We start from the raw sequence: 115,343 nt of genomic DNA, 5'->3' as shown, positions 1-115,343 counted from the left end.
AGCAGCAGTAGGAGCTGACTTTTCCATGCGCCTCAACCGGATCCTGCTCTCCAGCGCACTGGTCGTCGTCGCCCTGGTGATCCAGGTGAGCGTCCTCGCCCGCCTGCATCTGCCGGGCGCCGTCCCCGACCTGCTGCTGCTCACCGTCCTCGGCCTCGCCATGGTGTACGGCCATGTCGGCGGCGCCCTCGTCGGTTTCGGCGCCGGACTGCTCGCCGACCTCGCGCCACCCGCCGACCACGCCGCCGGCCGCTACGCCCTCGTGCTGTGCGTCACCGGCTACTTCGCCGGGCTCATCAAGCCGGAGAACGGCCGCCTGAAGTCGGCGACCGGCCCGATGGCCGTCGTGGTCGCCGCCGCGATCGGCTCCACGCTGCTGTACGCGGGCGTCGGCGCGCTGGTCGGAGACACCGCCGCCCGCCATGTCGGTCTGCCCGGGCTGCTGTTCTCGGCGGCCCTGTACGACCTGCTGCTCGCCCCGTTCGTGGTCCCCGGGATCATGTGGCTGGCCCGCCGCGCGGACAACGACCCGCTGACCGAGACCGGGCCCGCCGCCAAGGCCGGTGACATCTCCACCGGCTGGCTCTCCTCCGGCACCGGCCTGCGCATCGGCAGCCAACGCGGCGGCTTCGGCGTGCTGAAGGCCAAGGCCCGCACCCGCTCCGCGCGCGTCGGCCGCATCAAGGGGGTCAAGCGGCTGTGAACCACGGTCAAGCAGTCCCCCCCTCCGAAGGGTTCACCCGAACGGGTCGGCCCTCCCGGAACACGGGTTCACAGGCTGGTCGTTCATCATGCGTACGCGCACACGCCCGTCGCACACCGGCGCCGCACGCGCACACGCTCACGCACTGAGAGGGGGAGACACCGCAGTGACCAACATCCCCGAGACCGGCCGGACCCCACGGGTCCAGATCCGGCTCGTCGTGATCCAGATCCTCGTCCTCTCCCTCCTCGGCACGCTCGGCGGCCGACTCTGGTACCTGCAGATCCGCGAGGGCGCCCAGTACCAGAAGGAGGCGTCCGGCAACCACGTCCAGCAGGTCGTCGACCCCGCCGTGCGCGGAGACATCCTCGACGCCCGCGGCGTCCCCCTCGCGGACAACGAGACCCGCCTGGTCGTCTCCGCCTCCCGCACCGACCTGCTCAAGCAGAGGGACGACGGCAAGGCGGTCCTCACCAAGCTGGCCGGCGTCCTCGGCATGAAGCCCGAGGAGGTCATCCAGAAGGTCCGGCTGTGCGACGCCAAGACCCCCAAGCCGTGCTGGAACGGCTCGCCGTACCAGCCGATCCCGATCACCGACAAGGCCACGCCCAAGCAGGCCCTGCAGATCCGTGAGCGCGCCGAGGACTTCCCCGGCATCACCGCCGAGCCCGAGGCCGTGCGCCGCTACCCCGGCCCCGGCGGCTCCAACACCGCGCAGGTCCTCGGCTATCTCTCGCCCGTCACCGACGCCGAGATCGAGAAGGCCAAGAACACCGACTCGCCCTACCTGCGCTCCGACATGGTCGGCCGCTCCGGCCTGGAACGGGAGTACGACAAGGAGCTGCGCGGAAAGGCCGGCGTCACCCGCTACGAGGTGGACAACCTCGGCCGGGTCATCGGCAAGGCCAAGTCGGACGCCGCCGAACCCGGCTCGAACCTGGTCACCAGCATCGACTCCCGGGTCCAGCGCGTCGCCGAGTACGAACTGGACAAGGCGATGAAGGCCGCCCGCCAGCAGTACGACAACATCACCCACGAGAACTACAAGGCCGACTCCGGCGCCGTCGTCGTCATGGAGGCCAAGACCGGCCGGATCGTCGCCATGGCCTCCGCCCCGACCTACGACCCGAACGTGTGGGTGGGCGGCATCTCCGCCAAGGACTACAAGGCCCTCACCGGCAAGGACTCCGACTACCCCCTGCTCAACAGGGCCATACAGGGCCAGGCGGCCCCCGGTTCGACGTTCAAGGTGGTCTCGACGGCCGCCGCGGTCAACGCCGGCTACCCCTGGGACGGCGGCTACCCCTGCACCAGCTCCTACTCGGTCGGCGGCCAGGTCTTCAAGAACTTCGAGGGCGAGAACTTCGGCGACATCTCCCTGGGCCGCGCCCTGGAGGTCTCCTGCGACACCGTCTTCTACGGCCTCGCCGACAAGGAGTGGAAGAAGGACGGCGGCATCAACCCGAAGAAGGGCCAGCCCAAGGACTGGTTCTTCAAGACCGCCCACCAGTTCGGCCTCGGCAAGCCGACCGGCGTCGACCTGCCCAACGAGGTCACCGGCCGGATCCCCGACCGCCAGTGGAAGCTCGACTACTGGAAGGCCAACAAGGACGCCTGGTGCAAGACAGGCAAGAAGGACGGCTCCTACGTCCAGAGGATCTATTACGAGAACTGCCTCGAAGGCAACAAGATGCGCGAGGGTGACGAGATCAACTACTCCATCGGCCAGGGCGACACCCTCGTCACACCGATCCAGGAGGCGATGATCTACAGCGCCGTCGCCAACGGCGGCACCGAGTACGTCCCGATCATCGGCAAGGCGATCATCAGCCCCGACGGCAAGACCATCACCCCGATCAAGCCGAAGGTGCGCGCCAAGCTCCCGGTCAGCCAGGCCACCCTCAAGGGCATGAACGACGCCTTCGCGGGCGTCATCACCCGCGGTACGGCCGCGTGGAAGTTCAACGGCTGGCCGCAGGACAAGATCCCGCTGCACGGCAAGACCGGTACGGCGGAGGTCTACGGCAAGCAGACCACGTCCTGGCTGGCCACCTACTCCAAGGACTACACGGTGATCATGACGATCGCCCAGGCCGGTACGGGCTCCGGCGCCTCCGGTGAAGCCGTGCGCAACATCTACAGCGCGCTCTACGGCGTCCAGGGCGACGGCTCCATCGACACGAAGAAGGCGCTCCTGCCCCAGCCGCAGAAGGGCCTGCCGAAGGTCCGCCCGGACGGCACGATCGACTCCCCGAAGATCACCGGCGACCCCGGGAAGGACGCCGAGGCCTCCCAGCAGAACAATCCCAGCAACGGCACCGACCAGCAGCCCGCCACGAGCCCCTCGCCCACCACGGGCAACCGCAACACCCGAAGGCGGCCGGGCGCACGCCGGAAGAGGGGAAGCCGGAGGATGCCCTCATGACCGGCACGAACAGCTTCTCCGTCTCCGGGTACGGCCCCGCGCGGGCCGGCTGGACCAGGATCTTCGCCCGCGACTCGCTGACCCGCCGGCTCGACTGGCCGATCCTGCTCGCCGCGGTCGCGCTGTCCTTCATCGGGTCCCTGCTGGTGTTCTCGGCGACCCGCAACCGCACCGAGATCAACCAGGGCGACCCGTACTTCTTCCTCGAGCGGGACCTGATCAACATCGGCATCGGGTTCGCGCTGATGATCGCCACGCTCTGGCTGGGCCACCGCGCGCTGCGCAACGCCGTGCCGATCCTCTACGGCCTGTCCGTCCTGCTGGCTCTGACGGTCCTCACCCCGCTCGGCGCCACCATCAACGGCCAGCGCAACTGGCTCGTCATCGGCGGCTTCTCACTGCAGCCCGCCGAATTCCTCAAGGTGAGCATCATCCTGGGCATGGCGATGATGCTCGCGGCCCGGGTGGACGCGGGCGACAAGCCGCACCCCGACCACCGGACCGTGGCCCAGTCCCTCGGCCTCGCGGCCGTGCCCTGCCTGATCCTGCTGCTCATGCCGGACCTCGGCTCCGTGCTCGCCATGGTGGCCATCATCCTGGGCGTGCTGCTCGCCTCCGGCGCCTCCAACCGCTGGATCTTCGGCCTGATCGTCACCGGAGTGATCGGCTGCATCGCCATCTGGCAGCTGCACATCCTGGACCAGTACCAGATCAACCGCTTCGCCGCCTTCGCCAACCCGGACCTGGACCCGGCCGGCGTCGGCTACAACACCAACCAGGCGCGCATCGCCATCGGCTCCGGCGGCCTCACCGGGGCCGGCCTCTTCCACGGCTCGCAGACCACCGGCCAGTTCGTGCCCGAGCAGCAGACCGACTTCGTCTTCACGGTCGCGGGGGAGGAGCTGGGCTTCGTCGGCGCCGGCTTCATCATCTTCCTGCTGGGCGTGGTGCTGTGGCGGGCCTGCCGCATCGCCCGCGACTCCACCGAGCTGTACGGGACGATCGTGGCCGCCGGGATCGTCGCCTGGTTCGCCTTCCAGGCGTTCGAGAACATCGGCATGACCCTCGGCATCATGCCGGTCACCGGCCTGCCGCTGCCGTTCGTGTCCTACGGCGGCTCGTCGATGTTCGCGGTGTGGGTGGCCGTGGGACTACTGCAGTCGATCAAGGTGCAAAGACCCATGTCGGCATAGGTCTCCGGTGGGGGCCGGCCGGGGTCGTCCACCGGGCGGACGGCGGGAACTTCCCGGCCATTCACCCAGAGCGGCCCCTGCCGCGCCGCCCCGCGGGCCACTAGATTCAATTCATGGCGGATGAGAAACGCGAGATCGAGCGCAAGTACGAGTCCGACGACAGTGGGCTGCCCGACCTGACCGGCGTCGGCAGGGTGGCGGCCGTCCTGGACAAGGGCATGGTGGAACTCGACGCCACCTACTACGACACCGCAGACGAACGCCTGGCCGCCGCCGCCCTCACACTGCGCCGCCGCACCGGAGGCGCGGATGCCGGCTGGCATCTGAAGTTCCCGGTCGAACCGGGCGTGCGCGACGAGATACGCGCCCCGCTCTCCGACACCGTGCCCGAGGAGATCGCCGCCCTCGTGCGCTCCCGCGTCCGCGACGCCGAGCTGATCCCGCTGGTCCGGCTGCGCTCAGCCCGCGACGTGCGCCACCTCGTCGACGCCGAGGGCACCCTGCTCGCCGAGGCCAGCGTCGACGCCGTGACCGCCGAGCGCCTCGGCGGCAAGGGCGGCGCCGCCCAGTGGACCGAGATCGAGGTGGAACTCGCCGAAGACGGCGACCCCGCCTTCCTCGACCAGGTGGAGAAACGGCTGCGCAGAGCCGGCGTACGCCCCTCGGCGTCGCCGTCGAAGCTCGCCCGCGCCCTGGAGCAGACCGGCGGCCGGCGCCCCGGGAACGACACACCGGCACCGCCGCAGACGGCCGGTGACCACGTCCTCGCCTATCTGCGGACCCAGCGGGACGTGCTGGTCGAGCTCGACCCCGCCGTCCGCCGGGGCGTGCCCGACTCCGTGCACCGTATGCGAGTCGCCACCCGCCGCGCCCGCAGCACCCTGCGCACCTTCCGCTCCGTCCTCGACCGTACCGTCACCGACCCCCTCGGGGCCGAGCTCAAGTGGCTCGCGGCCGAGCTCGGGGTCGACCGCGACCACGAGGTGATGGCCGAACGCCTGACGGCCGCCCTCGACGCCCTCCCGCCCGACCTGGTCGTCGGACCACTGCCCGAGCGCCTCGCGTCGTGGGCCGAGGCCCGGCACAGCGGCGCGCACGCCCACCTCACCGGCGTCCTGGACTCCCGCCGCCATCTCACCCTTCTCGACACCCTGGACACCCTCCTCGCCGACCCGCCGCTGCGGAAGGCGGCCGCGCAACCACCGGAGAAGGTGCTGGCCAAGGCCGTACGCAAGGACCTGGCCAGGCTCTCCGCACTGATCGAGCAGGCGCTCGGCGCCCCGCCCGGCCAGGAGCGCGACGTCGCCGTGCACGAGGCCCGCAAGAAGGCCAAGCGCACCCGGTACGCGGCCGAGGCGGCAACCCCGGCCCTGGGAGGACCGGCACGTTCCCTCACCAAGTCCATGAAGTTGCTCACCACCCTGCTCGGCGACCACCAGGACAGCGTCATGACCCGCCTGACCCTGCGCGAGCTGTCCGCGGTGGCCCACGCGGCGGGGGAGAGCACGTTCACCTACGGCCTGCTGTACGGCCGCGAGGAGGCACGGGCGGCACAGGTGGAGGCGGACCTGCCCGGAGTGTGGAAGGCGGCCGGCTCCGGGGCGGCCCTCTGAGCGGTCGGGGGAGCGCCTCGGCCGGGTTAGGCTTGATGGTCACCCCTGTCAGCTCATGAAGGTTCGCGAGATGCCTGTCGAGTCGGTTTTCCCGCAGCTCGAAGCTCTGCTTCCCCACGTGCAGAAGCCGATCCAGTACGTCGGTGGAGAGCTCAACTCCACCGTCAAGGACTGGGAAGAGTGCGATGTCCGGTGGGCGCTCATGTACCCGGACGCGTACGAGGTCGGCCTGCCCAACCAGGGCGTCCAGATCCTCTACGAGGTCCTCAACGAGCAGGAGGGCGTCCTCGCCGAGCGCACGTACAGCGTGTGGCCGGACCTGGAGGCGCTGATGCGCGAGCACGGCGTCCCGCAGTTCACGGTCGACACCCACCGCCCGGTGAAGGCCTTCGACGTGTTCGGCCTCAGCTTCTCCACGGAGCTGGGCTACACGAACATGCTCGCCGCCCTGGACCTCGCCGGGATCCCCCTGGAGTCCCGGGACCGCACCGACGACGACCCGGTCGTGCTGGCCGGCGGCCACGCGGCGTTCAACCCGGAGCCGATCGCCGACTTCATCGACGCGGCGATCCTCGGCGACGGCGAGCAGGCCGTCCTCGACATGACCCGGATCATCCGCGCGTGGAAGGCCGAGGGCCGCCCCGGCGGCCGCCAGGAACTCCTGTTCCGCCTGGCGAAGACCGGCGGGGTGTACGTTCCGGCGTTCTACGACGTCGAGTACCTGCCGGACGGCCGTATCGCCCGCGTCGTCCCGAACCGCTCCGGCGTCCCGTGGCGGGTCAGCAAGCACACGGTCATGGATCTGGACGAGTGGCCGTACCCCAAGCAGCCGCTGGTCCCCCTCGCCGAGACGGTCCACGAGCGCATGTCGGTGGAGATCTTCCGGGGCTGCACCCGGGGCTGCCGCTTCTGCCAGGCGGGCATGATCACCCGCCCGGTCCGCGAGCGCTCGATCACGGGCATCGGCGAGATGGTCGACAAGGGTCTGAAGGCGACGGGCTTCGAGGAGGTGGGCCTGCTCTCCCTGTCCTCGGCGGACCACTCGGAGATCGGCGACATCGCCAAGGGCCTGGCGGACCGCTACGAGGACGACAAGGTCGGCCTCTCCCTCCCCTCCACCCGGGTCGACGCCTTCAACATCGACCTGGCGAACGAACTGACCCGCAACGGCCGCCGTTCGGGCCTGACCTTCGCCCCCGAGGGCGGCTCGGAGCGCATCCGCAAGGTCATCAACAAGATGGTCTCGGAGGAGGACCTGATCCGTACGGTCGCCACGGCGTACGGCAACGGCTGGCGCCAGGTGAAGCTGTACTTCATGTGCGGCCTGCCGACCGAGACGGACGAGGACGTCCTCCAGATCGCCGACATGGCGACGCGCGTCATCCAGAAGGGCCGCGAGGTCTCGGGGTCCAACGACATCCGCTGCACGGTCTCCATCGGCGGGTTCGTGCCCAAGCCGCACACCCCCTTCCAGTGGGCCCCGCAGCTGTCGGCGGAGGAGACGGACGCCCGCCTGGAGAAGCTCCGCGACAAGATCCGCGGCGACAAGAAGTACGGCCGCTCCATCGGCTTCCGCTACCACGACGGCAAGCCGGGCATCGTCGAGGGCCTTCTCTCCCGCGGCGACCGCCGTATCGGCGCCGTCATCCGCGCGGTCTACGACGACGGCGGCCGCTTCGACGGCTGGCGCGAGCACTTCTCCTACGACCGCTGGATGTCCTGTGCCGTCAAGGCCCTGGCCCCCTACGGCGTGGACCTCGACTGGTACACCACCCGCGAGCGCACCTACGAGGAGGTCCTCCCCTGGGACCACCTCGACTCCGGCCTCGACAAGGACTGGCTGTGGGAGGACTGGCAGGACGCCCTCGACGAGACGGAGGTCGAGGACTGCCGCTGGACTCCGTGCTTCGACTGCGGCGTCTGCCCGCAGATGGATACGGCCATACAAATCGGCCCGACCGGCGAGAAGTTGCTGCCGCTGACGGTCAAGAACGCGGGTCCGACGCCGGCTTCGAGCGGTCACGCGCACTGAGGTGGGCGGGGAACTCCATCGGGTGATGGAGGCGCCGGTCGGGGTGAGTGAGGAGGTGGCTGCTGCGCTGGCTGCGGCCGGCGCTTCGGTCCCTCGTCCGTCGGCGCCGCTGGCGCCCTCCCGCGCTCCGCTGCCGAGCCCAAGGAGCGCCTCGCGGATCGTCTCCGAGGTGGAGTGGGTTCGAGGTCCGTACCAGCTTGTGCGTGGCTGCGTGGCTCCGCGAACCTCCGCCGAGCTGCCCGGCAACAGCGCGTAGGAGGTCTCGTTGGCGGGTTGCTGAAGCTGGTCAAGCTCGGCAAGGTTGAGGAGCCATGCAGAAGATCGGATACCGGCCGCCGTCGTGGAGAATTCGCAGGCGGTCATTCTCGCAGTCGGCGATGACACCGGGGCGGTCCCTCGAACGTGACCCGCATGCCGGCGTGCACGGTCAGTCCGTAGCTGGTGCGGATGCGCTCGTTTGAGGGGCCGGCTGGAATCCCACTCGATCCGTTGGGCCGTCCGGGTGCCTGGTGTGGACATGATGGCCGCTCGTTGAAACCGACCACTCCCTGCTCGGGTTGACCTGCTCAGTCGATCTCCTCACCCATACGGCACCTGACCTGTGAGCGGACGCCACAGTCGCAGTCCGGCTGGCCAGTGGTTGGAGAAGCTGCCTCGCATGCCATGCCCGGCGGGCACGTAGCGCCTTTGGCTGCTTCTATGGCGGAAGTGCGAAGGGAGACGCTGGTGTCTGTGGCCCGGTCGTTGTCGCCTGAGAGCGTGACCGAGCTGACCCGGGCGCTGGACCTGAGCGGGGTGTTCGCCAACGGCACGCTCGGCGGGGTGCTGGCCCGGGCCAGTCGTCTGGATCTTTTCGGCTTCCTGGTCATCGGCATCGTCTCCGGCCTGGGCGGTGGGATCCTCCGCGACACCCTGTTGCAGCACGGCACGCCCGTGGCCTTGACCGACTACACCTATCTCACGGTCGCCACTGCCGGTACGCTGCTGGCTTTCGTAGCCGATCTGAGTCGCCACACGTCCGGTTGGGCCTTCACCCTCCTGGATGCCTCGGCGCTGAGCGTCTGGGCGGTCGCCGGGGCGCAGAAGACGCTCGCTGTCGGCCTGGGGTGGCTGCCGGCCGTGCTGCTGGGGACCATCACAGCGGTGGGCGGCGGGGCGATCCGGGACCTGCTGCTCGCGCGGACCCCTTCCGTCTTCGGCGGCACGCCGTTGTACGCGACCGTCGCGATCGTGGTGAGCGCGGTGATGGTGGTCTGCAGCCGGTTCGGCGCGTTCACCGTAGGCGTCCTGGCCGGAATCACGGTTGGCATCTCGCTGCGGCTGGCCGCGTTCCACTGGGGCTGGAAGCTGCCGGGCAGCCGCGACTGGCGGCCGGGGTCGGCCAAGGACCGGGATCCCTGAGGTGAACGGGCGCTGCGATCACCCACCGAGAGGGAGGAAGGAGTAACAGCCATGACGCTCAAGGACACCGCGGATGCTGTCCTGGCCGGGCTCGGTGACATCCGCTCCGAGCTCGAAGAGGTCTACAAGGACCTGCACGCCCACCCCGAGTTGGGACACCAGGAGCACCGCACCGGGACCCGGGTGGCGGAACGCCTGAGAAACTGCGGTTACCAGGTGCACGAGGGGATCGGCGGCACTGGTGTGGTCGGTGTGCTGTCCAACGGAGAGGGTCCGACCGTTTTGCTGCGGGCCGACATGGACGGTCTGCCGGTCCGTGAGGAGACCGGTCTGACCTACGCCAGCACGGCTGAAGCCATGGACGCTTCCGGCCGCCGGGTGCCCGTGGCGCATGCCTGCGGTCACGACATGCACGTCGCCTGTCTGTTGGGGGCTGCGTGGCTCATGGCCGCCGCGCCGGGGGCGTGGCAGGGCACGCTGGTGGCGTTGTTCCAGCCTGCCGAGGAGCCGGGGGACGGTGCTGACCGGATGCTCGCCGACGGGCTGACCGACCGTGTTCCTCGCCCGGACGTCGCCTTCGCCCAGCATGTGCTTCCCTATCCGGCTGGGCAGGTCGGTACGCGCGGCGGGTCCTTTCTTTCCGCGGCGGACAATGTGAAGATCACTGTCCATGGCCGGGGCGCTCATGGCTCGGCACCCCAGGCTGCCATCGACCCGGTGGTGATCGCCTCGATGATCGTCGTCCGGCTCCAGACGATCGTCTCGCGCGAGCTGGCCGCCACCCAGCCGGTCGTGGTCACGGTGGGTTCCGTCCAGGCGGGCTCGAGCGGCAACGTGATTCCGGAGTCGGCCGAACTGCTGGTGAACGTGCGCACGTACGACGACGAGACCCGGCGGGCCGTGCTGGCAGCTGTGCGGCGCATCGTCCATGCCGAGTGTGACGCCTCCGGGGCGACTCGTGCGCCGCAGATCGAGGAGGGCACCCGCTTTCCGCCGACCGTCAACGACGGCGTGGTGACCCGTGAGGTCTCAGTCGCTTTCGCCGCGCTGTTCGGAGACCGCGCGGTCACTGTCGAGCTGCAGAGCGCCAGCGAGGACTTCAGCCGGATCCCGGATGCCTTCGGCACCCCGTATACCTACTGGGCCCTGGGCGGCGTCGATCCGGACTGCTACCGGGCCGCTTTGCAACGCGGCACCGTGGCCCAGGAGATCCCGGTCAACCACAGCCCCCGCTTCGCGCCGGTCCTGCAGCCCACACTGGACACTGGCGTCCAGGCCCTGGTCACAGCCGCACTCACGCGCCTCGGGAAACCGACTCGCACGAGCTGATGAGCTTCCGGCCGGTTCGCCTCTGATCCCCAGCACAGCAGCAATCGACCGCCTCGCGGCGCCCGCGCGGCTTGCACGGATGTGGTTCTCGACGCCCACTGTGCCGGCGCCGAAGAGTGCGGGCGGGCCACGGTGGACGCACGCAGTCACCTGGACGGACCTGTCAGCACGCGCTCCGCCCCCGACCGTGGTTTCGTTCCTTGCACAACTCCCTGCCCGTCCGAGCGGGCGATACGAAAGAACGTAATACGCGCATTGAATCGAGGAACAGATGACGACGTACCGGGTCGGGTACTTGGTGGGAAGTCTGGCGACTCACTCCATCAATCGGACGCTCTCAAAGGCTCTGATTCGGCTGGCCCCTGCTGATTTGGAATTCTTTGAGATTCCGATCAAGGATCTTCCCCTCTATAGTTACGACTACGACAGCGACTATCCTGCCGAGGGTAAGGCCCTCAAGGATGCCATCGCCTCCGCAGACGCCCTCCTATTTGTGACCCCTGAGTACAACCGATCGATTCCGGGCGCACTCAAAAACGCCATCGACTGGGCCAGTCGCCCCTGGGGGAGCAACTCATTCGCGCACAAACCCTCCGCTGTGATCGGAGCGTCGCCGGGTGCCCTCGGCACTGCCCTCGCCCAGCAGAGTCTGCGCGGTGTCCTAAGCTTCTGCGACTCGCCGCAAATGAATGCACCGGAGGCCTATGTCAGATTCAAGGCCGATGTTTTCACCAGCAACGGTGAAGTCGTCGACGAGCATACGGAACGTTTCCTCCGAGATTTCATGGAGGAATTCCGGGATCACGTTGTCCGGGTTCTTACGGTGCTCCCGCGAAAATCCTGACTCGTACAGATTTGTATTCGTTGCGATCAGTAAGAGGCAACACGAAAGGTTCATGCGGGTCGGCTGCGGATGAACGAAGAGCGCTTCTACCTGTATCCCACGGAACGTGTAGTAGTCGTTCTGGATGACGAAGAAGAAACTATCGATTGAAGCCGTAAGGGACTACGGCGCCTTTCGCACCCTGCGCCCTGGTCTTCCCGGCGCTGGCGAAGGAGGCGGACATGGGGCATGCGGCCGCCGACCTGGACGATCTGACCGCCTTCCTGGCTCGCCTCACCGCCTTGCTGCTGCGTTCTTCCGGTGAGGGCGCCTACTCCATCGAGCGAGCTGTGGACACCAGCGCTCAGGCCTTCGGAGGCCAGGCGTCCGTAGTCCTCGTGCCTGAAGCGGCCGTGCTCTCGATCGTCGCGGCCGACGGCCGGATGCGCACCGTCTGTGTGCACGGCTTCCCGGAGGTGTTCCGGCTCGATCAAGCCGCGGCACTCAAGCCCTTCCTGGCCGACGTAAAGACGGGCCAGCTCGGGGTAGCCGAGGCCAACCGCAGGCTGGCACGCATCGAAGCCGCACCGCCGCCGTACCCCTGTTGGCTTAAGTTCCTCGGCGTTCTGCTGTTCTCCCTGGGCTTCGCCCCGCTGGTCCAGCCCACCTGGTACGAGACCACCACCACAGCCGTCCTGGGTGCGATCGCCGCGGCACTCGTGGTCGCCGCCGTTCATGCGCCGCGACTGTCCAAAATTCTCCCCCTGGTGGTCTCGGCCGTCGTCTCCGTCGTCACCATCGAAGTGTTTGCCGGCGATCCGGCACACGGCGGCCCGGTCCTGTTGATGCTCCCGGCGCTGTTCTATTTCGTCCCCGGTGACTTCCTGAGCGCATCGACCACCGAGCTCGCTGTCGGCCTCATCACCACCGGCGCGATCCGGCTTGTCTACTCCGTATTCCTGCTCGTTCAGCTCTACCTTGGCGTCCTGATGGGCATTTTTGTCACCGGCACCCCCCTCAACGCCCTCTTCGACACCGCTGCCAGAGCCGACCTACCCAAGTGGGCACTGATCCTGGGCGGGATCGCCTTCACCGCTGGCACGGTCCTGGCCTTCGCGATTCCCCACCGTTTCTTCGGGACTCTCCTCGTGCTGGTTTACGCCACCGTCGGGGTGCAGTCACTGTTCACCAAGCTGATCCGGGAGACCGGGGGCACATTCGTCGCTGCCGTGGTGCTGGCCGCCGCAGCCAATCTGCTGGACCGCAACCCCGCCTGCCCACCTCGATTGATCCTGATCCTTCCTGGCTTCTTCACCCTCACCGTCGGCTCGCTGGGCCTGCGCGGCCTGACCACCCTGGCCGGGGGCTATGTCATCGAAGGCTTCCAGGACCTGCAGAAGCTCATCACGATCGTCACCGCTATCGCGATCGGACTGGTCGTCGGCATGGCACTCACGCATTCCCGCACCACAACACGGCCCGAACCTCCCCATGCCTCGTCGACGTCCCAGCGATCGCCCTGACCACCCGTTTCACCGCACCGCCCACGGCAACTCATGGCTGGACCGTGGACAGTGGCGCCTGCGTCCTGGCCGGCCGTGCGACCGTTTGGCGGTCAAGAACGCAGGTCAGGAGCCTGCTCCGACTGGCCACGCCCATTGGCGCGAGCGAGGCACTCGATCGGGTGACGCCGCCGGGGATGAACGAGGAGGTGGTGGCTGCGGTCGGTGGTGTGTGTCCCCGCCCGCCAGCGACGCAGGCGGTGCCTCGCGCGCCGTTGCCGCATGGTGGTGTGGGTCTGAAACCTGCCAGCCTATGAGCTCGTAACACGATCTTGTGGATGTGTGCTGGCCGGCCGTGACCAGTGCGGACCCTTCCGCCGTTCGTGGAGTGTGGGGAACCGGCCGTGGATCGTGGACGACGACTCGTGGGTGCTTATCGAGTCGCTGGTGTCGCCTTGGTCGCAGAAGGCGCCTGTCCGGAGGCCGGTGGACGACCGGGCTGCGCCTGCAGGGCACTTGTACAGAGCCGGCTCCGGCCCACACGTCACATGAAAGAGAGGCTCGCCGTGGCCCGGAATGCGACAACGGCTCCAGCCTCACAGCCCTCAAGGCCGACCCCCATGCTCCCGAGTCCCCTCGAACGCGAGGGCCGGTATGGCGACCTCGGCCGGTCATGCACGCCTGCCTCGGACACCGACGGACGACACGCCGGACAAGCCAGGCGCAGCCCCGACTGTTCGTCTCTGGCTCACGTCGGGGCTCGTGACTGCGCCATGACGCGGACGCGTTGGCTCATGTCCGGGCTCTGCGCCATGACGCGTTGACGAGGGCCCGGACCGGCGTGACCGGGTTCCTCGGGTCCGGTCCGGTTCGCGGGGATCCGTGCCCGGGTGCGGTGCTGTAGGGCGAGTGACAGACTGGAGCATCCGAGTCGGTGGTCCGTGACGGAGGAGTCCGGACCACCCTGAGGTTTCTGATGACTTCTGACACTCGGTAGAGCAGGCCGGAACGGAGATGCCGTCGTGACCCGGCCGGGCTGATCTGTTCCCCACCCGAGCGGACTCGTGACCTGTGTGCGTGACCTGTGTACCGGTCCGGAGGGCTCGCGTACCCGTGCCGCGGACGGGCCGGATCACCGCTGTTGCGGAGGGTGGTGGGCGGGGTTGCAATCAAGTGTGAGGGTCTTGGGCAACCACGTGTCCGCGGGCCGCCCCGCGCCCGGTACAGGGGCGGGTCGCAAGGGGCTCAAGAACGACGCCCTGGGCATGTTCTCCTCGGTGGCCGTGGGCCTCGCCTCCACCGCCCCGGCGTACAGCCTGGCCGCCACGCTGGGCGTCATCGTGGCCGGGGTCGGACTGCAGGCCCCGATCGTCATCATGCTGGCGTTCATCCCCATGCTGCTGGTCGCGTACGCCTTCCGGGAGCTCAACACGAGCAACGCCGACTGCGGAACCACCTTCACCTGGGCCACCCGCGCCTTCGGGCCGCGCATCGGGTGGATGGGGGGCTGGGGTCTCATCGTCGCCAACATCATCGTCATGGCGAGCCTCGCCGAGGTCGCCGCCGCCTACGGCTTCCGGCTGGTGGGCCTCGACCAGCTGGCGGAGAGCCGGCTGTGGACCACCGCGGTGGGCATGGGCTGGATCGTCGTACTGACCGGTGTCTGCTACGTCGGCATCGAGTTCTCGGCGGCCGTACAGCGCTGGCTGGTGTGTCTGGAAGTGGCGGTGCTGCTGCTCTTCGCCGTCGCCGCGCTGGTCAGGGTCTACACCGACCCTCCGGCCACGGCGATCCATGTGTCGGCGTCCTGGTTCGACCCGTTCGAGGTGTCCTCGGCACGGGCCCTGACCTCGGGTGTTCTCGCGGGGGTCTTCATCTACTGGGGCTGGGACACCGCGTTCGCGGTGAACGAGGAGACCGTCGACAGCGGCCGCATCCCCGGGCGCGCCGCGATCCTGGCCACGGTGCTGCTGCTGGTCATGTACGGGCTGGTGTCCACCTCTTCGCAGGCGTTCGCGGGAGTCGGCACCACCGGCATCGGGCTCGGCAACGCGCGCAACTCGGACGATGTGCTCTCCGTGCTGGGTGAGGCCGTGTTCGGGAACCAGGGCGCCGGGCTGCTGCTGGCGCGACTGCTGATCCTCATGGTGCTGACCTCGGCGCTGGCCTCTGCCGGGACCACCATCCTGCCCCTGGCCAGGACCGTCTTCGCCATGGCGGTCCACAAGGCCGTCCCCGCCAAGTTCGCCCGGGTCCACCGCAGGTTCCTCACCCCGACCTGGGGGACCGTGGGCATGGGAGCGGCCTCGCTCGCCCTCTACGTGCTGATGACGGCGATCAGCCGGAACGTACTGGCCGACACGATCGACTCGGTCGGTCTCGCGATCGCCTTCCAGTACGCGGTGACCGGTTTCGCCTGTGTCTGGTACCACCGGAAGGTCCTCACCGACAACGCCGGAAACCTGGTCCTCAAGGGGGTGCTGCCGGGCCTCGGCGGGCTGATCATGGCCCTGCTGTTCGTGTATGCCGCCTTCGTGGTCTACGCCGACCCCGGTTACGGCGCGACCGCCGTCGACGTGCCGCTGATCGGCCGGACGGGCGGGGTCACCGTGCTGGGGCTGGGTGCCCTGCTGGTCGGTGTCCTGCTGATGCCGGTGGTCACCCGTGGGCACACCGTGGCCCTCAAACTCCAGCGGAGCCTGCTTCCGCGCCGGCTGCCGCGGCACGCCGCCGTCGACGCGGCGAGCCGCTACCTGCCCGCCGACAGCGGGTCCGGGGTGGGTGGCGACTGGTACGACGTCATCCCGCTGTCGGGCACCCGGGTCGGTCTGGTCGTCGGGGACGTACTCGGTCACGGGCTGCGGGCCGCGGCCACCATGGGACGCCTGCGCACGGGTGTACGTGTCCTGGCCCGGCTCGACCTGAGCCCGGACGAACTCCTGTCCCGTCTCGCCGATCTGGTCGAGGAGAGCGCGCGCGAGGGTGGGCCCCGCCGCGGCCGGGGCTGGACGCGACCGCACACCGACGAGGCGCTCGGCGTGACCTGCCTGTACGCGGTCTACGACCCCGTCTCGGGACAGTGCAGCCTGGCGCGGGCCGGGGACCTGGTGCCGGCGGTGGTCGACCCGCGCACGGGCCTCGTCCACCGGCCGCGGGTGCCGCCCGGACCGCCGCTGGGCATCGGCGGACTGCCCTACCAGAGCACGGAACTGGACCTCGCGCCGGGCACTCTCGTCGCTCTCTTCACGGACGGCCTCCTGCAGGCGGCCGTGGACCGGGAGGCCGGGCTCACCCAACTGGCGCGCGTCCTCACCGGCGCCCGGGCGACCCTGGGAGCGCTGTGCGACAGGGTGGTGGCCGACCTGCTGCCCGGGCCGGTCGACGTGGACGCGACGCTGCTCCTGGTCCGCACCCGCCTGCTCGACCGGACCCAGTTCGCCGAGTGGTCCGTGTCCCCGGACCCGGCTGCGGTGGCCACCGTCCGTACCGCCGTCGGCAAGCAGCTCAGCGACTGGGAACTGGACGAGCTGGCGTTCACCAGTGAGCTCGTCGTCAGCGAGCTGGTCACCAACGCCATCCGGTACGTCGGCGGTCCGATCCGGGTACGCCTGATCCGCGACCGGGCCCTGATCTGCGAGGTGTCCGACACCGGCCACACCTCGCCCAATCTGCGGTACGCCGCGAGCGAGGACGAGGGTGGGCGGGGCCTGTTCATCATCGCCCAGATGACCCACCGCTGGGGCACGCGGTACACCCCCGGGGGCAAGACGATCTGGACCGAGCAGGACCTGCCGTGACGCCGGCCGGCGGCACCTTGCCGTGCGTCGGTCGCCCGTGGGGCCGGGCCGGCTGTCGGCTCTGATCGGCGCGGGCAGCGGGGTGGCCCTGTACCGGACGCTGCGTGTCCTCCTCGTCCTGCCCGCCGTCGCGCTGTGGCACCGGGTCCCCGCGCCCGTGGGCCGCGTCCTCGCCGTCGTCGCGCGCGAGGCGGGCGACGCCCTCGGGCACGCCTGGCGGATCGCCGGACGATCTCGCGGCTCGGACGTGCTCTCGGGACCCTCTTCCGGTGGATCTTCGCGGAGCCGCTGCGCCGGGTGCACCGGAAGGTCCTCACCCCGGTCGGCCACCTCGTCAGGGACGCCCTCCTGCGGCCCGCCGCCGAGGGCGCGCCCCTGGCGGGCCGGGCCGTGCGCGAGGTGCGGGCCGCTGTCCGCAGGACAGTACGGCAGACGTGCGGCCGTCCGGCGGATGCTGTTCGGCGAGCCGGGGCAGCCGGCCGCTGAGGACCGGCGGGAACCTCAGGGGCCCGCGGCACGTACTCTTGGTAGCAGTACGACCGCTCTCACGAAGGACTAGGACACTGGGCAAGCGACAGCCCGAAGGCCCGCCGCCCGCACCCGCGGTGCAGCGCATCCGACTGCGCTACACCAAGCGCGGCCGCCTGAGGTTCACCAGCCACCGAGACTTCCAGCGCGCCTTCGAGCGTGCGCTGCGCCGCGCCGAGGTGCCCATGGCGTACTCGGCCGGGTTCACGCCGCACCCCAAGGTGTCGTACGCCAATGCCGCACCCACCGGCACGGGCAGTGAGGCGGAGTATCTGGAGATCGCGCTCACCGCACCGCGCGACCCGGAGATTCTGCGCGTCCTCCTCGACGACTCGATGCCCGCCGGGCTCGACATCGTCGAGGCGGTCGAGGCACGGACCTCCGGCCTCGCCGACCGGCTGACGGCCTCCGTCTGGGAGCTGCGGCTGGACGGCGTCGACCCCACCGACGCCGAGCGCGCGGTCGACGCCTTCAACCGGGCCGGGACCGTCGAGGTCCAGCGGATGACCAAGAACGGCGTCCGCACCTTCGACGCCCGCCCGGCCGTGGTGAGCCTGGAAACGCACGGTTCACCGGCTGATAGGCCTGGCGACCAGCCCTGTGCGATACTGCGGCTGGTTGTTCGGCACGTGACGCCTGCCGTACGACCCGACGACGTCCTGTCCGGTCTCCGCGCCGTGGCCGACCTGGCGCCGCCGGTCCCCGCAGCGGTGACCAGGCTGGCGCAGGGGCTGTTCGATGAAGAGACCGGCACGGTGACCGACCCGCTCGCGCCCGACCGCGAGGCAGCCGAGGCCCTGACGGCCCAACCGGCCGCCGCCGCGCCGGCGTCGGCGCCGGAAGGTCCCGCGTAGGGACGGACGTCGTAGCGCCGCCCTTGTACTCGGGAGCCACCTGGGTCGGGCAGCGCACCGACCAGAAGACTTTCGCCAGGCCGTACCGACAAGGCGTACGGAACCGGCGAGACAGGACACAGAGTGCTCCCGTGCGGCGCCCGCGCCCCGGACGGCGGCCATCGCGGATCACGCGGGCCGTGGACGTCACCGGCGTACGGTCCATCGAGACCGACGCCGGACCAGGCGCGGCGCCCGGGAGCCTGACGGGAGAAACGCCCGCATGCTCGAGCCGACCGAACCCAACGAGGGTTCCGAACTGAACACCCCCAGCGACACCCTGCCCCCGCGCAGGCGTCGCCGTGCCGCGTCCCGTCCGGCGGGCCCGCCGGCCACGGCAGGGGCACCCGCCGAGGTGACCGTGCCGGCCATACCGGCGGCGGAGCCGGAGGAGGTCCCGGCCGCCGTCGGTGCCGTCGAGACGGACACCGCCGAAGAGACCGAAGAGGTCGCCGCGGTCGAAGAGACCATCGGGGCCGCCGCGGCCGACGAGACCGCCGGGACGGAAGCCGCCGTCCGGGCGCCCGCCGTGGAGGAGGCCGCTTCCGCCGGTCGTCCGCGGCGCCGGGCGACCCGCCGTGCGTCCGCGCCCGCCGCTGCGCCGACGGCCGCCGAGGCCGCCGAGAGCGTGGTCCCGGTCACGCCCGCCGTCGCCGAGACCGAGAAGCCCGCTGCCGTCCCCGCGGGTGGTGAGGTCGTCGTCGGCGAGGAGGCCGCGCCGCGCCGTACCCGCCGCCGGGCCACCCGCAGCGTCTCCACGCCGACCGGCGTGGGCTCCGGTGCCGCCGAGGCCCCGGCGACCGGCGAGGCCGCCGAGGCCCCTGCCACCGTCGCAGCAGAAGAAGCCGCGCCCGCCGCTCGCCCGCGCCGACGGGTCGCGCGCCGTGCCGCGGCACCCGCGTCCGCCGAGACCGGTGAGTCCGCGGTGGCGTCCGGTGAGGCGGAGGAGGCCCGGGAGGAGGCGCCCGCTGTGGAGGAGGCCGCGTCCGCCGTACGTCCGCGGCGCCGGGCGACTCGCCGTGCGTCCGCGCCCGCCGGTGCGCCGGCCTCCGCCGAGGCCGCCGAGACCGTGGTCCCGGCCACCGCCGCGTCGGACACGGCCGCCGGGGCCGAGAACGCGCCGGAGCAGGCCGCCGCCACGGAGGAGGCCGCGTCCGCCGTACGTCCGCGGCGCCGGGCGACTCGCCGTGCGTCCGCGCCCGCCGGTGCGCCGACGGCCGCCGAACCCGCGGTCCCAGAGGTCCCGGCCGTCGCCGAGCCCGCTGCCGCCGCCGCTGCCGCCGAGGTGAGCGGTGCCGCCGAGGAGACCGCTGCCGGTAGTCCGCGGCGCCGGGCGACCCGCCGTGCGTCCGCGCCCGCCGGTGCGCCGACGCCCGCCGAGGAGGCGCCCGCCGCCGCTGTGGCTGTCCAGGAAACGGAGGAGACGGCGGAAGCCGCCCAGGCGCCGACCGCCGAGGACACGGCCGCGCGCCGCACCCGCCGCCGGGCCACCCGCCGGGCGACCGCGCCCGGCGGTGCTCCCGCCGCCGACATCGCCGAGCCCGCCGAGTCCGAGGAGACCGGCGCCGGCACCCAGACCACGGAGGCCCCCGTCACCACGCACACCACCGAGCCCGCCCCCGCCGCCCAGGCTCCGCAGGGCGCCGACGAGGGGACCGCCCCGCGCCGTGGCCGCCGGCGGGTCGTACGCCCCACGTTCGGCTTCTCCGAGCCGGCACAGCCCGCGCCGGCCGCCGAGAGCGAGGCCGCCGAACCCGAGGCCCGGCGCCGGCCCGCCCGTCCTGCGGTCGCCGTCTTCCAGCCGCCGGTCTTCACCGAGCCCAAGTTCCAGACGCCGGAGCGTGCCGCCGCGGAGGCCGCCGCCGAGGCCACCGAGACGGAGGAGCCCGAGGAGGAGTACGCGGAGGAGCGCGCCGAGCCCGGCACGCGCCGCCGCCGTCGCCGCCGGGGCGCGCCCGCCGAGGAGACCCGGGCCGCCGAGGCCGCCGTCGAGGAGGAGCCGGAGGAGTCCGCCGAGGGCGAGGAGGCCGAAGAGGCCGAGGAGACGGAGGGTGCCGAGGGCTTCGAGGAGTCCGGTTCGCGGCGCCGTCGCCGTCGTGGCGGTCGGCGTCGCCGTCGCGGGGACGCCGCCGAGGGCGAGGGTGCGGAGGCCGAGGACCTGGCCGCCGAGCAGGCCGAGCAGGACGCCGAGGACACCGCCGAGCAGGAGGAAGAGGACACCGAGGAGGCCCGGGAGGAGGCCGCTTCCTCGACCGCCGGCAGCCGTCGTCGCCGTCGCCGTCGCCGCCGCGCCGGTGACACCTCCGCCGACACCGAGACCGGCGAGGGCGACCCCGAGCGCACCGTCGTCAAGGTCCGCGAGCCCCGCCCGAAGACCGAGCCGTCCGACGAGGTGCAGTCCATCAAGGGCTCGACCCGTCTGGAGGCCAAGAAGCAGCGCCGCCGGGAAGGCCGTGAGCAGGGGCGCCGCCGCGTTCCGATCATCACCGAGGCCGAGTTCCTGGCCCGCCGCGAGGCCGTCGAGCGCGTGATGGTCGTGCGCCAGCACGGCGAGCGCACCCAGATCGGCGTCCTGGAGGACGGCGTGCTCGTCGAGCACTACGTCAACAAGGAGCAGTCGACGTCGTACGTCGGCAACGTCTACCTGGGCAAGGTCCAGAACGTGCTGCCGTCGATGGAGGCCGCCTTCATCGACATCGGCAAGGGCCGCAACGCGGTCCTGTACGCCGGTGAGGTCAACTTCGAGGCGCTGGGCATGTCGGGCGGCCCGCGCCGCATCGAGTCCGCCCTCAAGTCCGGCCAGTCGGTGCTCGTCCAGGTGACGAAGGACCCGATCGGGCACAAGGGTGCCCGTCTGACCAGCCAGGTCTCCCTGCCCGGCCGCTACCTCGTGTACGTGCCCGAGGGCTCGATGACCGGCATCAGCCGCAAGCTGCCCGACACCGAGCGGGCCCGGCTGAAGACCATCCTCAAGAAGATCGTTCCCGAGGACGCGGGCGTGATCGTGCGCACCGCCGCCGAGGGCGCGAGCGAGGAGGAGCTGCGCCGGGACGTCGAGCGGCTGCAGGCGCAGTGGGAGGACATCCAGAAGAAGTCGAAGAACGGCAACGCCCCGACGCTGCTGTACGGCGAGCCGGACATGACCGTCCGGGTCGTGCGCGACATCTTCAACGAGGACTTCTCCAAGGTCATCGTCAGCGGTGACGAGGCCTGGGAGACCATCCACGGATACGTCTCGCACGTGGCCCCGGACCTCGCCGGCCGGCTGCAGAAGTGGACCTCCGAGGTCGACGCCTTCGCCACCCACCGGATCGACGAGCAGCTCGCCAAGGCCCTGGACCGCAAGGTCTGGCTGCCCAGCGGCGGTTCGCTGGTGATCGACCGGACCGAGGCGATGGTCGTCATCGACGTCAACACCGGCAAGTTCACCGGTCAGGGCGGCAACCTGGAGGAGACGGTCACCAGGAACAACCTGGAGGCGGCCGAGGAGATCGTGCGCCAGCTCAGGCTGCGCGACCTCGGCGGCATCATCGTGATCGACTTCATCGACATGGTCCTGGAGTCGAACCGCGACCTGGTGCTGCGCCGCCTGCTGGAGTGCCTGGGCCGCGACCGTACGAAGCACCAGGTGGCCGAGGTGACCTCGCTGGGCCTGGTCCAGATGACCCGCAAGCGGGTCGGCCAGGGCCTGCTGGAGTCCTTCTCCGAGACCTGCGTCCACTGCAACGGCCGCGGTGTCATCGTGCACATGGAGCAGCCGACGGCCGTCGCCGGCGGTGGCGGCAAGCGCAAGAAGCGCGGGCGTGGCGCCGACGCGACCGAGCACGTGCACGAGACCGCCGCCGTGGCCGTGGAGACCGGCGAGGCCGTCGAACCCGAGGTGGAGACCGCCGCCGAGGTGGCCGCCGAGGCCGCCGAGCCGGTGGCCCTCCCGGCTCCCGACTTCGCGCCGGACGAGGAGCTGTACAGCAGCGTCGCCGAGGCGGAGGCGGCGGCCACCCGTGGCCGTACGCGCCGCCGGGCGAGCCGCCGGGCCCAGGCTCCGGCGGGAGCGCCGAAGACGGAAGCCCGGCGGGAAAAGGCCGAGCGGGCCCCGAAGCCCGAGGCCGCCGTGGCCGCCGCCGCACCGACCGCTCAGGAGGTCACCGCCGAGGAGGCGGCAGCCGGCCCGGTGCGTCCGGAGTCCGCCGCCGAGGCCCTCGCCGAGCCGACGGCCGCGGAGGACCAGGTGGTCCGGGCGCCCGAGGCGGAGCCTGCTGAGGAAGCCGCGCCCAAGGGGCGTACGCGCCGACGTGCGACCCGGAAGGCGTCCGCGCCGGCCGGTTCCCCGGTGGGGGCCGAGGCGGCCGTGGTGACGGTCGCTCCCGAGGTCCCGGCCGAGGCGCCCGCAGCGCAGGCGCCGGCCGCCGAGGAGGCGCCCGCCGAGGCACCCGCCCCCGCCGAGGGCGCCGCCCCGGCCCGCCCGCGCCGCCGCGCCGTGCGCAAGGCCACCGCGCCGACCGCGTCCGAGGAGGCGGCCGTCGTGGTCGTCCCGTCGGCCGCGGCGGAGGAGGTCCCGGTCGCCGCGGAGGCGGCCGAGGCGCCCGCCGGCGAGGTGACGGCCGAGGAGGTGGCCGAGGCGACGGCTCCGGCCAAGAAGGCGGCCCGCAAGACCGCCAAGAAGGCCACGGCGAAGAAGGCCGCCGCCAAGAAGACCGCGGCGAAGAAGACCGCGGCCAAGGCCACGGCCAAGAAGACCACGGCCAAGAAGGCGGCCAAGACGGCCACGGCCAAGAAGACCACCACGGTCTCCGCCGCCCCGGACCCCTCCGACGAGGGCTGACACCCGTGATGTGGGGCCGGTCCGGGTGACCGGCCCCACACCCGGCGGGGCCGGTTTGACCCTCCAGGTCATGGCCCCGTAACCTTGACCGTCGGCGTGTCCACTGAGCACGCCACATCCCCGTAAACCTCTTCCTCCCGGGCACGACGTGGGCCGGGAGAGGTCGCCCGTGGTCTTTGTGGGCGGCTGGCCTGCGGGGGTGCCGTTTCTTCGAGCGAAAGAGAGATCCGCGTGTACGCCATCGTGCGCAGCGGTGGTCGCCAGCACAAGGTTGCTGTCGGCGACATCGTTGAGGTTGACAAGATTTCCACCGCCAAGGTTGGCGACACGGTCGAGCTCTCGACCCTGCTCGTTGTCGACGGCGACTCCGTGACCAGCGACCCGTGGGTGCTGGCCGGCATCAAGGTCCAGGCCGAGGTCGTGGACCACCACAAGGGCCAGAAGATCGACATTCTGCGCTACAAGAACAAGACCGGCTACCGCCGTCGGCAGGGCCACCGCCAGCAGTACACGGCGATCAAGGTCACGTCGATCCCCACGGCTGCGAAGTAAGGGACTGAGGAGAAATGGCACACAAGAAGGGCGCATCGTCCACCCGGAACGGTCGCGACTCCAACGCCCAGCGGCTCGGCGTGAAGCGCTTCGGCGGTCAGGTCGTGAGCGCGGGTGAGATCCTGGTCCGCCAGCGCGGCACCCACTTCCACCCCGGCGCCGGTGTCGGCCGTGGCGGCGACGACACGCTGTTCGCCCTGCAGGCCGGTGCGGTGGAGTTCGGTACCCACCGCGGCCGCAAGGTCGTGAACATCGTTCCGGTCGCCTGAACCACCTGATCATCCGATCGGCTGATTCAGCACCGAACGCTTTCGCGAGGCGGACCTCACTTCCCGGTCGGGAAGGCGGGTCCGCCTTTCGCGTGTTACGCAGTAGACATATCCGTACTTCCCTGGAGGCACCGAACCATGACCACCTTCGTGGACCGCGTCGAGCTGCATGTCGCCGCGGGTAACGGAGGTCACGGCTGTGCCTCCGTACACCGCGAGAAGTTCAAGCCGCTCGGCGGCCCGGACGGCGGCAACGGCGGGCGCGGCGGTGACGTGATCCTGACCGTGGACCAGTCGGTCACCACGCTGCTCGACTACCACCACTCCCCGCACCGCAAGGCCACCAACGGCAAGCCCGGCGAGGGCGGTAACCGCTCCGGCAAGGACGGCCAGGACCTGGTCCTGCCGGTGCCGGACGGCACGGTCGTGCTGGACAAGGCGGGCAACGTGCTCGCCGACCTCGTCGGCCACGGCACCTCGTACATCGCCGCGCAGGGCGGCCGGGGCGGCCTGGGCAACGCGGCGCTGGCCTCCGCCCGCCGCAAGGCGCCCGGCTTCGCGCTGCTCGGCGAGCCCGGCGACGTCCAGGACGTCGTGCTGGAGCTGAAGACCGTGGCCGACGTGGCCCTGGTCGGCTATCCGAGCGCCGGCAAGTCCTCGCTGATCTCGGTGCTCAGCGCGGCCAAGCCGAAGATCGCCGACTACCCGTTCACCACGCTCGTGCCGAACCTCGGTGTCGTCACCGCCGGTTCGACCGTCTACACCATCGCCGACGTGCCGGGTCTGATCCCGGGCGCCAGCCAGGGCAAGGGCCTGGGTCTGGAGTTTTTGCGGCACGTGGAGCGGTGCAGCGTGCTGGTGCACGTGCTCGACACCGCCACCCTGGAGTCCGAGCGTGACCCGGTCTCCGACCTCGACGTCATCGAGGAGGAGCTGCGGCAGTACGGCGGCCTGGACAACCGGCCCCGGATCGTGGTCCTGAACAAGGTCGACGTGCCCGACGGCAAGGACCTCGCCGAGATGGTCCGCCCCGACCTGGAGGCCCGCGGCTACCGCGTGTTCGAGGTGTCGGCCGTCGCCCACATCGGCCTCAGGGAGCTCTCCTTCGCGCTCGGTGAGCTGGTCGCCGAGGCGCGCGCCGCGAAGCCGAAGGAGGAGGCGACGCGGATCGTCATCCGGCCCAAGGCCGTGGACGACGCGGGCTTCACCGTCACCCGCGAGGAGGTCGGCGGCGAGCCGCTGTTCCGGGTGCGCGGCGAGAAGCCGGAGCGCTGGGTGCGGCAGACCGACTTCAACAACGACGAGGCCGTGGGCTACCTCGCCGACCGTCTTGGCCGCCTCGGTGTGGAGGAGGAGTTGATGAGGGCGGGCGCCCGGGCCGGGGACGGCGTCGCCATCGGCCCCGAGGACAACGCGGTCGTCTTCGACTGGGAGCCGACGGTCATGGCCGGCGCGGAGATGCTGGGCCGCCGCGGCGAGGACCACCGGTTCGACGCGCCGAGGCCCGCGGCCCAGCGCCGCCGGGACAAGCAGGCCGAGCGGGACGAGGTGCTGCGGGCGTACGGCGAGTTCGACCCGTTCGAGTAGGCGTGGTCCGCCGCCGTGGCCGTCCGGCGGCTCGGTGCGCGGCCGCCCCGCCGGGACTCGGGGGCGGCGGCCCCGGCATGAACGCCGGCCGAACACCAGGCGTGTTCCGGGGCGAACCCGCACCACCTCGGTGAGTCAACTGTGGCGCGCGGAGAGGTACTTGAGCCTTGCCGCGCCGCATTCTCCTGGCTGCACGACTCCCGGAGCCGGCGTGTGGCGCTCGGCCCGGGCCGTACGACCGCACAGGGCTCCTGTCCGGTGACCGCGGGCACACTCGGCACGACCGTCTCCGGTGCGGGCCTCGGCGAGGCTTTTCCCGCTCCGGCCCGGCCGGTGACGATCCGCCGTTGCGCGCACGGATCAGCACCGCGTTCTTCGCTCCCGCTAACCGGCCTCTTACCCCCACCGAGACCGAAATGCTGCGGAATCTTAATATCGAATTCGACGGCAATGGGCACTCCGGCGAGCCGTATTGCCGTTTTGTCCGGGGCGGCGTGGCGCCCTCTATGAAGCACCCGTGTCCTGCCGCGTTCGGGGACGTGAAGATCGCGTTTCCGGCGCGGAGCGGGGGGACCGGTGCCGGGTCGGCGGGGCGGATCAGCGCGCCGACCTGCGCATGCTCGCGTGCCGCTGCGCGAAGCGGCGCGGGCGGTGCCGAACGGCTCCGCGAACAGTTCTGCGAGCAGGCCCGTGCCGGGCCTGTGCACTTACTCACAGCGAATTCACAGGGTGTTGGCGGAGCCCGGGTCCAATCACCCCGGGTGCAAGGTGAATGACAGGTTGCGCTCACATATGCATGGGATGTCGCTCACCTTGCACTGCGCTTACCTAAAGTGGGAACATTTCACGGTTCCCTGACGCCCCAAGGTAGGTCATCTGTGTCCCAGCACATAGCCAAGCCCCGAACCACCGCAGTGATCCTGGCCGGTGGCACCGGTCAGCGGGTGGGTCTGTCGATCCCCAAGCAGCTGCTGAAGATCGCCGGCAAGGCAGTCATCGAGCACACACTGACCACCTTCGAGAAGGCCGACTCCATCGACGACGTCATCGTGCTGATGGCGCCGGGCTACGTCCCGGACATCGAGAAGATCGTCGCCAAGGCCGGCTTCACCAAGGTGAAGAGGATCATCGAGGGCGGCTCCACGCGGAACGAGACCACCGAGCGCGCCATCTCGGCGCTGGGCGAGGGACTTGCCGAGGGCGAGGACCTCAACGTCCTCTTCCACGACGCCGTACGCCCCCTGCTCTCGCAGCGCGTCATCGACGACTGCGTGGCCGCGCTGGAGCGTTACCAGGCCGTGGACGTCGCCATCCCGTCCGCGGACACCATCATCGTCACGCGCACGCACGGCCAGGACGGCGAGTTCATCACCGAGATCCCGGACCGCTCCCGGCTGCGCCGCGGCCAGACCCCGCAGGCCTTCAAGCTGTCCACGGTCCGCCGCGCCTACGAGGTCGCCGCCGGTGACCCCAACTTCCAGGCAACGGACGACTGTTCCGTCGTGCTCAAGTACCTCCCGGACGTGCCGATCCACGTCGTCGCGGGTGACGAGTACAACATGAAGGTGACCCAACCGGTCGACGTCTTCATCGCCGACAAGCTCTTCCAGCTCGCCTCCACCGCCGCCCCCGAGCAGAACGGCGAGGACGCCTACCGCGAGCTCCTGACGGGCAAGACGCTCGTCATCTTCGGCGGCTCCTACGGCATCGGCAAGGACATCGCCGAACTCGCCGAGTCCTACGGCGCGAACGTCTACGCGCTCGGCCGCTCCACCACCGGCACCCACGTGGAGAACCCGGAGGAGGTCGACGACGCGCTGTCCAAGGCGTACGCGGAGACCGGCCGGATCGACTGCGTCGTCAACACCGCGGGCGTGCTGCGCATCGGCAAGCTCGCCGAGACCGACAACGCCACCATCGAGGAGGCGCTGAAGGTCAACTACCTTGCCCCGGTGCAGATCGCGCGCTCCAGCTACAAGTACCTCGCCGAGACCAAGGGGCAGCTGCTTCTCTACACGTCCAGCAGCTACACCCGCGGCCGCGCCGAGTACTCCCTGTACTCCTCCACCAAAGCGGCCATGGTGAACCTCACTCAGGCGCTGTCGGACGAGTGGGCCGGCGACGGCATCCGCGTCAACTGCATCAACCCCGAGCGCACCGCCACCCCGATGCGCACCAAGGCCTTCGGGCAGGAGCCCGCGGGCACGCTGCTGTCCTCCGAGGCCGTGGCCCGTACGTCCCTCGACGTGCTGCTGTCGGAGCTGACGGGGCATGTCATCGACGTCCGTCAGCAGGACCCGACGGCGGGTGCGGCCAACGCGTCCGGCTTCGAGCAGGCGCTGGCCACTGTTCTGGACCGCCAGGACGGTATGTAATAATTCGTTCAATAGCTATTAAGAATTTCAGGCCTCTGCCGTCGTTCGTTCACCGGGCGTTAGCAGAGGCCTGAATCCGTACATCTTCTGAATTACCGGCACCTCTCCGGCATAAACAACAAAAACCGGCACTCCCCTCCCAGAGCAGGTTTCTCCGTGATATCCACCGCTATTCGCGTCGCCCGGGTGGGCAGCGCGGCCGAGCTGACCGCGGCGGCCCTCATGATCCTGGGCTTCCCGGCGCTCATGCTGGCCGCGCTCGTCCCGAGCGTTCCCCTCTTCGCGGTCCTGGCCGCCGTGACGTACCTGGCGGACCACTATCTGCACCGCAAGGACAGCTATCTGATCAACCGCCTCAGCAAGATCCGGGCGGGTCTGTCGATCCGCTTCCTGATCCGGCAGCTGCTGCTGATCCTGCTGCTGGCCCGCCTGTCGCACGCGGACGACCTGATCTTCTACGGCGCCGTCGCCTGCTTCATCGCCTTCTACGGCCTGCAGGCCCCGCACGGCGCACTGGTCACCCTCATCCGCAGCCGCCGCCGGATGCCGGTCGCCACCCGCAACATCGACCTCAAGTCCCGGATCCGCATCCCGGACGCCCCACCACGCGGCCTGCTGCACCGCAGTGCGGAGAAGATGCTGCACCTCGACCTGTTCGCGATGACCGGCATCCTGTTCTCCGCCGGGCAGGACTCGCCCGCCACCCCGGGCTTCACCGGCATCGGCCTCACCGTCGGCCTCGGCGTCCTGTACGTGCTGGTGCTCGTACCGTACGTGCGCGGCCGGAAGCTCCCGCCGAAGGCCGAGGTCGTCCTCGCCGCCGTCGACGACTGGCTGGCCTCCTACCGTCCGGAGACGGTGCTGTACTTCTCGGGCTCCAAGGACTCCGCGTACCAGGTCAACATGTGGCTGGAGACGATGGAGCAACTGGACAGCCGGCCGCTGATCATCCTGCGCGAGCGGGTCATCCTGAACAACCTCGCGCCGACCACGGTCCCCGTCATCTGCGTGCCCGGAGGGGTGCACCTGATGAACCTGGACCTGTCGACCGTGCGTGTGGCCCTGTACGCCGCGAACGTCGGCAAGAACATCCACATGCTGCGCGTGCCCACCATGAAGCACGTCTTCATCGGCCACGGCGACAGCGACAAGCTCGCCAGCGTCAACCCGTACAGCAAGGTCTACGACGAGGTGTGGACCGCAGGCCGGGCCGGCCGCGACCGCTACGCCATCGCCGACGTCGGCGTTCGCGACGAGGACATCGTCGAGGTCGGCCGCCCGCAGCTCGCGCCCATCCGGGCCTGGCAGGGCGTGCCCGACGGTGCCCGCGGCGGAGCCGCCGAGGGGCGCTGCCCCACGGTTCTCTACGCGCCGACCTGGGAGGGCTGGGACGGCAACCCCGGCAACACCTCGATCGTGCTCGCCGGCGAGAACATCGTGAAGAAGCTGGTCAAGGCCGATCCGCCGGTCCGCGTCCTGTACAAGCCGCACCCGTTCACCGGCACCGTCAGCAAGAAGGCTGACGCCGCGCATCGGAGGATCACCGCCCTGCTCGAGAAGGCCGCCGCCGAGCGCGCCGCCGACTCCCGCTTCACCGCCGACGCCAAGGCGATGGCCCGGGCCAAGGCCGAGCTGGCCCGGATCGAGGCGCGGCTGGCCGAGCTGACCGGCACCGGGGGGGACAAGGGCGACGAGGCCGAGGCCACCCGCGACGGCGTCGTCGACGTGGCCCGGCACCAGGAGATCGCCCGGCTGCGCGCCGAGTGGAACGACGCCTACTGGCGTTCCTTCCCGTCGTACGAGCACCGTGTCATCACGGGCCCCGAGCCACGCCTGTACGACTGCTTCAACGTCTCCGACGCGATGGTCTCCGACATCTCCTCCGTGGTCTCCGACTTCATCGCGAGCGGCAAGCCGTACGCGGTCACCGACTCCGGCGGTGTCGGTCACGAGGAGTTCAAGCGGCAGAACACGGCCGTGCGCGCCGCGGTGATCCTGTCCAACGACGCGCGTGAGCTGCGCGGCCTGCTGGACGCCGTGCGCGACCCGGCCGCCGACCCGCTGGCGGACGCCCGCAAGGAGCTCAAGCGCTATCTGTTGGGTCCGGACGAGCCGACGTCCATCGACCAGTTCAACAACGCGGTGGCGGACCTGGCCCTCAAGGCCGAGGCCCGCAACGTCGGCCAGCAGTCCCGGGTGGGCGCCGTCAACGCGGACCCCGCCGAGAGCGCCGAGCTGTCCAACGCGGTGCCGAGCCAGCGGACCGCGTCCGCGGGTGACCAGGACGGTGTGAACGCGGGCTGATCACCCGGCCGCGGCCGTCGGACAGGGGCCGACACCGGGAGCGATCCCGGGGCCGGCCCCTCCCGCTCGCAGAGCCCGTTGTACAGGTTTCCCACCGGTCCCTCTTACCCGGGCGGTGGGCCGGGGGTGAGCAACTCTTACCGACTCTGCGTACGGTCGGGTGGACCCCCTGACCCCCATGTGGCATGCGCCACTGATCACAGAGGGCAACCCCATCCGGTGGAAGTCGGTCTGACCGGTTGCCGTTGTGGCGGACGAGGGAAGTGTTCTGTTGGTAAGTAAGGGGCAAGTGTGACCGTCGCGACGCAGCCTGATGTCAGCGTGATCATCGGGGCGTACGAAGCGATGCCGTACCTGGTCGAGTGCCTGGCGTCGGTCGAGGCCCAGACCATCGACCCGGCGCGCCTGGAGGTCATCGCGGTCGACGACGGTTCGACGGACGGCACCGGGGAGTACCTGGAGGAGTTCGCCGCCCGCGCCCCCATGCCCTTCACCGTCATCCACCAGGAGAACTCCGGCGGCCCCAGCGGCCCCCGCAACGTCGGCCTCGCCAAGGCGACGGGACGGTACGTCTTCTTCCTCGACGCCGACGACCGGCTCGGCCCCGAGGCCCTCGGGCGCATGGTCGCCATGGCCGACGAGAACGCAACCGACGTCGTCCTCGGCAAGGTCGAGGGCATCAACCGCATCCCGCCGAAGTCCATGTGGGGCAAGACCCTCGGCCGTACCGACGTCTTCTCCTCCAACATCAAGTTCACACTGAGCGCGCAGAAGCTGTTCCGCCGCGACATGCTGGACCGGCACGGCATGCGGTTCGACGAGTCGCTGTTCACCGGTGAGGACGCCCTGTTCACCATGGAGGCGTACCTGCGCGCGAACGGCGTCTCCGTGCTCGCCGACTACCCCTGCTACTACCTGGTCGGCCGCGACGACGGCAAGCACGTCACCAAGAGCGGCAGCTACACCCTGCGCTTCGACTCCGCGCGTGCGCTGATGAAGCTGATCGCCGACATGGTCCCGGCCGGCGACAAGCGCGACCTGCTCATGGTCCGGCCCTTCGTCATCACCCTGGTGCCGCAGTTCGGCCCGCGGTTCCTCAGGGACAGCGAGGAGGTCCGCCGGCACAAGCTGGAGCTGGCCGAGCCGCTGATGAAAGCCTGCTGGACGCCCGGAGTGGCCCGGCGGCTGAAGGTCCACGAGCGGCTGCGGATGCACCTGGTCGCCCGGCAGCGCACCGATCTGCTGCTGGACGTCATCAAGTCCGTCAAGGCGAACAGCCAGCCCGACGCGGTCCTGGAGAAGCGCGGCACCCGCGTCTACTTCGCCTACCCGCACTTCCGGTCCAAGGAGGCGGGCATCCCGGACGAGATGTACCTCGCCGCGCCCCGCGAGGCCCGTGCCGTCGAGGGCTACCGCGAGGCTGCCGCCAACTCCTTCCCGCGCCGGGCCCTGCGCAGGATACGGCGCACTCTGTCGGCGAGGTCGTTCAAGGCGGCGGCCTGAGCGGCGCCCCTGCGGTGGCTTCCCGCCCGCCGGGCGGCTTCTGGGCCGGTGTCTGAGCCGTCCGGCTCGCTGCGGCGGGTCGGACGGGCCGCGCGTCCGGTGGGTGACGTGCGGGTCCGCTGCCGCTGAGCAGCCGGGCCGAGCAGGCCCGGCGGGCTACCGCCTGCCCGACTGCAGCGCCCGGCGCAGGGGGCGGCCCCACCGCGCGGCGGGCGCGGCGGTAGACGGAGGCCGCCGGTGCGGGAAGCGCGCCCTGCTCGTTGCGGGACCCGGGCCAGCTCCTTGCGCAACTTCGCGTTGTCCTGGGTCAGTTCGCTGACCTGGGTGTGCAGCCAGCCGAACCGGCTGCTGAGCGAGGCGGGACCGGTGTCGTTCCACGGCCGGATGCCCGGCGGGAAGGACAGCGACCGCATCCGCTCCTCGAACGCGGCACCGCGGTCGCCGTGCGTGAAGGTGTTCCGCAGCCCGTTCTTGTCCAGGAAGCCGGGGAACAGGTCGAACCGCTTCCGGTGGTCGCCCACCAGTCCGCCGAGGTCCGCCTCCTCGTACAGCCGCGCCGGATCCGCCGCCTGCGGATCCTTGGCGGCCTCGTCCCGCCGTCGGTGCGGGATCTCGAAGTACCGGCACAGCTCCAGCGTGCGCGAGTCGCCGCACAGCACGGTCGCCGGTGTCCCCGCCAGCAGGGCCGCGATGTTGCCGTGGATGCGCGAGCCGAAGGAGAAGTCGAAGCCGCGCAGGTCGTCGACCCAGGTGACCGGGTCGATGCAGACCCGCACCTTGTCCTCCCGGTACATCGGGTGGTCCGGGTGCGTCGGCATCGCCGTCACCGGGGAGTTCGGGTCCGACAGGTCCCGCCAGTGCAACTGCCGTGCGTCGCTGGGGTCTGGCCGACGAACCGCAGGTTCGGGTAGCGCGCGTGGGTACGGCCGGTGATCCGGTCCAGGTCCTGCTTCTGCACCGCGCTGTGCGAACCGTTCACGGAGATCCGCGACTCGGCGGTCAGCGCCGGCACTGCTTGCGGACGTCCGGTGCGGCGCCGTACAGGAACATCGATGGACAGCCGATGACCTCCACGTCACGGAAGCCCATGTCGCGCAGATACTTCTCCGTGAACTCGCCCCGCACCCCGATCGACGAGCTGCGCTCCAGTACCGCCGCGCAGAACTCACGCCCCGACCGCCCCGTCGGCTTCAGCCGGGCCGGGTTGTGGCTCAGCCCGGTCTGCGCGCCGACGCCCGGCACCACGACCGGGATCCGGAGCCTGGAGATCAGCCGGGTCAGCCGCTTCAGCCGTGCCTCGAAGAACGGGCGGAAGGCGTTGGCCAGAGGGACGACGAACGCGTCGTACTCCTCGTTGATCCGCGCGGCCGCGCTCAGGTCCGTGCCGACGCCGTTGGAGACGACCTCGGTGCCCGGTGTCTGAAGGATCTTGTGCGTCGCGTCGCTGAAGATCAGATTGCCTGAGTTGGTGGCGATGACGTCCCGGTGCAAGGCCTCCTCGAAGGTCAGGACGCCGTACGGGCTCCTGCCCGATCTCAGCAGAATGCGCTTCACGATCTTCAACTTATGTTGACGCGAGCTTTGATTTGCGTACGCAGCCAGTGCAACCTTTTTGCCGCACGCAAATGGTGAACGCGCCGCTACGGACCGCTTGTCCGGACGCTGGACCGCTGCGCACGGGAGGATCCGCTTCGCGTAGATTGCCGCTCAGGCAGCCGGAACTGCGCGCGGGTACGAGAGGGAACAGAGGGCAAGGTGACAAGGGCAAGGCAGGCCGTGGGCGAGGCCCGCAGGATCGTCGTCAAGGTGGGCTCCTCGTCGCTCACCACCGCGGCCGGCGGTCTGGACGCCGACCGCGTCGACGCCCTGGTCGACGTGCTCGCCAAGATCCGGAACGAAGGGACGGCCCGAAGGGCCCCGGTCGAGGGCAGTGGCGGGAGACGGACGGGCAGCGGGGAGCGGGAGATCGTGCTGGTCTCCTCCGGTGCCATCGCCGCCGGTCTCGCGCCGCTCGGCCTGCGCCGCCGCCCGAAGGACCTCGCTCGCCAGCAGGCCGCCGCGAGCGTCGGTCAGGGCCTGCTCGTCGCCCGCTACACCGCCTCCTTCGCGCGTTATGGCGTCCGCGTCGGCCAGGTCCTGCTCACCAGCGACGACATGAGCCGCCGCGCCCACCACCGCAACGCCTCCCGCACCCTCGACAAGCTCCTGGCGATGGGCGCCTTCCCGATCGTCAACGAGAACGACACCGTCGCCACCGACGAGATCCGCTTCGGCGACAACGACCGCCTCGCCGCCCTCGTCGCCCACCTCGTCCGTGCCGACCTGCTGGTGCTGCTGTCGGACGTGGACGGCGTGTACGACGGGGACCCCAGCAGGCCCGGCACCTCCCGGATAGCGGAAGTGAAGGGTCCGCAGGACCTCGCGGGCGTCGAGATCGGCAGTGCGGGCAAGGCCGGCGTCGGCACCGGCGGGATGGTCACCAAGGTCGAGGCCGCCCGGATCGCGGCCGCCGCCGGTATCCCCGTGGTGCTCACCAGCGCCGTGCACGCGGCGGAGGCCCTGAGCGGTGGCGACACCGGCACCTACTTCCACCCCACCGGCAAGCGCTCCGCCGACCGGCTCCTGTGGCTCCAGCACGCCTCCACCCCGCGGGGCGCGCTGACCCTGGACGACGGCGCGGTGGACGCCGTCGTGACGCGGCGCAAGTCGCTGCTGCCCGCCGGAATCGCCGCCGTGGAGGGCGAGTTCAACGCCGGCGACCCCGTCGAACTGCGTGACACCTCGGGGCGCGCGGTGGCCCGCGGACTCGTCAACTTCGACGCCAAGGAGATCCCCCGACTGATCGGGCGTTCGACACGCGAACTGGCCCGGGAACTCGGCCCGGCCTACGAACGCGAGGTCGTACACAGGGACGACCTGGTGCTCCTGCACGCGTAAACGCCGGCGCAACGACGGCCCCCGGTGGGGGAGCTTCCGTAAAACCGCCCCGCGGATGCTCACGGGCTGCTCAACTTTGTCTCAGGACCACGTTCCCGAGCGCTGGGTGAAGGAGGCCGTCGTGAGACGAGTGCGCCCTGGGGCGGCAACCCGCGGTGCCCTGACGAGCGTCGCGGCCGGGGACACCTACGAGGAACCCAAGGACCTGCCCAGGCTGTGGCACGTCACCCTCAGCGTCGCCGGTCCAGCGGTCCCGCTCACCGAGCTGCGGCGCGCCCTGGAACAGCTGGCCCACGACCATCCCTTCCTGCTGACCAGCAGATACGCGAGCGACCACGCGGAGATCAGGTACTGGGAAGAGGCCCGCGACCTGCACGACGCCGCCGCCGTCGCCCTGCGCCTGTGGGGCGAGCACCGTCAGAGCGCCGGACTGCCCCCGTGGGAGATCGTCGGCCTGGAGGTCATCGACCGCGAGACCTACCACCAGCGCCTCGCCGAAGGCTACGGCCCGCCGCCCGCGACTCCGGTCGGGGTCCATCCGTTTTGATCCCCCCTGAGACCTTGTCTCGCGGTTCGGGATGAGCGGTGACCGGCGCCTGGCGCGCACTACCCTTCCCTCATGACCACGCTCTCCCCGTACGACTCCATGTCCCCGGTCACCCAGGCCGCCTACCGGGCCAGGGCCGCAGCCGCCGACCTCGCGCCGCTCCCGCGCGCCGAGAAGGACGACGCGCTGCTCGCCATCGCCGACGCCCTGGAGGTCCGTACCGCCGAGATCGTCGAGGCCAACGCCCGCGACGTGGCCAAGGCCCGGGAGAACGGCACCAGCGAGGCCATCGTCGACCGGCTCACCCTCACCCCCGAGCGGGTCCGCGCCATCGCCTCCGATGTCCGTGACGTGGCGAAGCTGCCCGACCCGGTCGGCGAGATCGTCCGTGGCTCCACCCTCCCCAACGGCATCGACCTGCGTCAGGTCCGCGTGCCGCTCGGTGTCGTCGGCATCATCTACGAGGCCCGTCCGAACGTGACGGTCGACGCGGCGGCGTTGTGCCTGAAGTCCGGCAACGCCGTCCTGCTGCGCGGCTCCGCCTCCGCCTACGAGTCCAACACCGCCCTCGTCCGCGTCATCCGGGACGCCGTCGGCGGCGCCGGGCTGCCCGCCGACGCCGTCCAGCTGGTGCCCGGCGAGAGCCGTGAGTCCGTCCGCGAGCTGATGCGCGCCCGCGGCCTGGTCGACGTCCTCATCCCGCGCGGCGGTGCCTCCCTGATCCAGACGGTCGTGAACGAGTCGACCGTCCCGGTCATCGAGACCGGCACCGGAAACTGCCACGTCTATGTCGACGCCGCGGCCGACATCGACATGGCCGTCGCCATCCTGATCAACTCCAAGGCCCAGCGGGTCAGCGTCTGCAACGCCGCCGAGACCCTCCTGGTCCACCAGGACATCGCCCCTCGGTTCCTGCCCCGTGCCCTCGACGCCCTCGCGGAGGCCGGCGTCACCGTGCACGCCGACGAGCGCGTCCTGGCCTACGCGAAGGACTCCAAGGCGACCGTAGTCGAGGCCGTCGCCGAGGACTGGGAGACCGAGTACCTCTCCCACGACATCGCCGCCGCGGTGGTGGACTCGCTGGACAAGGCCGTCGAGCACATCCGGCTGTGGACCTCCGGTCACACCGAGGCGATCGTCACCACCTCCCAGCAGGCCGCCCGCCGCTTCACCCAGCTGGTCGACTCCACCACCGTCGCCGTCAACGCCTCCACCCGCTTCACCGACGGCGGCCAGTTCGGCTTCGGGGCCGAGATCGGCATCTCCACCCAGAAGCTGCACGCCCGCGGCCCCATGGGCCTGCCGGAGCTGACCAGCACCAAGTACATCGTCACCGGTGACGGCCACGTGCGCCCCTGAGGTTCACCCGTCCGGCCGCAGGTCGTGCGGCTCGCCCGGGGCACGGCCCTGCCCCGGGCCGTGCGGCCGGAAGACGTCTCACCAGCCAGACGAATTTCCATACCGTCTGCCCAAATTGACCCCCCAGGTCTACTCTGGATGCGTGCCGGAGGACGTGGGGGGCACGCCGTTCCCTGACGGCTGGGAGCCCGACGACGACCACGACCACGGGGTGTCGGACGAAGAGTTCGCCTCCGTGGTCTTCGACGAGGCCTTCGTACAGGCGGCTACGGTCCACGAGCCGACCGCCGTCGAACGCCTTCTTGCCGCCGCACAGGCCAGGGCCGAGGCGTCCGAGGCGGAGGCCCGCCGCTCCCACACCCGAGGCGAGCACTACGACGACATCTACGGCGCTGAGGGCACCGATTTCGGCCAAGATCCGGACGACGAACTCGAGGACGCCTACGTCCTCGGCGACCGCCTCGGCGGGTACGGCAAGCAGGTCCGCTGGCACCGCCCCGTGGCCTGGGTGCTCGCCGTCGTGATGGGCATCGGCATGGTCGCCCTCGCCCTCGCCGCCGTCTACCGGGGCGGCTCCGCCAGCACCCGCGACGGGGTGCCCGCACCCGCCTCAACCGGCCTGGAACAGGGCAGCGCCGCCGCGCCCTCCGTCTCCGCCGACACCTCCCAGCCGGCGGTCTCCGCCGTCCCTAGATCCCCCTGAGCGCCCGCTCCCATTCTTGGTGAGCACCTGTCAGAACTTGTCCGTCGGCGGGGCGTTTACCCGAGGCTCACACGACCTACTCTGAAAGTATGGGCGGGCCTGGAGACCCACCGGAGGGCGGCCCCGAGGGCGGCCCCGGCGGTGCAGAGGACGAGTACCGATCCGTCGTGTTCGACGAGTCGTTCGTCCGCGCTGCCCACCTCCAGGAGTACTCCGCCGAGGAACGGATGGCGGACCACGCCCCCGCTGTACGGCGCCGCCCGCCCCTGCACCGCGGACTCACCCGGCAGGCCCTGATCCTCGTCGTGCTGATCGCCATCGCCTTCGGCACCGCGATCTACATGGGCGTCCGCCACCCCTACGGTTCCCCGGAGGCCCGGCGCCCTGTCGAGCCCCTGCGGATGACCGTCATACCGCTCGCCCCGACGGGCAAGGTGCCCGGCACCCGTGACGCCGAGTATCTGTACGCGCACAGCCCCGCCGCCCAGTACGACGTCGGCGCCGAGGGGATATCCCTGCCCGCCACCCGCAGCACCGCCCACTTCTCCGACAGCCAGGTGGTGACCGCGCTCACCACCGCCAAGGACTTCATCGTCCGCTCCTCGCTCTACCCCGAGGTGCTCACAGGCCGTGACGTCCAGCCGGCCCGGTCCCTTCTCGACGCCGACCAGCTCGACCAGTTCGACCAGAGCTTCGACCACCCGGCGGCGGACGGCAGGCACGCCCCCACCGGCTGGCTTGTCCGCCTGGACCCCTCTCGTGCCCAGCTCGCCGACGACCGCATCCGCGTCCAGGGTGACCTGCAGGCCTCCGAGGCCGACCCGGGCACCCTGGAGGTCACCGCCGACCACACCTTCGTCTACGCCCTGCGCCCCACCGGCGCTGCGAACGCGCCGGTCTCCCTGTTCACGGTCCGTCGCGAGCTGACCTTCCGCTTCACCCGTGACGACCTGCGCACCCACGAACTCCAGCTGCTCACCTCCTATGCCCAGGCGGGCCCCCTCGCCTGCGCCGAGGACTCCTCGGCCTACTTCCGCCCGCTCCTGGCCGGCCAGACGGCCCACACCGGCGGCCCCGCGGGCACCGATCCCTACGAGACGGACAGCCCTACGGCCCTGTGCGGAACGCTGGCCGCCGGGGCCGAGCCGAAGGTGTGAGTGGGGGACTCTGCGAGGCGGCCGGGTGAGGGCGGGCAGGCGATCGGGCTCCTGGGAGGCAGTCTCCGGGGAGGTGGAGACGGCTTCGTCGGTGTGGAGGGTTCGGCACCGTCGGCTGCCGCCCGGCTGTGGCTGAGCGGCGTTGCGGAGGGAAGGAGGAGCCGGGCGGCGCGGGGGGCCGTTGTCGGTGTGGCCGGGCGAGCACAGGCGGTGCCGTGTCCGTGGCGCGGGGGAGGAGCAGGGGGCCGGTGCGGCGGGGTCAGCCCTCCTGGGAGGCGTCTGCCGGGCCTGCCTTCGGCGGGGGCGGGCTGCGGAAGCCCTCGAAGCCCCGGCGGACCCGGCCACCCAGGTCGCCCGCGCCGTCCGCGAGGTCGGTGACCAGCTTCATCAGCGGGTCCTTGGAGGTCTTCACATCGCTCGCGTAGCTCGCCGCCGACTCACGGAACGAGTCGCTGACCGAGGCGTCCTTGTCCTCGTCGCGCCGCGGGTAGTGGCCGTCCATGATCCGCTGGAAGTCCCGGGACTCGGCCCACCTCTTCAGCTCGGCCGCGCGGATCGTGGCGAAGGGGTGCGACCGCGGCAGCACGTTCAGGATCTTGAGCACCGAGTCGCGCAGATCGCCCCCGGCCTCGTACTCCTCGGCCTGCTCCAGGAACGCGTCCACGTTCATCTCGTGCAGATGATTGCCGCCCGCGATCTTCATCAGACCCCGCATGGAGGCCCGAAGGTCCTGGCCCACCAGCAGGCCGGCCCGGTCCGCGGACAGCTCCGACTTGCGGAACCACTCCCTGAGCGCCGTGATGATCGCCATGACCGCGAGGTTGCCCAGCGGGATCCAGGCGACCTTCAGCGCGAGGCTGGTCAGGAACAGCAGGATCGTGCGGTACACCGAGTGGCCGGACAGCGCGTGTCCCACCTCGTGTCCGACGACCGCCCGCATCTCCTCCTCGTCGAGGAGCTCCACGAGCCCCGTGGTGACCACGATGATCGGCTCGTCCAGGCCGATGCACATCGCATTCGGCTGCGGGTCCTGGTTGACGTACATCGGCGGGACCTTCTCCAGGTCCAGGATGTAACAGGCGTCCAGCAGCATGTCGTGCAGATGCTGGAACTGCCGCTCCGAGACCCGCACCGAGTCGGACAGGAACAGCAGCCTCAGGCTCCGCTCGGGCAGCAGCCCGCTGAGCGCCTTGAAGACCGTGTCGAATCCGCTCAGCTTGCGCAGCGCCACCAGGGCCGAGCGGTCGGCCGGGTGCTCGTAGGCACGCGAGGAGATCCCGGGGAAGCGCCTGCGCTGCCTGCTCGGCACGCGCTCGTGCCCCGTCTGCTGCTGGCCGTCGTCGGACATGTCTTCCCCCATGTACGTGTGAGTGCCCACTGTGCCCCCGAGGAGGAGCCCAGCCTAGGCGGAGATACCGTGGAAGGGCAGTACAGCCGAAGGAGTCCACTCATGGGGCGTCACCCCGCAGCCGCCCGGCTGACCGAGGCCGCCGCGAGCGCCGTCCAGCAGCACGGGGCGGGGAATCTGCTCCGCATCGTCCTCGTCGTGATGATCCTGGGCTGTGTGCTGACCGCCTGGTTCCTGCTGGGCGGTTACAAGCGGAAAGACGACTGACGGCTCGCGGAAGTTCCCCGCGCGGGCCCAACGGCGGAGTCGGCGTGATCGCCGCAGGGCGGCCCGCATACGATGAGCCGACATCTTTATCCCGCCCACACGCGTTAGGTCCTGCCGAAGATGAGCCTTCCCAGCACCGCAGCCCACTTGGTCACCCTCGCCGAAGCCGAGGGCGGCCACCACAACAGCCTCAACCCGGCGGTCACCGGCGGCAGCGCCCTCGCCATCCTGCTGCTCCTGCTGTGGATCACCACCCGCTTCAACCGCGACCGCTGAGCGGGGACCCCGTCCCCGGCCGGACGTCACAGGCCGGGCCGGTAGGGTCTGCACGCATGGGAGAGCAGGACATGCCTACCGGTCCGGCGCACGAGACCGCCGACGACACGGTGAAACCCCCGCAGTACCGGCGGCACCGGCCGGGCCACGGCCCCGCCCGCACGGGCAAGCGGCGCCTGGGCGTCATGGGCGGAACGTTCGACCCGATCCACCACGGGCACCTCGTGGCGGCCAGCGAGGTCGCCGCGCAGTTCCAGCTGGACGAGGTGGTGTTCGTGCCCACCGGCCAGCCGTGGCAGAAGTCCCACCGCAAGGTCTCCCCGACCGAGGACCGCTATCTGATGACGGTCATCGCGACAGCCGAGAACCCGCAGTTCTCCGTCAGCCGCATCGACATCGACCGCGGTGGCCCCACCTACACCGTGGACACCCTGCGCGACCTACGCGCCCTCAATCCCGACACGGACCTGTTCTTCATCACCGGCGCCGACGCCCTCGCCCAGCTGCTGACCTGGCGGGACAGCGAGGAGCTGTTCTCTCTCGCCCACTTCATCGGCGTCACCCGGCCCGGCCACCACCTGACCGACCCGGGCCTGCCGGAAGGCGGTGTCTCCCTCGTCGAGGTCCCGGCCCTCGCCATCTCCTCCACGGACTGCCGTGCGAGAGTCGCCAAGGGAGAACCCATCTGGTACATGGTGCCGGACGGGGTCGTGCGCTACATCGACAAGCGCGAGCTGTACCGCGGCGAGTGAGCCGAGAGGGGCACCGGTGAACGACCGATACGACGCGGGTGAGGGCGGCTACGGCGCCGGTCCGTACGAGATCGTCGGCTACGACGAGTACGGCCGGCCCGTGTACCGGCAGGTCCCGGCGCAGCCGGCGCCGAACGCCCAGCGGGCCACCTACGATCCGTACGCCCAGCAGCAGGGCTACGGCTACGACCCGTACGCCACCGGCCCGCAGCCGCAGGCACCCTCCTACGACACCGCCCGGCCCGGGTACGACCCCTACGGCTCCCAGGCCCCGTACGACCCCTACGGCACCGGCACCCAGCATCCCGCCGGCTACGACCCCTACGGGCAGGCCGCCGGCAGCGGGCAGCAGCCCCGGGTCACCGAGCAGACCGCCTACATCCCGCAGCAGGCCGGTCCGGCGCAGGCCTCGCACGCCCAGGCGCACTCCGAGGATCCCGGACACGAGGCCGAACGCGACTACCACACCGAACAGTTCGCGTTCGTCGAGGAACCGGACGGCGACTCCGAGGACGTCATCGACTGGCTGAAGTTCACCGAGAACCGCACCGAGCGCCGGGAGGAGGCCCGCCGCCGCGCCCGCAGCCGGATCATCGCCCTCCTCGTCGTCCTCGCCCTCGTCGCCGCCTGCGGTGTCGGCTACCTCTGGTACGCCGGAAAGCTGCCCGGCCTCTCCTCCTCCGGCTCCAAGCGCGGCACGAGCACTCCGGTGAGTGCCCAGAAACGCGATGTGATCGTCGTCCACCTGCACATCACCGGCAAGGGCGGTACCTCCACGGCGCTGCTGGTCGACAACACCACCACCAAGCAGGGCAGCACCGTGCTGATTCCCAACTCCCTCGCCCTGAGCGACGACGACGGCTCCACCACGACCCTCGCCAAGTCGGTGGACGACGACGGTTCCTCCGGCACCCGCGACCAGCTCGACACGGTCCTCGGCACCAACATTCAGGGCACCTGGCGCCTGGACACCCCCTACCTGCAGAACCTCGTCGACCTGGTCGGCAACATCGACATCGACACCAACGCCGACGTGCCCGACCCGGACGCCAAGAAGAAGGGCGCCGAGCCGCTCGTCCACAAGGGCAGCGACCAGACCCTCAGCGGCAAGATGGCCGTCGCCTACGCCACGTACCGGGCCCCCGGCGAGACCGCGGACGCCCAGCTGGAGCGGTTCGGCCAGGTCATGCAGGGCGTGCTGCGCAAGATGTCCTCCGACCCGGCGTCGGCCACGACCACGGTGCAGACCCTCGCGCAGATCCTCGACCCGCCGCTCACCGACAAGGACCTCGGCACCTTCCTCGCCAAACTCGCGGACCTCGCCAAGAGCGGCGCCTACAAGACCGCCCTGCTGCCTGTGCAGCCCGACGGCACCCTGAGCGCGAAGACCAGCGACAGCGTGGTGAAGGACATCCTCGGCGGCGCCGCCAAGAGTCCCGACGCCGGCTCCGCGGTCCGGGTCTCCGTGGAGAACGCCACCGGAGTGAAGGACGACACGGAGAAGGCCCGCGTGGTCCTGCTCAACGGCGGCTTCACCTTCCTGGAAGGCGGCAGTGCCCCCGGCACCCGGGCCACCTCGAAGGTGGTCTACTCCGACGCCGCCCACAAGGCGGACGCCACCGAGGTCGCCAAGACCCTCGGGCTGCCCGCCGGCTCCGTGGTCAAGGGAACCGTCTCCTCGGGCGCCGACGTCTCGGTCGTCCTCGGCGGGGACTACAAGCCCGCCAGTTCCTGACCGGCCCACGCACCCCACGTGCCACCGATAATCACGTGGGGTGCGCCCGGCGGTCCGTGAGACCCTTGAGAAGTTCAGTGACCGCCGACCGAAAGCTTCGTAGTGACCGCCACCGACCGTTCCCTTGAGCTCATCAACACCGCCGCCCAGGCGGCGGCCGACAAGCTCGCCCACGACGTCATCGCCTACGACGTCAGCGACGTCCTGTCGATCACGGACGCCTTCCTGCTGGCCTCCGCGCCGAACGACCGCCAGGTCAAGGCCATCGTCGACGAGATCGAGGAGCGCCTGCTGAAGGAGCTCGGCGCCAAGCCGGTGCGGCGCGAGGGCGACCGCGAGTCCCGCTGGATCCTGCTCGACTACGTCGACATCGTCGTCCACGTCCAGCACAGCGAGGAGCGCGTCTTCTACGCTCTGGAGCGGCTGTGGAAGGACTGCCCCGAGCTGGAGCTGCCCGCCGACGCCAAGGCCACCCGCGGCAAGGCGGAGGAGCACGCGAGGATGCAGGCCGCCGAGGCCGAGCAGGAGCCGGGCGGGGAGTGGCGATGAGCGCCACCGGCGAGGTGACCGACCGCAGGAGCCGCGGCCGCCGCATCATCCTGTGGCGGCACGGCCAGACCGCCTGGAACGTGGAGCGCCGCTTCCAGGGCAGCACGGACGTCGCGCTCACCGAGACCGGCGTCGGCCAGGCCCGCCGCGCGGCCCGGTTGCTGGCCTCCCTGGGGCCGGACGCCATCATCTCCTCGGACCTGCAGCGGGCGGTGAACACGGCTGCCGAGCTGGCCGCCCTCACCCGCCTCGACGTCACCCTCGACGAGGGCCTGCGCGAGACCTACGCGGGCGTCTGGCAGGGGCTCACGCACGAGGAGATCATCGCCCGCCACGGCGAGCAGTACGCCGCCTGGAAGCGCGGTGAGGCGGTCCGCCGGGGCGGCGGCGAACTGGAGACCGAGGTCGCCGACCGTGCAGCACCCGTCGTCCTGCGGCACGCCGAGAAGCTGCCGGAGGACGGCACCCTCGTCGTCGTCAGCCACGGCGGCACCATCCGCACCACCATCGGCCGGCTGCTCGGACTGGAGGCCCGGCACTGGGAGAGCCTCGGCGGCCTCTCCAACTGCTGCTGGTCCGTGCTCGGTGAGGGCGTCCGCGGCTGGCGTCTGCTGGAGCACAACGCCGGCACCCTCCCGGAGCCCGTCCTCGGCGACGACGACTGAGCCGGGGGACACCCCGGACCCCGGATTTCACTTTCTGGCAGGTCACAGGCTAAAGTTCTTCTTGTTCGCCCCGCCGAGCGGGGCGGAACACCATGCGGCCCCGTCGCGTGGCGCGAGGGGCTATAGCTCAGTTGGTAGAGCGCCTGCATGGCATGCAGGAGGTCAGGAGTTCAATTCTCCTTAGCTCCACTGATCGACACTCGTCGAGTCGTCAAGATCGGTGATGAGGATCCCGTTCCCGTCAGGGGGCGGGATCTTTCTGTTGCCGTACGACGTTCGCAGCGCTCCACAGCACGTTCGGCAGGCAGGGCCGCCCGACGTACGAGAGCTCCTGTGCGGCCGAGGAGCGGCAGTACAGGAGCTCTCGCCTTCTTCGAGGACCAGGCCAGGACTAGGCCGAGCGGGACTTGCGGGCGACGACGACGCGGAACCGGCTGCACTCGTTGTGCAGGAACTCCTCGGAGAGCCGGCCGCGGTCGACCGGGCAGGTGGCCTCGTAGACCTGGTCGTCGTCCGTCAGCAGGGAGATGTGGAGACGGGCGTCAGCGACGGTCAGGGCGACACTCGCGATCGGACCGGACGGGTAGTCCCGAACGTTCGACAGGGCGATCCATCGGTTGCCGCTGCGGCGCAGCCGTTCTTCCTGGATCCACGCGACGCCCTGTGCGTCCACCTCGGCCCGGTAGAGGTTGTGCCTGCTGGCAGCCGTGGAGAGGTCCAGCGAAGAGCCCTGCGGGCCGGTGGGACCGGTGGGGCCGACGGGTCCGGTGGGGCCGATGATGCCCGCTCCTGCCGGGCCGGTGGGTCCGGTAGAGCCGGCGGTGCCCTGTGATCCGGTGGGGCCGACGGGTCCGGTGGGACCGGTGGTGCCCACTCCTGCCGGGCCGGTGGGTCCGGTAGAGCCGGCGGTGCCCTGTGATCCGGTGGGGCCGACGGGTCCGGTGGGGCCGGTGGTGCCCGCTCCTGCCGGGCCGGTGGGTCCGGTAGAGCCGGCGGTGCCCTGTGGGCCGGTGGGACCGGTGGGACCGGTGGTGCCCACTCCTGCCGGGCCTGTGGGTCCGGTGGGGCCCGTCGGCCCTGTCGGACCCGTCGGCCCCTCGGGTGTCTGGAAGGCGATGATGACGGTGGGAGTCCCCGTGGTGTCGGGAACGGATGTGGCGGCGGTAGCACTGCCGGCGACGAACGACGATCCGGCGCCTCCTCCGCCACCCCCGAAGGAGTCGTACGGATCGAAGCCGCCGCCCCCGCCTCCGAACCACCCTCCTCCGCCGCCCCCACCGCTGAGGAGATCGGGGAAAACGGAGCTGTCGCTGGCGCCGGAGCCGCCGATCCCGGCGGAACCGACGCCTCCGCTGGGGCCATAGCCCAGGGAGCCACCGCCGCCACCACCGCTGGTGCCGCCCCCGCCGCCGCCGCTGAACGAGTCGAAGAGGCCGCTGCCGCCGCCACCACCACCGGCGACCTGCGGACTGGTGCCGCCGGCATTGCCGCCCGTGCCGCCCTCGTTGCCCCCGCCGTTCCCGGCGGGCGTTCCGAGGCCGCCCCCCGCGCCCCCGTTGGGCGCCCCGCCGGGCCCTGCTCCGGTGCCGCCGCTACCACCGACGCCTTCACCTCCCACGACGCCGTGGCTGCTGCCGCCGCCACCACCACCGCCGGCAGCGACGAGCAGCCGCGGGTCACCAGAGTCACCCGTGAGGGTGCAACCAGGGGCTCCGAGAGAGCACGTCTGGACGGCACTGGCGCCGCCCCCGCCCCCGCCGCCGCCACTGCCCACGGCTCCACCGGGAGCACCTCCGTTGAACCCGCCACTGCCGGGGGTCGTGTCACCCGTACCACCGGCTCCGCCGACCTCGACGTAGAGCGTGTTGCCCGCGGCGACCGGGAAGGTGGCCTTGACGACAGCTCCATTCCCGCCGGCGGCCACGCCGAAGTTCCCGACACCTTTGCCACCAGGGGCACCGGCTGCCGAGACGGTGACGCCGGTGACACCGGCCGGGACGTCGAAGGTCTGCTCGCCGCCGGTGTACGAGTAGGTGCAGACGGTGTTCGGAGGGGTCACGACGCAGCTGGGAGCAAGGCGGCGTGCGCTCTCGGAAGACGACCGGTCGTGGGACCGGTGACCTCCCGGAAGCCCGCCGTGGGCATAAGCCGTTCCGGACAGCGTGGTGGCTCCGGCAGCCAGGGCGAGTGCGATCGCGGACGTGAGGCGATGGCCGCGAACGCGGTGAGCCGCCCGCCCGGGAGGAGGCGCCGCACCCGGTGGGAGCTCCTGCGTCGTCGTATGCACCATGGCAAGACCCTTTCGTCATTCTTCGGGGAGGCATCGCCGTCGCGCACACGGAATCACCACAACCGCCGCCAACCGCGGCGACTTCTCCAGTGCACCGAGACCGGAGGGGCGCTTTTCAGTCCTTCGGAGCATCGGCCACTTGCGGATCGGTCACGAATGCGGTAGGGGCCGTCAGTCCAGGCTGCCGGGGGTGCCCCAGAGTTCGGACAGGAGGAGGCCGGGCTGCTGAAAGTCCTCGCTCGGCTGCTCGGCGCGGCGTCTTTCGGCACACTGGTGCCGGACCGGCTTGAGTCGCTCGGGCCTCTGCGGTCGTATACCTCCGAGGAGGTGTTTCGGTGGGCGCCGGCCGCCGTGGCCGCGGCGGGCGCCGTGTCCGGACTGGTACTGAGGCGTCGCTGACCGTATTGCTCCGGCCGTGGCAGAATCAAACGGCCGGAAGGGGGCGCGGCCCGACGGGAGGGAGTAGCGATGCCTGCGAGCATCCGCGAGGAGGTCGGCCACCTCCTCGGTGCGGCGTTGATACAGGACACGACCACCCGGCTGAGCTGCCCTTCCTGTGGTTCCGCGCGTGTCGCCCAGGTCCTCGGCGACAACGGCGGAATCTCCTACGTGTGCACGGCCTGCGGCCACAGCTGGAGCTGATCGATGGGTGCACACAGGCGAAAGTGCGACTGGTGTGGGAGCGGTACGCCGATCGTCCGTGACATGGAGCCGGTCAATCCCGACTACCAGTACTGGTGCGAGGAATGCGCGCGGGCGCTGATCATAAAAGGCGACCCGATCGAGACGTACCGGGAATTGGAGGGTGAGCCGATCTACGGCCGCCTCCTCGAGGAACACTGCACCCTCAAGCGCTTCTACTCCTTCGTGACGGCTTGACGTCGGCGCCTCCGACCGCCGCGCGGAGGGACGACAGGGCAATTCCGGGGCGCCCCGGCGGACTTCGGGGCGCCCGCTCGCATGCCGGCTCCCCCGGGGCGCGGCACTGGCCGTGTGCCGATCACGCCCGGCGGCATCCACACCACGCGCGCGCAACCGACGACTTCGGACCAAAAAATGGACATTTAGGCACGTATTGCCATCGGGCTGAAACCGATTTGGCGCTGCGCACCAGGCCCTGTAGTGTTTACGTCGTCGCCGGGGGAACCGGGCGGAACAACAGAACAAGGGGCTATAGCTCAGTTGGTAGAGCGCTTGCATGGCATGCAAGAGGTCAGGAGTTCAATTCTCCTTAGCTCCACAGAAGTCGAAGGCGGGCCATGTCGCGATTGGCCCGCCTTCGACGTGTTGCGCAGGACACAGTCGTACGAAGGGGGAGGGGTGCCCGGCTCGGGCACCCCTCCCCCTTCGTACGCTCAGCGACCGAGAGCGCGCCGGCCCCGGCCCTGCGAGACGACCGGCAGGTTGCGGGACGGCGCCTGCCCGCGTGTGTCCTCCTCGATGCGGAGGGCGAGCGCGGGGCAGCGGCGCACCGCGCGCAGTGCCTTCGCCTCCGCGTAGCGCGGCACCTGTGCCTGGGCGACGGTCGGGAAACCGTCGGCGCCGAGTTCGAACACCTCCGGCAGGATGTCGGCGCACAGCCCGTGGCCCCGGCACAGCGTCCAGTCGACGTAGATCTTCTGGCGGCTGGCACCGGTCTCCTCGGGCTCTGCGCCGCCCGGGATGCCCGTGGGGGCCCTGCCTCCCTCGAAAAGCGGCAGAACGCCCTCCACGGGCCGTCCGCAGCCGTTTCCGAGGACGTGCGCGGCCAGGTCGTCGGTGAACGCCTTGATGGTCGACTCCAGGAACATCGCCGAGCCGTCCGGGTGTGAACACGCGCCCCGGCGCTTGACGTTCCTCGCGACCTGCTTCAGCGCCTCCAGGGCGGCCGGGCCGCCGCCGCCCAGGATGTCCTCCATGCCGCGCGCCGCGGCCGGCAGCCCGAGGTAGCAGGGCCCGCACTGGCCGGCGCTCTCCTCGGCCAGCCACTGCGCCACCCGCAGCGACTCGCCCAGTGGGCAGGTCTCCTGGCTGATCGGCAGGATCGCGCCCGCGCCCAGGGAGCCGCCCACCGCATCCAGGGAGTTGCGGGAGACTATCGCCTCGTTGACGGTCGCCGCGTCGATCCACTTGCCGTGATAACCGCCGGTCAGCACGCCCTGCGGTACCGGCGGGGCGCCCGCGAGCTGCAGCACGTAGCGCAGCGGCACGCCCGTGGGGACCTCGATCACCATCGGGCGGGCGACCGCGCCGGACACGGTGAGCATCACGGTGCCCGGCTCGTCGTAGAGGCCCGTGTTGCCGTAGCGCTCGGGGCCGATGCGGGCGGCGATGGCCAGCTGCGCGAACGTCTCCGCGTTCGACAGCAGCGTGGGCGCGCCGCCGACGCCGCTCTGCGAGGCGCTGATCTTGCGGCCGGGCGGGATCGCCGGGCCACCGTCGATCGAGCGGACCAGCGAGGCCGCGGCCCCGGTGACCATGCGCACCGGGTTGCGCTGCACCCATGCGCGCAGCGCCGATCTACGGCTGTTGCTCAGCCCGCGCTCGGCGAGCGCGGCCTCCATGGAGCGCTGCGTCGACTCGCGTGTGACACCGATCACCAGGGTTCGTGCGCCGAGCGCCTCGGCACACAGCAGCGCGCCGTCCAGGATCAGGTGCGGGGCGCGGTTGATCAGCACCGTGTCCTTGCGGCAGGCGGGTTCGTCCTCGCTGCCGTTGACCACGACGACCGGCCGCACCCCGCGCTTGATCGCCGACTCGGCGACCGAGCGCAGCTTCTTGTGGAACGGGAAGCCCGCGCCGCCGCGGCCCTTGAGGTTGATGTTCTCGGCGAGCTGCGCGAGCTGCTCGCCGCCGAGCGGGTCGAGCGGCCCGTGCACCTTCAGGTGCATGGGCAGATCGAGCCGCTCCACAAGGTCGAAGCCCGACGTGAGCTGCGGAAGACCGACCACGCGGACTTCGGGGACGTCGGGCAGGGCCTCGTTCACTTAAAGCCTCCGGACGGCGTGTTCCAGGATTCGCCCGAGCCCGGTGTGTCGAAGGACGCGCCGGGCAGCGTTTCGGTCACGGGACCGCTGTTGTACGGGTCACTGGCGTTGTACGCGTCATAGAGGCCGTTTGTCTCACCGGTGTCGTACATGTCACGTCCGCCGTAGCCGGCGGCGCCTGGATTGCCATAGACCGGGATGGTCTGCCCGGTGTCCTGGAGCGGGTCGTACACGGACGGCGGGGCCTCGCCGACCGGGGGCGGGGACGGGACCGGCCAGCTGCCCGAGGTGTTGGACTGACCGTCCACGCGCGGGACGGCCTCCGTGGCCTGCAGATCCAGCGGCAGGTCCATGCGGGCGGTCTGGTCGGCCGCGTACGGTTGCCAGGAGCGGCCCGGCGTGGAGACGGCGCGGTAGGCGGCGGCGAAGCCCGACGCGGGTTCCGCGGCGGGGGTGGCGGGGGACTGGTAGAGCGGCGCGGAAGAGGCGGTCGCCGCCCTGGGCTCGCGCCGCTCCTCGAAGCCTGTCGACGCCGGCCCGGTCACCCGTGAGCGGTTCGCGTCCAGCTCCTCGAGCCCCGGCCGCTCGGAGGTGCCGAACAGCGTCACCAGCCGGTCGGCGACCTTGCGCTTGACCGGGCGCGGCGCGGAGCGCAGAGCGACGGCACCCATCACGCCCAGCAGGGACAGGCTGTAGAGGATCACGAAGATCGGCTTGGCGGCGCGCCCCGCGTACAGGCCGTGGATCAGCGCCGCGCACCAGGCCGGGTAGGCGAGCATGTGCATGGCGCGCCAGCGGGCGGCGACGGGGGCCGGGGTGGCGAAGTTGCTGCGCAGGGCTCCGGTGATGCCCACGAAGATCATCAGCAGTCCCGCCAGCGAGCCCAGCCCGATCAGGCCGCCGATTCCGGTGACACCGAGCGAGAAGGGGATGATCGCGGCGATCAGCTGCGTGTGGCCCAGTGCGACCTTCGTGGTGATGTGCAGCAGCAGGAACGCGATCGAGGCGACCGCGGTCGTCCGGTGCACCGCCTGACCGACGATCCGCTGCCGGGTGTTCAGGAAGATCCGGTCCTGTGCGAGCAGGCCCCAGATCACCGAGCAGCTGAGCGAGACCAGGGACAACACGCCCGCGCCGAAGTTCAGGAAGTCGCGGAACTGGTTGCCTCCGACCAGCACGACCACGGGTATGAGCAGCAGAACGACAGCGGACGCCACCCCGTAGGCCGAGCGGCCGGGTTTGGGGAGGGAGCTGGTACTACGACGAGGGTTCATGGGGGCAACTCCGAGCAGTTTCGGGAAAGCGGTCCCGCTGCCGAACTCTAAGTGGCTGCATACCGATCAGTACGGGGGTTTGGGTGATTGCGTTGTTACCAAAGGACAATGCGACTGGCGCGATGTCCCTTGGTGGACGGTACGCGAAGTAATTGTTGACCTTGATTCAGCTCTCCCTGGGTTCCTGGCATGTCCACAAGGGATACGGAAGCGCGCCCCGGCTTGCTCAAGGCCGTCGCCGCTCGCTCAAGGCCTGCGGTACCCTAACGCCATGCGTGCCGTACGCCTTCTGCTTAGCGGGCCGCGCTGATCAGTACCGACCCCGGGTCGAACCGTGAGGTCGGCATCGGCGCGGCGTCCCCTCCTGTGCGAGGGGTTTTTTCATTTCCGCAGGCAGAGACGATCGATGGAGCTTTGAGGATCATGAGCGAGACGAACCCCGCTGCCGCCGCCGCTACGTCGGCGGAGGCAGCGCCGCACCGCTACACGGCCGCGACGGCAGCCGAGATCGAGGCACGCTGGCAGGACTTCTGGGACGCCGACGGCACCTACGCGGCGCCGAACCCCAAGGGTGACCTGGCGGGCGACCCCGTGCTGGTCGCCAAGCCCAAGAAGTTCATCATGGACATGTTCCCGTACCCCTCCGGTGCGGGCCTGCACGTCGGCCACCCGCTGGGTTACATCGCCACCGACGTCTACGCCCGGTTCCAGCGCATGACCGGCCACAACGTCCTGCACACCCTGGGCTTCGACGCCTTCGGCCTGCCCGCCGAGCAGTACGCCGTGCAGACCGGCACGCATCCGCGCGTGTCCACCGAGGCCAACATCGAGAACATGAAGGCCCAACTGCGCCGGCTGGGTCTGGGCCACGACAAGCGCCGGTCCTTCGCCACGATCGACCCGGACTACTACAAGTGGACCCAGTGGATCTTCCTGCAGATCTTCAACTCCTGGTACGACGACGAGGCGAAGAAGGCCCGCCCGATCTCCGAGCTGATCGCCCGGTTCGAGTCCGGTGAGCGCGCGATTCCGGGCACCACGCGCGCGTGGAGCGAGCTGAACCCCCGCGAGCGCGCCGACGTCCTGGGCGAGTACCGCCTGGCCTACGCCTCCGACGCGCCGGTCAACTGGTGCCCGGGCCTGGGTACTGTCCTGGCCAACGAGGAGGTCACCGCCGACGGCCGCTCCGAGCGGGGCAACTTCCCGGTCTTCAAGGCCAAGCTGCGCCAGTGGAACATGCGCATCACCGCCTACGCCGACCGGCTGCTGGAGGACCTGGAGGAGCTGGACTGGCCCGAGGCCATCAAGCTGCAGCAACGCAACTGGATCGGCCGCAGCGAGGGCGCCCGCGTCGACTTCCCGATCGACGGCGAGCACATCACGATCTTCACCACCCGCCAGGACACCCTGTTCGGCGCGACCTACATGGTGCTGGCGCCCGAACACCCGCTGGTGGAGAAGTTCACGCCCGCAGCCTGGCCGGAGGGCACCCACGAGGTGTGGGCCGGCGGCCACGCCACGCCCGCCGAGGCCGTCGCCGCCTACCGCGCGCAGGCCGCCTCGAAGTCCGACGTCGAGCGGCAGGCCGAGGCCAAGGACAAGACCGGCGTCTTCACCGGCGCGTTCGCGACCAACCCGGTCAACGGCCAGCAGATCCCCGTCTTCATCGCCGACTACGTCCTGATGGGCTACGGCACCGGCGCGATCATGGCCGTTCCGGCGCACGACACCCGTGACTTCGCCTTCGCGCGCGCCTTCGAGCTGCCGATCCGCTGCGTGGTCGAGCCGACCGACGGCCGCGGCACCGACACCTCGACGTGGGACGACGCGTTCGTCTCGTACGAGGCGAAGCTGGTCAACTCGGCGAGCGACGAGGTCTCCCTGGACGGTCTGGGCGTCGTCGAGGCCAAAGCCCGCATCACCGAGTGGCTGCAGGGCAAGGGCATCGGCGAGGGCACCGTCAACTTCCGTCTGCGGGACTGGCTGTTCAGCCGCCAGCGCTACTGGGGCGAGCCCTTCCCGATCGTCTACGACGAGGACGGCATCGCCCACGCGCTGCCCGAGTCGATGCTGCCGCTGGAGCTGCCCGAGGTCGAGGACTACAGCCCGCGCACCTTCGACCCGGACGACGCGAACACCCAGCCCGAGACGCCGCTGTCGCGCAACGAGGAGTGGGTGAACGTCACCCTGGACCTGGGCGACGGGCCGAAGAAGTACCGCCGCGAGACCAACACCATGCCCAACTGGGCGGGTTCTTGCTGGTACGAGCTGCGCTACCTGGACCCGCACAACGACCAGTGGCTGGTCGACCCGGAGATCGAGCAGTACTGGATGGGCCCGCGCGAGGGCCAGCCGCACGGCGGTGTCGACCTGTACGTCGGCGGCGCCGAGCACGCCGTGCTGCACCTGCTGTACGCGCGCTTCTGGTCCAAGGTCCTGTACGACCTGGGTTACGTCTCCTCGGCCGAGCCCTTCCACAAGCTGTTCAACCAGGGCATGATCCAGGCCTACGTCTACCGCGACAGCCGTGGCATCGCGGTGCCGGCCGCCGAGGTGGAGGAGCGCGACGGCGCCTACTACTACCAGGGCGAGAAGGTCACCCGGCTGCTGGGCAAGATGGGCAAGTCCCTGAAGAACGCGGTGACGCCGGACGAGATCTGCGCCGAGTACGGCGCCGACACCCTGCGCCTGTACGAGATGGCGATGGGGCCGCTGGACGTCTCCCGGCCGTGGGACACGCGCGCGGTGGTCGGCCAGTTCCGGCTGCTGCAGCGTTTGTGGCGCAACATCGTCGACGAGACGACCGGTGAGGTCACCGTCAGCGACGCCGAGCCCGACGAGGACACCCTGCGCGCCCTGCACAAGGCTGTCGACGGCGTCCGCCAGGACCTGGAGGGCCTGCGCTTCAACACCGCCATCGCCAAGGTCACCGAGCTGAACAACCACCTGACCAAGGCGGGTACGGCGGTGCCGCGCCCGGTCGCCGAGCCGCTGGTGCTGATGGTCGCCCCGCTGGCACCGCACATCGCCGAGGAGCTGTGGCGCAAGCTGGGCCACACCGAATCGGTCGTCCACCAGGACTTCCCGGTCGCCGACCCGGAGTACGTCGTGGACGAGACCGTGACCTGCGTCGTGCAGATCAAGGGCAAGGTCAAGGCCCGCCTGGAGGTGCCGCCGGCCATCTCCGAGGAGGAGCTGGAGAAGGTGGCCCTGGCCGACGAGAAGGTCGTCGCGGCGCTGGGCGGCGCGGGCATCCGCAAGGTGATCGTCCGCGCGCCGAAGCTGGTGAACATCGTTCCGGCGTAACCCGCGGCGAGCGGCGAACAGAGTCTCGGGGTAGTCCCCTACGGGCAGGTTCGGGGTTTCTCTGGAACCCCGCACCTGCCCGCTGCGTTTACCGTGGAAAGCGATGCGGCGAGTGCCGCGCCGGCCCGAGGAGGAGCGTCGTGGAAGCAGTGATCGCCGTGTTCGCCCTGCTTTTCCTGCTCTTCGTCGGCCTGGGCGTGTACGCCACGGTCAAGGCGGTCGGCGCCGCCAAGCGCGGTGTGGACCGGACGATCGAGCAGGCCCGCCGCACGGTCGAGGACCACACTCTGCGCGCCAAGTCCTTCGTCCAGGTCGGCCCCGCCGCCGAGATCGCGCAGCTGCGGCTCGCGCTGCGCACCTCCATGCGTGCCACTCAGGACGCGCTGCACGCGGGCGTGGCCCAGGACGAGTCGCTGCAGGAGTCCCTCGGCCTCTTCCAGCGACTCAGCGCGCACGGGCATGAGCTGGACGCCGACCTCAGGCGCCTGGAGTCGGAGCCGGACCGGGCCGAACTCACCGCACGGCTGCCCGACCTGCGCAGCTGCACCGAGCGCATCACGAAGTCCGCGGACTCACTGCGCCGGGCAGCCCGCGACCGGGCGCGCCGCTTCGTCGAGGACGATCTGGACGCGCTCAGCGACCAGATCGACATCGAGGCCGACGCACTGCGCCACTGGACCCCGGCCGGCTCCGCGGCCGCGTCCGCCGCCCCGGACCACGGCCCGGCGGCGCAGCGCACCGGCTCCGGTCCGCCCCGCCCCGCCGAGGAGCAGACCCGCCAGGCGATCACCCCGCCGTCACCACGCCTCGTCCACCCCTGGCAGAAGAAGCCGCGCCCCGAGAGCACCACCTGACCTGGGCGCTCCGGGCCGCACCATGGGGGCCGGGCTGCCGCTCGCGCACCACGGCAGGTAACCTCCAGCTCATGTCCCGCCATGTCGCGATCGTCACCGATTCAACGGCCTACCTGCCGCCGCGGACGATGGAGCGTCACGGCATCACAGCGGTGCCCCTGACCGTGGTCCTCGGCGACCAGGCACTCGAAGAGGGCACCGAGATCTCCACGCGCTCCCTGGCCCAGGCGCTGCAGAAGCGGCGTCCCGTCACCACCTCGCGCCCCAGCCCCGAGATGTTCGCGGAAACCTACCGCAGGGTCGCCGAGTCCGGCGCCGAGGGGATCGTCTCCCTGCATCTGTCCGCCGAGCTGTCCGGCACCTACGACGCCGCAGTCCTCGCGGCGCGCGAGGCTCCGGTGCCGGTACGGGTGGTGGACACCGGGATGGTCGCGATGGCTCTCGGCTTCTGCGCGCTCGCCGCGGCCGAGGCCGCGGAGGCCGGCGGCACCGTGGACGAGGCCGTCACGGCCGCCGAGAAACGGGCCACGGGCACGTCCGCCTACTTCTACGTCGACACCCTCGACTATCTGCGCCGCGGCGGCCGCATCGGCGCCGCACAGGCCCTGCTCGGTTCCGCGCTCGCCGTCAAACCCCTGCTCCAACTCGACGGCGGCCGCATCGAACTGCTCGAAAAGGTCCGTACGGCGTCCAAGGCCATTGCCCGCCTCGAGGAGATCGCCGCCGAGCGGGCGGGCGACGTCGAGGTCGACATCGCCGTCCACCACCTCGCCGCCCCCGACCGCGCCGCCGCGCTCGCCGACCGGCTGCGCCAACGGGTGCCGGGCCTGGCCGACCTCCATGTCAGCGAGATCGGGGCGGTGATCGGGGCACACACCGGCCCGGGGCTGCTCGGCGCGGTGGTCTCACCTCGCTGACGCTTCACGCGGCCCGCCCATCACTCGTAAGAGTGGCGAAGTTATCCACAACAGGGTGGCCTTCCCCCGAATTCAACCAAGATCATCGCGAATCGGCGGGATGTCTCATCCTCGTCGCATGGCACTTCGATCAGGTTCGCGCACAGCCACTCCGACCAGCGGCCCCGGCCGGGGCCCCGCCTCCGACGGCCGCTTTCACCACCGGCGCCCCACCGGACACCGCCGTGCCCGCCACCACTTGCCGGCACCGGCCGAGGAACTGCGCCGCCGGGCGGATCTCCTCTTCAGTGAACGGGCCGTGAAGTGGCAGGAGTCGGGGAACGGGCCGCCGGATGCGGAGGGATCCGCGAGTCCGCCGACCGTGAGGGCTGCGGGGGCGACAGGCGAGGCGGCGGCCCGAGCGGCCGTGGTGCCCGTCACCGGCCGGGCGTCCGGGCTGAGCCCTCGGAGGACGACCACGGCCCTGCCCGGCCCGACCGCGCGACCGCACGAGGGGCCGGCTGACGGGCCGGCGTCGACCTCGGCGCTCGAAGACGCCGAGCCAGGCGGTGCCGCGGGCACCTTGAAGGCGCCACTGCCCTTCGGCCCCGGCCGGCGGGAGCGTGTGGGGCTCGCGCTGCGGGAGCGGATGCCCGCGTGGTTGCAGGCCCGGTGCGGGGTGGACCGGCGGGGAGCCGTGGCGCTCGCCGTGGTGCTCGTTGCCGCCGCCGTGTTCGCCGTGCAGCACTTCTGGGCCGGGCGGGCCGAATCCCTGAGCGCCCCTCAAGTGGTGCGCGCGGACAAGCCCTACACGGCAGGGCAGACGCCCTACGCCAAGAAGGAAGACGGCGCGAAGGGGAGCGCGGTCGTGTCGGCTACGCCCGGCGGGCAGATCGTCGTGGACGTCAGCGGCAAGGTCCGCAAACCGGGGATCCAGCGGCTGCCGGCCGGCTCCCGGGTGGTCGACGCGCTGCGAGCGGCCGGCGGTGTCCGCCCGGGCGTGAGCACCGAGGGGCTCAACCGGGCCCGTTTCCTGACCGACGGTGAACAGGTCGTCGTCGGCGCACCCGCCGGGGCGATGGCTCAGCCCGGCTTGGCGGCGGGGTCGGCCACCGGACCGGCCGGAGCGGGTCCCGCCGCGCCCGTCTCCCTCGACACGGCCACGGCTGACCAACTCGACGCGCTGCCCGGCGTCGGTCCGGTCCTGGCTCAGCACATCATCGACTACCGCACCCAGCACGGCGGTTTCCACTCGGTGGACGAACTGCGCGAGGTCAACGGCATCGGCGAGCGCCGCTTCGGCGATCTGCGGAAACTGGTACGGCCATGAGCCGCACGATCGTCGACCGGCCGCCGCGGCGCGGAAGTACCGGCCCGTTCGCGGACGCCGGGCGAGGAAGGGGGAGACCGGCGGACCCAGGGACCGGCGGCGCGGGTCGCGGCCCAGAGGAGGACGGGACGGCTCGCGATGACCGGTCGGGGCCCCTGGACCTGCGTCTGGTGCCGCCCGCGCTCGCGGCCTGGGCCACGGCGGCCCTGACCCTGGACGCACCGGCGGCCTGGACGGCCGGGATCGCGGGCGCCTGCCTGGTGAGCGGGGTCGTTCTGCTGTGGGCGCGGGGACCGGGCCGGACCGGACGGCCGGCACCGGCGGCACCTCACGCACCGGCCGTGCGGCCGGAACGGAGCGCGCAGGCCGGGCGGGTACCGGGGAGCGAGGAGGCTCAGCCGCCAGGGCGGTTCGCGTGGGCCCGTGCCTCCGTCGCAGCCGCGCTGCTCTGCGCTGCCGCGGCGGCGGTCTCGGCCGGACTGCACGGGGCGGACGTACGGCGCGGGCCGGTGCCCGAGCTGGCCCGGCGGTACGCGAGCGTGACCGCCGAGGTCGAGGTGAGCGGCGACCCCTGGCTGAGCCGGCCGCGGGTACGCGGTGATCACACGGCGCCGGTGGCGGTACTGGCCAGGGCGGAGGTGCGGCGCGTCGAGCGGAGCGACGGGACGAGCATGCGGACGCGGACTCCGGTGCTGCTGGTCGTCGACGCGGACGTCCCGGTGCCGGAAGGAGTTGCCGCTCGCAACGGCGGTTCTGCGACCGGGGGGAACGCGGCACACCCGGCCGGCCCGGGCGCGTGGGGTACCCAGGGCCCGCAGGGTGGGCGCGAGGCCTGGCAGGGGTTGTTGCCGTCCACGCGCCTGCGGGTCGCAGGACGGCTGGCGCCCGCACTGACCGGTGGCGAGCGGATCGCGGCCGTGCTGCGGGTGCGTGGCGGTCCGGGGCCGAGGATCGTGGCCGGGCCCAGCAGACCGCAACGGCTGGCGGGACGGCTCAGGGCCGGGCTGCGGGCGGCGACCGACGGTCTGCCGGGGGACGCGCGGGCGCTCCTTCCTGGGCTCGTCGTCGGTGACACCTCACGGATCACACCCGAGCTGGACGACGCGTTCAAGGAGACGGATCTGGCGCACACGCTGGCCGTGTCCGGCAGCAATCTCACCGTCCTGCTCGTGCTGCTCGTCGGCCCGCCCGGACTGGCCCAGCTGGCCGAGCGCCGCGGCCTGGCCCGGCGCCTCGGGCTCTCGTTGCGGGCGACCGCGCTGCTCGCCGGAGTGCTCACGCTGGGATTCGTGGTGGTGTGCCGGCCCGACCCCAGCGTGCTGCGGGCGGCGGCCTGCGGCGCGGTCGCGCTGCTCGCCCTGGCCACCGGGCGCCGTAGGTCCCTTCTGCCCGCGCTGGCCACGGCCGTCCTGTTGCTGGTGCTCTACGACCCATGGATGGCCCGCAGCTACGGCTTCCTGCTCTCCGCGCTGGCCACCGGCGCGCTGCTCGTCCTGGCTCCGGGGTGGAGCGAGGGGCTGCGGCGGCGCGGGGTGCCGCCCAGGCTTGCGGAGGCGCTGGCAGCGGCCGCCGCGGCACAGGCGGTGTGTGCGCCGGTCACGGCGGTGCTGTCGGCGCGGGTGAGCCTGGTGGCCGTGCCGTGCAACATGCTGGCCGAGGTGGCGGTGGCACCGGCCACGGTACTGGGGTTCGCGGCGCTGGTGACGGCGCCGGTGGCGATGGAACCGGCCAAGGCATTGGCATGGTGCGCGAGTTGGCCCGCCGGGTGGATCGCCCGAGTCGCCCGGACGGGGGCCGCGCTGCCCGGCGCGGGAGTCGGCTGGCCCGGAAGCTGGCTGGGGGCGCTGGCGCTCGCGGCAGTCACCGTCGCCGTCGTCCTGGCAGGCCGGCGGCTCGCGCGGCACCCGTGGTGGTGCGGGCTGCTCGCGGTGCTGGTGCTGCTGGCGGTGGTGCGGCCGGCGCCGCTGACCCGGGTGATCACGGGCTGGCCGCCATCGGGCTGGCGGTACGCGATGTGCGACGTGGGACAAGGCGACGCGACGGTCCTGGCGGCGGGCGAGGGAGCCGGAGTGGTCGTGGACACCGGACCCGATCCGGCGCTGGTCGACCACTGCCTGCGGCAACTGGGCATCACCCGGATTCCGCTGCTCGTCCTGACACACTTCCACGCCGACCATGTCGCGGGACTGCGCGGGGTCCTGCGGGGCCGTTCGGTGGCCGCGATCGAGACCACGGGATTCGAGGAGCCCGCCGATCAGGCCGAGTTCGTCGGAAGGGAGGCGGCGGCGCGGCACATTCCGGTCACGCGGGCCGTGGCGGGAGAGGAGCGGCGCACCGGACCGCTGTCCTGGCGGGTCCTGTGGCCCCCGCCCGGCATCCGGCCACCTGGAGACACACGAACCCCGCTCTGGCCCGGCCCGGTGCCGGAGCCGGAGGGGCCGAACGACGCCAGCGTCGCGATGCTGGTCCGCTCCGGCGGGCTGCGGCTGCTGTTGCTGGGCGATCTCGAACCGCCGGAGCAGCAGGCGCTGGCGCGGTCACCGGAGGCGGCGGAGCTGGCCGGTGTGGACGTGCTGAAGGTGGCCCATCATGGATCCGCCTATCAGGATCCGGAGCTGATACGGCTCGCGGCTCCCCGCGTGGCCCTCATCAGTTGCGGTGAGGACAACCCGTACGGACACCCGGCACCGGCGACCGTGGCCGCGCTGCGGGCGGGCGGAGCGCTGGTCCTGCGCACCGACCGGGACGGAGAACTCGCGGTCGGCGGGACCGGAGGGACGGGTGGGGAGGTGCGGGTGGCCAGAGACCGATGACCGGGTGTTCGCCAGACTGGGGCCATGGACTCACGTCAGGCCGACGCCTATCTCCGCCGCATCGGCGCGGAGCGCCCCCCGAAACCCACCAGCCGGGCGCTGCGCGACCTGCATCTGCGCCATCTGTGGACCGTGCCCTTCGAGAACCTGTCGATCCACCTCGGCGAGGAGATCGTGCTGGAGGAGGAGCGGTTGCTGGACAAGCTGATCCGACGCGGGCGGGGCGGCTTCTGCTATGAACTGAACGGCGCCTTCGGCGCGTTGCTCGCCGCGCTCGGCTACGAGGTCGAGCTGCTCGCGGCACGCGTGTACGGCGACGGGGGGCGGCTCGGCATCCCCTACGACCATCTCGCCCTGCGCGTGCGGACGGTGGAGGGCGACCGCTGGCTCGCGGACGTCGGGTTCGGGGCACACAGCCACCACCCGCTGAGCTGCACGGACCGTGCGGAGCAGGTGGACCCCGGCGGGGTGTTCCGGGTGGTGGACGCCGGGCCGGACGCGGCCGGGGTGGGTGGCGGAGACCTGGCCGGGACCGCAGATCTGGACGTCGTACGGGACGGGAGGCCGCAGTACCGGCTGGAGACGCGGCCCCGGGTGCTCGGGGACTTCGTGGCCGGTGCCTGGTGGCACAGCACCTCGACGCTGTCGCACTTCACCCGGTCGCTGGTCTGCTCGCGGGTCACCGAGGACGGCGGGCGGATCACGCTCAGCGGGCGCGAACTGAAGACGACGGCGGGCGACGGTACGCGCGGCGTGCGGGAGCTGGAGACGGATGAGGAGGTGCTGACGGTGTACCGGGAGGGGTTCGGGATCCAGCTGGCCCATGTGCCGGCTGTGTCGGCCGCCGGCTGAGTAACCGGAGGGCGGCAGCCGGTCGGCGATCACGCCGTGCGCTGATGCTGCACGGCGTGATCCGCACCGGCACGCTCGATTCCGAGGACCTCTGCCTCGGCAACGGCATGGAGGCGAGGCGCGGGCGGCCTGCCGGGCCACCACCGAGCTGCCCCGGGACGACTTCACCGTGAGCCGGCAGGCCATGCCGGCGCGGGGTGTCGCGGTCGCCGGCCCGAGCATCCGGGTCGACCTCGACGCGCAGAGTGCCCAAGAGCTGACCTGGCGGTTCGGTTTCCGCGCGGTGCCGGAGAATGTGTCCGTGAGTGATGTGCGACATGTGCTGGTGCTGCCCGACCGGGACGCGGCGGAGGAGGCGGCCGAGGCGCTCGGGGTGCGGTTCGGCATCGACGAGGAAGCGCGGCTCGTGCGAGACGCGCTGGCCGGGGAGGACGACGCCGAGGACGCGCAGTGGCTGGTGCTGCTGCGGGACGAGGACGGGCGGCTGGATCCGGCGGAACTGGACGCGTTCGCGGGCGAGTGGGAGGGCTGGCGCGAGGAGCCGTAGCCCACGGGCCACTCGCTGCGACGTGTCCCGCGTCCCTGACCCTGTGTCCGGTCCCGGCGCTCAGTACCGGCGCTGCTCCCGGTCCTGGCCCCTGGCTACCTTTCCCGGCCCCTGCTCCGAGCGCTGGCTCCGGCCCCGCTGCCCGGCCCGGCTTCTGTGCCCGGCTCCCGGTCCCTGGCCCGAGCCTCTGGTCCCGGCTCGCCCCGGTTCCGCCGCCGAGGCTCCGGCCCCGGTTCCGCCGCCGGTCGGCGTCGGCTCCGGCCCCGAGTCGGCTCAGCCTCTGGCATTCGCCGGCTCAGCCGGTTCCGCCCCGGGACCGGCCCCCTGAACCCGCACCCCACCCGGCCTCGGTCCGCAGCCTCGACCCGACCGACCGCAGGGTCCCGGCCCCGAGGTCTGCTCCGGGTGCGGTCCGGGATCCGTCGGGGTTGGCGGGAGGCCTGGTTGTCAGTCGCGCGTGGGATGCTGTGAGCGATGGCCAGGAAGACTGCGAATGACGACCCTCTCGCCCCGGTGACGCTCGCCGTCGGCCAGGAGGACCTCCTGCTCGACCGTGCCGTGCAGGAGGTGGTGGCCGCCGCCAAGGCCGCCGACGCCGACACGGACGTACGCGACCTCAGCCCGGACCAGTTGCAGCCCGGCACGCTCGCCGAGCTCACCAGCCCCTCGCTCTTCGCGGAGCGGAAAGTCGTGGTCGTGCGCAATGCGCAGGACCTGTCCGCCGACACGGTCAAGGACGTGAAGGCGTATCTCGGAGCGCCCGCCGAGGAGATCACGCTCGTGCTGCTTCACGCGGGCGGAGCCAAGGGAAAAGGGCTACTGGACGCCGCCCGCAAGGCGGGCGCGCGCGAGGTCGCCTGCCCGAAGATGACCAAGCCGGCGGACCGGCTGGCCTTCGTGCGGGGCGAGTTCCGCTCCTTCGGACGGTCGGCCACGCCCGAGGCGTGCCAGGCGCTCTGCGACGCCATCGGCAGCGATCTGCGGGAGCTGGCCTCGGCGGTCTCCCAACTGGTCGCCGACGTGGAGGGCACGATCGACGAGGCCGTCGTCGGGCGGTACTACACCGGCCGGGCCGAGGCCTCCAGCTTCACGGTCGCGGACCGGGCCGTGGAGGGGCGTACGGCGGAGGCACTGGAGGCGCTCAGATGGTCGCTGGCGACGGGCGTGGCGCCGGTGATGATCACCAGTGCGCTCGCCCAGGGCGTGCGGGCGATCGGGAAGCTGTCCTCCGTGCGCGGTGGGCGGCCGGCGGATCTGGCGCGGGAGCTGGGGATGCCGCCCTGGAAGATCGATCGGGTACGGCAGCAGATGAGGGGATGGACACCGGACGGGGTCGCGGTGGCGATGCGGGCGATCGCCGAGGCCGACGCGGGGGTGAAGGGCGGCGGCGATGACCCCGAGTACGCACTGGAGAAGGCCGTCGTGGTGATCGCCCGCGCCGCTCGGTCGCGCGGCCGCGGGTAAGTACGGACAGGCATACGGGGCTCCCTCAGGCACCGACGCCGGCTCCGTCCCCGGACCGCACCGGGGCTCTGCCTCAGCTCGCGTCGGTGGCTTCGTCCTTCGGCCCCCGCAGGGGCTCTGCTCCGGCCCGTCGGCGGCTCCCTCCCCGGAGCCCGCCAGGGGCTCGCCCCGGACATCCGGCGTCTCCGTTTCGGATCCCGCCGGGCACGTCACCCCGGCCTGCGCCGAACGAGCCCCCGGACCGGCAGGAGACGGGCCCCGGACACCGTGCAACGCCCGGACCGCACTCGTCAAAGGGTGCCCCCGGACCCGTCCCGGCCACCCGTCTCGGCCCCCCCGATCTCACCTCACCGTGCATTTCACGGCGGAACGACCATCACAGGTCGCCGACCCAGCCGCCCGGACACTGCCCGCGCCCGCCCGCACATACCGAAAACCCCGCCGCCCACCCTGGGGAAGGGGGAACGGCGGGGCCTTCGAGTGGAGCTGGTGGATTCGCACCCGCGTGGCGAACGCAGGCCGCGTGCGAATCCGGGGTGCCGGTCGGGAGCGGATGAGAGAGGGCCCGCTCTGGGTCCTTCCGGCGGTCAGATCAAAGAGGAGGTTCAGCCCTTGAGGGACGCGACCTTGGAGGCAAGCGCCGACTTCTTGTTGGCGGCCTGGTTCTTGTGGATGACGCCCTTCGAGACGGCCTTGTCGAGCGCACGCGCGGCAGCGCGCTGCATCTCGGTGGCCTTCTCGACGTCACCCGCGGCAGCGGCCTCGCGGGCCTTGCGGATCGCGGTCTTCAGGGAGGACTTGACGGCCTTGTTGCGCAGCCGGGCCTTCTCGTTGGTCTTGATCCGCTTGATCTGGGACTTGATGTTCGCCACGAAGGAGCCTTTTCAGGTTCAGGTGCGGGGCCGCGAGGGTCCCGGACCGGTGATCCAAAATTATATGTCGTGCCTCGCGCCGAGAGGGCATGAGGCACAGCCATCTACAGTACCAGTGGCCCTGCGAGCGGCCCAAAACGGTACCCGGTCCCTCCGCGTGGGACCATGGAGGCTACGTATCGATCCGACCCGAGGCATAAGGCGCCTCAAGAGACAGGACCCTGCGTGCCCGCGACCCCTAACCATGTGCCCGAGCCGAGCCGTACCGCCCCGGCTCTGATCCGCAATTTCTGCATCATCGCGCACATCGACCACGGCAAGTCCACGCTCGCCGACCGGATGCTCCAGCTGACCGGTGTGGTCGAGCAGCGGCAGATGCGTGCTCAGTACCTCGACCGGATGGACATCGAGCGCGAGCGCGGCATCACGATCAAGTCCCAGGCGGTGCGTCTGCCCTGGGCCCCCACCGAGGGCCCCGACCAGGGCACGACCCACATCCTCAACATGATCGACACCCCGGGGCACGTCGACTTCACCTACGAGGTCTCGCGGTCGCTCGCCGCCTGTGAGGGGACCATCCTCCTCGTCGACGCCGCCCAGGGCATCGAGGCGCAGACCCTCGCCAACCTCTACCTGGCGATGGAGAACGACCTCACGATCATCCCCGTGCTCAACAAGATCGACCTTCCGGCGGCCCAGCCGGAGAAGTTCGCCGAGGAGCTGGCGAACCTGGTCGGCTGTGACCCGGAGGACGTCCTCAAGGTCTCCGCCAAGACCGGTCTCGGCGTCGATGCGCTGCTGAACAAGGTCGTCAAGGAGATCCCGGGGCCGGTCGGTGTCGCCGACGCGCCCGCCCGCGCGATGATCTTCGACTCGGTATACGACTCCTACCGCGGTGTCGTGACGTACGTCCGTGTCATCGACGGCCAGCTCAACAGGCGCGAGCGCATCAGGATGATGTCGACCGGCGCCACCCATGAACTGCTGGAGATCGGCGTCAACTCGCCCGAGATGCTGCCGGCCGACGGCCTCGGCGTCGGTGAGGTGGGTTACCTGATCACCGGTGTGAAGGACGTCCGCCAGTCCAAGGTCGGTGACACCGTCACCAGCCAGAACAAGGGCGCCACCGAGGCCCTCGGCGGATACAAGGACCCGAAGCCGATGGTCTTCTCCGGGCTGTATCCGCTGGACGGCTCCGACTACCCGGAGCTGCGCGAGGCGCTGGACAAGCTGCAGCTCAACGACGCCGCGCTGGTGTACGAGCCGGAGACCTCCGCGGCCCTCGGCTTCGGCTTCCGCGTCGGATTCCTCGGGCTCCTCCACCTCGATGTCATCCGGGAGCGGCTGGAGCGCGAGTTCGGCCTCGACCTGATCGCCACCGCCCCGAACGTGGTCTACCGGGTGATCATGGAGGACGGCAGCGAGCACACCGTCACCAATCCGAGCGAGTTCCCCGAGGGGAAGATCGACGAGGTCTTCGAGCCGGTCGTACGGGCGACGATCCTCGCGCCGACCGAGTTCATCGGCGCGATCATGGAGCTGTGCCAGACCCGGCGCGGCACCCTGCTCGGCATGGACTACCTCTCCGAGGACCGCGTCGAGATCCGCTACACCCTGCCGCTCGCGGAGATCGTCTTCGACTTCTTCGACCAGCTGAAGTCCAAGACGCGCGGGTACGCCTCCCTCGACTACGAGCCCACGGGCGAGCAGAGCAGCTCCCTGGTCAAGGTCGACATCCTGCTGCACGGCGACAAGGTCGACGCCTTCTCGGCGATCACCCACAAGGACCAGGCGTACGCGTACGGCGTGCGGCTCGTCGCCAAGCTCAAGGAGCTGATCCCGCGGCAGAACTTCGAGGTGCCGGTGCAGGCCGCCATCGGCTCCCGGGTCATCGCCCGCGAGACCATCCGCGCCATCCGCAAGGACGTCCTCGCCAAGTGCTACGGCGGTGACATCTCCCGTAAGCGCAAGCTGCTGGAGAAGCAGAAGGAAGGCAAGAAGCGGATGAAGATGGTGGGTTCCGTGGAGGTTCCGCAGGAGGCCTTCATCGCGGTTCTGTCCAGTGATGACGGTGCGGGGTCGGTCAAGGGCAAGAAGTAACCAGCGGTAACAACCGGTCACGTCCACAACCGGGACACAAGGGGGCCCGTCGTGCGAAAGCGCGGCGGGCCCCTGTGCGTCCATGGCGTCACGCCGAGTGGAAAGTGACTGGCCGAAGCCCCTTACGCAGCGGCCGGTCGCGGCTTACTCTGATCCCTGCTCGATAGTTACTCGCGAGTTAAACAACAGCGCAGCAGCAGCACGAACCCCCCACCGTGAGTGAACCCAGCCGCACCGAGTACGCCGCACCGTCGCGGGCCCCGGAGGATGTCGTGAGCGACACACAGACCCTGATCGAGAACCGTCCGCCGTCCGTGGCGGCCCTCTTCCTGGAGCGCGTGGCGGCCACACCGGACGCCGAGGCCTACCGCCATCCGGTGCCTCCTGCCTCCGGTCAGGGCCCCGACGAGTGGAAGTCGCTCAGCTGGGCGCAGGCGGCCGAGCGGGTCTACGCGATCGCTGCCGGCCTCATCGAACTGGGCGTGCAGCCCGAGCAGCGCGTGGCGCTCGCCTCCTCCACCCGGGTCGAGTGGATCCTCGCCGACCTCGGCATCCTGTGCGCGGGCGGCGCGACCACCACCGTCTACCCGCAGACCAACGCCGACGAGTCGGCGTTCATCCTCTCCGACTCCGAGAGCCGGGTGCTGATCGCCGAGGACGCGGCCCAGGTCGCCAAGGCGGTCGAGAAGCGTGCCGAGCTGTCCGACCTGGTCAAGGTCGTCGTCATCGACCCGGCCGGCGTCCAGACGGACGACTGGGTCATCACCCTCGCGGAGCTGGAGCGGCGCGGCGCCGCCCACCTGGAGCAGCACCCTCAGCTGATCAAGGAGCGGGTCGGCGCGATCACCAAGGACCAGCTCGCCACCCTCATCTACACCTCCGGTACCACCGGCCGCCCCAAGGGAGTGCGGCTCCCGCACGACAACTGGGCGTACATGGCCAGGGCGATCGCGGCGACCGGCCTGGTCACCATGGACGACGTGCAGTACCTGTGGCTGCCGCTCGCGCACGTCTTCGGCAAGGTGCTCACCTCCGGCCAGATCGAGGTCGGGCACGTCACCGCCGTCGACGGCCGCGTCGACAAGATCATCGAGAACCTTCCGGTGGTGCAGCCGACCTACATGGCGGCCGTGCCGCGCATCTTCGAGAAGGTCTACAACGGCGTCGCCGCCAAGGCCCGCGAGGGCGGCCCGGCCAAGTACAAGATCTTCCAGTGGGCCGCCGAGGTGGCCCGCGAGTACGCCAAGGTCACCCAGGACAACTTCCGCCGCACCGGCACCACCGCTGCGCCGTTCGGGCTCGCCGCCAAGCACAAGGTCGCCGACACCCTCGTCTACGCCAAGCTCCGCGAGGCCTTCGGCGGCCGGCTGCGCGCCTGTGTCTCCGGCGCTTCCGCGCTCGCACCCGAGATCGGCTACTTCTTCGCCGGCGCCGGCATCCACATCCTGGAGGGCTACGGCCTCACCGAGTCCTCCGCCGCCTCCTTCGTCAACCCCGGCGAGGCCTACCGCACCGGCACGGTCGGCAAGCCGCTGCCCGGCACGGAGGTGCGCATCGCCGAGGACGGCGAGATCCTGCTGCGCGGCCCCGGCATCATGCAGGGCTACCACAAGCTGCCCGAGAAGACCGCCGAGGTGCTGGAGCCCGACGGCTGGTTCCACACCGGTGACATCGGCGAGCTGTCGCCCGACGGCTACCTGCGCATCACCGACCGCAAGAAGGACCTGATCAAGACCTCCGGCGGCAAGTACGTCGCGCCGGCCGAGGTCGAGGGGCAGTTCAAGGCGGTGTGCCCCTACGTCTCCAACATCCTGGTGCACGGCGCCGACCGGAACTACTGCACCGCCCTCATCGCCCTCGACGAGATCGCGATCCTGGACTGGGCCAAGGAGAACGGCCTGGAGGGCAGGTCGTACGCCGAGATCGTCGCAGCTCCGCAGACGGTCGAGATGGTCGACGGGTACGTGCAGCAGCTCAACGCCGGGCTGCAGAAGTGGCAGACCATCAAGAAGTTCCGGCTGCTGCCGCGGGATCTCGACGTGGAGCACGGGGAGATCACACCGAGCCTGAAGCTGAAGCGGCCGGTCGTGGAGCGGGAGTACAAGGACCTCATCGAGGAGATGTACGCCGGGACCAGGGAGAAGTAACGCGGCTGCGGCGCGGATCGGCGGCGGGCCCGCTGTGGCCTGCCGTTGCCACGCGGCGGGGCCGCACGGCGGCGGCAGGCCCGCTCCGCTCGGGGGGATTGCGCTCGCCTGCGCTCAAAAGTCGCCCACTTCTGTCCACTTCAGTAACTCGCCGCTTATGGGTGCCCCCGGTCTGTCACCCTGGCCGCATGGACATGGCGGCCATACCCGCACAGAGGGAGAGTGAGCCCCGGGCCAGGGAGGCCAGCGGCCGGGCGACACTGCCCGGGACCCCCCTCGCGCCCGGGTCGGCCCGTGCGCTGGTGCGGGCCGCGCTGGCCGAGGCGTCCGGGGTCTCGGCACGGCTCCTCGACGACGCCATGGCCGTGGTCAGCGAGCTGGTCACCAACGCCGTCGTGCACGCCGGTACCGATGTGCAGGTCGACTGGCGGCTGGAGGAGACCGGTGCGTTCGTCGTGGAGGTGGGCGACCTGCACCCCTCCCGCGCCCCGCGCGACGCCCTCGGCGGCGACGGCTCGTACGACGCCGCCGAGTACGGGCGCGGCCTGCGCCTGGTCACCACGCTCGCCGAGTCCTGGGGTGTCACCTACCGGGCCGGCGCCAAGACCGTCTGGGCGCGGCTGCCGCCCGGTGGCGTGGACGACCCGGACGCGTCCGCGCCGGACGCGGCCCTGGAGGTCGCCGAGGACCTGGCCCCGCAGCCGCAGCCGCACCGCGCCGACAGTGACCGGGACTGGCTCGGCCGGGGCGCGCTGTCGTTCCTCGCCGAAGCGTCCGACCTGCTCGCCGGACAGCTGGACGAGAACCTGGTCACGGCCCTCACCGGCCAGCTCATCGTGCCCCGGCTCGCCGACTGGTGCGCGGTGTGGCTGGAGGACGAGGCGACCGTGCGCGGCGGCGCAGCCGACGGCCCCGACCGGGTCTGGCACGCCAGCGAGAACCGCATCGAGGAACTGCGGTGCGCCCTGGAGAAGGAGCCGCCCTGTCCCGGTGGGGGCCTGCGCTCCGGCCCCGAACCGTATCCGTGGCCCGGTCCCGCGCTGGGCCCGCAGGGCGCCGACGGAACGGCGCTGGCGTACCGGTTGATCGCGGGCGGCCGGCCGCTCGGCACGCTGGTCATCGGCCGGTGCGGGCCGGGCGGCTTTCCCGAGGAGGTCACCGGTCTCGTGGAGGACCTGGGCCGCCGGGTGGCCCTCGCGATCGGCGCGGCCCGCCAGTACGCCCGCCAGGCCACCATCAGCGCGGTCCTCCAGCGCGGTCTGCTGCCCGGCGCGGTCGCCGAGATCCCGGGTATGAGCAGCGCCCTCGTCTACGAGCCCTGTGACAAGGGCGGCCCGAGCGGCGACTTCTACGACCTGTTCCCGGCGGGCGACGGCCGCTGGTGCTTCGCCGTCGGGGACGTGCAGGGCAAGGGCCCCGAGGCAGCCGTCGTGATCGGTCTCGCCCGCCCCTGGCTCCGCCTGCTGGCCCGCGAGGGCTACCGCGTCGCCGACGTCCTCGACCGCCTCAACCAGCTCCTCCTGGACGACGCCACCGAGGCCGCCGACGCTGCCGCGCGCGCCCTGGCCGCGGCGGGCGGCCGTCCGGTGGCCGCCGGGGAAGGCCCGCAGACCCGCTTCCTGTCGCTCCTGTACGGCGAGCTGACGCCGTACGACGGTGGGGTCCGCTGCACGCTGGCCTCCGCGGGCCACCCGCTTCCGCTCGTGCTGAGCCCCGACGGCACCGTGCGTACGGCGGCCGGCCCGCAGACCCTGCTCGGCGTGGTCGAGGACGAGACGTACACCAGCGAGAGCCTCGACCTGCGACCCGGCGACAGCCTGCTGTGCGTCACCGACGGGGTCACCGAGCGACGCTCCGGCTCCCGCCAGTTCGACGACGGCGACGGCCTCGCCCGCGCCCTTTCCGGCTGCGCGGGCCTGAGCGCGGAGGAGATCGCGGAGAGGATCCGCGGCCTGGTCCACGACTTCAGCGGCGGCCCACCCGAGGACGACCTCGCGCTGCTGGTCCTGCAGGCGGGGTGACGGCGGCCGGGTCACGGCAGCGGTGCTGGACAATGGAAGACATGCCTTCCGCACTCCCCGACGGCGAGCCCGTCCCCGGTGACGGCGCGCTGCCCACGCACGCGCTCGCCGGCGCCGCCGAGCGGCCCCTCGGGTTCTATCTCCACGTGCCGTACTGCGCGACCCGCTGCGGCTACTGCGACTTCAACACCTACACCGCGACCGAGCTGCGCGGCACCGGCGGCGTCCTGGCGTCCCGCGACAACTACGCGGACACGCTGACGAACGAGATCCGGCTCGCCCGCAAGGTGCTCGGCGACGACCCGCGCCAGGTCCGCACGGTGTTCGTCGGCGGTGGTACGCCCACCCTGCTGGCCGCCGACGATCTCGTGCGCATGCTGCGGGCCGTCCGGGACGAGTTCGGTCTGGCGCCGGACGCCGAGATCACGACGGAGGCGAACCCCGAGTCGGTCGACCCGGCGTACCTGGCCACGCTCCGGGAGGGCGGTTTCAACCGGATCTCCTTCGGCATGCAGAGCGCGCGGCCGCACGTGCTGCGCGTGCTCGACCGCACCCACACCCCCGGGCGCCCCGAGGCCTGCGTCGCGGAGGCCAGGGCGGCGGGCTTCGAGCACGTCAACCTCGACCTGATCTACGGCACGCCCGGGGAGAGCGACGACGACTGGCGGGCCTCCCTGGACGCGGCGACCGGGGCGGGCCCGGACCACATCAGCGCCTACGCGCTCATCGTCGAGGAGGGCACACAGCTGGCCCGCCGTGTCGGCCGCGGTGAGATCCCGATGACCGACGACGACGTGCACGCGGACCGGTACCTGATCGCCGAGGAGACCCTGGGCGGGGCGGGCTTCGCGTGGTACGAGGTCTCCAACTGGGCCGCTTCGGAAGCGGGCCGCTGCCTGCACAACGAGCTGTACTGGCGCGGTGCCGACTGGTGGGGCGCCGGCCCCGGGGCGCACTCGCACGTGGGCGGCGTGCGCTGGTGGAACGTCAAGCATCCGGGTGCGTACGCCGCGGCCCTCGCCTCCGGACGGTCACCGGGGGCGGGACGCGAGGTGCTGTCCGACGAGGACCGCCGGGTGGAGCGCGTCCTGCTGGAGCTGCGGCTGCGGGAGGGGGTGCCGCTGTCCCTGCTGAAGCACGAGGGACTGGCGGCGTCCCGGCGCGCGCTGGCGGAAGGGCTCCTTCAGGAAGGGCCGTACGAGGAGGGGCGGGCCGTGCTGACCCTGCGGGGGCGGTTGCTTGCGGATGCGGTGGTGCGGGACCTGGTGGACTGATCACCCGGGCGAGTGAATCGGTGCGGAAGGCGGGTTCGGTCCCCAAACCTGGTTCGAAAGCTGCCGCCGAAGCAAGCGGCGGATGTGGAGGGCCACGGAGATGACCGCTCGCGCTCGAGAACCACCAGGTCCGGTACCGGCTCGCCGACCTCATCGACGACGTCGACATCCTGGATCTGCAGACGGGACCACCGCTGCCGTGGGATCTGGTCCATCGAGTCTTCCACCTCGTGCCGGCCTCGGGACGCCGGCTGCCGTGCCGACCGATCACGATGGTCGTCGAGGTCGTCTCCAAGCCCAGCGCGCAGCGGGACTACGAGATCAAGCGGTCGATCTACGCCGCGGGTGGGGTGCCTACCTGCCTGTCTCGTCGTGGATCCGATCATGGCGCAGTGCGTCCTGCTGACGCGGCCCGTCGGGAAGGGGGAGGACGCCGACCACCAGCGACAGCAGCTCACCAGGTTCGGGGCGCCACTGCCGCTGGAGGAGCTCGAACTCGATTTGGACACCACCGAGTTCGGAACGTTCCCCGACGTCAAGCCGCACCGCTGTCCGTGACGAAATCGATCAGCTCCTCCACCCGGCCCAGTAGCTCCGGTTCCAGGTCCTTGTAGGACGTCACCCGTTTCAGGATGGCCTGCCACACCGCCCCGGTGTTCTCCGACGGCCAGCCCAGCGCCCGGCACACACCCGTCTTCCAGTCCTGGCCCTTCGGCACCGTCGGCCACGCCGGGATGCCCAGCGCCGTCGGCTTCACCGCCTGCCAGATGTCGATGTACGGGTGGCCGACGACCAGCGCGTGCCCGCTCGTCACCGACTCGGCGATCCGCCACTCCTTCGTACCCGGGACCAGGTGGTCCACCAGCACGCCCAGACGGGCGTCCGGGCCCGGCGCGAACGAGGACACGATCGCCGGCAGGTCGTCCACGCCCTCCAGGTACTCCACCACCACGCCCTCGATGCGCAGGTCGTCGCCCCAGACCTTCTCGACCAGCTCGGCGTCGTGCCGGCCCTCGACGTAGATGCGGCCGGCGCGGGCCACGCGTGCGCGGGCGCCGGGGACGGCGACCGAGCCGGAGGCGGTACGGGAGGGCCGTACCGGGCCACCGGACGACGGCCGCACCAGCGTCACCACCCGGCCCTCCAACAGGAAGCCCCGCGGCTCCAGCGGGAACACCCGGTGCTTGCCGAAGCGGTCCTCCAGCGTCACCGTGCCCGCCTCGCAGCGGATCACCGCCCCGCAGAAACCGGTGCCGGGCTCCTCCACCACCAGGCCCGGTTCCGCGGGCACCTCCGGCACGGCCTTCTGCCGCTTCCACGGCGGGGTCAGGTCGGTGGCGTACGAACGAGCGCGCGGCCTCGAAGGGCCCTCGTCGGAAGGGCGGTGGCGGGAGACGGGTGGGCGCATTCGGATGACGATAGGAGAAGCGGTCGGCGCGTGCTCACGACACGCCGAAACGGGCGGCCAGCGCGTCGCGTTGGCGTCGTACGAAGCCTGCGTCCACCACCGCTCCGTGACCGGGTACGTACAGTGCGTCCTCGCCGCCCAGCGAGAGGAGCCGGTCGAGGGCGTCCGGCCAGCGGGACGGGACCGCGTCCGGGCCGGCCTGCGGTTCCCCGGACTCCTCGACCAGGTCGCCGCAGAAGACCACCTCCTGCTCCCCGGGCACGAGGACCGCGAGATCGTGTCCGGTGTGGCCCGGGCCCACGTTGGCCAGCAGGACCTGCCGGCCGTCGCCGAGGTCCAGCGTCCACTCGCCCGAGACCAGGTGGGAGGGCGGCACGAGCGCGTCCACCGCCTCGTCGGCCTCCGCCACCGGCAGGCCGTTGCGCACGGCGTCCAGGCGCAGCTCCTCGCGCTCGCGCGCGAGCACCGCGTCGACGCCCACCGCACCGAAGATCTCCGCGCCCGCGAACACCGCCGCTCCGAGGACATGGTCGAAGTGCGGATGGGTCAGCGCGAGATGGGTCACACGGCCGCCGGCCAGTTCCTCCGCGCGGGCCCGGAGCCGGGCGCCCTCGGCGAGGCTCGAGCCGGCGTCCACCAGCAGTGCCGCGCCCGTCCCGAGGACCAGGCCGGCCGTGCAGTCCCAGCCGGGCAGCCGGCACCGGCCGACCCCCGTGGCCAGCCGCTCCCATCCCAGCTCTTCCCAAGTCACCGTCATACCGCGACGCTATCCGCACGAGTCGCCGCGACGGCACCGACCTTGCCCCGGGTGTACCCGACAGCCGTACACTGGGCCGGGACGCTGGCACTCGCATGCGACGAGTGCCAGGGGGACGAACGCAGGGCCGAGCGGAACCGAGGGGACCACATGCTGGAGGTGTGCGCGAATGCTGAGTGAACGCAGACTTCAGGTGCTGCGCGCCATCGTCCAGGACTACGTGGGCACCGAGGAGCCGGTCGGTTCGAAGGCCCTCACCGAGCGGCACAACCTCGGGGTGTCCCCGGCGACGGTCCGCAACGACATGGCGGCCCTGGAGGACGAGGGGTACATCGCCCAGCCGCACACCAGCGCGGGGCGCATCCCCACCGACAAGGGCTACCGGCTGTTCGTGGACAAGCTGGCGGGTGTCAAGCCGATGACCGCGCCCGAGCGGCGGGCCATCCAGAACTTCCTGGAGGGCGCCGTCGACCTCGACGACGTCGTGGCGCGGACCGTGCGGCTGCTCGCCCAGCTCACCCGGCAGGTCGCCGTCGTGCAGTACCCGTCGCTGACCCGGTCCACCGTCCGGCACGTGGAGCTGCTCTCGCTCGCCCCCGCGCGCGTGATGCTCGTGCTGATCACGGACACCGGGCGGGTCGAGCAGCGGATGGTCGACTGCCCGGCGCCCTTCGGCGAGGCCTCCCTCGCCGACCTGCGCGCGCGGCTGAACAGCCGGGTCGCGGGCCGCCGGTTCGCGGACGTGCCGAAGCTGCTCGAGGACCTGCCGGAGGCCTTCGAGGCCGAGGACCGCGGTACTGTCTCGACGGTGCTCTCCACTCTCCTGGAGACACTCGTCGAGGAGAACGAGGAGCGGCTGATGATCGGCGGCACCGCCAATCTCACCCGCTTCGGGCATGACTTTCCCCTCACGATCCGGCCGGTGCTCGAGGCGCTTGAGGAGCAGGTCGTGCTCCTCAAGCTGCTCGGCGAGGCGAAGGATCCGGGCGTGACGGTGCGTATCGGGCACGAGAACGCCCACGAGGGACTCAACTCCACCTCCGTGGTGTCGGTCGGCTACGGTTCGGGCGGCGAGGCGGTTGCCAAGCTCGGCGTGGTCGGACCGACCCGCATGGACTATCCGGGAACGATGGGAGCGGTACGCGCAGTGGCACGGTACGTCGGACAGATCCTGGCGGAGTCGTAAGTGGCCACGGACTACTACGCCGTTCTCGGCGTGCGCCGCGACGCGTCGCAGGATGAGATCAAGAAGGCGTTCCGCCGGCTCGCCCGCGAGCTGCACCCGGACGTCAACCCGGACCCGAAGACCCAGGAGCGGTTCAAGGAGATCAACGCCGCTTACGAGGTGCTGTCGGACCCGCAGAAGAAGCAGGTCTACGACCTCGGCGGCGACCCGCTCTCGCAGAGCGGCGCCGGCGCGGGCGGCTTCGGAGCCGGTGGCTTCGGCAACTTCTCCGACATCATGGACGCGTTCTTCGGCACGGCGTCGCAGCGCGGGCCGCGCTCGCGCACCCGGCGGGGCCAGGACGCGATGATCCGGATCGAGGTCGAGCTGGACGAGGCGGCCTTCGGGACGACCAAGGACATCCAGGTCGACACCGCGGTCGTCTGCAATACCTGCAACGGCGAGGGCGCGGCGCCCGGCACGTCCGCCCAGACGTGTGACATGTGCCGTGGCCGGGGCGAGGTCTCGCAGGTCACCCGTTCCTTCCTGGGCCAGGTCATGACCTCGCGGCCGTGCCCGCAGTGCCAGGGCTTCGGCACGGTGGTGCCGACCCCGTGCCCCGAGTGCGCGGGTGACGGCCGGGTCCGCTCCCGCCGCACCCTCACGGTCAAGATCCCGGCCGGTGTCGACAACGGCACGCGGATCCAGCTCGCCGGTGAGGGCGAGGTCGGGCCGGGCGGCGGTCCGGCCGGTGACCTGTACGTCGAGATCCACGAGCTGCCGCACCAGACCTTCCAGCGGCGCGGCGACGACCTGCACTGCACGGTGACGATCCCGATGACGGCGGCGGCGCTCGGCACGAAGGTGCCGCTGGAGACCCTGGACGGCATGGAGGAGGTCGACATCCGGCCCGGTACCCAGTCCGGCCAGTCCATCCCGCTGCACAACCGGGGCGTCACGCACCTGCGCGGCGGCGGCCGGGGCGACCTGGTCGTGCACGTCGAGGTGCAGACCCCGACCAAGCTCGACCCCGAGCAGGAACGGCTCCTGCGCGAGCTGGCCAAGCTGCGCGGCGAGGAACGCCCGCAGGGACAGTTCCAGCCGGGGCAGCAGGGGCTGTTCAGCCGGTTGAAGGATGCCTTCAACGGTCGCTGACGTGAGCCGGAGGGTGGCCGGAGGTCCCGGGGGTGGCTCCCCGGGCGGGCACGGTGAGCCGGGGCTGCAGGGGCTGTTCAGGGGGCTGACGGATGCCTTCAACGGCCGCTGAGACGCCGGGTGCGGGGTGCCTCCGCGCCCCGTATGCCGTTGTCCTATGCCGTGTGAAGCCCCGATTCGGACTCTTTCAAAGGACGTGACAACATGCGGTCATGTCCTCCGCACTGACCGATCTCTTCCTCCACCCGATCGTGCAGGCCCCCATGGCGGGCGGCGTCTCCGTCCCGCAGCTCGCCGCTGCCGTGTCCGAGGCGGGTGGCCTCGGGTTTCTCGCCGCCGGGTACAAGACCGCCGACGGCATGTACCAGGAGATCAAGCAGCTGCGGGGGCTCACCGCCCGCCCCTTCGGCGTGAACGTGTTCATGCCGCAGCCCGAACACCCCGGCGCGGGCACCGGCTCCGCCGGAGCGGCCAACGCCGCGCCGCCTTCCGGCGCCGTCGAGGTCTACGCCCACCAGCTGGCCGGTGAGGCCGCCTGGTACCGGACCGAGCTGGGCGACCCGGACAGCGGCCGGGACGACGGCTACGACGCCAAGCTCGCCGTGCTCCTCGACAACCCGGTGCCGGTGGTCTCGTTCCACTTCGGCGTGCCGGGCCCCGAGGTCTTCGACAGCCTGCGCCGCGTCGGTACCCACACCCTGGTCACCGCCACCACCGCCGAGGAGGCCCGCGCGGTCGAGCGGGCCGGCGCGGACGCGGTGATCGCGCAGGGCGTGGAGGCCGGCGGCCACCAGGGCACCCACCGCGACCTCCCCGAGAACGACGGCGCCGGCATCGGCCTGCTGTCGCTCGTCGCGCAGATCCGCGAGGCCGTCGGCATCCCGGTCGTCGCCGCCGGCGGCATCATGCGCGGCAGCCAGATCGCCGCCGTCCTCGCGGCCGGCGCGAGCGCGGCCCAGCTCGGCACCGCCTTCCTCGCCACCCTCGAGTCCGGCGCCCACGCCGTGCACAAGCAGGCGCTGACCAACCCCCTGTTCACCCACACCGAGCCGACCCGCGCGTTCTCCGGTCGGCCGGGGCGCGCACTGGTCAACCGGTTCCTGCGCGAGCACGGCCCCTATGCCCCCGCCGCCTACCCGGACGTCCACCACCTCACCTTGCCGCTGCGCAAGGCCGCCGCGAAGGCCGGCGACGCGCAGGGCATGGCGCTGTGGGCGGGGCAGGGGCACCGGCTGGCCCGCGCGCTGCCCGCCGGTGAGCTGGTGGAGGTGCTGGCCGCCGAGCTCGCCGCCGCCCGGACCGCGTTGTCGGCCGAGGGCGGTCTGCGATGACCGCGCCGGTGTTCGTGGTCGACTCGCTGGAGGGCGTGGGCCCCGGCTCTGCCGTCGACGTCACGGGACCCGAGGGACGGCACGCGGTCTCCGTACGGCGCCTGCAGCCGGGCGAGCACGTGGTGCTGACCGACGGCAAGGGGCGCGGGGCCGCCGGCGTGGTCGTCGGCGTCTCGGGCAAGGACCACCTGGTCGTGGAGCCCCACGAGTTCCCGGTGGAGCCCGAGCCCAGCCCCCGGATCACCGTCGTGCAGGCGCTCCCGAAGGGCGACCGGGGCGAACTCGCCGTCGAGACGATGACGGAGACCGGTGTCGACGCGATCGTGCCCTGGCAGGCGGCCCGCTGCATCACCCAGTGGAAGGGTGAGAGGGGCCAGAAGGCGCTCGCCAAGTGGCGGGCCACCGCGCGCGAGGCCGGCAAGCAGTCCCGCAGGCTGCGCTTCCCCGAGGTCGCGGACGCGGCAAGCACCAAGCAGGTTGCGGCACTTCTCGCCGCAGCCGACTTCGCCGCCGTCCTGCACTCCGACTTCGAGCACGCAGGCGGACGGCTGTCGACCGCCGAACTGCCCGCCGAGGGCGAGATCGTACTGGTCGTCGGCCCGGAAGGAGGCGTTGCCCGGGACGAGTTGGCGCTCTTCGAGGAGGCGGGTGCCGGGGCGTACGTGCTCGGTCCTACCGTGTTGCGTACATCAACCGCCGGCACCGCCGCCGTGGCCCTGCTGCTGGGCCGCACCGGCCGCTGGTCCTGACCCCTGGGGGACACCGTGGAACTCGCCCAAGTCCGCCTCCTGGTCACCGACTTCACCGCCTGCTACCGCTTCTACGCCGACGTCCTCGGCCTCAAGCCGCAGTCCGGGGCCACCCAGGGCCCGTACGAGAAGTTCAGCCCGCACGCCGGCTCCGCCGGAATCGCGCTCCAGGACCGCTCGATGATGGCCGAGACCCTGGCGGAGCTGGGCGACACCGCCACCGGACACCGGTCCCTGGTGGTGCTGCGCGTCGACGACCTGGACGCGTACGTCGGCGAGATCACCGCCCGTGGTGCCGTTCTGGCGCACGGGCCCGCGCCCATGACGGACCGCATGCGAGTGGCCCACCTCAAGGACCCGGAGGGGAACCTGGTGGAACTTCAGGAGTGGCAGCTGTCGCGCGGGTAGCCGCGTCGCAGACGCGGCTCCGTGCCCCGTACGGGTGAGTGGCCGTATGCGGCCTTCCCCGGTACCCCCGCCGGTGGCACCCTGCCCTGCATGGGGGCTTTGAGAGGAAGCCGGCGTGGGACGCGGGTGACGGCCGCAGCGGGTGCCGTCGTGGCGGCCTGTGCGGTCCTGGTGGCGTGTCAGCCGGGCGATCTCAGCACCACCTCCGCCGCCTACACCACCGACACCACCGCGACCGCCAGGCTCGAGCGGCAGCACGTCGACGTCAGCTGGCTCACCTGCACCGGGAACTACGACGGCACCTCCGCGGGGAAGTCGCCCTCGCCGAGCGAGAGCACCGTCGTCTCCGTCGACTGCCGGGGCGAGACCAGGGACGGGCGGAAGATCACCGTGACCGGGAAGGTGACCAGGGCCGTCGACGGCGCCTGTGTACGCGGGGACCTGACCGCCAGGGTCGGCGGCAGGGAGGTGTTCCACGTGGACGGGCTCGGCGACTGCAGCGCCACGACGGGGCCGACGTACAAGCCGCCCACGTATCAGCCGGGCGGTGGCCGGCCGACCGTGACCGTCACCGTCACCCGCACCCAGTGGTGCAAGGGCGACCCCACCTGCTGGCCCGTCCAGGGCAAGTGATCGGAACAGCGGGCGAGGCACACCCGCCGCTGCGTACAGTGACGGGGTGACTCAGGGTGCCGCTTATCTCCGATTCCCGCATGTACACGGCGACTTGGTGGCGTTCGTCGCCGAGGACGACGTCTGGCTCGCGCCCCTCGAGGGCGGCCGGGCCTGGCGGGTCAGCGCCGACAACATGCCGGTCAGCATGCCCCGGATCTCACCGGACGGACGGCACCTGGCCTGGACCTCCACCCGGGACGGCGCGCCCGAGGTGCATGTGGCCCTCGTCGAGGGCGGGCCGGCCCAGCGGCTGACGCACTGGGGCAACCGCCGTACCGAGGTGCGCGGCTGGACCACCGACGGGCGGGTGCTCGCGCTCGGCGCGCACGGCCGGCACAGCTTCCGGCACACCTGGGCGTACGCCGTCCCGCTGGACGCGGGCCCCGCCGAGACCCTGCCGTACGGCCCGGTCGGCGATGTGGCCCTCGGCCCGGCCACCGTGCTGCTGTCCGCCCCGATGGGCCGCGAGGCCGCCCACTGGAAGCGCTACCGGGGCGGCACGGCGGGCAAGTTGTGGATCGACCGGGAGGGGAGCGGGGAGTTCGAGCGGCTGCACGAGGAGGTCGACGGGAACATCGAGTGCCCGGTGTGGGTGGGGACGGGGAGGATCGCGTTCCTGTCCGACCACGAGGGCACCGGCGCGCTGTACTCCTCCCTCGCCGACGGCTCCGACCTGCGCCGGCACACCCCCCTCGACGGCTTCTACGCCCGGCACGCCTCCGGTGACGGCGGTCGCGTCGTCTACAGCTCCGGCGGCGAGCTGTGGCTGCTGGAGGACCTGGAGGGCGCCGAACCGCGTCGGCTGGACGTGCGCCTCGGCGGGCCACGGGTCGATCTGCGGCCCCTGCCGGTGAACGCCGCCCGCTGGTTCGGCGAGGCGTCCCCCGACCACACCGCGCGCGGCAGCGCCGTCTGTGTGCGCGGCGGGATCCACTGGGTCACGCATCGCTCCGGGCCCGCCCGGGCCCTCGCGGCCACTCCCGGCGTCCGCGCCCGGATGCCGCGCACCTTCCGCGCCGAGGGCGAGGAGTGGGTGGTGTGGGTGACGGACGCGGAGGGCGACGACGCCCTGGAGTTCGCCCCGGCGACCGGGACCGTGCCGGGTGCCCCGCCCCGCCGGCTGGCCGCGGGGCAGCTCGGCCGGGCGCTGGAGCTGGCCATGGCCCCCGACGGCAGCCGGGCCGCCGTCGCCGCGCACGACGGACGCCTGCTCCTCGTCGAGCGGGAGACCGGCGAGGTCCGCGAGGTCGACCGCAGCGACGACGGCGAGGTCTCCGGCCTCGCCTTCTCGCCCGACTCCGCCTGGCTGGCCTGGGCCCACCCCGGCGCCCGCCCGCTCTCCCAACTGCGCATCGCCCATACCACCGACCTGTCGGTCACCGAGGCGACCCCGCTCCGCTTCCAGGACTACGCCCCGGCCTTCACTCTCGACGGCAAGTACCTCGCCTTCCTCTCCAACCGGGCCTTCGACCCGGTCTACGACGAGCACGTCTTCGACCTCGCGTTCGTGGTCGGCGCCCGCCCGCACCTGATCACCCTGGCCGCCACCACCCCTTCACCCTTCGGCCCGCAGCGGCACGGCCGCCCCTTCGAGACCCCCGACAAGGAAGAGACCCCGGACAGCGAGGGCACCCCCGCCACCCGCATCGATCTCGAAGGCCTCGCCGACCGGATCGTGCCCTTCCCGGTGGAGGCCGGGCGCTACTCCACCCTGCGCGCCGCCAAGGACGGCGTGCTCTGGCTCCGCCACCCCGTGCACGGCGTCCTCGGCGCCGCCCGCGCCCACCCCGAGGACCCCGACCCGCGCACCGAGCTGGAGCGCTACGACCTCACCCAGCGGCGCCTGGAGCATCTGGCCGCGGGCGCCGACCACTTCGAGGTCAGCGGCGACGGCAGACGCGTCCTGCTGTGGTCCGACGAACGGCTCCGGGTCGTCCCCGGCGACCGCCGTACCGGCACCGACGACGACGGCGACATCGGCGTCACCGTCGACCTGGCCCGCGTCCGGCAGACCCTCGACCCGGTCGCCGAGTGGCGGCAGATGTACGACGAGACCGGCCGCCTCATGCGCGACCACTTCTGGCGCCCCGACCTGGGCGGCGCCGACTGGGCCGGCGTCCTGAACCGCTACCGCCCGCTCCTGTCCCGCGTCGCCACCCACAGCGACCTGGTCGACCTCCTCTGGGAGGTGCACGGCGAACTCGGCACCTCGCACGCCTATGTCATCCCCGCCGGCGGCCGGGGCGACGGGCCCCGGCACGGTCTGCTCGGCGCCGACATCTCCCGGCACCCGGACGGCAGTTGGCGCATCGACCGCATCCTGCCCTCGGAGACCTCCGACCCGGACGCCCGCTCCCCGCTCGCCGCGCCCGGCGTCGCGGTCCGTCCCGGGGACGCGATCATCGCCGTCGCGGGACACACCGTCGACCCGGTGACCGGCCCGGGGCCGCTGCTCGTCGGCACGGCGGGCCAGCCGGTGGAGCTGACCGTCTCCCCGGCAGGCGGCGGCGAACCGCGTCACACGGTCGTCGTCCCGATCGCCGACGAGGAACCGCTGCGCTACCACGCCTGGGTGGCCGACCGCCGTGCGCACGTCCACGCCGCCTCCGACGGCAGGCTCGGCTATCTCCACGTGCCCGACATGCAGGCCCCCGGCTGGGCGCAGATCCACCGGGACCTGCGCGTGGAGGTGGCCCGCGAGGGGCTGGTGGTCGACGTCCGCGAGAACCGCGGCGGCCACACGTCCCAGCTGGTCGTCGAGAAGCTGGCCCGCCGCATCATCGGCTGGGACCTCCCGCGCGGCATGCGCCCCACCAGCTACCCGCTCGACGCCCCGCGCGGCCCGGTCGTCGCCGTCGCCAACGAGTTCTCCGGCTCCGACGGCGACATCGTCAACGCGGCGATCAAGGCTCTCGGCATCGGCCCGGTCGTCGGCACCCGCACCTGGGGCGGCGTCATCGGCATCGACAGTCGCTACCACCTGGTCGACGGCACCCTGGTGACCCAGCCGAAGTACGCGATGTGGCTGGAGGGGGTCGGCTGGGACGTGGAGAACCACGGGGTGGATCCGGACGTGGAGGTGGTCCAGCGGCCCCAGGACTGGGCGGAGGGCAGGGACACCCAGCTGGACGCGGCGGTCAGGCTCGCCCTGGAAGCGCTCGAGGAACGGCCCGCGAAGACACCGCCGGTGCTGCCGGCCTGATACGACTACGATGCACCGGTATTGATCACCAGCGTGAGGAGGCACACGCATGGCCGGCGAACCGCAGGACGACTGCCTGTTCTGCAAGATCGTCGCGGGTACGATCCCTGCGACGATCGTCCGCGAGACGGAGACCACCGTCGCCTTCCAGGACATAAACCCCCAGGCCCCCACCCATGTCCTGGTGATCCCGAAGGCCCACTACGAGAACGCCGCCGCCCTCGCCGCCGGCGCCCCGCAGCTCGCCGCCGACGTCCTCGCCGAGACCCAGGCCGTCGCGGACGAGGAAAAGCTGGAGAGCTACCGCATCGTCTTCAACACGGGCAGCGGCGCCGGACAGACCGTCTGGCACGCCCACGCGCACCTCCTCGGCGGCCGTGGACTGCAGTGGCCGCCCGGGTAACCGGCCGTGTCCGTACGTGAACTGGTGATCCTCGGCACCGCCAGCCAGGTCCCCACCCGGCACCGCAACCACAACGGCTATCTGCTGCGGTGGGACGGCGAGGGCATCCTGTTCGACCCCGGCGAGGGCACACAACGCCAGATGGTGCGCGCCGGGGTCGCCGTCCACGACCTGAACCGGATCTGCGTCACCCACTTCCACGGCGACCACTCCCTGGGCCTCGCCGGCGTCATCCAGCGGATCAACCTCGACAAGGTGCCGCACGAGGTCACCGCGCACTATCCGCGCTCCGGGCAGCGCTTCTTCGACCGGCTCCGGTACGCCACGGCCTACCGGGAGACGGTCCGCCTCACCGAAGCACCGGTCATCACCGACGGCATCCTCGCGGCGACCCCGTCGTACACGCTCGAGGCCCGGAGGCTCTCCCACCCCGTGGAGTCCTACGGCTACCGGCTGATCGAGCCGGACGGCCGCCGGATGCTGCCCGACCGGCTCACCGCGCACGGGATCGAGGGTCCTGACGTCGGCCGGCTGCAGCGCGAGGGCCGGCTCGGGGACGTGCGTCTGGAGGACGTCAGCGAGGTGCGGCGCGGGCAGCGGTTCGCGTTCGTCATGGACACCCGGCTCTGCGACGGCGTGCACGCGCTCGCCGAGGGCTGCGACCTGCTGGTCATCGAGTCGACCTTCCTCGACGAGGACACGGAACTCGCTGTCGAGTTCGGCCATCTGACGGCCGGTCAGGCGGCGGCGGTGGCACGGGACGCGGGGGTGCGGCATCTCGTCCTCACCCACTTCAGCCAGCGCTACGCGGAGCCGGAGGAGTTCGAGCGGCAGGCGCGGGCGGCCGGCTTCGAGGGCGAGCTGACCGTGGCGCACGATCTGCAGCGCGTGCCGGTTCCGAAACGTCGGTGAAACATCCGTACGATGCCTTGATGCCCCTCCCGAAAGCAGAACTGCACCTCCACATCGAAGGCACCCTGGAGCCGGAGCTGGCGTTCGAGCTGGCCGCCCGCAACGGTGTGACCCTGCCGTACGCCGACACCGACGCCCTGCGTGAGGCCTACCGGTTCCAGGACCTCCAGTCCTTCCTGGACCTCTACTACGAGCTGATGGCCGTCCTGCGCACCGCGCAGGACTTCGCCGACCTGGCGAACGCCTACCTGGCGCGGGCCGCCGCGCAGGGCGTCCGGCACGCGGAGATCTTCTTCGATCCGCAGGCCCACATCGCGCGCGGCGTTCCTCTGGGCACGGTGGTGGAGGGGCTGGGGCGGGCGCTGGGCGGCAGCGAGGAGAACCACGGTGTCTCCACGAAGCTCATCATGTGCTTCCTGCGGGACGCCTCCGCCGAGTCGGCCATGGAGACGCTTCGGGCGGCCCGGCCGTACCTGGACCGGATCACCGGCGTCGGCCTGGACTCCGCCGAGGTCGGGCATCCGCCGGTGAAGTTCCGGGAGGTGTACGAGGCCGCCGCCGCGCTCGGGCTGCGCCGGGTCGCGCACGCCGGTGAGGAGGGTCCGCCGGAGTACATCACCGAGGCCCTGGACGTGCTCGGTGTCGAGCGCGTCGACCACGGCCTGCGCTGCATGGAGGACCCGGCGCTGGTCGAGCGGCTGGTCCGGGAGCGGATCCCGCTCACCCTGTGCCCGCTGTCCAACGTCCGCCTGCGCACCGTCGACACCCTGGCGGACCACCCGCTGCCGGCCATGCTCGACGCCGGGCTGCTGTGCACGGTCAACTCCGACGACCCCGCGTACTTCGGCGGGTACGCGGGCGACAACTTCGACGCCGTACGGGAGACGCTGCGGCTGACCGAGGACCGGCTGCGCGAACTGGCCCGCAACTCCTTCCTCGCCTCCTTCCTGGAGGACGACGAGGAGCGGCGGGCCCGTTACCTCGCCGAGGTGGCGGCCTACGAGTTCGGCGAGGCGGTGCCGTAGGCGCGCCGGTCGGGCACGGCGGGCGTCTCCACCGCGAGTTCCACGACCGGGAGTTCCCTTGCCGGAAGTTCCGTGGCCGGGACTTCCACCACCGGGACTTCCACCACCGGGACTTCCACCACCGGCAGGGGGCGCCCGCCCGCCCGCAGCGCCACCGCCGTCATCGGCACGGCGATCAGCAGCAGCCCGGCGCCGAGCAGTCTGCCCATCGCCGGGAAGCCCGTCCCCGCCGCCAGCACACTGCCCGCCAGCGGCCCCGCCGCCGTGCCCAGCGAGGCCGCCGAGCCGACCAGCACCACCCACCGGCCGCGCGGGTCGAGGGAGGCGGCGAGGCCGATGACATACGACAGGACGACCGGGTACAGCAGGTTCCAGGAGATCTCGCCCGCCGCGAAGGCCGGCAGGTCGGACGCCGACGCACTGAGCGCGATGCAGCCCGCGATCAGCGCCGTACCGGCGCCGATCGGCACCGCCTGGCCCAGCCGGGGACCGAGCGCGCCCGCGCCGACGACCCCGAGGAGTCCGGCGCCGAGCGCGACCGCGAACACCGCCCCGACGGTGACCTCCGTGAGGTGGGCCTGGTCGAGCCCGATCCGGCCGCTGACGCCCCAGAGGGCGTTCTGGGCGAGGGACCAGCAGGGCATGGTCGCGGCCAGCAGCAGTCCGGCGCGCGGGTGCGGCAGCCGGCCGCGCACGGTGGACGCCATGCGCGCAGGTGCCGTACGGCCGGACAGCCGGCCGGTGACCGGCAGCACGGCGAGTGCCGTGAGCGCGATGGCGGCCAGCGGCACGCCGTGGCCGGGGCCGAGGCGGGGGATCGCCGGATAGAGGACGCCGGCCAGGGCGGAGACGCCGAACAGGCCGAGCGTGGTGACCCGGTGCGGATCGCGCTGGGCGGCGATGGCGGCCGCGGCCACCGCCGTGACCGTGCCGGACCCGAACCCGCCGACAACCGCGCCCGTGACGACGGCCGGCACGAAGGTGGTGAGCGCGGCGCCGCCGTAGCCGAGGGCGGCGAGCGCGAGGCCCGCGCGGGCGAGGGAGCGGGGGCCGATCCGGTCGACCCGGGAGGCCAGCAGGAAGCCCGCCGCCGCCGAAGCCAGCAAGAGCGCGCTGCCCACGGCCCCGGCCTGGGTGGGGGTGAGCGGCAGCCCGGAATCGAGTCGGCCGACGGTGGTCGGCAGCAGATACGGCGCGAGATACCCGGCCGTGAAAAGGGCGGCGAGGGGCCAGGGCAGGGTGCGGCGGGCGGACACGGGCGTTCCCGGGGCAGGCGAAAGGAAGAGCTCGAAAAAGGGGGGAGGGGCGACGACCGTCGACGGACAGGGACGCGCGAGCAAGTTGTATCAAGCACGCGGTTTGCGAAGAAGCGCGAGCGGTGCGATCTACGTCACTCTTCGGTTTGCAGGGTGTGCGTCCGGGTACAAGAGATTTACGCTGCGTTCTCATATGTGGACGTCATTCATAAGGGGAGATGATGCAGTGGGCGGCGATCCGGATCCGGGTGGCGTGGCGCGGCGGCTGCGGGAGGGGATGGCGCGCGGGGTGCTGTCCTTCCCGCTCACCGCGTTCCACGGCGACGGCTCCCTCGACCCCGACGGCTTCCGCGCCCACGTCGCCGCCCGGCTGGCAGCCGGGCCCGGCGCCGTCTTCCCGGCCTGCGGCACCGGGGAGTTCTTCTCCCTGGACGAGGAGGAGTACCGGACGGTCGTCCGGGTCACGGTCGAGGAGGCGGCCGGGAGCGTGCCGGTCGTGGCCGGGACCGGGTACGGCTGGGCGCAGGCCGCCCGGTTCGCCCGGATCGCCGAGGAGGCCGGCGCCGACGCCCTGCTCGTGCTGCCGCACTACCTGGTCGACGCCCCGCAGGACGGCCTCGCCGCCCAGTTGGAGCGGCTCGCCGAACGCACCCGGCTGCCGCTGATCGCCTACCAGCGCGGCCGGGTCGCCTACACCGCGGACACCGTGCGGCGCATCGCGCGCGTCCCGAACGTCATCGGCCTCAAGGACGGCCACAGCGACCTCGACCGCCTCCAGCGCCTGACCCTCGCCGCGCCCGACGGCTTCCTCTTCTTCAACGGCGCCGCCACCGCCGAGGTCCAGGCCCGCGCCTACGCCACCGTCGGCGTTCCCGCCTACTCCTCCGCCGTGCACGCCTTCGCGCCCGAGATCGCCGGCGCCTTCTTCGCCGCGCTCCGGGACGGCGAGGAGGGGACGGCCGACAAGCTGCTGCGCGCGTTCTACGTCCCGTTCGTCGAACTCCGCGACCGCGCCCCCGGATACGCGGTATCCCTGGTGAAGGCGGCGGCCCGGCTGCGCGGGCAGCGCGTCGGACCCGTCCGCGCCCCGCTCACCGACCCCGCCCCCGCCGACCTCGCCGACCTGAAGGCCCTGCTCACCGCCGGACTCGACCTCGTAGGAGCCTCCCTGTGACCCGTGACCTGACCATCGCCGAGGTGCGGCTGACGCCGATCCTGGTCGCCGACGCGCCGCTGCTCAACACCCAGGGCGTGCACCAGCCGTACACCCCGCGGCTCGTCGTGGAGATCGTCACCGCGGACGGGATCACCGGGCTCGGCGAGACCTACGGCGACACCAAGTACCTCGAACTGGCCCGCCCGCTGGCCGCACGGCTCCCCGGACGGTCGGTCATGGATGTGAACGGTCTGTTCGCCCTCGACCTCGGTGTGGACGAGTCCCGGGTCCAGGGGCAGCTCGACGCCGGCGGGCTGCGCGGCGTGCAGAGCGCCGACAAGCTGCGGCTGTCGGTGCTGTCCGCCTTCGAGGTCGCCTGCCTGGACGCCCAGGGCAAGGCGCTCGGGCTGCCCGTGCACGCGCTGCTCGGCGGCAAGGTGCGGGACACCGTCGACTACAGCGCCTACCTGTTCTACAAGTGGGCCGGACATCCGGCGGGAGTGCCCGCCCACCCGGACGACTGGGGCGCCGCGCTCGATCCGGCCGGGATCGTGGAACAGGCGCGGGAACTGCAGCGGCGGCACGGCTTCGGATCGTTCAAGCTCAAGGGCGGTGTCTTCCCGCCCGACGAGGAGATCGCCGCCGTACGGGCCCTCGCCGAGGCCTTCCCCGGGCGTCCGCTGCGGCTCGACCCCAACGGCGCCTGGTCGGTGGAGACCTCGCTGAAGGTGGCGAGGGAACTCGGGGACGTCCTGGAGTACCTGGAGGACCCGACGCTCGGCACGCCCGCGATGGCCGAGGTGTCGGCCGGATCGAGAGGGGCGGCGCGAAGCGCCTCGGACATGGGCGGCGGTGGGCGACGGGCGGGAGTCCCCCTTGCCACCAACATGTGCGTGACCACCTTCGGTGAGATCAAGGAGGCGTTCACCAGGGACGCCGTGCAGATCGTGCTCTCCGACCACCACTACTGGGGCGGGCTGCGCAACACCCAGCGGCTCGCCGCGATCTGCGCCGCGTTCGGGGTCGGGGTGTCGATGCACTCCAACACCCACCTCGGGATCAGCCTCGCGGCGATGACCCAGGTCGCGGCCACGGTTCCGGAGCTGCGCCACGCGTGCGACTCGCACTATCCCTGGCAGCCCGAGGACGTCCTCACCGAGCGGCTTCGGTTCCGCGGCGGGAAGGTCGCCGTCTGCGACGCACCCGGCCTCGGCGTCGAGCTCGACCGGGACGAGCTGGCCCGGCTGCACCGGCGGTGGGCCGAGGACGACGGCGCGCTGCGCGACCGCGACGACGCGTCCGCCATGCGGGTGGCCGAACCCGGCTGGCGGCAACCGGTGATGCCCCGCTGGTAGCCCCCTGTGCGGCGGGGTGATTGGTGCACACTGGCGGGATCCGCACCACGCCAGGGAGCGCACCGTGACCCCGTCGCACACGATCCTCGGAGAGGAACCGGAACACCTCACCCCCGCCGCACGCTGTCAGGCCCAGGTCGACCCGCTCACCGCGTTGCGCACGCCCGGGGACCCGCCCTGGGACGTCTATCTGACGGGCACGGTCTTCCTCGACATCGTCTTCACCGGCCTGGACTCGGCGCCGGTGCGCGGCACCGAGTCCTGGGCCCGGGGCATGGGCTCCAGCCCCGGCGGGGTCGCCAACATGGCCACCGCGCTGGCCCGGCTCGGCCTGAGGACGTCGCTCGCGGCGGCCTTCGGGGACGACCACTACGGCGAGTACTGCTGGGACGCGCTCGAACAGGGCGAGGGCATCGATCTGTCGGCGTCCCGGACCGTTCCCGGGTGGCACTCGCCGGTGACCGTGTCCATGGCGTACGAGGGTGAGCGCACGATGGTGTCCCACGGGCACGAGCCGCCGCCGGAGGCCGTGTTCGGCCCCGAGGGCGGCCCGGCGTGCCCGCCCCGCGCGCGTGCCGCCGTGGCCTCGCTGACGCCCGGCGGGCGCGCGCCGTGGATCGCCGGGGCGGCGCGGGAGGGGACGCGGATCTTCGCCGACATCGGGTGGGACGACACCGGGGCGTGGGATCTCGCCGGACTCGCAGATCTGGAGCACTGTGAGGCGTTCCTGCCGAACGCTGAGGAGGCGAAGCGGTACACCGGGGCCGACTGTCCGCGGGTCGCCGCGCACGCCCTGACCGAGTACGTGCCGGTGGCCGTCGTGACGCTGGGGGCGCAGGGGGCGTACGCCGTGGACCGGCGGACGGGGGAGGCGGCGGAGGTGCCCGCGATCGCCGTGGAGGCGCTGGATCCCACGGGGGCGGGCGACGTCTTCGTCGCCGGGTTCGTGACGGGGTCGCTGGCGGGGTGGCCGCTGGCGGACCGGCTGGCCTTCGCGGGGCTCACCGCGGCCCTGTCGGTGCAGGAGTTCGGGGGCTCGCTGTCGGCGCCCGGGTGGTCGGAGATCGGGGCGTGGTGGCGCAGGGTGCAGGCCCTCCCCGGGCAGGATCCGGCGGCGCTGCAGAGGTACGCGTTCCTGGAGGGACTGGTACCGGAGGAACTGGACCGCCCCTGGCCTCTGCGGCGCGCGGTGCCGACGATCGGCTTCCGCAGGTCCACGTAGGGCCTGTCCGACGATTCGCGTCGTTGCCCGGAGGGCGGCCGCTCCTTGACGGGCGAACGTCGCCTGCCGGGGCACTGGGCACGTGGCCGGGACGCGGTTCCGTCGGCTCGCGGTGCGGGCGGGGGCCGTGTGTGACGCAGGGCGGTGCGAAAAGTCCTACGGGGTTGTCAGTGCACCGTCGTACCCTGGAATCGCGAGGCCGCCCTCAGCTGTGCGGCCGTGACGAGGAGGAAGCGCAGGCCTTAAGCGCCGGCCCATGACACAGACACCCACAGCTCACACCCCCGCGCAGGAGCAGGCGAGAGCGCAGTTCACCGTCCCCGCCCAGCACCCCATGGTGACCGTGCTGGGCTCCGGCGACTCCCTCCTGCGTGTGATCGAGAGGGCCTTCCCGGCGGCCGACATCCACGTCCGGGGCAATGAGATCAGCGCGGTCGGCGACCCCACCGACGTCGCCCTCATTTCGCGCGTGTTCGACGAGATGATGCTGGTGCTCCGCACCGGGCAGCCGATGACGGAGGACGCAGTGGAACGCTCGATCGCCATGCTCAAGGCGAGCGAGAACGGGACGAGCGACGGGTCGGAGACCCCGGCGCAGGTGCTGACGCAGAACATCCTGTCCTCGCGGGGCCGGACCATCCGTCCGAAGACCCTCAACCAGAAGCGGTACGTCGACGCGATCGACAAGCACACGATCGTCTTCGGCATCGGGCCCGCCGGTACCGGCAAGACCTACCTGGCCATGGCCAAGGCCGTGCAGGCCCTGCAGTCCAAACAGGTCAACCGGATCATCCTCACCCGGCCGGCGGTGGAGGCGGGGGAGCGGCTGGGCTTCCTGCCCGGCACGCTGTACGAGAAGATCGACCCCTACCTGCGCCCGCTGTACGACGCGTTGCACGACATGATCGACCCGGACTCCATCCCGCGGTTGATGGCGGCCGGGACCATCGAGGTCGCGCCGCTCGCGTACATGCGCGGACGCACCCTCAACGACGCCTTCATCATCCTGGACGAGGCCCAGAACACGAGCCCCGAGCAGATGAAGATGTTCCTCACCCGCCTCGGTTTCGACTCGAAGATCGTGATCACCGGCGACGTGACGCAGGTCGACCTGCCCAACGGGCAGAAGTCCGGTCTGCGGCAGGTGCAGGAGATCCTCGAAGGGGTCGAGGACGTCCATTTCTCCCGGCTGTCGTCCCACGATGTCGTACGGCACAAGCTGGTGGGCCGTATCGTCGACGCGTACGAGAAGTACGACAGCAAGTACGGCACCGAGAACGGCGCTCACAAGAGCGGCCGTGCGAAGACCGGCGCCAAGGGCTCCAAGGGGAAGTAGACCAGCACGACCATGTCGATCGACGTCAACAACGAGTCCGGCACCGAGGTCGACGAGCAGGCGATCCTCGACATCGCCCGCTACGCGCTCGCGCGGATGCGCATCCACCCGCTCTCCGAACTCTCGGTGATCGTCGTGGACGCCGACGCCATGGAGCAGCTGCACGTGCAGTGGATGGACCTGCCCGGGCCCACCGATGTCATGTCGTTCCCGATGGACGAGCTCAGGCCGCCGTCCAAGGACGACGACGAGCCGCCGCAGGGTCTGCTCGGCGACATCGTGCTGTGCCCGGAGGTCGCCAAGAAACAGGGCGAGGAAGCCCCGACCCAGCACTCCATGGACGAGGAGCTGCAACTGCTCACCGTCCACGGGGTGCTGCACCTGCTCGGCTACGACCACGAGGAGCCCGACGAGAAGGCCGAGATGTTCGGGCTGCAGGCCGCCATCGTGGACGGGTGGCGGGCCGAGCGCGGGCTGACCGGGCCGTCCCCGGCGCCGACCGTCTCGTAAGCGGCACGCATGTCTCCGCAGATCGTGATCGGCGCGATCGCGCTGGTCGTCGTCGCCTGGCTCGCCGCCTGCGCGGAGGCGGGCCTCGCCCGGGTCTCCAGCTTCCGTGCCGAGGAGGCCGTCAAGTCCGGCCGCCGCGGAAGCGCCAGGCTCGCCCAGGTCGCCGCCGACCCCACCCGCTATCTCAACGTGGCCCTGCTGGTCCGCGTCGCCTGCGAGATGGCGGCCGCGGCCCTGGTGACGTACGCCTGCCTGGAGGAGTTCAGCGCCACCTGGCAGGCCCTGCTCGCCGCCATCGCGGTCATGGTCCTGGTGTCGTACGTCGCCGTCGGCGTCTCCCCGCGCACCATCGGCCGCCAGCACCCGCTGAACACCGCGACCGCGGCGGCGTACGTGCTGCTGCCGCTCGCCCGGATCATGGGGCCCGTCCCGTCGCTGCTCATCCTCATCGGCAACGCCCTCACGCCGGGCAAGGGCTTCAGACACGGCCCGTTCGCCTCCGAGGCCGAACTGCGCGCGCTGGTCGACCTCGCCGAGAAGGAGTCGCTGATCGAGGACGAGGAGCGCCGCATGGTGCACTCGGTCTTCGAACTGGGCGACACCCTCGTCCGCGAGGTCATGGTGCCGCGCACCGACCTGGTCACCATCGAGCGCTTCAAGACCATCCGGCAGGCCCTGACCCTCGCCCTGCGCTCCGGCTTCTCCCGGATCCCGGTCACCGGCGAGGGCGAGGACGACATCGTCGGGATCGTGTATCTGAAGGACCTGGTCCGCAAGACGCACATCAGCCGGGAGGCGGAGAGCGACCTGGTCTCCACCGCGATGCGGCCCGCCGTCTTCGTGCCGGACACCAAGAACGCCGGTGACCTGCTGCGCGAGATGCAGAAGGAACGCAACCACGTCGCCGTGGTCATCGACGAGTACGGCGGCACCGCCGGCATCGTCACCATCGAGGACATCCTCGAGGAGATCGTCGGCGAGATCACCGACGAGTACGACCGGGAGCTCCCCCCCGTCGTCGAACTCGGCGACGACCGCTACCGGGTCACCGCCCGCCTCGACATCACCGACCTGGGCGAGCTGTACGGCCTGGAGGAGTACGACGACGAGGACGTGGAGACCGTCGGCGGACTGCTCGCCAAGGCCCTCGGCCGGGTGCCCATCGCGGGCGCGTGGGCCGAGGTCGAGCTGCCCGACGAGCGCCGGCTGAAGCTGACCGCGGAGGCCGCGGCCGGACGCCGGAACAAGATCGTCACGGTCCTGGTGGAACCGGTCTCCGTGCCGGTCGTCGAGGAGGAGACGTCCGAGTGACCCCTCAGGAGCTGCGCGCCTTCTGCCTGTCCTTCAACGCGGCCGTGGAGGACTTCCCGTTCAACCCGGAGACCTCGGTCTTCAAGGTGCTGGGCAGGATGTTCGCCCTCACCGCGCTGGACGCGCGCCCCCTGACGGTCAACCTCAAGTGCGAACCCGAGGACGCGGCCCGGCTCCGGGCCGAGCACGAGGGTCTGGTCGTGCCCGGCTGGCACATGAACAAGCGGCACTGGAACACGGTGACGGTGGACGGCGGCCTGCCGGACCGACTGGTGAGAGAGCTGGTCGAGGACTCGTACGACCTCGTCGTCGCGGGGCTGCCCCGGGCGGAGCGGCTGCGGCTGGACCGGGCGTAGGAGCGGTAGACCCGTTGCCCGGCCCCGCCGGCCCCCTGCCACAATCCGGCCATGACGACTCGGTATCCACGCCCGCTCCGCCCCGGTGACCGTGTAGGTGTGACCTCCCCGTCCGGAGGGGTGGCCGAGAAGATGCGCGCCCGCCTCGACGTGGCGCTACGGGACCTCGAGGAGCGCGGATACGAGGTGGTCGTCGGCCGGTGCATGGACGGCTCGACGCACATCAGCGCGCCGGCGGCCGAGCGCGCGGCCGAGCTGACCGGGATGCTGACCGACCCGGAGATCCGGGCCGTGGTGCCCCCGTGGGGCGGCGAGACCGCGATCGACCTGCTGCCGCTGCTCGACTTCGAGGCGATCGGGCGGGCCGAGCCGACCTGGATGGCCGGCTGGTCCGACATCTCCACCCTCATCGCCCCGCTGACCCTGCTCACCGGGGTCGCGACCGTCCACGGCAACAACCTGATGGACACCCCCTACCGGACGCCCGAGGGCCTCACGTCCTGGCTCGACATCGTGACGGCCCCGCAGGGGGAGCCGTTCACGCAGACGCCGCCCGGCCGGTACCGGACCGCTCGCTTCGACGACTTCGCCGGACACCCGGAGGTCCGCGACTTCACCCTCGACGCCGAGGGTACGTGGACCCGGCTGGACGGCGACGGAGACGTGGACGTGGAGGGCAGGCTGATCGGCGGCTGCATCGAGACCATCGGCCACCTGGCCGGCACCCCGTACCTGGACGTGTCGCGGTTCGCCGGGGACGAGCCGCTGCTCGTGTACGTCGAGGCGAGCGAGGACAACGCCTTCACCATCTGCCGCCACCTGCACGGCATGCGGCTCGCCGGGTTCTTCGACCGCGCCGCCGCCGTCCTCGTCGGCCGCACCCACGCCCCCGACAACCCCACCCTCACCCAGCGCGAGGCCGTCCTCGACGCGCTCGGCCCCCTGGGCGTGCCGATCGTCGCGGGCGTCGAGTGCGGGCATGTGGCGCCGTATCTTCCCCTGGTCAACGGCGCGCGCGGCCGTGTGGTGCACACGGCCGCGCGCAGCGAGATCGTTCAGACGCTGGACTGACCCCGGCGCAGGCCCAGTCCGACCAGGACGGCGGCGGCGAGGACGATCGCGGCGTCCAGGGCGAGGACCGTGTGGACGCCGCTCAGCAGGTCGCCGGAGGTGGTGGCCAGCACACCCAGCAGCGGGATGCCGACCGTGATGCCGACCTGCTGGGTGGAGGTCACCAGTCCGGTGGCCAGGCCCTGCTCCTCGTCGGGGACGCCCGAGGTGACGGTCAGGCCGTACGAGATGATCGCGCCCAGGTGGCACATGCTGGCCAGGGACACGGCTGCCGTGGCGACCCAGACCGACCAGGTGTGGGCGTTCAGCAGGAGCAGCGTCGCGATCAGCGCGCCCTGGCCGGTCAGCGAGCCGACGAGGGTGCGGCGGGCGCCGAAGCGGCCGATCACCTTCGGGGCGAGGGTGCCGGCGAAGGCCGACAGCACCCCCTGCACGCCGAAGACCAGGCCCGTCTCGAAGGCCGACAGGCGCAGGATCTCCTGCAGGTACAGGGTCAGGACGAAGACGACGGTGGACATCATCGAGAAGGTGACCAGGCCGCCCGCGTTGCCCCAGGCCACCGTGCGGCGCCGCAGCATGGGGAGGGAGACGAGCGGCGCGGCCGTACGGGACTCGACGATCGTGAACGCGGCCAGCAGGAGCAGCCCGGCGACCAGGGTGGCGAGGACGTCGGCGCGGGCGAAGCCGTGGTCGGCGGCCGTGGACAGGGCGTAGATGAGGGACAGCAGTCCGGCGGTGACGGTGACCGCGCCGGGCACGTCCAGGCGCGGCCGTTCCGGGGTGCGCGACTCCGGCAGCAGGCCCGGGGCCAGCGGCAGCACGATCAGCGCGAACACCGACAGCAGGGCCATCGTGGAGCGCCAGCCGAGCGCGTCCGTGAGCACACCGCCCGCGACCATGCCGACGGTGAAGCCCAGCGACAGCAGCGTGCCGGAGATGCCGAGGGCGCGGTCGCGGGCCGGGCCCTCGGGGAAGGTGGTGGTCAGCAGGGACATGCCGGTCGGGACGATCGCTGCCGCGCCGAGGCCCTGCAACGCGCGTCCGGTGAGGAAGGATGCCGGGTCCCAGGCCAGGGTGGCCAGCAACGAGGCCGCGCCGAACAGGGTCAGGCCGCTCAGGAACAGCCTCCGGCGCCCGTACAGGTCGCCGATGCGGCCGAGGAGCAGCAGGAACCCGCCGGAGGGCAGCGCGAACGCGGTGACCGCCCACTGCAGGGCCGAGCGGCTCATGCCGAGGTCGGCGCCGAGTTCGGGCAGTGCCACGTTCAGGACGGAGAAGTCCAGCGCGACCATGAACTGGGCGGCGCACAGGACGAACAGGACGAGCTTGTCACGCGTCGACAACCGGGGCGGCCGGGGGGTGTCGAGCGTCGTGCCCGTGGAGGTCGGAGTGGACTGGGTGGTGGTGTCGATCGCCATGCGTCGAGCTTCGGGCGCGCGGAATACTGGTGGGGAGTCGGAACTTATGGTGGTGGTGGCACCACCAGACAGGGTGACCGTCACGACGGGGGAGGAGCGGCACGTGCCCGCTGCTGAGGCGACGCGAAGTCAGCGACGCGAAGAACTGCGCGAGTTCCTGATGAGTCGGCGGGCCCGGGTCAGCCCCGAGGAGGCCGGACTGCCCGTGGGCGGCGGCCGGCGCCGTACGCCCGGACTGCGCCGGGAGGAGGTCGCCGTGCTGGCCGGGGTGGGCGCCTCCTGGTACCAGTGGCTGGAGCAGGGGCGGGAGATCTCCGTCTCGCCGCAGGTGCTGGACGCCGTCGCCCGGGTGCTGCGGCTGAGCGACGCCGAGCGCCGGCATCTGTATCTGCTGGCGGGGATGAACCCGCCGGCGCCCGAAGTGGCGCCCGGGAAGCGGGCCATGTGCGACGGGCTGCGGCGGCTGATCGACACGTGGATGCCGTATCCGGCGCACATCATGGACCTCTACTACAACTGCGTCATGTACAACGACGCGGCCGCGATCGTGCTCGGCATGCGGCCGGACATCACCCAGAACTGCCTCGTCGACTTCTTCGTCGACCCGCTGTACCGCGCGCGCAGCCACAGCTGGGAGCGGAACGCACGGACGGTCGTGGCGCAGTTCCGGGCGGCGTGTGCGGCGCGGCCGGACGACGAGGGGTTCCAGGCGGTGCTCGCCGAGGTGAGCGAGGCCAGCGCCGAGTTCCGGGAGATGTGGGCGGAGCGGGACATCGAGGACCAGGGGCAGATCCGCAAGGAGCTGGAGCATCCCCTGGCCGGGCTGTTGGTGGTGGAGTCGACGGTGATGAAGGTGCCGGCCCGGCCCGATCTGATGATCGTGCTGCACACTCCGCTGGACGAGGCGAACACCGCCGCGAAGCTGGAGTGGCTGGCGTCTCCGGAAGGGCGGCGGGGCGCGATGTATCCCGTGGCGGGGTGACGCGGACCCGTGGCGGTAACCGGGCAGCGGGGCTTCGTATGCTCGGGGCATGACCGAGAGCAACGCGCTTGATCCCGAGGACCGCAAGATCGTGACCCTGGCCCGCTCCGTGCGGGTCCGCAACGGGGTGCCGGAGGGGGCGGCCGTACGGGACGACACCGGACGCACGTATGTCGCCGGGACGGTGTCGCTGCGCTCGCTGGAGCTGAGCGCGCTGCGTACCGCCGTGGCCATGGCGGTGGCTTCCGGGGCCACGTCGCTGGAGGCGGCGGCGTTGGTGACGGAGGCGGAGTCCGTGCCGGCACAGGATCTGGCCGCGGTCGCCGACCTCGGCGGCGCGGGGACACCGGTGCTGCTGGCCGGGCTCGACGGAGCCGTACGGGCGGCCGTCTCCGCCGGCTGACCCTCGCCCCGGCCGCGCTCAGCGGCACACGGGCCGCGGCCACCGTCCGTTCGTGTGCGACCGAGCGGTCTTTTCCGGACGCCGCGGAAACTGATGGACTGTCAGATTTCTGCGGCGTCTCCATTGACTTCTCACCCCCGCTCCACATCAATGCCCCCTGTCGGCGCAGACGAGCCACTGCGCCCGCGACCCTCTGGAGGGGGCCCCATGGGTTCGACACCCCCAAGACCACGAAGATCCCGACGGTGGCGCTGGGCGTCGCTGTTCGGGGCGACCGCGCTCGCCGTCACCGCGGGCGGCGCGCTGGCCTGCCCGGCCGGTGCCGCCGGCACGGACGTGGACTTCGCCACGCACTGCATTCCGCCCGCCGTCGCGGGCATCCCGCCGATCGACGGCACCACCACGGCGAGCGTGTCGGTGGACAACGCCAGCCCCAAGGTCGGCGACACCGTCACCGTGACGTACACGGTGGTCACGGCCGCCGCGTCCAACCCCACCGACCTCGCCCTGCCGGCCGACATCATGACCCCGACCGGGAAGGTCACCCTCGGTGGTGCGCAGGCCGGGGACGTGACCGTCGCCGGGCCGAAGAAGAATCCGCCGGTGCCGGGGAAGGCCGCCTTCCCGTCGTTCTCGATGACCGGCACCTTCACCGTCACCAAGGCCGGACAGATCACCCTCTCGCCCGGTGACTACAACATCCACACCAGCTACATCCTGGAGCTGGACACCCCCTGCACGGTCACCGATCCGCCCGCACCGGTGTCCCAGACCGTGACGGCCGGCACCGGAGCCCCGGCCAACACACGGGCCATCTCGCTCAGTTCGGCCTCCGGTGACCCCGGCGCCGCTGTCACGGTGGGCGGTACGAACTTCACGCCGGGCGCCACCGTCACCCTGGCCGGGCGGGCCGGGGACAAGCAGACCGCCGACACGGCCACCGTGACCGCGAACGCCCAGGGCTCCTTCAGCGGTGCGCTGGTCGTCAAAGACAAGGCGACCACGGGGATCGTGGCCTACGAGGGCGGCACCTGGAGCGCGGACACCGGGGCCGGGCCCGCCGCCTACGTCGTCAACGACAACACACCCGTACCGCCCGGCGGCCAGAAGCTGACCACCACCGTCAGGGCGGGCACGCTGTCCATGTCCCAGGCCGGGGACTCCGTCGCGCTGTCGTCGGTCGACTTCGGCAAGGGCGGCGCCTCGACGGGCAGGCTCCGGACCGTCACCGTGCAGGACTTCCGGGGCGGGCCCGCGGGCTGGTCCCTGACCGGCAAGGTCACCGGCTTCACCGGTCCCGGCGGCACGATCGACGCGAGCAGGCTGAGCTGGACGCCCTCGTGCGCCACCAAGGCGGGCAGCCCCAGCACCTGCAAGGCCGGCTCGGCGGGCACCCTGGGCGCCTCGGGCGCGACCCTCGCCTCCGTGCCCGATGGCACGCTCACCGGCGGAGAGTTCACCGTCGATGCCGGACTCTCCCTGGACGTACCGGCGTTCACGCCCCCGGGTGCCTACTCCGGCGTCCTGACCCTCACCCTCACCTGACCGCACAGGCCGGGCGCCCCCGTCGTACGACGAGGTCCGCACCCGCCCGACCCTCACCGCCCGAGCCCATGGGGGGTCCGCACCCATGCGCAAGCCGTACGTCCTCCTCCTGAGCCTCCTCGGCCTGCTCCTCGGCGTCACCACCGCGCCCGCCCGGGCCGCCGACAACGGCAGCTGGTCCGTCTACCCGGTCGCCTCACAGATCGCCGCGCGGCCCTACTTCTATCTCACCGCCGACCCCGGCCGGACCCTCACCGACGAGGTCGCCGTCCAGAACAGGACCGGCACGCCGCTCACCTTCCGCCTCTACGCGGCCGACGCCTACAACACACCCCGGGACGGCGGATTCGCCGTACGCACCCCGACCGAGCGGATGCGGGGCGTGGGCGCCTGGGCGCGGCTCACGAAGGAGCGGATCACCGTGCCGGCGCACAGGACCGTCACCGTGCCCTTCACCCTCCGCGTCCCGCAGGGCGCCGAGCCCGGCGACCATCCCGGCGCCATCGTCGCCCTGGATGAGGGCGTCGACCCGGGCAGCGGGCGGCTCGCGCTCGGAATCCGGCGGGCCGTCGGCGCCCGCGTCTACCTGCGGGTGGGCGGGCCCACCCTGCCGGCGCTGTCGATCGGCGGGCTGCACATCAGCCACCGCCAGCCCCTGGTCCCGGGGCTGGGCGCGAGCACGGTGACCGTCTCCTGCACCCTGCGCAACGTCGGCAACGTCACCCTCGACCCCGAGGTGGACCTGCGGGTGCGCGGGCTGTTCGGTCGTACGCTGCTCGACCGGGAGCTGTCCGGGGTGCCCTCCGAGCTGCTGCCGGGACAGTGGGTCCGGCTCACCCAGACCTGGCGCGGGGCGCCCCAGTTCGACCGGGGCGAGGTGACGCTGACCGCGAGCGCGCCCGGCACCCGGCAGTCGGCGGGCGCGTCCTTCCTGGCGCTGCCGTGGCTGCTCGTGGCGCTGCTGTTCCTCGCGGCCGCGGTGTGCGGGACGCTGCTGGTCAGAGCGCGTCGGGGCCGCGTTCGCCGGTCCGCACGCGCACGACCGTCTCCACGGGCACGGCCCACACCTTCCCGTCCCCGATCTTCCCCGTCCGCGCGGCACTGACGACGGCGTCGATCACGGCGTCGGCGTCCGCGTCCTCCACCACGACCTCGATCCGCACCTTCGGCACCAGGTCGACCCGGTACTCGGCGCCCCGGTACACCTCCGTGTGGCCGCGCTGCCGGCCGTAGCCGCTCGCCTCGGTCACGGTCAGACCCTGCACGCCCAGCTCCTGCAGGGCGGTCTTGACCTCGTCCAGACGGTACGGCTTGACGATCGCGGTGATGAGCTTCATGCCTGGCTCTTGACCTTCTGGGCGGAGGTGAGGACGGACGGGCTGACCGGGGCGCCGTGGCCCAGGACCCCGTGATCGTAAGCCGTCTCCGCGTGCACCGTAAGGTCGAGGCCGGTGTGTTCCTGCTCCTCGCTCGCTCGGAGGCCCATCACCTTGTCGAGCAGCTTGCCGAGGCCGAACGTCATCGCGAAGGCGTACAGGGCGACGGCCACCACCGCGAGGAGCTGCTTGCCGAGTGGGGCGAGCCCGCCGCCGTAGAACAGACCCTGCACACCGCCGGTCATCGCCCTCTCGGCGAACAGACCGATGAGCAGGGTCCCGATGATCCCGCCCACCAGGTGGACCCCCACGACGTCCAGGGAGTCGTCGTAGTTCAGCTTGAACTTCCAGCTCACCGCGTACGAGCAGACGACACCGGCGGCGAGGCCGACGACGAGGGCGCCGAGCAGGGAGACCGTGCCGCAGGACGGGGTGATCGCGACCAGGCCGGTCACCGCGCCGGAGACGGCGCCGAGCGTGGTGGGGTGGCCGTCGCGCTTGTGCTCGACGAAGAGCCAGCCGAGCAGACCGGTGCAGCCGGCGGCCATGGTGTTGAGGAAGGCGGCCGCGGCGAGGCCGCTCGCGCCGAGCGCGCTGCCCGCGTTGAAGCCGAACCAGCCGAACCAGAGCAGACCGGCGCCGAGGATCACCATGGGCAGGTTGTGCGGGCGCATGGCGTCCTTCTTGAAGCCCAGGCGCGGGCCGAGGACGAGGCACAGGGCGAGGCCGGAGGCGCCGGAGGTGATCTCGACGGGCAGACCGCCCGCGAAGTCCAGCGCGCCGAGCCGTGCGGAGATCCAGCCGCCCGGCCCCCACACCCAGTGGGTCACCGGAACGTATACGAGGAGTGTCCAGACCGGCACGAACACCAGCCAGGCCGCGAACTTCGTGCGGTCCGCGACCGCGCCGCTGACGAGCGCCGCCGTGATGACCGCGAAGGTCAGCTGGAAGGTGGCGAAGAGGAGGGTGGGCACCGTGCCGTGCACGCTGGCCGGGCCGAGTCCGCTCATGCCGGCCTGCCGCAGCCCGCCGATCAGTCCGTCGAACGCGTCACCGCCGAAGGCGAGGGAGTAGCCGACCGCCAGCCACACCACCGTGACCAGGGCGATCGACACGAAGCTCATCATCAGCATGTTGAGGACGCTCTTCGTGCGGACCATGCCGCCGTAGAACAGGGCCAGGCCCGGGGTCATCAGCAGGACGAGGGCCGTGGCGGCAAGCAGCCAGGCGGTGTCGCCGGTGTTCACGTGCGCGGCGGCGAGGGTCACGGGCGTCTCCAAGCGTGTGCGGGCTCGTCAGAGGGTCACCGGTGAGCGTTTCCGGTTGCGTACGGGTGTGTTTCCGTGACGTTTCATTGCCTGAGGGTTACCGAAACCTCACCGTGGGGCGGGGTCCGCGGGGCCGGGGCCGTGCGGTACGGGGCGGCCCTGTGGATCAGCGACAATGAACGGCATGAGCGTTCGCACCCCGTCATCCGAAGAGCCGGCCGAGACCGTCCACCGCGCCGGCTTCGCCTGCTTCGTGGGCCGCCCCAACGCGGGCAAGTCCACCCTCACGAACGCTCTGGTCGGTCAGAAGGTGGCGATCACGTCCAACCGGCCGCAGACCACCCGGCACACGGTGCGCGGCATCGTGCACCGCCCCGACGCCCAGCTGATCCTGGTCGACACCCCGGGCCTGCACAAGCCGCGCACGCTGCTCGGCGAGCGGCTGAACGACGTGGTGCGCACGACGTGGGCGGAGGTCGACGTCATCGGTTTCTGCCTGCCCGCCGACCAGAAGATCGGCCCCGGCGACCGCTTCATCGCCAAGGAACTCGCCGGGATCAAGAAGACCCCGAAGGTCGCGATCGTCACCAAGACCGACCTCGTGGACTCCAAGGCCCTCGCCGAGCAGCTGATCGCCATCGACCAGTTGGGCAAGGAACTGGGCATCGAGTGGGCGGAGATCGTGCCGGTGTCGGCGGTCGGCGCCAAGCAGGTGGAGCTGCTGGCCGACCTCCTCGTCCCGCTCCTGCCGTCGGGCCCGGCGCTCTACCCCGAGGGCGACCTCACGGACGAGCCCGAGCAGGTGATGGTGGCCGAGCTGATCCGCGAGGCCGCGCTGGAGGGGGTCCGTGACGAGCTGCCCCACTCCATCGCCGTGGTCGTGGAGGAGATGCTCCCGCGCGAGGACCGCCCCGCTGACCGGCCGCTGCTGGACATCCACGCCAACGTCTACATCGAGCGTCCCAGCCAGAAGGGCATCATCATCGGCCCCAAGGGCAAGCGCCTGAAGGAGGTCGGTATCAAGTCCCGCAAACACATCGAGGCCCTCCTCGGCACACCGGTCTTCCTCGACCTGCACGTCAAGGTGGCCAAGGACTGGCAGCGGGATCCGAAGCAGCTGCGCAGGCTGGGTTTCTGAGTTCCGGGTGGGTTGTCGGGGGCCGTGGCGTCTGTGGGTGTCGGGTGCCGCGAGCGGTTCGGGGTGCTTTCGGCACGCCGGCCGCGCGGGGGTGGTCGCGCCTGGGCAGGGTCTCGACCTGCACGTCGAGGTGGCCAAGGACTGGCAGCGGGATCCGAAGCAGCTGCGCAGGCTGGGTTTCTGAGTTCCGGGTGGGTTGTCGGGGGCCGTGGCGTCTGTGGGTGTCGGGTGCCGCGCGCGGGTCGCGGTGCGGGGTCACCGGTCGGCGGTGCTCCCGGGTTTCATGTCCTGCAAGCCCACCACCCTCAGCAGCTCCAGGCGTTCGTAGGACTCCGTGCCCGGGCGGGCCGTGTGGAGGACGAGATGGTGGCGGTGGTCGTCGGACAGCAGGATCTCGCAGTCGAGTTCCAGCAGGCCCACCACCGGGTGCCGGAAGCGTTTGGTCGAGCTGCGGCGCACCGCCACCTCGTGGGTGTCCCACAGACGGCTGAACTCCTCGCTGCCGGCGCGGAGTTCGGCGACCAGACCGGTCGGCTCGGGGTCGTCGGGGCGGGCGGCGGACACCGCGCGGAGATTCGCGACGTGTACGCGCGCGTGTTCCGGCCAGTCCTCCGGCGGGAACGTCTCGCGCGCCGCCGGGTCCAGGAAGAAGCGGCGGACCATGTTGCGCTCGCGCACCGGGCGGGCCAGCACGTCTCCGGACAGCGCACGCGACAGCGCGTTCTGCGCCAGCACCTCCCCGCAGTCCGTCACCACCAGCGCCGGTGCGTCGTACAGCCGGTCCAGGACCAGCAGGAGACCGGGCCGGACATGGGCCGACGCCCGGTCGCGGCGCGGCGGCTCCTCGCCCGCCAGGTGGAAGAGGTGGTCGCGTTCGTCGTCGGTCAGGCGCAGCGCCCGGGCCAGCGCCGTGAGCATCTGGCGGGAGGGACGCGGACCCCGGCACTGCTCCAGCCGGGTGTAGTAGTCGACCGACATCCCGGCCAGCGACGCCACCTCCTCCCGCCGCAGGCCGGGGGTGCGGCGGCGGGCGCCCGGTGCGAGGCCCACGTCGGTCGGGTCCAGGCGGGCACGGCCACGGCGCAGGAAGTCGGCTAGTTCGGCTCGGTTCACCTCTCCAGGGTGGGGCAGCGGGCAGGGCTTATCCAGGGAGTGCCGGTCCCCTGATCGGCAGGTCTCTCCCGGCCCGACCGTCCGGGCGGCCCGCGACGCCGGGGCCCTGTGACGCGTCAGTCGACGCCCCGTATCCGCCCCACCAGCACCGCCCCCGCCAGTCCGATCACCGCCGCCACCAGGTACAGCACCCGGTAGCCACCCAGGTACGTCACGATCGGCGCGGCCAGCGCGGGGGCGGCCACCTGGGGCAGGGCGTTGGCCACGTTGATGACGCCCAGGTCCTTGCCCCGGTCCAGCGCCTTCGGCAGCACGTCCGTCATCAGGGCGAAGTCGACGGAGGTGAACACGCCGAAGCCGACACCGAGGACGGCCGCCGCGACGAGTGCGCCGGGCCAGGTCTGCCAGCCGGCCAGCGCTGCCGTCGCCACCGCCATCAGCACGCCCGACCAGACGACGAACGGCTTGCGCCGGCCCACCCGGTCGGACCAGACGCCGCCCGCCACGACGGTCGCCGTCAGCGTCAGGCTGTTGACGGCGGTCAGAATCAGCACGCCCTGGCCGGGGTCGGCGTAGTCCAGCCGGTCGCGGAGGTAGTAGAGGAGGTACAGCAGCACGAGTGAGTTGCTGAGGTTGATCAGGAAGCGGGTCAGCCAGGCCCAGCCGAGGTCGGGATGGCGGCGCGGGCTCAGCCAGAAGCCCGCCAGGAAGCCCCGCCACGACCAGGTCGGGCGGTCCTGCGGGGCCAGCCGCAGATCCGGGTGGCGCAGCACGTACGGCAGCACGCCCACCACGGTGCACACCGCGCACGCCGCGTACCCGGCCCCGATCCCGCCCGCCGCGGTCGCGAGACCGGTGCCGCCGACCACGCCGAGGATCTGCGCCGCGCCCAGCCAGCCGCCCACCGCGCCGCGTTGGAGCCGGGGCACTCGGTCCGGCACGGCCGCCGTCACCGCCGCGAACGCCGCGTTCAGCGTGAGCTGCACCAGGCACCAGCCCACCGCCATGGACCACACCCCGCCCGCCCGCGCGAGCAGCAGCAGGGACAGCGCGCCGCCGGCCGCCCCGGCCACGATCCACGGCGTACGGCGGCCGGGGCGGGCCGTCGTGCGGTCGGACAGGGCGCCGAAGACCGGGTTGGCGAGCAGGGAGACCACCGCGCCGGCGCCGGTCACCCAGGCCAGCATGGTCTCCTTGGACATCCCGGAGCCGGGCGCGAAGTCCTTCGCCTGGGAGGCGAGCAGGATCTGCAGCGGGCCGAACCAGCCGACCCAGATCGCGCCGTTGGCCAGCGACAGCGAGGCCGTCCAGCCCCGGCCGACCGGCTCCACCGGTTCGGCCAGCGCGGCCGAGGGCCGGACCGTGGTCATCTCTGGGCCCGGAGCACGTCCCGGAACCAGTGGTAGGAGGCCTTCGGGGTGCGATCCAGCGTGCCGTAGTCCACGTGCACCAGGCCGAAGCGGCGCCGGTAGCCCTCGGCCCACTCGAAGTTGTCCATCAGGGACCACACGAAGTAGCCGCGCACGTCCACACCGGCCTCCAGGGCGGCGTGCAGGGCGCGGAGGTGCGCGTCCAGGTAGGCGATGCGGTCCTGGTCGTCGAGGCCGTCGTAGGAGCAGCCGTTCTCGGTGATGACGATCGGCGGCAACCTGTCGCCGTACCGGTCCCGGAAGCCGCACAGCAGCTCGGTGAGGCCCTCGGGGACGACAGGCCAGCCGAAGTCGGTCACCGGGCGGCCCTCGATCTCCCGGACGGAGAAGGGCAGTCCGGCGGGGAGTTCCAGACCGCCGTACTCGCTGCCGGTGCCGCCGGGCGCGCCCACCCGGGTCGGCGCGTAGTAGTTGATCCCGTACCAGTCGACGGGTTCACCGATGACCTTCAGGTCGGCCGCGACGTCGCCGGGCATGAACTCGCCGGTCCCGTCGGGGTAGGCGCCGAGGAGGACCGGCTCGGCGAACAGACGGTTGAGCAGGAGGTCGTAGAAGCCGGCCGCCTCCACGTCGGCCGGTTCGGCGGAGGCGGGCCAGGTGGGGCCGTGGGAGTTGGCGATGCCGATGCCGGTCGCGCCGGCCGCGCGCAGGGCCCGTACGGCCAGGCCGTGGGCGAGGAGCTGGTGATGGGCGACCGGGAGCGCGTCGAACAGCAGCCGCTTGCCGGGGGCGTGGGCGCCGAGGGCGTGCCCGAGGAGGGTGTGCTCGGCGGGCTCGTTGAGCGTGATCCACTGGTGCACCCGGTCCCCGAGCCGCTCGGCCACCACCGTCACATGGTCCGCGAACCGCGCCGCGGTGTCCCGCTGAAGCCAGTCCAGACGGGCGGGCAGGTCCCAGTGGAACAGGGTGGGCACCGGCCGCACACCCGCCGCGCACAGCTCGTCGACCAGGCGGTCGTAGAAGTCCAGCCCGCCGGGGGAGCCGACCCGGGGCCAGGAGACGGAGAAGCGGTACGCGTCCACGCCCAGGCCCGCGAGGAGGGACACGTCCTCCTGGTACCGGTGGTAGTGGTCACAGGCCACCGCAGCCGTCGACCCGTCCTTCACCCGCCCCGGCTCCGCCGTGAACACGTCCCACACGGACGGCTCGCGCTCCTCGACCGCCCCCTCGATCTGATGCGCCGAGGTCGAGACACCCCACAGAAAGCCGTCCGGGAAGCGCGGTACAGGAGGCCGCGGGTCGCCTGCGTCAGTCGCCATGGCCGGATCATCCGTACCTCCGGCAACGGAAGTCAACGCCCCGGCGGGGAACCGGTCCTCATGCACCCTCCTTCAGCACCCGCGAGACCAACTCCCGTTCGTCCTCGCTGAGTCGGGGGTCGGCGGTGTGGATCGTGCGGTCGTCCACGGTGATGGCGTAGTGGAAGCCGTCGGGGACGCCGGCGGGCGGGGTGTCCCGGCCGGACGCGAGGACGCGTTCGGCCAGGGTGTGCCACTCCTGGGCGTCGGGCCGGTCCGCGGTGTCCACCTCGGCCTGGCGCTCGATGCCCGCGAACCCGCCCGTGCGCCGTACTCGAATACGCATAGGGGAGTGTCTAGTACGGAATCACAGCGTCCGCACCCCGACCTGTTCCCATGCCTTCTGCACGGCCTGCAGTTCGTCCCCGGCGCCGTACCGCTCCCGTGCCGCCTTCACCGTCAGCGTGGCGAAGTCGGCGAACGCGGCGCCGCTCTTCAGTTCGCCGCCGGTGAGCACGTCGTACCAGATCTGCCCGGCCCGCTCCCAGGCGTGCCCGCCGATGGCCGTGGCGGCCAGGTAGAAGGCGTGGTTGGGGATGCCGGAGTTGATGTGCACGCCGCCGTTGTCGCGGCCGGTGCGGACGTAGTGGTCCATGGTCGCCGGCTGCGGGTCCTTGCCGAGGTTCGGGTCGTCGTACGCGGTGCCCGGGGCCTTCATCGAGCGCAGCGCGGTGCCGTGGACGTTCGGGGCGAGCAGCCCGGCGCCGATCAGCCAGTCGGCCTCGGCGGCGGTCTGGCCGAGGGTGTACTGCTTGATCAGGGAGCCGAAGACGTCGGAGACCGACTCGTTCAGCGCGCCGGACTGGCCGAAGTACTCCAGGTTCGCGGTGTGCTGGGTGACTCCGTGGGTCAGCTCGTGGCCGATGACGTCGACCGGGATGGTGAAGTCGAGGAAGATCTCGTTGTCGCCGTCGCCGAACACCATCTGCTCGCCGTTCCAGAAGGCGTTGTCGTACGACTCCCCGAAGTGCACGGTGGCGTTCAGGGGCAGCCCGTCGCCGTCGATGGAGTGCCGGCCGTAGACCTTGAGATACAGCTCGAAGGTGGCGCCGAGGCCCGCGTAGGCGCGGTTGACCGTGGCGTCCGGGCCCGCCTCGGAACCTTCCGCGCGAACCTGGGTGCCGGGCAGGTCCTGGGTGTGGTGGGCGTCGTAGATCGTGCGGTGCGGCTGGTCGGCGGCGGCGTCGGCGGGGGCGGCGACGGAGGGTGCGCCGACGACCGTGGTCAGCCGGCGCTTGGTGCGCTGGTAGGCGTCGTGCTCCAGGGACCGGCGGGCCGGGCCGGAGAGCGTGGGGTCCTCGACTTGTGCGAGTTTGTCGAGGATGTGCGGCGGCACGATCGTGCAGAGGACGGGCTCGAAGCCCCCGTTGGTCGTCATGTCCGGCACCATTGCACTGCGTGACACCCGTGTCACTACCGGCCACCATGATTGGTGAAATAGCGGGACAGTGACCGCAACGCTCCGTGACGATGTGGTACGGCGCACGATTTATCCACGTTCTAGTGGGTTCATAGTGGCGGTCCCGCATACTGGGACACGCCCCCGCGTCCTGGGCGGCTCGGCTAGGCTGCTGCGCATCATGCGTTTCGGGCTGCTTCTCCTTAGCTGCCGCGGCGAGGGCCTGTAGACAGAGGCCGACTCCCTCCCCGCGGAGCTTGGTGTTGCGTCGTCGGCCGTCCACCAGGACATCCGGACCTCCGGAACTCCCCAAGGAGCCCACGCGATCATGGCCAACCGCCAGCAGCCCAGCACCATGCCGATCCACAAGTACGGCCGCTACGAGCAGGTGGACATCCCGGACCGCACCTGGCCCGACCAGCGCATCACCGTAGCCCCGCGCTGGCTCTCCACCGACCTGCGCGACGGCAACCAGGCCCTGATCGACCCGATGTCGCCCGAGCGCAAGCGCCGGATGTTCGACCAGCTGGTCAAGATGGGCTACAAGGAGATCGAGGTCGGCTTCCCCGCCTCCGGCCAGACCGACTTCGACTTCGTGCGCTCGATCATCGAGGAAGAGGGCGCGATCCCGGACGACGTCACGATCTCGGTGCTGACCCAGGCCCGCGAGGACCTGATCGAGCGGACCGTGGAGTCGCTGAAGGGCGCCAAGCGGGCCACCGTGCACCTCTACAACGCCACCGCGCCCGTCTTCCGCCGGGTGGTCTTCCGCGGCTCCAAGGACGACATCAAGCAGATCGCCGTCGACGGCACCCGTCTGGTGATGGAGTACGCCGAGAAACTGCTGGGCCCGGAGACCGAGTTCGGCTACCAGTACTCGCCGGAGATCTTCACCGACACCGAGCTGGACTTCGCCCTGGAGGTCTGCGAGGCGGTCATGGACGTCTGGCAGCCCGGCCCCGGCCGCGAGATCATCCTCAACCTGCCCGCCACCGTGGAGCGTTCCACCCCGTCCACGCACGCGGACCGCTTCGAGTGGATGCACCGCAACCTGACGCGCCGCGAGTACGTCTGCCTGTCCGTCCACCCGCACAACGACCGCGGTACGGCCGTGGCCGCGGCCGAGCTGGCCCTGATGGCCGGCGCCGACCGAGTCGAGGGCTGCCTGTTCGGGCAGGGCGAGCGCACCGGCAACGTCGACCTGGTCACCCTGGGCATGAACCTGTTCTCGCAGGGGGTCGACCCGCAGATCGACCTCTCCGACATCGACGAGATCCGCCGCGTGTGGGAGTACTGCAACCAGATGGAGGTCCACCCGCGCCACCCGTACGTGGGCGACCTGGTCTACACGTCCTTCTCCGGCTCCCACCAGGACGCCATCAAGAAGGGCTTCGACGCCATGGAGGCCGACGCGAAGGCCAAGGGTGTCACCGTCGACGACCTCGAGTGGGCCGTGCCGTACCTGCCCATCGACCCCAAGGACGTCGGCCGCTCCTACGAGGCCGTCATCCGCGTCAACTCGCAGTCCGGCAAGGGCGGTGTCGCGTACGTCCTGAAGAACGACCACAAACTGGACCTGCCGCGCCGGATGCAGATCGAGTTCTCCAAGATCATCCAGGCCAAGACGGACGCCGAGGGCGGCGAGGTCACCGGCGCCGACATCTGGGCGGTCTTCCAGGACGAGTACCTGCCGAACCCGGACAACCCGTGGGGCCGCATCCAGGTCAGGACGGGCCAGTCGACCACCGACACCGACGGCGTGGACACGCTGACCGTCGAGGCGACCGTCGACGGCGAGGACACGGTCCTGACCGGGTCCGGCAACGGTCCGATCTCGGCCTTCTTCGACGCCCTGCAGTCCATCGGCATCGACGTACGCCTGCTCGACTACCAGGAGCACACGATGAGCGAGGGCGCCTCCGCACAGGCCGCCTCCTACATCGAATGCGCGATCGACGGCAAGGTCCTGTGGGGCATCGGCATCGACGCGAACACGACACGTGCGTCGCTGAAGGCGGTCGTCTCCGCCGTCAACCGCGCGGCGCGCTGACCGCTCTGACCGGGCGTTTCGGTGCCCCGGCCGCTGTATACGGCGGCCGGGGCACCGTCGTTTCCCGGCCATGGGGCCGATCAGGTCACAGAAAGGTCTCTTACGGGGTACTGACTCAGCCTCGGTGGTGTGGCTAACATCACGCCAGCGCGGCGATGTTGCCCGGGGGTACCTCCCGCGCCCTCAAGGCCGCGGGGGAGTTACGGAGGTGCGACGTGCTGCCAGTACGGGGACGAGACGGCCGTGCCGCCAAGGCTGCGCGCATCCTGCGCATCCGCACCGCGTGGACACCCGTCGGGGACGGCGAGTTCTACTGCCCCGACTGCGGAGGCGACCGCAACTACCAGCGCCTCACCGGCCGCCGCCGGCTCACCCTGCTGGGCGTTCCCCTGCTGCCGCGCGGCACCGCCGGACCGGTCGTGGAGTGCGCCGCCTGCGGACACCACTACGGCACCGACGTCCTCGACCATCCCACCACGCGCCGCTTCTCCGCGATGCTCCGCGACGCAGTGCACACTGTGGCCCTCGCCGTGCTCGCCGCGGGCGGCACCTCCTCCCGTACGGTGCTGGAGGCGGCCGCCGGCGCCGTGCGCGCCGCCGGTTTCGACGGCTGCACCGAGGAACAGCTCGCCGCGCTGGTCGAGGCCCTCGCCGCCGACACCGGCCGGGTCCTCGGCGCGGAGTGCGGCACCAGTCTGACGATAGAGCTGCACGAGGCCCTGGACCCGCTCGCCCCGCACCTCGCCCCGGCCGGCCGCGAGTCCCTCCTGCTCCAGGCCGCCCGCATCGCCCTCGCCGACGGACCGTACACACCGGCGGAACGGGACGCCCTCACCACGGTGGGGGCGGCGTTGACCATCTGCGCGGACGACGTGACCCGGCTGCTGGCGGCGGCGCGCACGCCTTCCTGAGCGGGCCGGTTCCGGCGTACTCCCCGAGGAGTAGGCGGGCCGGCCCGTCACCCTGCGCAGTACCGGACAACTCGCCCCCAGGCCCGACGATCAGCGCCCTCCTCGCCGGGAGTCTGGAAGCCGTATCCGGACATCCGCTGCGAAGGGAGGCCCGATCTCCATGGGGGCCGTGACAACACGAAGGGGCCGGGGGCTGCCCTGGCTGGTGGTGGGGCTGTGGGCGGTGCTGCTGGCCGTGGCCGCGCCGTTCGCCGCCGAACTGGGCGACGTCCAGCACGACCGGGCCACCGACTATCTTCCGGCGTCCGCCGACTCCACCCAGGTCGCCAGGCTCCAGGACCGGCTGCCCGGCGGCGAGACCACCGAGCTGGTCCTCGTCTATCACCGGGCCTCCGGCCTCACCGCCGTCGACCGGACCACCGCACGGACGCAGGTCTTTCAGATCGCCCACCGGCACCGCCTGACCGGCGGCACCCCGCACGGCATCCCGTCCTCCGACGGCACCACCCTCATGTACCCGGTCACCAGCAACGAGCCCGGCACGGACGAGAACAAGCGGAACACCTTCGTCGACGACGTCCGTCAACTGGCCCAGGGCCAAGGCGGGCTGAGCGTGCGGGTCGGCGGGCCCGCCGCCCTCGCCACGGACGCCTCCGGCGTGTACGCCTCGCTCGGCGGCCCGCTGCTCTACACCACCGTCGCCGTCGTCGCGATCCTGCTCGTCCTGATCTACCGCAGCCCGCTGCTGTGGCTGGTCCCGCTCGTCGTCGCCGGGCTCTCCGACTTCCTCGCCCGAGCCGCCGCCTACGGCCTCAACCAGGCCTTCGGCACCACCGTCTCCGGTCAGAGCGCCGGCATCATGACCATCCTCGTCTTCGGCGCCGGCACCGACTACGCGCTGCTGCTCGTCTCCCGCTACCGCGAGGAGCTACGGCGCCACGAGCGGCCGTACGACGCGATGCGGGCCGCGCTGCGCGGGTGCGGACCCGCGATCCTCGCCTCCTCCGGCACCGTCGCCGCCGGACTGCTCTGCCTGCTCGCCGCCGACCTCAACTCCAGCCGGGGCATGGGCCCCCTCGGCACGGTCGGCGTGCTGTGCGCGCTCGTCGGAATGCTCACCCTGCTCCCGGCCGTCCTGACGCTGCTGGGCCGCCGCGTCTTCTGGCCGCTCGTGCCCGCCCACGGCAGCACACCCAAGGCCCGCCGGTCCCTGTTCGCGGCGATGGGCTCGTCCGCCGGGCGCCGGCCGCTGACCGTCCTCGTCTCCGGCGCCGCGCTGCTCGGCGCGCTCGCGCTCGGCACCCTGAACCTGCCCGGCGCGATCAAACAGCTGGACACCTTCGTGGACCGCCCCGAGTCCGTGACCGCCATGGAGACCGTGGCCCGGGCCTACCCGGAGCGCTCCGCGCAGCCCATCGAGATCATGACCCCGGCCGGGCGCGCCGACGCGACCCTCGCCGTGGCCAGGGCAGTCCACGGAGTGGCGGATGCCCGCGAGGGTCGCACCGGAGGCGGGTGGACCGAGATCACGGTGACCGCGTCCGCGCCGCCCCAGTCCGCCGCCGAGACCGCCGCCATCGAGACGCTCCGGCACCGGCTGCCCGGCTCCCACGTCGGCGGGCCCAGCGCCCAGCAGCTCGACCTGAAGGACACCGGTGCCCGCGACCGCGCGGTGGTCGTCCCGCTCGTACTCCTGTCCGTGCTGCTGATCCTCATCGTGCTGCTGCGGTCGCTCGTCGCCCCGCTGCTGCTGGTGGCCGCCGTGGTCGCCGTGTGGGGCGCGGCCCTCGGAATCGGCGGGCTCGCCTTCGGGCCGCTGTTCGGCTTCCACGGCACCGACCCCGGACTCGGCCTGCTGTCCTTCGTGTTCCTGGTCGCCCTCGGCGTCGACTACGGCATCTTCCTGCTGCACCGGATGCGGGAGGAGTCCCTGCGGGGTGCCGAACCGGCGGCGGCCGCGCTGACCGCCCTGCGCACCACCGGCGGGGTCATCGCCTCCGCCGGACTGGTGCTCGCGGCCACCTTCGCGGTGCTGACCGACATGGGCCTGGTGCCGCTGGTCGAGCTGGGCTTCGTCATCGCCGTCGGCGTCCTGCTGGACACCTTCCTCGTCCGCACCTATCTGGTGACCAGCGCGAGTGTGGCGCTCGGGCGCAGGGTGTGGTGGCCGGGCCCGCTGTCCCGGCCGGCGCCGGAGGCCGACCGCGCGCCCGAGCCGGTGGGCGCGTAGCGGAAGATGAATCCCGTGCAGGCATCCGTCACCCGTCCCGTGCAGGGGACCGTCCCGAACCCCGTGCAGGCGACCGTCACCGGGCCCCGGTCCGGCCGTGTCCTCACGGCTCTGGGTCCCCTGCGGCAGGACGCGCTGCTGGCCGCCGGGCTGGCCGCGCTCGCGTCCGTCATCGCCGTCACCGTCGGCAGCGGCCGGCCCCCGGACGCGCTCGGCTGGGCCCTGCTGCTCGCCCTGCACGTGCCCCTGGTCTGGCGTCGGCGGGCCCCGCTCACCGTCCTCGCGGTGATGATCGCGCTGATCGCGACCTACCACCAACTGGACTACAACCACTCGGCGCCGACGGCCGCGTCGATGGTCGTTCTCTACACGGTGGCGGTGACCAACGGGCCCCGGCGCACGGCGCTCATCGGCGTCGCCGTCGTCACGCTGATGCTGCTGCTGAAGATCCGCCACGGCATGGCCGGAGTGCAGGTGAGCTTCCAGATCACCGGCTGGATCGTCTCCATGCTCGTCCTGGGCGGCTACATCCGCGTCCACCGGGACAACGCCGCCCAGGCCCTGGAGCGCGCCGAACGCGCCGAGCGCACCCGCGAGGAGGAGGCCCGCCGCCGGGTCGCCGAGGAACGGCTGCGCATCGCCCGCGACCTGCACGACCTGCTCGCCCACAGCATCACCCTCATCGGCGTGCAGACCTCGGTCGCCGCGCACGTCCTCGAAGCCGACCCCGAGCGCCTGGACCGCACGGCCGTCGCGAAGGCCCTCGACGACATCGCCGGGACCTGCCGCACCGCCCGCGGGGAGCTGCGCACCACCCTGGAGGTGCTGCGCGACCCCGGTGCCCCGGACGCCCGCGGCCCGCTGCCCCGCCTCGCGGGCCTCGCCGAGCTGGCGAAGTCGGCGGGCGCCCGGGTCGAGCTGACCGTGCGCGCCGACGGGGTGCCGCCGGCCGTCGGCGCCGCCGTGTACCGGATCGTGCAGGAGGCGCTGACCAACGCGGTACGGCACGGCGGGCGGGCCGATCCGACCGTGCGGGTGAGCGTGTACGAGGAGCAGGACGCCCTGCACGTCCACGTCACCGACGACGGGGTGGGCGGCGCTGCCGGTTCCGCGGGCCCGCCGGGGTTCGGGCTGGTCGGTATGCGGGAGCGGGCCCGCAGCGTCGGCGGCACGGTGAAGGCGGGACCCCGCGGCGACGGCCGGGGCTTCGAGGTGAGCGCCGTACTGCCCCTGGGGGAGAGACCGTGATCAGAGTGCTGCTCGCCGACGACCAGACGCTGGTGCGGGCCGCGTTCGCGATGCTCGTGGAGTCGGCACCGGACATGGAGGTCGTCGGGCAGGCCGGCACCGGCCGCGAGGCCGTCGCCCTCGCCGAACACGCCGACGTGGTGCTGATGGACATCCGCATGCCCGGCCTCGACGGCATCGAGGCGACCCGGCTGATCGCCGCCGACGAGGATCTCGCCGGGGTCAGGGTCCTCGTCCTCACCACCTACGACACCGACGAGCACGTGGTGGAGGCGCTGCGCGCCGGTGCCTCCGGATTCCTGGTGAAGGACACCCGTCCGGCCGACCTCCTCGACGCGATCCGCACCGTCGCCGGGGGCGAGGCCCTGCTCTCCCCAGGGCCCACGGCACGGCTGATCGAGCGGTTCCTGCGCAGCCCCTCGGCGCCGGCGACGGGCGGCCCCGAGTGCCTGTCGGACCGGGAACGGGAGGTGCTGACCCTGGTCGCGCGCGGCCTCAACAACGCCGAGATCGCCGATGCGTTGGGGTTGAGCCCGCTGACCGCCAAGACCCACGTCAGCAGAATCATGGGCAAGCTCGGCGCCCGGGACCGCGCCCAGCTGGTGATCGTCGGTTACGAGTCCGGGCTGGTGGTTCCGGGGAACATGGGCGGGTGACACCGAGAAGCCGCATCCTGTTCACCGCCCTCGCGCTCCTCACCGCCCTCACCGTCCGCCCGCACACAGCGGCGTCCGCCGAGCCGCTCACCGGCTGCGCCGGGTCGCTGCCGTACGTCTCCGGCCACGGCGGCTACGCCGTCTACCGCATCCCCGCCCTCGTGCGCACCCGGCGCGGCACCCTCCTGGCCTTCGCCGAAGGGCGGCGCGACGGACCGTCGGACACCGGTGACATCGACGTCGTGCTGCGCCGCTCCACCGACGGCGGCTGCACCTGGGGGCCGCCGGCCGTGGTGGCCGCCGGGCACGGCGACACCCGGGGCAACCCGGCGCCGGTCGTGGATCCGCGCACCGGCGCCGTCGTCCTCGTGACCTGCTCCAACAGCGGGAGGCTGACGGAGGAGCAGATCCGGCGCGGTGCGGGCGAGCGCCGGGTGTTCGTACAGCGCAGCCGGGACGACGGCCGGCACTTCACACCGCCGGTGGACATCACGGCGTCGGTGAGGCGGCCCGGCTGGACCTGGTACGCCACCGGCCCCGGCCACGCCGTCGCCCTCACCCGGGGCCCGCATTCCGGCCGGCTGCTCGTCCCCGCCGACCACTCCTCCGGCCCCGGCTCCCCGGACGACGGGGGACACGCCCTCTACAGCGACGACGGCGGCCGCACGTGGCGCCTCGGCTTCACGCAGACCCGCCACGACGGCACGATCCGCCCCAACGAGACGACCGCCGCCCAACTACCGGACGGCCGCGTCTACTTCAACAGTCGCGACCAGTACGGCAGTGTGCCGGGCAACCGCCTCGACACCTACTCCTCCGACGGCGGCACCACCCTGGACCGCCCCTACGCCGTCCAGCCCACGCTGGACGACGTCCCGGTCGTCCAGGGCAGTGTCCTCCAACTGCACGGCCGCGCGTCCCCGTTGCTGTTCTCCGCCCCCTCCGTGCCGACCGGCCGCCGCGCCCTGGCGATCTGGTCCAGCACGGACGCCGGCCGCAGCTTCACCAAACTCCTCACCCTCTCCGACCGCCCGGCCGCCTACTCCGACCTCGTCCAGCTCGGCCCCGGCACGATCGGCGTCCTGTACGAGACGGGCGGCAGGCACACGTACGACACCCTGGAGTTTCGCAGGCTGGCCATGCCTTCGCATCCGACGACAGGC

At 71.6% G+C, this 115,343-nt stretch carries 92 protein-coding genes, 2 tRNA genes and 1 pseudogene (1 of these 95 running past the window's edge); 77 read left to right on the top strand and 18 right to left on the bottom strand.

The features are described 5' to 3' along the window. The 20 genes and pseudogenes from mreC to AC5WRT_RS20730 all read left to right on the top strand — a co-directional run. On the top strand, positions 1-11 hold the end of the coding sequence (mreC, locus tag AC5WRT_RS20825; RefSeq protein WP_496094795.1) for a rod shape-determining protein MreC. It extends 931 nt beyond the left edge of the window; the window shows 11 of its 942 coding nt (coding positions 932-942); the start codon falls outside the window, past its left edge; the stop codon is at positions 9-11. Positions 12-25: 14 nt separating this feature from the next. Further along, positions 26-703 (top strand): rod shape-determining protein MreD, encoded by a 678-nt coding sequence (mreD, locus tag AC5WRT_RS20820; RefSeq protein WP_496094796.1) that lies wholly within the window; start codon positions 26-28, stop codon positions 701-703. 166 nt (positions 704-869) lie between these two features. Then, positions 870-3,128 carry a penicillin-binding protein 2 gene (gene mrdA, locus AC5WRT_RS20815; protein WP_496094797.1) on the top strand — a complete coding sequence of 753 codons (2,259 nt, stop codon included), beginning with the start codon at positions 870-872 and terminating at the stop codon, positions 3,126-3,128. Then, positions 3,125-4,321, top strand: a complete 1,197-nt coding sequence (rodA, locus tag AC5WRT_RS20810) for a rod shape-determining protein RodA (RefSeq protein ID WP_496094798.1) — start codon at positions 3,125-3,127, stop codon at positions 4,319-4,321. The genes mrdA and rodA overlap by 4 nt, the downstream gene beginning before the upstream one ends. 113 nt (positions 4,322-4,434) lie before the next feature. Then, positions 4,435-5,934: a CYTH and CHAD domain-containing protein gene (locus AC5WRT_RS20805; protein WP_496094799.1), complete on the top strand. Its 1,500-nt coding sequence runs from the start codon at positions 4,435-4,437 to the stop codon at positions 5,932-5,934. A 70-nt stretch (positions 5,935-6,004) separates the two neighbouring features. Continuing rightward, entirely contained in the window at positions 6,005-7,966 is a 1,962-nt protein-coding gene (locus AC5WRT_RS20800; protein ID WP_496100488.1) for a TIGR03960 family B12-binding radical SAM protein, read from the top strand. A 759-nt stretch (positions 7,967-8,725) separates the two neighbouring features. Next, entirely contained in the window at positions 8,726-9,367 is a 642-nt protein-coding gene (locus AC5WRT_RS20795) for a trimeric intracellular cation channel family protein (protein ID WP_496100487.1), read from the top strand. Between the two features lie 51 nt (positions 9,368-9,418). Beyond that, positions 9,419-10,696: an amidohydrolase gene (locus AC5WRT_RS20790; RefSeq protein WP_496100486.1), complete on the top strand. Its 1,278-nt coding sequence runs from the start codon at positions 9,419-9,421 to the stop codon at positions 10,694-10,696. A gap of 271 nt (positions 10,697-10,967) precedes the next feature. Further along, positions 10,968-11,540 carry an NADPH-dependent FMN reductase gene (locus tag AC5WRT_RS20785; RefSeq protein WP_496094803.1) on the top strand — a complete coding sequence of 191 codons (573 nt, stop codon included), beginning with the start codon at positions 10,968-10,970 and terminating at the stop codon, positions 11,538-11,540. A gap of 221 nt (positions 11,541-11,761) precedes the next feature. Continuing rightward, positions 11,762-13,042, top strand: coding sequence for a threonine/serine exporter family protein (locus tag AC5WRT_RS20780; RefSeq protein ID WP_496094804.1), 1,281 nt, complete (start codon positions 11,762-11,764; stop codon positions 13,040-13,042). Positions 13,043-14,205: 1,163 nt separating this feature from the next. Then, positions 14,206-16,818, top strand: a complete 2,613-nt coding sequence (locus AC5WRT_RS20775) for an amino acid permease (RefSeq protein ID WP_496100485.1) — start codon at positions 14,206-14,208, stop codon at positions 16,816-16,818. Between the two features lie 52 nt (positions 16,819-16,870). Next, a pseudogene (locus AC5WRT_RS20770) lies at positions 16,871-17,377 on the top strand (hypothetical protein); the annotation flags it as partial. A gap of 46 nt (positions 17,378-17,423) precedes the next feature. After that, the gene (locus AC5WRT_RS20765) at positions 17,424-18,200 is read left to right on the top strand and encodes a TIGR03936 family radical SAM-associated protein (RefSeq protein WP_496094806.1); all 777 of its coding nucleotides are present in this window, start codon (positions 17,424-17,426) and stop codon (positions 18,198-18,200) included. A 262-nt stretch (positions 18,201-18,462) separates the two neighbouring features. Further along, positions 18,463-23,061, top strand: coding sequence for an Rne/Rng family ribonuclease (locus AC5WRT_RS20760; protein ID WP_496094807.1), 4,599 nt, complete (start codon positions 18,463-18,465; stop codon positions 23,059-23,061). 231 nt (positions 23,062-23,292) lie between these two features. Next, positions 23,293-23,613, top strand: a complete 321-nt coding sequence (rplU, locus tag AC5WRT_RS20755) for a 50S ribosomal protein L21 (protein ID WP_028422127.1) — start codon at positions 23,293-23,295, stop codon at positions 23,611-23,613. A 14-nt stretch (positions 23,614-23,627) separates the two neighbouring features. Continuing rightward, positions 23,628-23,882 carry a 50S ribosomal protein L27 gene (rpmA, locus tag AC5WRT_RS20750; RefSeq protein WP_030605064.1) on the top strand — a complete coding sequence of 85 codons (255 nt, stop codon included), beginning with the start codon at positions 23,628-23,630 and terminating at the stop codon, positions 23,880-23,882. Positions 23,883-24,020: 138 nt separating this feature from the next. Next, on the top strand, positions 24,021-25,469 hold the full coding sequence (gene obgE, locus AC5WRT_RS20745; protein WP_496094808.1) for a GTPase ObgE: 1,449 nt from the start codon (positions 24,021-24,023) through the stop codon (positions 25,467-25,469). A gap of 878 nt (positions 25,470-26,347) precedes the next feature. Next, entirely contained in the window at positions 26,348-27,844 is a 1,497-nt protein-coding gene (locus AC5WRT_RS20740; protein WP_496094809.1) for a D-ribitol-5-phosphate cytidylyltransferase, read from the top strand. A gap of 186 nt (positions 27,845-28,030) precedes the next feature. Next, positions 28,031-30,148, top strand: a complete 2,118-nt coding sequence (locus AC5WRT_RS20735) for a CDP-glycerol glycerophosphotransferase family protein (RefSeq protein ID WP_496094879.1) — start codon at positions 28,031-28,033, stop codon at positions 30,146-30,148. A gap of 291 nt (positions 30,149-30,439) precedes the next feature. Further along, positions 30,440-31,651, top strand: a complete 1,212-nt coding sequence (locus AC5WRT_RS20730; protein ID WP_496094810.1) for a glycosyltransferase family 2 protein — start codon at positions 30,440-30,442, stop codon at positions 31,649-31,651. Here AC5WRT_RS20730 and AC5WRT_RS20725 read toward each other — a convergent pair. Together AC5WRT_RS20725 and AC5WRT_RS20720 are read right to left on the bottom strand one after the other, a co-directional pair. Next, positions 31,558-32,469, bottom strand: a complete 912-nt coding sequence (locus AC5WRT_RS20725) for a hypothetical protein (RefSeq protein WP_496100484.1) — start codon at positions 32,467-32,469, stop codon at positions 31,558-31,560. The two genes, AC5WRT_RS20730 and AC5WRT_RS20725, sit on opposite strands and share 94 nt — an antisense overlap. A 181-nt stretch (positions 32,470-32,650) precedes the next feature. After that, positions 32,651-33,205, bottom strand: coding sequence for a polysaccharide pyruvyl transferase family protein (locus AC5WRT_RS20720; protein ID WP_496100483.1), 555 nt, complete (start codon positions 33,203-33,205; stop codon positions 32,651-32,653). Between the two features lie 222 nt (positions 33,206-33,427). Here AC5WRT_RS20720 and proB point away from each other — a divergent pair, with 222 nt between their 5' ends. From proB to AC5WRT_RS20695, 5 genes are all read left to right on the top strand, one after another. Beyond that, a complete protein-coding gene (proB, locus tag AC5WRT_RS20715) occupies positions 33,428-34,588 on the top strand; it encodes a glutamate 5-kinase (RefSeq protein WP_496094880.1) in 1,161 nt (386 codons plus the stop codon). Between the two features lie 121 nt (positions 34,589-34,709). Continuing rightward, on the top strand, positions 34,710-35,135 hold the full coding sequence (locus AC5WRT_RS20710; protein WP_496094813.1) for a DUF8830 family protein: 426 nt from the start codon (positions 34,710-34,712) through the stop codon (positions 35,133-35,135). 72 nt (positions 35,136-35,207) lie between these two features. Next, on the top strand, positions 35,208-36,494 hold the full coding sequence (locus AC5WRT_RS20705) for a glutamate-5-semialdehyde dehydrogenase (RefSeq protein ID WP_496094814.1): 1,287 nt from the start codon (positions 35,208-35,210) through the stop codon (positions 36,492-36,494). A 142-nt stretch (positions 36,495-36,636) separates the two neighbouring features. Then, positions 36,637-37,197, top strand: a complete 561-nt coding sequence (locus AC5WRT_RS20700; protein WP_496100482.1) for an SCO2584 family spore wall biosynthesis protein — start codon at positions 36,637-36,639, stop codon at positions 37,195-37,197. 89 nt (positions 37,198-37,286) lie between these two features. After that, on the top strand, positions 37,287-38,354 hold the full coding sequence (locus tag AC5WRT_RS20695) for an SCO2583 family membrane protein (RefSeq protein WP_496100481.1): 1,068 nt from the start codon (positions 37,287-37,289) through the stop codon (positions 38,352-38,354). A 259-nt stretch (positions 38,355-38,613) separates the two neighbouring features. Here the strand turns inward: AC5WRT_RS20695 and AC5WRT_RS20690 are convergent, their stop codons facing one another. Continuing rightward, positions 38,614-39,702 (bottom strand): M48 family metallopeptidase, encoded by a 1,089-nt coding sequence (locus AC5WRT_RS20690; protein ID WP_496094817.1) that lies wholly within the window; start codon positions 39,700-39,702, stop codon positions 38,614-38,616. Between the two features lie 102 nt (positions 39,703-39,804). Here AC5WRT_RS20690 and AC5WRT_RS20685 point away from each other — a divergent pair, with 102 nt between their 5' ends. The 7 genes from AC5WRT_RS20685 (at position 39,805) to AC5WRT_RS20655 (ending at position 44,135) form a co-directional block, all read left to right on the top strand. Beyond that, positions 39,805-39,969, top strand: a complete 165-nt coding sequence (locus AC5WRT_RS20685; protein WP_496094818.1) for a hypothetical protein — start codon at positions 39,805-39,807, stop codon at positions 39,967-39,969. A gap of 120 nt (positions 39,970-40,089) precedes the next feature. Then, the gene (locus AC5WRT_RS20680) at positions 40,090-40,245 is read left to right on the top strand and encodes a hypothetical protein (protein WP_330340003.1); all 156 of its coding nucleotides are present in this window, start codon (positions 40,090-40,092) and stop codon (positions 40,243-40,245) included. A 56-nt stretch (positions 40,246-40,301) separates the two neighbouring features. Continuing rightward, entirely contained in the window at positions 40,302-40,997 is a 696-nt protein-coding gene (gene nadD / locus AC5WRT_RS20675) for a nicotinate-nucleotide adenylyltransferase (RefSeq protein ID WP_496094819.1), read from the top strand. Positions 40,998-41,013: 16 nt separating this feature from the next. Beyond that, positions 41,014-42,732, top strand: a complete 1,719-nt coding sequence (locus AC5WRT_RS20670) for an LCP family protein (protein WP_496094820.1) — start codon at positions 41,014-41,016, stop codon at positions 42,730-42,732. A 102-nt stretch (positions 42,733-42,834) separates the two neighbouring features. Then, positions 42,835-43,281 carry a ribosome silencing factor gene (rsfS, locus tag AC5WRT_RS20665; protein ID WP_496094821.1) on the top strand — a complete coding sequence of 149 codons (447 nt, stop codon included), beginning with the start codon at positions 42,835-42,837 and terminating at the stop codon, positions 43,279-43,281. Beyond that, the gene (locus tag AC5WRT_RS20660; RefSeq protein WP_496094822.1) at positions 43,278-43,946 is read left to right on the top strand and encodes a histidine phosphatase family protein; all 669 of its coding nucleotides are present in this window, start codon (positions 43,278-43,280) and stop codon (positions 43,944-43,946) included. The genes rsfS and AC5WRT_RS20660 overlap by 4 nt, the downstream gene beginning before the upstream one ends. Positions 43,947-44,062: 116 nt before the next feature. Beyond that, positions 44,063-44,135, top strand: a tRNA-Ala gene (locus tag AC5WRT_RS20655). 202 nt (positions 44,136-44,337) lie between these two features. Here AC5WRT_RS20655 and AC5WRT_RS20650 read toward each other — a convergent pair. Further along, a complete protein-coding gene (locus AC5WRT_RS20650; RefSeq protein ID WP_496100480.1) occupies positions 44,338-46,005 on the bottom strand; it encodes a hypothetical protein in 1,668 nt (555 codons plus the stop codon). A gap of 699 nt (positions 46,006-46,704) precedes the next feature. On the opposite strand from AC5WRT_RS20650, the gene AC5WRT_RS20645 reads away from it, so the two are divergent. The 3 genes from AC5WRT_RS20645 (at position 46,705) to AC5WRT_RS20635 (ending at position 47,476) form a co-directional block, all read left to right on the top strand. Continuing rightward, the gene (locus tag AC5WRT_RS20645) at positions 46,705-46,878 is read left to right on the top strand and encodes a hypothetical protein (protein WP_496094824.1); all 174 of its coding nucleotides are present in this window, start codon (positions 46,705-46,707) and stop codon (positions 46,876-46,878) included. 3 nt (positions 46,879-46,881) lie between these two features. After that, positions 46,882-47,115 (top strand): hypothetical protein, encoded by a 234-nt coding sequence (locus AC5WRT_RS20640; protein ID WP_003976229.1) that lies wholly within the window; start codon positions 46,882-46,884, stop codon positions 47,113-47,115. A 288-nt stretch (positions 47,116-47,403) separates the two neighbouring features. After that, positions 47,404-47,476, top strand: a tRNA-Ala gene (locus tag AC5WRT_RS20635). 115 nt (positions 47,477-47,591) lie between these two features. Here AC5WRT_RS20635 and AC5WRT_RS20630 read toward each other — a convergent pair. Both AC5WRT_RS20630 and AC5WRT_RS20625 read right to left on the bottom strand, forming a co-directional pair. Further along, complete coding sequence (locus AC5WRT_RS20630; RefSeq protein WP_496094825.1) at positions 47,592-49,202, bottom strand: NADH-ubiquinone oxidoreductase-F iron-sulfur binding region domain-containing protein; 1,611 nt, start codon at positions 49,200-49,202, stop codon at positions 47,592-47,594. Beyond that, the gene (locus AC5WRT_RS20625; RefSeq protein WP_496094826.1) at positions 49,199-50,476 is read right to left on the bottom strand and encodes a cytochrome b/b6 domain-containing protein; all 1,278 of its coding nucleotides are present in this window, start codon (positions 50,474-50,476) and stop codon (positions 49,199-49,201) included. Before AC5WRT_RS20625 ends, AC5WRT_RS20630 begins: the two co-directional genes overlap by 4 nt. A 423-nt stretch (positions 50,477-50,899) precedes the next feature. Here AC5WRT_RS20625 and leuS point away from each other — a divergent pair, with 423 nt between their 5' ends. The 8 genes from leuS to holA all read left to right on the top strand — a co-directional run bounded on the left by leuS (position 50,900) and on the right by holA (position 62,538). Next, positions 50,900-53,782, top strand: a complete 2,883-nt coding sequence (gene leuS, locus AC5WRT_RS20620; protein WP_496100479.1) for a leucine--tRNA ligase — start codon at positions 50,900-50,902, stop codon at positions 53,780-53,782. 140 nt (positions 53,783-53,922) lie between these two features. Then, the gene (locus AC5WRT_RS20615) at positions 53,923-54,636 is read left to right on the top strand and encodes a hypothetical protein (RefSeq protein WP_496100478.1); all 714 of its coding nucleotides are present in this window, start codon (positions 53,923-53,925) and stop codon (positions 54,634-54,636) included. A 71-nt stretch (positions 54,637-54,707) separates the two neighbouring features. Next, positions 54,708-55,553 carry a DegV family protein gene (locus AC5WRT_RS20610; protein ID WP_496094829.1) on the top strand — a complete coding sequence of 282 codons (846 nt, stop codon included), beginning with the start codon at positions 54,708-54,710 and terminating at the stop codon, positions 55,551-55,553. A 562-nt stretch (positions 55,554-56,115) separates the two neighbouring features. Then, on the top strand, positions 56,116-56,862 hold the full coding sequence (locus tag AC5WRT_RS20605; protein ID WP_496100477.1) for a ComEA family DNA-binding protein: 747 nt from the start codon (positions 56,116-56,118) through the stop codon (positions 56,860-56,862). A gap of 155 nt (positions 56,863-57,017) precedes the next feature. Beyond that, entirely contained in the window at positions 57,018-59,675 is a 2,658-nt protein-coding gene (locus AC5WRT_RS20600; RefSeq protein ID WP_496100492.1) for a ComEC/Rec2 family competence protein, read from the top strand. Positions 59,676-59,699: 24 nt separating this feature from the next. After that, a complete protein-coding gene (locus AC5WRT_RS20595) occupies positions 59,700-60,527 on the top strand; it encodes an arylamine N-acetyltransferase family protein (protein ID WP_496094831.1) in 828 nt (275 codons plus the stop codon). 301 nt (positions 60,528-60,828) lie between these two features. Further along, positions 60,829-61,074 carry a hypothetical protein gene (locus tag AC5WRT_RS20590; protein WP_496094882.1) on the top strand — a complete coding sequence of 82 codons (246 nt, stop codon included), beginning with the start codon at positions 60,829-60,831 and terminating at the stop codon, positions 61,072-61,074. Between the two features lie 474 nt (positions 61,075-61,548). Continuing rightward, positions 61,549-62,538 (top strand): DNA polymerase III subunit delta, encoded by a 990-nt coding sequence (gene holA, locus AC5WRT_RS20585; RefSeq protein ID WP_496094832.1) that lies wholly within the window; start codon positions 61,549-61,551, stop codon positions 62,536-62,538. Positions 62,539-63,143: 605 nt separating this feature from the next. Here the strand turns inward: holA and rpsT are convergent. Continuing rightward, on the bottom strand, positions 63,144-63,410 hold the full coding sequence (gene rpsT, locus AC5WRT_RS20580) for a 30S ribosomal protein S20 (RefSeq protein ID WP_496094833.1): 267 nt from the start codon (positions 63,408-63,410) through the stop codon (positions 63,144-63,146). A gap of 225 nt (positions 63,411-63,635) precedes the next feature. On the opposite strand from rpsT, the gene lepA reads away from it, so the two are divergent. The 5 genes from lepA to AC5WRT_RS20555 all read left to right on the top strand — a co-directional run bounded on the left by lepA (position 63,636) and on the right by AC5WRT_RS20555 (position 71,510). After that, positions 63,636-65,510, top strand: coding sequence for a translation elongation factor 4 (gene lepA / locus AC5WRT_RS20575; protein ID WP_496094834.1), 1,875 nt, complete (start codon positions 63,636-63,638; stop codon positions 65,508-65,510). A 272-nt stretch (positions 65,511-65,782) separates the two neighbouring features. Continuing rightward, complete coding sequence (locus tag AC5WRT_RS20570) at positions 65,783-67,657, top strand: AMP-dependent synthetase/ligase (protein WP_496100476.1); 1,875 nt, start codon at positions 65,783-65,785, stop codon at positions 67,655-67,657. 194 nt (positions 67,658-67,851) lie between these two features. Beyond that, on the top strand, positions 67,852-69,678 hold the full coding sequence (locus AC5WRT_RS20565) for a SpoIIE family protein phosphatase (RefSeq protein ID WP_496094883.1): 1,827 nt from the start codon (positions 67,852-67,854) through the stop codon (positions 69,676-69,678). A gap of 41 nt (positions 69,679-69,719) precedes the next feature. Next, positions 69,720-70,952, top strand: a complete 1,233-nt coding sequence (gene hemW, locus AC5WRT_RS20560; RefSeq protein ID WP_496094836.1) for a radical SAM family heme chaperone HemW — start codon at positions 69,720-69,722, stop codon at positions 70,950-70,952. A gap of 384 nt (positions 70,953-71,336) precedes the next feature. Beyond that, positions 71,337-71,510 (top strand): hypothetical protein, encoded by a 174-nt coding sequence (locus AC5WRT_RS20555; protein ID WP_496100475.1) that lies wholly within the window; start codon positions 71,337-71,339, stop codon positions 71,508-71,510. On the opposite strand, the gene AC5WRT_RS20550 is transcribed toward AC5WRT_RS20555, so the two are convergent. After that, positions 71,488-72,360, bottom strand: a complete 873-nt coding sequence (locus AC5WRT_RS20550; protein WP_496094838.1) for a DUF3097 domain-containing protein — start codon at positions 72,358-72,360, stop codon at positions 71,488-71,490. The two genes, AC5WRT_RS20555 and AC5WRT_RS20550, sit on opposite strands and share 23 nt — an antisense overlap. 34 nt (positions 72,361-72,394) lie before the next feature. Then, on the bottom strand, positions 72,395-73,117 hold the full coding sequence (locus AC5WRT_RS20545; RefSeq protein ID WP_496094839.1) for an MBL fold metallo-hydrolase: 723 nt from the start codon (positions 73,115-73,117) through the stop codon (positions 72,395-72,397). Between the two features lie 169 nt (positions 73,118-73,286). Between AC5WRT_RS20545 and hrcA the strand changes: the two genes are divergently transcribed. The 10 genes from hrcA (at position 73,287) to AC5WRT_RS20495 (ending at position 84,142) form a co-directional block, all read left to right on the top strand. Continuing rightward, complete coding sequence (hrcA, locus tag AC5WRT_RS20540; RefSeq protein ID WP_496094840.1) at positions 73,287-74,303, top strand: heat-inducible transcriptional repressor HrcA; 1,017 nt, start codon at positions 73,287-73,289, stop codon at positions 74,301-74,303. Continuing rightward, complete coding sequence (dnaJ, locus tag AC5WRT_RS20535) at positions 74,304-75,437, top strand: molecular chaperone DnaJ (protein WP_496094841.1); 1,134 nt, start codon at positions 74,304-74,306, stop codon at positions 75,435-75,437. Positions 75,438-75,649: 212 nt separating this feature from the next. Further along, positions 75,650-76,768 (top strand): nitronate monooxygenase, encoded by a 1,119-nt coding sequence (locus tag AC5WRT_RS20530; protein WP_496094842.1) that lies wholly within the window; start codon positions 75,650-75,652, stop codon positions 76,766-76,768. Further along, a complete protein-coding gene (locus AC5WRT_RS20525; protein ID WP_496094843.1) occupies positions 76,765-77,517 on the top strand; it encodes a 16S rRNA (uracil(1498)-N(3))-methyltransferase in 753 nt (250 codons plus the stop codon). Before AC5WRT_RS20530 ends, AC5WRT_RS20525 begins: the two co-directional genes overlap by 4 nt. A gap of 15 nt (positions 77,518-77,532) precedes the next feature. Then, positions 77,533-77,925 (top strand): VOC family protein, encoded by a 393-nt coding sequence (locus tag AC5WRT_RS20520; RefSeq protein ID WP_496094844.1) that lies wholly within the window; start codon positions 77,533-77,535, stop codon positions 77,923-77,925. A gap of 126 nt (positions 77,926-78,051) precedes the next feature. Continuing rightward, positions 78,052-78,558, top strand: coding sequence for a hypothetical protein (locus AC5WRT_RS20515; RefSeq protein ID WP_496100474.1), 507 nt, complete (start codon positions 78,052-78,054; stop codon positions 78,556-78,558). Positions 78,559-78,604: 46 nt separating this feature from the next. Further along, positions 78,605-81,802 carry a S41 family peptidase gene (locus AC5WRT_RS20510; RefSeq protein ID WP_496100473.1) on the top strand — a complete coding sequence of 1,066 codons (3,198 nt, stop codon included), beginning with the start codon at positions 78,605-78,607 and terminating at the stop codon, positions 81,800-81,802. A gap of 49 nt (positions 81,803-81,851) precedes the next feature. Beyond that, the gene (locus AC5WRT_RS20505; protein ID WP_496094847.1) at positions 81,852-82,205 is read left to right on the top strand and encodes a histidine triad nucleotide-binding protein; all 354 of its coding nucleotides are present in this window, start codon (positions 81,852-81,854) and stop codon (positions 82,203-82,205) included. 6 nt (positions 82,206-82,211) lie between these two features. Continuing rightward, a complete protein-coding gene (locus AC5WRT_RS20500; protein WP_496094848.1) occupies positions 82,212-83,117 on the top strand; it encodes a ribonuclease Z in 906 nt (301 codons plus the stop codon). A gap of 20 nt (positions 83,118-83,137) precedes the next feature. Then, positions 83,138-84,142, top strand: coding sequence for an adenosine deaminase (locus AC5WRT_RS20495; RefSeq protein ID WP_496094849.1), 1,005 nt, complete (start codon positions 83,138-83,140; stop codon positions 84,140-84,142). On the opposite strand, the gene AC5WRT_RS20490 is transcribed toward AC5WRT_RS20495, so the two are convergent. Then, positions 84,115-85,398 (bottom strand): MFS transporter, encoded by a 1,284-nt coding sequence (locus AC5WRT_RS20490; RefSeq protein ID WP_496100472.1) that lies wholly within the window; start codon positions 85,396-85,398, stop codon positions 84,115-84,117. The genes AC5WRT_RS20495 and AC5WRT_RS20490 overlap by 28 nt on opposite strands. Before the next feature lie 277 nt (positions 85,399-85,675). Here AC5WRT_RS20490 and AC5WRT_RS20485 point away from each other — a divergent pair, with 277 nt between their 5' ends. The 8 genes from AC5WRT_RS20485 (at position 85,676) to AC5WRT_RS20450 (ending at position 93,715) form a co-directional block, all read left to right on the top strand. Next, positions 85,676-86,572, top strand: coding sequence for a 5-dehydro-4-deoxyglucarate dehydratase (locus tag AC5WRT_RS20485; RefSeq protein WP_496100491.1), 897 nt, complete (start codon positions 85,676-85,678; stop codon positions 86,570-86,572). After that, complete coding sequence (locus AC5WRT_RS20480; RefSeq protein ID WP_496094852.1) at positions 86,569-87,909, top strand: glucarate dehydratase family protein; 1,341 nt, start codon at positions 86,569-86,571, stop codon at positions 87,907-87,909. Before AC5WRT_RS20485 ends, AC5WRT_RS20480 begins: the two co-directional genes overlap by 4 nt. Before the next feature lie 64 nt (positions 87,910-87,973). Next, positions 87,974-89,131, top strand: a complete 1,158-nt coding sequence (locus tag AC5WRT_RS20475) for a carbohydrate kinase family protein (protein WP_496100471.1) — start codon at positions 87,974-87,976, stop codon at positions 89,129-89,131. A gap of 256 nt (positions 89,132-89,387) precedes the next feature. Beyond that, positions 89,388-90,467, top strand: a complete 1,080-nt coding sequence (locus AC5WRT_RS20470; protein ID WP_496094854.1) for a PhoH family protein — start codon at positions 89,388-89,390, stop codon at positions 90,465-90,467. A 12-nt stretch (positions 90,468-90,479) separates the two neighbouring features. Further along, a complete protein-coding gene (gene ybeY / locus AC5WRT_RS20465) occupies positions 90,480-90,977 on the top strand; it encodes an rRNA maturation RNase YbeY (protein WP_496094855.1) in 498 nt (165 codons plus the stop codon). A 9-nt stretch (positions 90,978-90,986) separates the two neighbouring features. After that, on the top strand, positions 90,987-92,288 hold the full coding sequence (locus AC5WRT_RS20460; protein WP_496094856.1) for a hemolysin family protein: 1,302 nt from the start codon (positions 90,987-90,989) through the stop codon (positions 92,286-92,288). After that, positions 92,285-92,644 (top strand): MmcQ/YjbR family DNA-binding protein, encoded by a 360-nt coding sequence (locus AC5WRT_RS20455; RefSeq protein ID WP_496094857.1) that lies wholly within the window; start codon positions 92,285-92,287, stop codon positions 92,642-92,644. Before AC5WRT_RS20460 ends, AC5WRT_RS20455 begins: the two co-directional genes overlap by 4 nt. A gap of 51 nt (positions 92,645-92,695) precedes the next feature. After that, positions 92,696-93,715, top strand: coding sequence for a S66 family peptidase (locus AC5WRT_RS20450; RefSeq protein WP_496094858.1), 1,020 nt, complete (start codon positions 92,696-92,698; stop codon positions 93,713-93,715). Here AC5WRT_RS20450 and AC5WRT_RS20445 read toward each other — a convergent pair. Continuing rightward, the gene (locus AC5WRT_RS20445) at positions 93,700-95,133 is read right to left on the bottom strand and encodes an MFS transporter (RefSeq protein ID WP_496100470.1); all 1,434 of its coding nucleotides are present in this window, start codon (positions 95,131-95,133) and stop codon (positions 93,700-93,702) included. The two genes, AC5WRT_RS20450 and AC5WRT_RS20445, sit on opposite strands and share 16 nt — an antisense overlap. A 160-nt stretch (positions 95,134-95,293) precedes the next feature. Here AC5WRT_RS20445 and AC5WRT_RS20440 point away from each other — a divergent pair, with 160 nt between their 5' ends. From AC5WRT_RS20440 to AC5WRT_RS20425, 4 genes are all read left to right on the top strand, one after another. After that, positions 95,294-96,115, top strand: a complete 822-nt coding sequence (locus tag AC5WRT_RS20440; RefSeq protein ID WP_496094884.1) for a helix-turn-helix transcriptional regulator — start codon at positions 95,294-95,296, stop codon at positions 96,113-96,115. 49 nt (positions 96,116-96,164) lie between these two features. Then, complete coding sequence (locus AC5WRT_RS20435; protein ID WP_496094860.1) at positions 96,165-96,518, top strand: cytidine deaminase-like protein; 354 nt, start codon at positions 96,165-96,167, stop codon at positions 96,516-96,518. Between the two features lie 207 nt (positions 96,519-96,725). Next, positions 96,726-98,063, top strand: coding sequence for a WxL domain-containing protein (locus tag AC5WRT_RS20430; RefSeq protein WP_496094861.1), 1,338 nt, complete (start codon positions 96,726-96,728; stop codon positions 98,061-98,063). An 85-nt stretch (positions 98,064-98,148) separates the two neighbouring features. Next, entirely contained in the window at positions 98,149-99,168 is a 1,020-nt protein-coding gene (locus tag AC5WRT_RS20425) for a DUF916 domain-containing protein (protein ID WP_496094862.1), read from the top strand. On the opposite strand, the gene AC5WRT_RS20420 is transcribed toward AC5WRT_RS20425, so the two are convergent. Further along, positions 99,062-99,400: a P-II family nitrogen regulator gene (locus tag AC5WRT_RS20420; protein WP_496094863.1), complete on the bottom strand. Its 339-nt coding sequence runs from the start codon at positions 99,398-99,400 to the stop codon at positions 99,062-99,064. The genes AC5WRT_RS20425 and AC5WRT_RS20420 overlap by 107 nt on opposite strands. Further along, positions 99,397-100,707 carry an ammonium transporter gene (locus AC5WRT_RS20415; RefSeq protein WP_496100469.1) on the bottom strand — a complete coding sequence of 437 codons (1,311 nt, stop codon included), beginning with the start codon at positions 100,705-100,707 and terminating at the stop codon, positions 99,397-99,399. Before AC5WRT_RS20415 ends, AC5WRT_RS20420 begins: the two co-directional genes overlap by 4 nt. Before the next feature lie 184 nt (positions 100,708-100,891). On the opposite strand from AC5WRT_RS20415, the gene era reads away from it, so the two are divergent. Beyond that, positions 100,892-101,845: a GTPase Era gene (gene era, locus AC5WRT_RS20410; protein ID WP_496094865.1), complete on the top strand. Its 954-nt coding sequence runs from the start codon at positions 100,892-100,894 to the stop codon at positions 101,843-101,845. Positions 101,846-102,100: 255 nt separating this feature from the next. Here era and AC5WRT_RS20405 read toward each other — a convergent pair whose 3' ends face one another. The 5 genes from AC5WRT_RS20405 to AC5WRT_RS20385 form a co-directional block, all read right to left on the bottom strand. After that, complete coding sequence (locus tag AC5WRT_RS20405) at positions 102,101-102,958, bottom strand: helix-turn-helix transcriptional regulator (RefSeq protein WP_496094866.1); 858 nt, start codon at positions 102,956-102,958, stop codon at positions 102,101-102,103. A gap of 116 nt (positions 102,959-103,074) precedes the next feature. Continuing rightward, positions 103,075-104,328, bottom strand: a complete 1,254-nt coding sequence (locus AC5WRT_RS20400) for an MFS transporter (RefSeq protein WP_496094867.1) — start codon at positions 104,326-104,328, stop codon at positions 103,075-103,077. Then, positions 104,325-105,647, bottom strand: a complete 1,323-nt coding sequence (locus AC5WRT_RS20395; RefSeq protein ID WP_496094868.1) for a GH1 family beta-glucosidase — start codon at positions 105,645-105,647, stop codon at positions 104,325-104,327. The genes AC5WRT_RS20400 and AC5WRT_RS20395 overlap by 4 nt, the downstream gene beginning before the upstream one ends. A gap of 58 nt (positions 105,648-105,705) precedes the next feature. After that, a complete protein-coding gene (locus AC5WRT_RS20390; protein WP_496094869.1) occupies positions 105,706-105,972 on the bottom strand; it encodes a protealysin inhibitor emfourin in 267 nt (88 codons plus the stop codon). 21 nt (positions 105,973-105,993) lie between these two features. After that, complete coding sequence (locus tag AC5WRT_RS20385) at positions 105,994-107,064, bottom strand: M4 family metallopeptidase (protein WP_496094870.1); 1,071 nt, start codon at positions 107,062-107,064, stop codon at positions 105,994-105,996. A gap of 349 nt (positions 107,065-107,413) precedes the next feature. Here AC5WRT_RS20385 and leuA point away from each other — a divergent pair, with 349 nt between their 5' ends. From leuA to AC5WRT_RS20355, 6 genes are all read left to right on the top strand, one after another. Then, positions 107,414-109,135 carry a 2-isopropylmalate synthase gene (leuA, locus tag AC5WRT_RS20380; RefSeq protein ID WP_496094871.1) on the top strand — a complete coding sequence of 574 codons (1,722 nt, stop codon included), beginning with the start codon at positions 107,414-107,416 and terminating at the stop codon, positions 109,133-109,135. A 215-nt stretch (positions 109,136-109,350) separates the two neighbouring features. Beyond that, positions 109,351-110,046 carry a TerB family tellurite resistance protein gene (locus tag AC5WRT_RS20375; protein WP_496094872.1) on the top strand — a complete coding sequence of 232 codons (696 nt, stop codon included), beginning with the start codon at positions 109,351-109,353 and terminating at the stop codon, positions 110,044-110,046. Between the two features lie 160 nt (positions 110,047-110,206). Continuing rightward, positions 110,207-112,276: an MMPL family transporter gene (locus tag AC5WRT_RS20370; RefSeq protein WP_496094873.1), complete on the top strand. Its 2,070-nt coding sequence runs from the start codon at positions 110,207-110,209 to the stop codon at positions 112,274-112,276. 6 nt (positions 112,277-112,282) lie between these two features. Next, positions 112,283-113,524: a sensor histidine kinase gene (locus AC5WRT_RS20365; protein ID WP_496094874.1), complete on the top strand. Its 1,242-nt coding sequence runs from the start codon at positions 112,283-112,285 to the stop codon at positions 113,522-113,524. After that, positions 113,521-114,180: a response regulator gene (locus AC5WRT_RS20360; RefSeq protein WP_496094875.1), complete on the top strand. Its 660-nt coding sequence runs from the start codon at positions 113,521-113,523 to the stop codon at positions 114,178-114,180. Before AC5WRT_RS20365 ends, AC5WRT_RS20360 begins: the two co-directional genes overlap by 4 nt. Continuing rightward, positions 114,177-115,343, top strand: a 1,167-nt coding sequence (locus tag AC5WRT_RS20355) for a sialidase family protein (protein WP_496094876.1), incomplete at its 3' end; no start/stop codon positions are given. The genes AC5WRT_RS20360 and AC5WRT_RS20355, both read left to right, overlap by 4 nt.

The sequence above is a fragment of the Streptomyces sp. NTD91 genome, assembly GCF_059510455.1.
The sequence above is the reverse complement of the archived record's forward strand: the minus strand, read 5'-3'. Positions and strand labels throughout refer to the sequence as shown.

Coding starts and splice junctions, on each gene's coding strand:
- mreD (WP_496094796.1), top strand. CDS start 26: ATGCGCCTCAACCGGATCCTGCTCTCCAGCGCACTGGTCGTCGTCGCC.
- rodA (WP_496094798.1), top strand. CDS start 3,125: ATGACCGGCACGAACAGCTTCTCCGTCTCCGGGTACGGCCCCGCGCGG.
- AC5WRT_RS20805 (WP_496094799.1), top strand. CDS start 4,435: ATGGCGGATGAGAAACGCGAGATCGAGCGCAAGTACGAGTCCGACGAC.
- AC5WRT_RS20800 (WP_496100488.1), top strand. CDS start 6,005: ATGCCTGTCGAGTCGGTTTTCCCGCAGCTCGAAGCTCTGCTTCCCCAC.
- AC5WRT_RS20790 (WP_496100486.1), top strand. CDS start 9,419: ATGACGCTCAAGGACACCGCGGATGCTGTCCTGGCCGGGCTCGGTGAC.
- AC5WRT_RS20785 (WP_496094803.1), top strand. CDS start 10,968: ATGACGACGTACCGGGTCGGGTACTTGGTGGGAAGTCTGGCGACTCAC.
- AC5WRT_RS20780 (WP_496094804.1), top strand. CDS start 11,762: ATGGGGCATGCGGCCGCCGACCTGGACGATCTGACCGCCTTCCTGGCT.
- AC5WRT_RS20760 (WP_496094807.1), top strand. CDS start 18,463: ATGCTCGAGCCGACCGAACCCAACGAGGGTTCCGAACTGAACACCCCC.
- rpmA (WP_030605064.1), top strand. CDS start 23,628: ATGGCACACAAGAAGGGCGCATCGTCCACCCGGAACGGTCGCGACTCC.
- obgE (WP_496094808.1), top strand. CDS start 24,021: ATGACCACCTTCGTGGACCGCGTCGAGCTGCATGTCGCCGCGGGTAAC.
- AC5WRT_RS20725 (WP_496100484.1), bottom strand. CDS start 32,469: ATGCCGACGCACCCGGACCACCCGATGTACCGGGAGGACAAGGTGCGG.
- AC5WRT_RS20705 (WP_496094814.1), top strand. CDS start 35,208: ATGACCACGCTCTCCCCGTACGACTCCATGTCCCCGGTCACCCAGGCC.
- AC5WRT_RS20695 (WP_496100481.1), top strand. CDS start 37,287: ATGGGCGGGCCTGGAGACCCACCGGAGGGCGGCCCCGAGGGCGGCCCC.
- AC5WRT_RS20690 (WP_496094817.1), bottom strand. CDS start 39,702: ATGTCCGACGACGGCCAGCAGCAGACGGGGCACGAGCGCGTGCCGAGC.
- AC5WRT_RS20685 (WP_496094818.1), top strand. CDS start 39,805: ATGGGGCGTCACCCCGCAGCCGCCCGGCTGACCGAGGCCGCCGCGAGC.
- AC5WRT_RS20680 (WP_330340003.1), top strand. CDS start 40,090: ATGAGCCTTCCCAGCACCGCAGCCCACTTGGTCACCCTCGCCGAAGCC.
- nadD (WP_496094819.1), top strand. CDS start 40,302: ATGGGAGAGCAGGACATGCCTACCGGTCCGGCGCACGAGACCGCCGAC.
- AC5WRT_RS20660 (WP_496094822.1), top strand. CDS start 43,278: ATGAGCGCCACCGGCGAGGTGACCGACCGCAGGAGCCGCGGCCGCCGC.
- AC5WRT_RS20645 (WP_496094824.1), top strand. CDS start 46,705: ATGCCTGCGAGCATCCGCGAGGAGGTCGGCCACCTCCTCGGTGCGGCG.
- AC5WRT_RS20640 (WP_003976229.1), top strand. CDS start 46,882: ATGGGTGCACACAGGCGAAAGTGCGACTGGTGTGGGAGCGGTACGCCG.
- AC5WRT_RS20625 (WP_496094826.1), bottom strand. CDS start 50,476: ATGAACCCTCGTCGTAGTACCAGCTCCCTCCCCAAACCCGGCCGCTCG.
- leuS (WP_496100479.1), top strand. CDS start 50,900: ATGAGCGAGACGAACCCCGCTGCCGCCGCCGCTACGTCGGCGGAGGCA.
- AC5WRT_RS20610 (WP_496094829.1), top strand. CDS start 54,708: ATGTCCCGCCATGTCGCGATCGTCACCGATTCAACGGCCTACCTGCCG.
- AC5WRT_RS20595 (WP_496094831.1), top strand. CDS start 59,700: ATGGACTCACGTCAGGCCGACGCCTATCTCCGCCGCATCGGCGCGGAG.
- holA (WP_496094832.1), top strand. CDS start 61,549: ATGGCCAGGAAGACTGCGAATGACGACCCTCTCGCCCCGGTGACGCTC.
- AC5WRT_RS20565 (WP_496094883.1), top strand. CDS start 67,852: ATGGCGGCCATACCCGCACAGAGGGAGAGTGAGCCCCGGGCCAGGGAG.
- hemW (WP_496094836.1), top strand. CDS start 69,720: ATGCCTTCCGCACTCCCCGACGGCGAGCCCGTCCCCGGTGACGGCGCG.
- AC5WRT_RS20555 (WP_496100475.1), top strand. CDS start 71,337: ATGGCGCAGTGCGTCCTGCTGACGCGGCCCGTCGGGAAGGGGGAGGAC.
- AC5WRT_RS20550 (WP_496094838.1), bottom strand. CDS start 72,360: ATGCGCCCACCCGTCTCCCGCCACCGCCCTTCCGACGAGGGCCCTTCG.
- AC5WRT_RS20545 (WP_496094839.1), bottom strand. CDS start 73,117: ATGACGGTGACTTGGGAAGAGCTGGGATGGGAGCGGCTGGCCACGGGG.
- hrcA (WP_496094840.1), top strand. CDS start 73,287: ATGCTGAGTGAACGCAGACTTCAGGTGCTGCGCGCCATCGTCCAGGAC.
- AC5WRT_RS20530 (WP_496094842.1), top strand. CDS start 75,650: ATGTCCTCCGCACTGACCGATCTCTTCCTCCACCCGATCGTGCAGGCC.
- AC5WRT_RS20525 (WP_496094843.1), top strand. CDS start 76,765: ATGACCGCGCCGGTGTTCGTGGTCGACTCGCTGGAGGGCGTGGGCCCC.
- AC5WRT_RS20505 (WP_496094847.1), top strand. CDS start 81,852: ATGGCCGGCGAACCGCAGGACGACTGCCTGTTCTGCAAGATCGTCGCG.
- AC5WRT_RS20495 (WP_496094849.1), top strand. CDS start 83,138: ATGCCCCTCCCGAAAGCAGAACTGCACCTCCACATCGAAGGCACCCTG.
- AC5WRT_RS20485 (WP_496100491.1), top strand. CDS start 85,676: ATGGCGCGCGGGGTGCTGTCCTTCCCGCTCACCGCGTTCCACGGCGAC.
- AC5WRT_RS20470 (WP_496094854.1), top strand. CDS start 89,388: ATGACACAGACACCCACAGCTCACACCCCCGCGCAGGAGCAGGCGAGA.
- ybeY (WP_496094855.1), top strand. CDS start 90,480: ATGTCGATCGACGTCAACAACGAGTCCGGCACCGAGGTCGACGAGCAG.
- AC5WRT_RS20460 (WP_496094856.1), top strand. CDS start 90,987: ATGTCTCCGCAGATCGTGATCGGCGCGATCGCGCTGGTCGTCGTCGCC.
- AC5WRT_RS20450 (WP_496094858.1), top strand. CDS start 92,696: ATGACGACTCGGTATCCACGCCCGCTCCGCCCCGGTGACCGTGTAGGT.
- AC5WRT_RS20445 (WP_496100470.1), bottom strand. CDS start 95,133: ATGGCGATCGACACCACCACCCAGTCCACTCCGACCTCCACGGGCACG.
- AC5WRT_RS20440 (WP_496094884.1), top strand. CDS start 95,294: ATGAGTCGGCGGGCCCGGGTCAGCCCCGAGGAGGCCGGACTGCCCGTG.
- AC5WRT_RS20435 (WP_496094860.1), top strand. CDS start 96,165: ATGACCGAGAGCAACGCGCTTGATCCCGAGGACCGCAAGATCGTGACC.
- AC5WRT_RS20430 (WP_496094861.1), top strand. CDS start 96,726: ATGGGTTCGACACCCCCAAGACCACGAAGATCCCGACGGTGGCGCTGG.
- AC5WRT_RS20425 (WP_496094862.1), top strand. CDS start 98,149: ATGCGCAAGCCGTACGTCCTCCTCCTGAGCCTCCTCGGCCTGCTCCTC.
- AC5WRT_RS20420 (WP_496094863.1), bottom strand. CDS start 99,400: ATGAAGCTCATCACCGCGATCGTCAAGCCGTACCGTCTGGACGAGGTC.
- era (WP_496094865.1), top strand. CDS start 100,892: ATGAGCGTTCGCACCCCGTCATCCGAAGAGCCGGCCGAGACCGTCCAC.
- AC5WRT_RS20400 (WP_496094867.1), bottom strand. CDS start 104,328: ATGACCACGGTCCGGCCCTCGGCCGCGCTGGCCGAACCGGTGGAGCCG.
- AC5WRT_RS20395 (WP_496094868.1), bottom strand. CDS start 105,647: ATGGCGACTGACGCAGGCGACCCGCGGCCTCCTGTACCGCGCTTCCCG.
- AC5WRT_RS20390 (WP_496094869.1), bottom strand. CDS start 105,972: ATGCGTATTCGAGTACGGCGCACGGGCGGGTTCGCGGGCATCGAGCGC.
- AC5WRT_RS20385 (WP_496094870.1), bottom strand. CDS start 107,064: ATGACGACCAACGGGGGCTTCGAGCCCGTCCTCTGCACGATCGTGCCG.
- leuA (WP_496094871.1), top strand. CDS start 107,414: ATGGCCAACCGCCAGCAGCCCAGCACCATGCCGATCCACAAGTACGGC.
- AC5WRT_RS20370 (WP_496094873.1), top strand. CDS start 110,207: ATGGGGGCCGTGACAACACGAAGGGGCCGGGGGCTGCCCTGGCTGGTG.
- AC5WRT_RS20365 (WP_496094874.1), top strand. CDS start 112,283: ATGAATCCCGTGCAGGCATCCGTCACCCGTCCCGTGCAGGGGACCGTC.